107 protein-coding genes (1 of these 107 cut by a window edge) are annotated in these 114628 nt (G+C 68.9%); 54 read left to right on the top strand and 53 right to left on the bottom strand.

Features of this window, described 5'->3' with window-relative positions; genetic code table 11:
- Together A3CU_RS48695 and A3CU_RS50700 are read right to left on the bottom strand one after the other, a co-directional pair.
- Positions 1-263, bottom strand: the 5' portion of a protein-coding gene (locus tag A3CU_RS48695; RefSeq protein ID WP_052372867.1) for a serine/threonine-protein kinase. Its footprint begins 1561 nt before the window's first position; only the first 263 of its 1824 coding nucleotides appear in the window; it begins with the start codon at positions 261-263; the stop codon falls past the left edge of the window.
- 148 nt (positions 264-411) lie between these two features.
- The gene (locus tag A3CU_RS50700) at positions 412-1722 is read right to left on the bottom strand and encodes a serine/threonine protein kinase (protein WP_027946665.1); all 1311 of its coding nucleotides are present in this window, start codon (positions 1720-1722) and stop codon (positions 412-414) included.
- A 123-nt stretch (positions 1723-1845) separates the two neighbouring features.
- Between A3CU_RS50700 and eccD the strand changes: the two genes are divergently transcribed.
- Positions 1846-3165, top strand: a complete 1320-nt coding sequence (gene eccD, locus A3CU_RS0138095) for a type VII secretion integral membrane protein EccD (RefSeq protein WP_027946664.1) — start codon at positions 1846-1848, stop codon at positions 3163-3165.
- Positions 3166-3449: 284 nt separating this feature from the next.
- On the opposite strand, the gene A3CU_RS0138090 is transcribed toward eccD, so the two are convergent.
- From A3CU_RS0138090 to A3CU_RS55480, 9 genes are all read right to left on the bottom strand, one after another.
- A complete protein-coding gene (locus A3CU_RS0138090) occupies positions 3450-3644 on the bottom strand; it encodes a hypothetical protein (protein ID WP_027946663.1) in 195 nt (64 codons plus the stop codon).
- A gap of 76 nt (positions 3645-3720) precedes the next feature.
- Complete coding sequence (locus A3CU_RS0138085; RefSeq protein ID WP_027946662.1) at positions 3721-4131, bottom strand: hypothetical protein; 411 nt, start codon at positions 4129-4131, stop codon at positions 3721-3723.
- 17 nt (positions 4132-4148) lie between these two features.
- Positions 4149-6251 carry a transglutaminase TgpA family protein gene (locus A3CU_RS0138080; RefSeq protein WP_156960766.1) on the bottom strand — a complete coding sequence of 701 codons (2103 nt, stop codon included), beginning with the start codon at positions 6249-6251 and terminating at the stop codon, positions 4149-4151.
- Positions 6252-6313: 62 nt separating this feature from the next.
- On the bottom strand, positions 6314-7456 hold the full coding sequence (locus A3CU_RS0138075) for a DUF58 domain-containing protein (protein WP_027946660.1): 1143 nt from the start codon (positions 7454-7456) through the stop codon (positions 6314-6316).
- Positions 7457-7458: 2 nt separating this feature from the next.
- A complete protein-coding gene (locus A3CU_RS0138070) occupies positions 7459-8418 on the bottom strand; it encodes an AAA family ATPase (RefSeq protein ID WP_027946659.1) in 960 nt (319 codons plus the stop codon).
- 2 nt (positions 8419-8420) lie between these two features.
- The gene (locus A3CU_RS55305) at positions 8421-10319 is read right to left on the bottom strand and encodes a fibronectin type III domain-containing protein (protein WP_156960765.1); all 1899 of its coding nucleotides are present in this window, start codon (positions 10317-10319) and stop codon (positions 8421-8423) included.
- Between the two features lie 58 nt (positions 10320-10377).
- A complete protein-coding gene (locus A3CU_RS0138060) occupies positions 10378-11631 on the bottom strand; it encodes a sensor histidine kinase (protein WP_027946658.1) in 1254 nt (417 codons plus the stop codon).
- Entirely contained in the window at positions 11628-11822 is a 195-nt protein-coding gene (locus A3CU_RS55485; RefSeq protein ID WP_342668957.1) for a winged helix-turn-helix domain-containing protein, read from the bottom strand. The genes A3CU_RS0138060 and A3CU_RS55485 overlap by 4 nt, the downstream gene beginning before the upstream one ends.
- Positions 11823-11873: 51 nt before the next feature.
- Entirely contained in the window at positions 11874-12356 is a 483-nt protein-coding gene (locus A3CU_RS55480; RefSeq protein ID WP_342668956.1) for a response regulator transcription factor family protein, read from the bottom strand.
- A gap of 25 nt (positions 12357-12381) precedes the next feature.
- Between A3CU_RS55480 and A3CU_RS0138050 the strand changes: the two genes are divergently transcribed.
- Together A3CU_RS0138050 and A3CU_RS48680 are read left to right on the top strand one after the other, a co-directional pair.
- The gene (locus A3CU_RS0138050) at positions 12382-13527 is read left to right on the top strand and encodes a hypothetical protein (RefSeq protein WP_156960764.1); all 1146 of its coding nucleotides are present in this window, start codon (positions 12382-12384) and stop codon (positions 13525-13527) included.
- Entirely contained in the window at positions 13512-14198 is a 687-nt protein-coding gene (locus A3CU_RS48680; RefSeq protein ID WP_052372859.1) for a LuxR C-terminal-related transcriptional regulator, read from the top strand. The genes A3CU_RS0138050 and A3CU_RS48680 overlap by 16 nt, the downstream gene beginning before the upstream one ends.
- 50 nt (positions 14199-14248) lie before the next feature.
- Here A3CU_RS48680 and A3CU_RS0138040 read toward each other — a convergent pair whose 3' ends face one another.
- On the bottom strand, positions 14249-14794 hold the full coding sequence (locus tag A3CU_RS0138040; protein ID WP_156960763.1) for a hypothetical protein: 546 nt from the start codon (positions 14792-14794) through the stop codon (positions 14249-14251).
- Between the two features lie 483 nt (positions 14795-15277).
- Complete coding sequence (locus A3CU_RS0138035) at positions 15278-16297, bottom strand: glycoside hydrolase family 113 protein (RefSeq protein ID WP_027946655.1); 1020 nt, start codon at positions 16295-16297, stop codon at positions 15278-15280.
- Between the two features lie 137 nt (positions 16298-16434).
- On the opposite strand from A3CU_RS0138035, the gene A3CU_RS0138030 reads away from it, so the two are divergent.
- Entirely contained in the window at positions 16435-17040 is a 606-nt protein-coding gene (locus tag A3CU_RS0138030; protein ID WP_027946654.1) for a TetR/AcrR family transcriptional regulator, read from the top strand.
- A 61-nt stretch (positions 17041-17101) separates the two neighbouring features.
- Positions 17102-17761 carry a GntR family transcriptional regulator gene (locus tag A3CU_RS0138025; protein ID WP_211246617.1) on the top strand — a complete coding sequence of 220 codons (660 nt, stop codon included), beginning with the start codon at positions 17102-17104 and terminating at the stop codon, positions 17759-17761.
- A gap of 54 nt (positions 17762-17815) precedes the next feature.
- Here the strand turns inward: A3CU_RS0138025 and A3CU_RS0138020 are convergent, their stop codons facing one another.
- The 4 genes from A3CU_RS0138020 to A3CU_RS0138000 all read right to left on the bottom strand — a co-directional run bounded on the left by A3CU_RS0138020 (position 17816) and on the right by A3CU_RS0138000 (position 23229).
- Complete coding sequence (locus A3CU_RS0138020; RefSeq protein ID WP_027946652.1) at positions 17816-18652, bottom strand: HpcH/HpaI aldolase/citrate lyase family protein; 837 nt, start codon at positions 18650-18652, stop codon at positions 17816-17818.
- The gene (locus tag A3CU_RS0138015; RefSeq protein ID WP_027946651.1) at positions 18649-19836 is read right to left on the bottom strand and encodes a CaiB/BaiF CoA transferase family protein; all 1188 of its coding nucleotides are present in this window, start codon (positions 19834-19836) and stop codon (positions 18649-18651) included. The genes A3CU_RS0138020 and A3CU_RS0138015 overlap by 4 nt, the downstream gene beginning before the upstream one ends.
- A gap of 494 nt (positions 19837-20330) precedes the next feature.
- Positions 20331-22538, bottom strand: a complete 2208-nt coding sequence (gene hypF / locus A3CU_RS0138005) for a carbamoyltransferase HypF (RefSeq protein WP_245617512.1) — start codon at positions 22536-22538, stop codon at positions 20331-20333.
- A 58-nt stretch (positions 22539-22596) separates the two neighbouring features.
- A complete protein-coding gene (locus A3CU_RS0138000) occupies positions 22597-23229 on the bottom strand; it encodes a TetR/AcrR family transcriptional regulator (RefSeq protein WP_027946648.1) in 633 nt (210 codons plus the stop codon).
- A 97-nt stretch (positions 23230-23326) separates the two neighbouring features.
- Between A3CU_RS0138000 and A3CU_RS0137995 the strand changes: the two genes are divergently transcribed.
- The gene (locus A3CU_RS0137995) at positions 23327-24052 is read left to right on the top strand and encodes an SDR family NAD(P)-dependent oxidoreductase (protein ID WP_027946647.1); all 726 of its coding nucleotides are present in this window, start codon (positions 23327-23329) and stop codon (positions 24050-24052) included.
- A 12-nt stretch (positions 24053-24064) separates the two neighbouring features.
- Here the strand turns inward: A3CU_RS0137995 and A3CU_RS0137990 are convergent, their stop codons facing one another.
- Positions 24065-24736 (bottom strand): TetR/AcrR family transcriptional regulator, encoded by a 672-nt coding sequence (locus A3CU_RS0137990; RefSeq protein ID WP_027946646.1) that lies wholly within the window; start codon positions 24734-24736, stop codon positions 24065-24067.
- A gap of 85 nt (positions 24737-24821) precedes the next feature.
- Here A3CU_RS0137990 and A3CU_RS48675 point away from each other — a divergent pair, with 85 nt between their 5' ends.
- From A3CU_RS48675 to A3CU_RS0137950, 8 genes are all read left to right on the top strand, one after another.
- Positions 24822-25532 (top strand): DUF998 domain-containing protein, encoded by a 711-nt coding sequence (locus tag A3CU_RS48675; protein WP_245617511.1) that lies wholly within the window; start codon positions 24822-24824, stop codon positions 25530-25532.
- Positions 25532-25981: a YdeI/OmpD-associated family protein gene (locus A3CU_RS0137980; RefSeq protein WP_027946645.1), complete on the top strand. Its 450-nt coding sequence runs from the start codon at positions 25532-25534 to the stop codon at positions 25979-25981. Before A3CU_RS48675 ends, A3CU_RS0137980 begins: the two co-directional genes overlap by 1 nt.
- Positions 25982-25999: 18 nt before the next feature.
- Positions 26000-26722: a response regulator transcription factor gene (locus tag A3CU_RS0137975; RefSeq protein WP_027946644.1), complete on the top strand. Its 723-nt coding sequence runs from the start codon at positions 26000-26002 to the stop codon at positions 26720-26722.
- Positions 26698-27975: a HAMP domain-containing sensor histidine kinase gene (locus A3CU_RS0137970; RefSeq protein WP_027946643.1), complete on the top strand. Its 1278-nt coding sequence runs from the start codon at positions 26698-26700 to the stop codon at positions 27973-27975. The genes A3CU_RS0137975 and A3CU_RS0137970 overlap by 25 nt, the downstream gene beginning before the upstream one ends.
- 123 nt (positions 27976-28098) lie before the next feature.
- Entirely contained in the window at positions 28099-28728 is a 630-nt protein-coding gene (locus A3CU_RS0137965; RefSeq protein ID WP_169739740.1) for a DedA family protein, read from the top strand.
- A gap of 23 nt (positions 28729-28751) precedes the next feature.
- Positions 28752-29738, top strand: coding sequence for an undecaprenyl-diphosphate phosphatase (locus A3CU_RS0137960; protein WP_027946641.1), 987 nt, complete (start codon positions 28752-28754; stop codon positions 29736-29738).
- Positions 29739-29834: 96 nt separating this feature from the next.
- The gene (locus A3CU_RS0137955; protein ID WP_027946640.1) at positions 29835-30317 is read left to right on the top strand and encodes a cation:proton antiporter regulatory subunit; all 483 of its coding nucleotides are present in this window, start codon (positions 29835-29837) and stop codon (positions 30315-30317) included.
- Positions 30318-30324: 7 nt separating this feature from the next.
- The gene (locus A3CU_RS0137950; protein WP_027946639.1) at positions 30325-31554 is read left to right on the top strand and encodes a cation:proton antiporter; all 1230 of its coding nucleotides are present in this window, start codon (positions 30325-30327) and stop codon (positions 31552-31554) included.
- Between the two features lie 259 nt (positions 31555-31813).
- On the opposite strand, the gene nhaA is transcribed toward A3CU_RS0137950, so the two are convergent.
- Positions 31814-33028 carry a Na+/H+ antiporter NhaA gene (nhaA, locus tag A3CU_RS0137945; protein ID WP_027946638.1) on the bottom strand — a complete coding sequence of 405 codons (1215 nt, stop codon included), beginning with the start codon at positions 33026-33028 and terminating at the stop codon, positions 31814-31816.
- 311 nt (positions 33029-33339) lie between these two features.
- Between nhaA and A3CU_RS54180 the strand changes: the two genes are divergently transcribed.
- Positions 33340-34305 carry a proline-rich domain-containing protein gene (locus A3CU_RS54180; protein WP_211246616.1) on the top strand — a complete coding sequence of 322 codons (966 nt, stop codon included), beginning with the start codon at positions 33340-33342 and terminating at the stop codon, positions 34303-34305.
- Positions 34306-34310: 5 nt separating this feature from the next.
- On the opposite strand, the gene A3CU_RS0137935 is transcribed toward A3CU_RS54180, so the two are convergent.
- Positions 34311-35375, bottom strand: coding sequence for a glycosyltransferase (locus tag A3CU_RS0137935; protein ID WP_084144159.1), 1065 nt, complete (start codon positions 35373-35375; stop codon positions 34311-34313).
- A 47-nt stretch (positions 35376-35422) separates the two neighbouring features.
- Between A3CU_RS0137935 and A3CU_RS48660 the strand changes: the two genes are divergently transcribed.
- Positions 35423-35809 carry a MerR family transcriptional regulator gene (locus tag A3CU_RS48660; protein ID WP_043843935.1) on the top strand — a complete coding sequence of 129 codons (387 nt, stop codon included), beginning with the start codon at positions 35423-35425 and terminating at the stop codon, positions 35807-35809.
- 160 nt (positions 35810-35969) lie between these two features.
- On the opposite strand, the gene A3CU_RS48655 is transcribed toward A3CU_RS48660, so the two are convergent.
- Complete coding sequence (locus A3CU_RS48655) at positions 35970-37205, bottom strand: DUF418 domain-containing protein (RefSeq protein WP_084144158.1); 1236 nt, start codon at positions 37203-37205, stop codon at positions 35970-35972.
- Between the two features lie 441 nt (positions 37206-37646).
- Complete coding sequence (locus A3CU_RS0137920) at positions 37647-38273, bottom strand: TetR/AcrR family transcriptional regulator (RefSeq protein ID WP_043843932.1); 627 nt, start codon at positions 38271-38273, stop codon at positions 37647-37649.
- Between the two features lie 88 nt (positions 38274-38361).
- On the opposite strand from A3CU_RS0137920, the gene A3CU_RS48650 reads away from it, so the two are divergent.
- Positions 38362-39117: a class I SAM-dependent methyltransferase gene (locus tag A3CU_RS48650; RefSeq protein WP_043843929.1), complete on the top strand. Its 756-nt coding sequence runs from the start codon at positions 38362-38364 to the stop codon at positions 39115-39117.
- 309 nt (positions 39118-39426) lie between these two features.
- Positions 39427-40308 carry an SAM-dependent methyltransferase gene (locus tag A3CU_RS0137910; RefSeq protein ID WP_063628964.1) on the top strand — a complete coding sequence of 294 codons (882 nt, stop codon included), beginning with the start codon at positions 39427-39429 and terminating at the stop codon, positions 40306-40308.
- Between the two features lie 170 nt (positions 40309-40478).
- On the opposite strand, the gene A3CU_RS0137905 is transcribed toward A3CU_RS0137910, so the two are convergent.
- Positions 40479-42650 (bottom strand): TerD family protein, encoded by a 2172-nt coding sequence (locus A3CU_RS0137905; RefSeq protein WP_027946634.1) that lies wholly within the window; start codon positions 42648-42650, stop codon positions 40479-40481.
- A 312-nt stretch (positions 42651-42962) separates the two neighbouring features.
- Between A3CU_RS0137905 and A3CU_RS48645 the strand changes: the two genes are divergently transcribed.
- Entirely contained in the window at positions 42963-47456 is a 4494-nt protein-coding gene (locus A3CU_RS48645; RefSeq protein WP_052372856.1) for an RHS repeat-associated core domain-containing protein, read from the top strand.
- A 26-nt stretch (positions 47457-47482) separates the two neighbouring features.
- Complete coding sequence (locus A3CU_RS0137895) at positions 47483-48049, top strand: Imm15 family immunity protein (RefSeq protein WP_156960760.1); 567 nt, start codon at positions 47483-47485, stop codon at positions 48047-48049.
- Positions 48050-48179: 130 nt separating this feature from the next.
- Here A3CU_RS0137895 and A3CU_RS48640 read toward each other — a convergent pair whose 3' ends face one another.
- The gene (locus A3CU_RS48640; protein WP_084144157.1) at positions 48180-49631 is read right to left on the bottom strand and encodes an MFS transporter; all 1452 of its coding nucleotides are present in this window, start codon (positions 49629-49631) and stop codon (positions 48180-48182) included.
- A 1-nt stretch (position 49632) separates the two neighbouring features.
- Complete coding sequence (locus tag A3CU_RS48635; RefSeq protein ID WP_043843927.1) at positions 49633-50241, bottom strand: cysteine hydrolase family protein; 609 nt, start codon at positions 50239-50241, stop codon at positions 49633-49635.
- A 121-nt stretch (positions 50242-50362) separates the two neighbouring features.
- Here A3CU_RS48635 and A3CU_RS0137880 point away from each other — a divergent pair, with 121 nt between their 5' ends.
- On the top strand, positions 50363-50800 hold the full coding sequence (locus A3CU_RS0137880) for a MarR family winged helix-turn-helix transcriptional regulator (RefSeq protein WP_027946632.1): 438 nt from the start codon (positions 50363-50365) through the stop codon (positions 50798-50800).
- Positions 50801-50803: 3 nt separating this feature from the next.
- Here the strand turns inward: A3CU_RS0137880 and A3CU_RS0137875 are convergent, their stop codons facing one another.
- The gene (locus A3CU_RS0137875) at positions 50804-53362 is read right to left on the bottom strand and encodes a LuxR C-terminal-related transcriptional regulator (protein ID WP_043843925.1); all 2559 of its coding nucleotides are present in this window, start codon (positions 53360-53362) and stop codon (positions 50804-50806) included.
- A 347-nt stretch (positions 53363-53709) separates the two neighbouring features.
- Between A3CU_RS0137875 and A3CU_RS48630 the strand changes: the two genes are divergently transcribed.
- Entirely contained in the window at positions 53710-55074 is a 1365-nt protein-coding gene (locus A3CU_RS48630; RefSeq protein ID WP_052372855.1) for an IniB N-terminal domain-containing protein, read from the top strand.
- Between the two features lie 751 nt (positions 55075-55825).
- Here the strand turns inward: A3CU_RS48630 and A3CU_RS50335 are convergent.
- Both A3CU_RS50335 and A3CU_RS0137855 read right to left on the bottom strand, forming a co-directional pair.
- A complete protein-coding gene (locus tag A3CU_RS50335) occupies positions 55826-56425 on the bottom strand; it encodes a YbhB/YbcL family Raf kinase inhibitor-like protein (protein WP_169739739.1) in 600 nt (199 codons plus the stop codon).
- A 327-nt stretch (positions 56426-56752) separates the two neighbouring features.
- Positions 56753-57670 (bottom strand): GbsR/MarR family transcriptional regulator, encoded by a 918-nt coding sequence (locus tag A3CU_RS0137855; protein ID WP_027946630.1) that lies wholly within the window; start codon positions 57668-57670, stop codon positions 56753-56755.
- A 194-nt stretch (positions 57671-57864) separates the two neighbouring features.
- Between A3CU_RS0137855 and A3CU_RS0137850 the strand changes: the two genes are divergently transcribed.
- The 5 genes from A3CU_RS0137850 to A3CU_RS0137830 all read left to right on the top strand — a co-directional run bounded on the left by A3CU_RS0137850 (position 57865) and on the right by A3CU_RS0137830 (position 64390).
- The gene (locus A3CU_RS0137850; RefSeq protein ID WP_245617510.1) at positions 57865-58113 is read left to right on the top strand and encodes a hypothetical protein; all 249 of its coding nucleotides are present in this window, start codon (positions 57865-57867) and stop codon (positions 58111-58113) included.
- The gene (locus A3CU_RS0137845; RefSeq protein ID WP_043843923.1) at positions 58110-59483 is read left to right on the top strand and encodes a serine hydrolase domain-containing protein; all 1374 of its coding nucleotides are present in this window, start codon (positions 58110-58112) and stop codon (positions 59481-59483) included. The genes A3CU_RS0137850 and A3CU_RS0137845 overlap by 4 nt, the downstream gene beginning before the upstream one ends.
- Positions 59484-59738: 255 nt before the next feature.
- Positions 59739-62810 carry an ATP-binding protein gene (locus A3CU_RS0137840; protein WP_027946627.1) on the top strand — a complete coding sequence of 1024 codons (3072 nt, stop codon included), beginning with the start codon at positions 59739-59741 and terminating at the stop codon, positions 62808-62810.
- An 87-nt stretch (positions 62811-62897) separates the two neighbouring features.
- Positions 62898-63560: a YHS domain-containing protein gene (locus tag A3CU_RS54935; RefSeq protein ID WP_027946626.1), complete on the top strand. Its 663-nt coding sequence runs from the start codon at positions 62898-62900 to the stop codon at positions 63558-63560.
- Positions 63557-64390 carry a class I SAM-dependent methyltransferase gene (locus A3CU_RS0137830; protein ID WP_027946625.1) on the top strand — a complete coding sequence of 278 codons (834 nt, stop codon included), beginning with the start codon at positions 63557-63559 and terminating at the stop codon, positions 64388-64390. Before A3CU_RS54935 ends, A3CU_RS0137830 begins: the two co-directional genes overlap by 4 nt.
- Before the next feature lie 22 nt (positions 64391-64412).
- Here the strand turns inward: A3CU_RS0137830 and A3CU_RS0137825 are convergent, their stop codons facing one another.
- Positions 64413-65021 (bottom strand): TlpA family protein disulfide reductase, encoded by a 609-nt coding sequence (locus A3CU_RS0137825; protein ID WP_245617509.1) that lies wholly within the window; start codon positions 65019-65021, stop codon positions 64413-64415.
- 482 nt (positions 65022-65503) lie between these two features.
- Positions 65504-65836 (bottom strand): cytochrome P450, encoded by a 333-nt coding sequence (locus A3CU_RS0137815; protein ID WP_281174194.1) that lies wholly within the window; start codon positions 65834-65836, stop codon positions 65504-65506.
- A gap of 273 nt (positions 65837-66109) precedes the next feature.
- Between A3CU_RS0137815 and A3CU_RS0137810 the strand changes: the two genes are divergently transcribed.
- The 3 genes from A3CU_RS0137810 to A3CU_RS0137800 all read left to right on the top strand — a co-directional run bounded on the left by A3CU_RS0137810 (position 66110) and on the right by A3CU_RS0137800 (position 67813).
- Complete coding sequence (locus A3CU_RS0137810) at positions 66110-66889, top strand: arsenate reductase/protein-tyrosine-phosphatase family protein (RefSeq protein ID WP_027946621.1); 780 nt, start codon at positions 66110-66112, stop codon at positions 66887-66889.
- Entirely contained in the window at positions 66886-67314 is a 429-nt protein-coding gene (locus A3CU_RS0137805) for a VOC family protein (protein WP_027946620.1), read from the top strand. The genes A3CU_RS0137810 and A3CU_RS0137805 overlap by 4 nt, the downstream gene beginning before the upstream one ends.
- Positions 67315-67417: 103 nt before the next feature.
- Positions 67418-67813, top strand: a complete 396-nt coding sequence (locus A3CU_RS0137800; protein ID WP_027946619.1) for a VOC family protein — start codon at positions 67418-67420, stop codon at positions 67811-67813.
- A 114-nt stretch (positions 67814-67927) separates the two neighbouring features.
- On the opposite strand, the gene fahA is transcribed toward A3CU_RS0137800, so the two are convergent.
- From fahA to A3CU_RS53155, 9 genes are all read right to left on the bottom strand, one after another.
- Positions 67928-69109: a fumarylacetoacetase gene (gene fahA / locus A3CU_RS0137795; RefSeq protein ID WP_027946618.1), complete on the bottom strand. Its 1182-nt coding sequence runs from the start codon at positions 69107-69109 to the stop codon at positions 67928-67930.
- A gap of 91 nt (positions 69110-69200) precedes the next feature.
- Complete coding sequence (locus A3CU_RS0137790; protein ID WP_027946617.1) at positions 69201-70064, bottom strand: hypothetical protein; 864 nt, start codon at positions 70062-70064, stop codon at positions 69201-69203.
- Positions 70034-71224, bottom strand: coding sequence for a homogentisate 1,2-dioxygenase (locus A3CU_RS0137785; protein ID WP_027946616.1), 1191 nt, complete (start codon positions 71222-71224; stop codon positions 70034-70036). The genes A3CU_RS0137790 and A3CU_RS0137785 overlap by 31 nt, the downstream gene beginning before the upstream one ends.
- Positions 71225-71306: 82 nt before the next feature.
- Complete coding sequence (locus A3CU_RS0137780) at positions 71307-71825, bottom strand: MarR family winged helix-turn-helix transcriptional regulator (protein WP_027946615.1); 519 nt, start codon at positions 71823-71825, stop codon at positions 71307-71309.
- A gap of 229 nt (positions 71826-72054) precedes the next feature.
- Entirely contained in the window at positions 72055-73389 is a 1335-nt protein-coding gene (locus A3CU_RS0137775; protein ID WP_027946614.1) for an MFS transporter, read from the bottom strand.
- A 48-nt stretch (positions 73390-73437) separates the two neighbouring features.
- Complete coding sequence (locus A3CU_RS0137770) at positions 73438-74844, bottom strand: FAD-dependent oxidoreductase (protein WP_027946613.1); 1407 nt, start codon at positions 74842-74844, stop codon at positions 73438-73440.
- Positions 74841-75593 carry an SDR family NAD(P)-dependent oxidoreductase gene (locus A3CU_RS0137765; RefSeq protein ID WP_245617508.1) on the bottom strand — a complete coding sequence of 251 codons (753 nt, stop codon included), beginning with the start codon at positions 75591-75593 and terminating at the stop codon, positions 74841-74843. The genes A3CU_RS0137770 and A3CU_RS0137765 overlap by 4 nt, the downstream gene beginning before the upstream one ends.
- Positions 75594-75774: 181 nt before the next feature.
- Positions 75775-76590, bottom strand: coding sequence for an SDR family NAD(P)-dependent oxidoreductase (locus tag A3CU_RS0137760; RefSeq protein WP_027946611.1), 816 nt, complete (start codon positions 76588-76590; stop codon positions 75775-75777).
- Positions 76587-77033 (bottom strand): nuclear transport factor 2 family protein, encoded by a 447-nt coding sequence (locus A3CU_RS53155; RefSeq protein WP_245617507.1) that lies wholly within the window; start codon positions 77031-77033, stop codon positions 76587-76589. The genes A3CU_RS0137760 and A3CU_RS53155 overlap by 4 nt, the downstream gene beginning before the upstream one ends.
- A 127-nt stretch (positions 77034-77160) precedes the next feature.
- On the opposite strand from A3CU_RS53155, the gene A3CU_RS0137750 reads away from it, so the two are divergent.
- Positions 77161-77850, top strand: coding sequence for an IclR family transcriptional regulator (locus A3CU_RS0137750; protein ID WP_027946609.1), 690 nt, complete (start codon positions 77161-77163; stop codon positions 77848-77850).
- Positions 77851-77879: 29 nt separating this feature from the next.
- Here A3CU_RS0137750 and A3CU_RS0137745 read toward each other — a convergent pair whose 3' ends face one another.
- On the bottom strand, positions 77880-78791 hold the full coding sequence (locus tag A3CU_RS0137745; RefSeq protein WP_027946608.1) for a LysR family transcriptional regulator: 912 nt from the start codon (positions 78789-78791) through the stop codon (positions 77880-77882).
- Between the two features lie 91 nt (positions 78792-78882).
- Between A3CU_RS0137745 and A3CU_RS0137740 the strand changes: the two genes are divergently transcribed.
- Positions 78883-79653: an NAD(P)H-dependent oxidoreductase gene (locus tag A3CU_RS0137740; RefSeq protein WP_027946607.1), complete on the top strand. Its 771-nt coding sequence runs from the start codon at positions 78883-78885 to the stop codon at positions 79651-79653.
- Between the two features lie 45 nt (positions 79654-79698).
- Complete coding sequence (locus tag A3CU_RS48615; protein ID WP_052372848.1) at positions 79699-80193, top strand: HNH endonuclease signature motif containing protein; 495 nt, start codon at positions 79699-79701, stop codon at positions 80191-80193.
- A gap of 200 nt (positions 80194-80393) precedes the next feature.
- Here A3CU_RS48615 and A3CU_RS0137730 read toward each other — a convergent pair whose 3' ends face one another.
- From A3CU_RS0137730 to A3CU_RS48610, 4 genes are all read right to left on the bottom strand, one after another.
- Entirely contained in the window at positions 80394-81209 is an 816-nt protein-coding gene (locus A3CU_RS0137730) for an SDR family oxidoreductase (RefSeq protein WP_052372847.1), read from the bottom strand.
- A 347-nt stretch (positions 81210-81556) separates the two neighbouring features.
- Positions 81557-82585 (bottom strand): alcohol dehydrogenase catalytic domain-containing protein, encoded by a 1029-nt coding sequence (locus A3CU_RS0137725; RefSeq protein WP_052372845.1) that lies wholly within the window; start codon positions 82583-82585, stop codon positions 81557-81559.
- A 266-nt stretch (positions 82586-82851) separates the two neighbouring features.
- Entirely contained in the window at positions 82852-83145 is a 294-nt protein-coding gene (locus A3CU_RS0137715) for a DUF6204 family protein (RefSeq protein WP_027946603.1), read from the bottom strand.
- Between the two features lie 19 nt (positions 83146-83164).
- A complete protein-coding gene (locus A3CU_RS48610) occupies positions 83165-83725 on the bottom strand; it encodes a TetR/AcrR family transcriptional regulator (RefSeq protein WP_084144154.1) in 561 nt (186 codons plus the stop codon).
- A gap of 281 nt (positions 83726-84006) precedes the next feature.
- Between A3CU_RS48610 and A3CU_RS0137705 the strand changes: the two genes are divergently transcribed.
- From A3CU_RS0137705 to A3CU_RS0137690, 4 genes are read left to right on the top strand one after another with little or no spacing between them, the layout of a single operon-like run.
- Positions 84007-84285 (top strand): metal-sensitive transcriptional regulator, encoded by a 279-nt coding sequence (locus A3CU_RS0137705; RefSeq protein WP_027946602.1) that lies wholly within the window; start codon positions 84007-84009, stop codon positions 84283-84285.
- 31 nt (positions 84286-84316) lie between these two features.
- Entirely contained in the window at positions 84317-84523 is a 207-nt protein-coding gene (locus tag A3CU_RS0137700; protein ID WP_027946601.1) for a heavy-metal-associated domain-containing protein, read from the top strand.
- A gap of 26 nt (positions 84524-84549) precedes the next feature.
- A complete protein-coding gene (locus A3CU_RS0137695) occupies positions 84550-85449 on the top strand; it encodes a hypothetical protein (RefSeq protein WP_027946600.1) in 900 nt (299 codons plus the stop codon).
- On the top strand, positions 85446-87779 hold the full coding sequence (locus tag A3CU_RS0137690) for a heavy metal translocating P-type ATPase (protein WP_027946599.1): 2334 nt from the start codon (positions 85446-85448) through the stop codon (positions 87777-87779). The genes A3CU_RS0137695 and A3CU_RS0137690 overlap by 4 nt, the downstream gene beginning before the upstream one ends.
- Before the next feature lie 61 nt (positions 87780-87840).
- Here A3CU_RS0137690 and A3CU_RS0137685 read toward each other — a convergent pair whose 3' ends face one another.
- Positions 87841-88716: a LysR family transcriptional regulator gene (locus A3CU_RS0137685; RefSeq protein ID WP_027946598.1), complete on the bottom strand. Its 876-nt coding sequence runs from the start codon at positions 88714-88716 to the stop codon at positions 87841-87843.
- Positions 88717-88939: 223 nt separating this feature from the next.
- Between A3CU_RS0137685 and A3CU_RS0137675 the strand changes: the two genes are divergently transcribed.
- Complete coding sequence (locus tag A3CU_RS0137675; RefSeq protein ID WP_245617505.1) at positions 88940-90196, top strand: MFS transporter; 1257 nt, start codon at positions 88940-88942, stop codon at positions 90194-90196.
- 148 nt (positions 90197-90344) lie between these two features.
- Complete coding sequence (locus A3CU_RS0137670; RefSeq protein WP_027946596.1) at positions 90345-91586, top strand: FAD-dependent oxidoreductase; 1242 nt, start codon at positions 90345-90347, stop codon at positions 91584-91586.
- A 96-nt stretch (positions 91587-91682) separates the two neighbouring features.
- Here A3CU_RS0137670 and A3CU_RS0137665 read toward each other — a convergent pair whose 3' ends face one another.
- Positions 91683-93662, bottom strand: a complete 1980-nt coding sequence (locus tag A3CU_RS0137665; RefSeq protein ID WP_027946595.1) for a DUF6042 family protein — start codon at positions 93660-93662, stop codon at positions 91683-91685.
- Positions 93663-93708: 46 nt separating this feature from the next.
- Between A3CU_RS0137665 and A3CU_RS0137660 the strand changes: the two genes are divergently transcribed.
- On the top strand, positions 93709-93930 hold the full coding sequence (locus A3CU_RS0137660; RefSeq protein WP_027946594.1) for a hypothetical protein: 222 nt from the start codon (positions 93709-93711) through the stop codon (positions 93928-93930).
- 288 nt (positions 93931-94218) lie between these two features.
- Here A3CU_RS0137660 and A3CU_RS0137655 read toward each other — a convergent pair whose 3' ends face one another.
- Complete coding sequence (locus A3CU_RS0137655) at positions 94219-94806, bottom strand: TetR/AcrR family transcriptional regulator (RefSeq protein ID WP_027946593.1); 588 nt, start codon at positions 94804-94806, stop codon at positions 94219-94221.
- 64 nt (positions 94807-94870) lie between these two features.
- Here A3CU_RS0137655 and A3CU_RS48605 point away from each other — a divergent pair, with 64 nt between their 5' ends.
- Positions 94871-96274, top strand: coding sequence for a DHA2 family efflux MFS transporter permease subunit (locus A3CU_RS48605; RefSeq protein WP_043843920.1), 1404 nt, complete (start codon positions 94871-94873; stop codon positions 96272-96274).
- Positions 96275-96583: 309 nt separating this feature from the next.
- Here the strand turns inward: A3CU_RS48605 and A3CU_RS0137645 are convergent, their stop codons facing one another.
- The gene (locus A3CU_RS0137645) at positions 96584-97405 is read right to left on the bottom strand and encodes an alpha/beta fold hydrolase (RefSeq protein WP_027946592.1); all 822 of its coding nucleotides are present in this window, start codon (positions 97403-97405) and stop codon (positions 96584-96586) included.
- Positions 97406-97786: 381 nt separating this feature from the next.
- Between A3CU_RS0137645 and A3CU_RS0137640 the strand changes: the two genes are divergently transcribed.
- The 6 genes from A3CU_RS0137640 (at position 97787) to A3CU_RS53150 (ending at position 104042) form a co-directional block, all read left to right on the top strand.
- Positions 97787-98122, top strand: a complete 336-nt coding sequence (locus tag A3CU_RS0137640; RefSeq protein ID WP_027946591.1) for an ArsR/SmtB family transcription factor — start codon at positions 97787-97789, stop codon at positions 98120-98122.
- Positions 98119-98562, top strand: a complete 444-nt coding sequence (locus tag A3CU_RS0137635; RefSeq protein WP_027946590.1) for an SRPBCC family protein — start codon at positions 98119-98121, stop codon at positions 98560-98562. Before A3CU_RS0137640 ends, A3CU_RS0137635 begins: the two co-directional genes overlap by 4 nt.
- 1026 nt (positions 98563-99588) lie before the next feature.
- Positions 99589-102129 (top strand): ABC transporter permease, encoded by a 2541-nt coding sequence (locus tag A3CU_RS0137630; protein WP_245617504.1) that lies wholly within the window; start codon positions 99589-99591, stop codon positions 102127-102129.
- Positions 102122-102790: an ABC transporter ATP-binding protein gene (locus A3CU_RS0137625; protein ID WP_027946588.1), complete on the top strand. Its 669-nt coding sequence runs from the start codon at positions 102122-102124 to the stop codon at positions 102788-102790. The genes A3CU_RS0137630 and A3CU_RS0137625 overlap by 8 nt, the downstream gene beginning before the upstream one ends.
- The gene (locus tag A3CU_RS0137620) at positions 102787-103455 is read left to right on the top strand and encodes an ABC transporter ATP-binding protein (RefSeq protein WP_027946587.1); all 669 of its coding nucleotides are present in this window, start codon (positions 102787-102789) and stop codon (positions 103453-103455) included. The genes A3CU_RS0137625 and A3CU_RS0137620 overlap by 4 nt, the downstream gene beginning before the upstream one ends.
- 77 nt (positions 103456-103532) lie before the next feature.
- Entirely contained in the window at positions 103533-104042 is a 510-nt protein-coding gene (locus A3CU_RS53150; protein ID WP_156960757.1) for a hypothetical protein, read from the top strand.
- Here A3CU_RS53150 and A3CU_RS0137610 read toward each other — a convergent pair whose 3' ends face one another.
- Entirely contained in the window at positions 104043-105164 is a 1122-nt protein-coding gene (locus A3CU_RS0137610; RefSeq protein ID WP_027946586.1) for a CaiB/BaiF CoA transferase family protein, read from the bottom strand. It lies immediately after the preceding gene.
- Positions 105165-105247: 83 nt separating this feature from the next.
- Between A3CU_RS0137610 and A3CU_RS0137605 the strand changes: the two genes are divergently transcribed.
- Positions 105248-106417, top strand: coding sequence for an acyl-CoA dehydrogenase family protein (locus tag A3CU_RS0137605; RefSeq protein WP_027946585.1), 1170 nt, complete (start codon positions 105248-105250; stop codon positions 106415-106417).
- 203 nt (positions 106418-106620) lie between these two features.
- Positions 106621-107283, top strand: a complete 663-nt coding sequence (locus tag A3CU_RS0137600) for a GntR family transcriptional regulator (RefSeq protein ID WP_027946584.1) — start codon at positions 106621-106623, stop codon at positions 107281-107283.
- A 22-nt stretch (positions 107284-107305) separates the two neighbouring features.
- On the opposite strand, the gene A3CU_RS0137595 is transcribed toward A3CU_RS0137600, so the two are convergent.
- The 4 genes from A3CU_RS0137595 to A3CU_RS0137580 form a co-directional block, all read right to left on the bottom strand.
- Positions 107306-108121 (bottom strand): VOC family protein, encoded by an 816-nt coding sequence (locus A3CU_RS0137595; protein WP_043843916.1) that lies wholly within the window; start codon positions 108119-108121, stop codon positions 107306-107308.
- A 197-nt stretch (positions 108122-108318) separates the two neighbouring features.
- Positions 108319-108663: a hypothetical protein gene (locus A3CU_RS48595; protein ID WP_052372843.1), complete on the bottom strand. Its 345-nt coding sequence runs from the start codon at positions 108661-108663 to the stop codon at positions 108319-108321.
- Positions 108664-108778: 115 nt separating this feature from the next.
- Positions 108779-109432 carry a response regulator gene (locus tag A3CU_RS0137585; protein WP_027946582.1) on the bottom strand — a complete coding sequence of 218 codons (654 nt, stop codon included), beginning with the start codon at positions 109430-109432 and terminating at the stop codon, positions 108779-108781.
- On the bottom strand, positions 109429-110598 hold the full coding sequence (locus tag A3CU_RS0137580; protein ID WP_063628969.1) for a sensor histidine kinase: 1170 nt from the start codon (positions 110596-110598) through the stop codon (positions 109429-109431). Before A3CU_RS0137580 ends, A3CU_RS0137585 begins: the two co-directional genes overlap by 4 nt.
- A gap of 163 nt (positions 110599-110761) precedes the next feature.
- On the opposite strand from A3CU_RS0137580, the gene A3CU_RS0137570 reads away from it, so the two are divergent.
- The 5 genes from A3CU_RS0137570 to A3CU_RS48590 form a co-directional block, all read left to right on the top strand.
- Positions 110762-111244 (top strand): hypothetical protein, encoded by a 483-nt coding sequence (locus A3CU_RS0137570; RefSeq protein ID WP_027946580.1) that lies wholly within the window; start codon positions 110762-110764, stop codon positions 111242-111244.
- Positions 111237-112667: a phytoene desaturase family protein gene (locus tag A3CU_RS0137565; RefSeq protein WP_027946579.1), complete on the top strand. Its 1431-nt coding sequence runs from the start codon at positions 111237-111239 to the stop codon at positions 112665-112667. Before A3CU_RS0137570 ends, A3CU_RS0137565 begins: the two co-directional genes overlap by 8 nt.
- 54 nt (positions 112668-112721) lie before the next feature.
- A complete protein-coding gene (locus A3CU_RS0137560) occupies positions 112722-113279 on the top strand; it encodes an AAA family ATPase (RefSeq protein WP_027946578.1) in 558 nt (185 codons plus the stop codon).
- Positions 113280-113406: 127 nt separating this feature from the next.
- Positions 113407-113841 carry a VOC family protein gene (locus tag A3CU_RS0137555; RefSeq protein WP_027946577.1) on the top strand — a complete coding sequence of 145 codons (435 nt, stop codon included), beginning with the start codon at positions 113407-113409 and terminating at the stop codon, positions 113839-113841.
- 194 nt (positions 113842-114035) lie between these two features.
- The coding region (locus A3CU_RS48590; protein WP_156960756.1) for a DUF222 domain-containing protein at positions 114036-114628 on the top strand (593 nt) is incomplete at its 3' end.

The following is a 114628-nucleotide window of genomic DNA, read 5'->3' as shown; positions in this document are numbered from 1 at the left end:
TATTCCATCACCAGCCAGGTGACCTCGCCCTCGCTGAAGATGTCGTGCACCCCAACGATGTGCGGGTGGCGCAGCCGCGCGGCGTTGCGGGCCTCGGTTTGCAGTCGTTTGGCCCCGGCCTTGTCGCCCACCTGCGGACATTTGAGCGCGACGTCGCGTTCGAGTTCGGTGTCCGACGCGAGCCAGACGACACCCATCCCGCCCGAGCCGAGCCGTTTCCGCAGCAGGTACCGACCAGCGATCTTGTCGCCGACAGCCGCCATTTCTCGCGCCCCCGACACCACAGTGTTATGCCGTTATGCCGAACGTGTTCGGACAGCCAGGCTGAATGACCGTCGCACGTTCAACTATTTCTGTCGGGAGGGTACTCCCGACGCGCGCCGAAGGAGGACCGGTCCCGCGACAAACCTGCTACTGGCGGCAGACCGCGCCCCGGATCGCCTTCGGCCGGCTCTCGTACACCGGGCTGCCCTCGGCGCTGTCACTGGCTTGTACCAAAAAACAGTACTTCCGTACGGGATCCACCGGGACGGTCATGGTGTGGTTCCGCTGCGCCAGCAGGACGTGGTTAGCCTCGCCCTCACCCGCGACCACGACCGCGAAGTCCAGGGTCCGGTCGCTGGTCCAGGTCAGCACCACCTGGTCGCCGAGATCGACCGGGTCCGCCAGGTCCACCCGCGCCGGCGGGGCGAGCTCGGCAGGCGAGGCGGAGGCGGGCGGTGGTGGCAGGCGCGGCGTGCTCGACAGCTGATCGGAGGCACCGAGTGGCACCAGCAGGACCACGAGGGCGGCCAGGACGGCGGCGCCCGCGAGGGCGCTGACGACCACAATGGAGCGCCGTGCCGAGCGAACGGCGGGCTGACTGCCGCTCGGGCCGTCCTCGGCATTTCCGGCGTCCTCCGGCTCGAAGTCGTCGAAGGTACCCGTCGGGGACGGCTCGTCGGGGAGTATGGCGGCCAGCTGGTCCGCCACCCAGTCCGCGTCCGGCGGGCGGTTCGCGGCGTCCGGCGCGAGCAGCCGAGCGATCACTGTGGACAGTTCAACCGGGACACCCGGGCGGTTGATCGCCGGTACCGGGCTGCCGAGCACGCGCAGCACGCGGTCACTCGGTTGCTCGCCGAGCCGGCCCGGGTGCGGTGAGTTTCCGGACAGCGCGAAGTGCAGCACCGCGCCCAGGCCATAGAGGTCGGTGCCCTCGTCGACCTCGCCGGAGCGCAGGGTCTCCGGGGATACGAACTCGATGTTGTGCAAGGGATCGCGCGGGAAGGCCTCCCGGACGGGCACGCCGAAGTCCGCGAGAACCGGTTCCCCTGACTCGCCGAACAGGACGTTGTCCGGGCTTACTCCACCGTGCAGGATCCCGGCGCCGTGTGCAGCGGCCAGCGCGAGCGCGAGCGCGTAACCCAGCACCACAACGTCGTCCGGACCCAGCGCGCCGGATCGTCGGACCAGGGCCGCCAGCGACTGGGCGCACAACGGCATCCGCAGCGCTTGCCGGCCGTCGTCGAGCTGATCGACACTCTCCACCGGAAGGATCGGAGCCGAGACCGCCAGCTCAGCGAGCTTGCCCCGCTCGCGCTCGTAGACCCCGAGGGTCTGCCCGTCGAACTTCGCCGGGAAAACCTTCAACGCTTTTTTCTCTCCCGCGCACCATCCAGAGTAGACGGTGGCGACCGGGCCCTGACCGATCGGGAGAAGCTCGCTGCCGGAGATCGTCACCATCGCCCGATGTCCGCATGCTGTCGTTCCGGTTGGAGGATCTGAACCATGCTGCGATGGTAGAGCCGACCCGCCGGTCGCGGGGGTGGCTTCGGCACCTTGCTGCCGTATTCGGGAAGGAAGAACATGACACCTACCGGTCTGGTCCGGGTCACGGTCGCCACGCCGAGCCGGCGCATCGACCTGGAGCTACCCACCAATTCGCCGCTCGCCGAACTTCTGCCAAACCTTTTACAGGAAGGGGAACACGTCGCCGATCAAGGCGTGCTCACCGGCGGCTGGGAGGTGCGCCGCACCGACGGATCGGTGCTGCAGCCGGCCGACACGCTCGCGGCGCATCGGGTTGCCGAAGGGGAAATTCTGAGGCTGGCCCCGACCACCACCGGATTTCCCCGCCCGGTAAGGGAAAAATCGCCCAGCGGCTGGGGGCCCCGCCACACGCAGTGGGCCGGGCTCGCGGTGGGGACCGGGGCGATCCTGCTCTGCCTGCTCGCCGTCGTGTGGTCCGGACCGCCATGGCGAGGCCGGGCGTACTGGGCGCTCGGCCTGGCGGCGCTGGCCCTCGCGGTCGCCGTGGTGCTGACCCGCCGGCTCCGCGACACCGGGGCCGGCACCGGGTACGCCGCGGCCGCCCTGGCGTGCGCCTTCACCGGCGGTGGCCTGCTGTTCGCCGGTGACGGCCCGCTCTCCGCACTCGGCGCGCAACACCTGCTGTCCGCCGGGGCGGCAGTCGTACTTGTGGCCCTCACCGGCCTGGCCGCCTGGGCGGGGCGGATGGCGTTGCTCGTCGCGGCCACGGTCGGCGGCCTGCTCACCATGCTCGGGGCCGGACTGTGCGCCACCGGCGCGCTCTCCGCCCCCGGCGCCGCGGCGGTCGTCGCCGGGGCGGGGCTGGCGTTTTCTCCTTGGCTGGAACCGTGTTCGGACCGGCTGGCCAGGCTTGGCATCCCGGTGCCCCCGCCCGGTTTCCGGCGACCGCTCTCGGCCGGATACGCGACGGTGGTCCGCGCCGACGGCCTGCTCACCGGCATGACGGTCGCGATCGGCGTGGTCACGGTGCCCTGCCAGGTCGTACTTGCCCGCGGCGGCGACCTGGCCGGGCTGGTTCTGGCCGCCGTAGTGACCGCCGGGTTCGTCCTGCGGGCGCGGCGGCACCGCGGCGTCGCCCAGCGGGCCGCCCTGCTGATCGCCGCCGGGGCCGGCGCGGTCTGCCTGGTCGCGGACCCGGTGCTGGCACACCGGTCGGGCCCGCTCTTCGCCGCGGGCCCGGTCCTGGTGGCCCTCGCCGCGCTCGCCGCGCTGGCCGGCCAGTTGCTCAGCATGCGGCACCCGCGCCCCCGCCTTGGCGGCCGGGCCGATCTGCTCGACGTGATCGTCGTGGTCGCGGTCGTCCCGGCGGTGTGCGCGGCGATCGGGCTCTACGCCGCGAGTCCCACCTTCCCGTAGCGCGAGTCCCACACTCCCGGCGCGCGAGTCCCCCACTCCCGTAACGCGAGTCCCACCTTCCCGGCGCGCGAGTCCCACACTCCCGGCGTGCGAGTTCCTCATTCCCGTGGTGTCGGATCGGCCGCAGACCGTCCCGCAAGAAGGACGAGCCACGCGACGACACCGGGGGGAGCCGCCATTCTTAGCCCAAGACACCCGACGGACTCTGCCGCTCGCACTTGCCGACGCACCAGCAGCGACTATCCCCAGCAAACCGAAAAATGGTTGCACGGCGCGGAGAGGGATCAGATCCCTCCGAACAGCAGTCTTACCGCGCCGACCTCGCCGCTGCCCACAACCGCGCTTTCGGTTTCCACACCGACAATTGCGCACCGGACATCCTCGCCCTGAGCCAACCGAACCGTGCCCGCGACGGTCTGGTCCTGGAGATCGGTTGCGGCTCCGGCCTGCGCACCCGCCACCTGCTCGACGCCGACCACCGCGTGATCGCGTCGAGACCGCTGTTTCCATGCTGGACGTCGACCATCCCAAACTTCCGTTTGGCCACAGTCGTGGCTAGGTGTCGTGGCCGCGGGCGACGGTGACGAGGGGGAAGTATCGCTTGCTGCGTGGCCGGTAGATCAGCACGAGCGAAGTGGCGGAAAGCAGCACGGCGCAGATGTCCATGAGCGCGTAGATGGGCCCGTTCAGGTATGAGTCGCGGAAGCCGAGTACGCAATAGGGCAGGAGGAGAACGTAGGTCAACCCGAGCGTGACCACGACCAGGGTCCTCCCGGCCTTCCGGCCCTTGGCCACGCCGAAGGCGCCGAAGACGTAGAGGATCAGGGACAAGGCCACCAGGCCGGACTGCGGGTAGTAAAGATATCCGGCCAGCGGCGCCCACAGCACCGCGGCGGCGATCGACAGTAGGCGGGCCGTCAAGACTTCCCTGGGCCGCTGGGCTCGGATCTCCTCGACGCTGAGCATGAATGTCCTCCCCTGGCTTACCTGAAACGGATGAGGCTCCCTGGGTCGAACCACGCACGTAGGCGGGCACGGAGTCCTCGGCGCCCGAGTCCACGCCGGACGGTTCTCGTCGACGACCACGCCTGCGCGGCCATTCCGTCGGCGCCGCCGGTGCCGGACCAGAGTGCGACGTCGAGTTGGCGTGCCAGCGACATCAGTCCATCCACAACGGACCGATCCATAGTGGACTCGGTGACACGGGCGAGGTCGCGTGCGGTCGTACCCGGGGTGAACCGCACGCCGTGGGCCCGTAACAGGTCCCTGACCTCTTCCCAGGCCGCCACGACACCCCGCGTTCCCTTGCGGCGCTTGCGACGATGGGTCCGGATCGTTCTGGCCACCGGGATTCCCGCCACCGCCAGCACTGTGAGCGCGAGCAGGCCGGTCACGACCTGGCGTACCGGGAAGGTGATGCGGGGCGACCCGTTGTCAGGACCACCCGTCGGCAGCGGCGGATCCACGAGAGCCGGTGGGGGTGGCAGACCGACCCGTGCCTGCGCGGTGACCTCGGCCAGCCCCGGGGGTGCCTGGCCCGAGTCGCTCGCGGAGCCCGTCGGGTCCAACGGAACCCAGCCGACCCCGGCCACCGCGACCTCCGGCCATGCCAGGACATCACCGTTGCGCACCACGACGTGACCGTCGGCGGCCGGGGCGGGCGCGCGGAAGCCGACCGCGAGCCGGGCCGGGATGCCGACGATTCTCGCCAGGGCAACGTACGCCGCGGCGAACTGCTCACTGGTGCCCCGCTTGGTGGTGAGCAGGAAATCGCGCAACTGTGGCCAGCCGCTCCCGGTGGGTAGGTCGGCGCCGGTGGCCACCCGGTAGTTCTGGCTGAGGTAGCGCTCCAGCACCAGCGCGGCCTGGAACGACGGGCGCAGCCCGGCCGTGGCCGTGCGGGCCAGTTCGCTCACCCCGGGCGGGATCACGCCGAGGTCACCGGCGATGGCGGCGGACGGGTCGAGGGCGGCGCCCGCCAGCAGACCGGGATCCACGTCGGGCTCGTGCCAGGTCAGGTCGTAGGCCATCGGCCCGTCTCGGCCGGGTACGACCAGCATGCCGGACGCTGGGTCGACCAGCGGCTCAGCCCCGGTGACCGTGGCCGGCATGGCCTGGCTGGGCAGCCACGACTCGCCGGCACCAGCGGTGATCCGGGCGGAATGGACGGTGGTCGGCACGGTGACCGGGGCGGGGACGGCGAGCTCGGCGCCGAGCCGCTGGTAGCGGGCACCGGTCGACCAGCCGGCCCCGGTGAAGTCGTCGAGCACCACCAGCCGCCACCGGTCCACCCGATCCGGGGCGGTGTAGCTGAAGACGGGCACGTCCGGCCGCTCCAGGCGCGCGGCCACCTCGTCGAGCGGGTTGACCTCCGGTCCCGGCGGCACCGGCGCGAACTGGTTGTGGTGCAAGGAATACGCTGGTTGCCGCCCCTGGTCGACCGCGGTGACGGCGACCGCCGCGGCCACCCCGAGCACGACCGTCGGCGCGACCAGCAGCAGCGCTGTGCCGCTCCGGCGCGCGGTCCGCGTCGCGCGAGATGGAATGTCCGAAGTGGACGCCGACGACACGAGCACGCCCCCGGCTGCCGTCGCGTAGCCCAGTGCGACCGCGGTCGCCACCGGCCCCGTCAGGGCGGTGAACGCCTGGCTCAGGCCGAGTACCGCCAGGCTGGGCAACAGCGCCGTCCCCGGCCATCGCAGCAGCTCGATCCCCAGCACGGCCGCGAACAGCACCGCGAGCGGGACGAACAGCAGCAGTTGGGCGTCGGGTCGTACCGGCCAGGTCGACTGCAGGGTGAGCTGCCACGACTGGGTCACGCCGGACACGAGTGCCCGGATCGTCTGGCCGGTCGGCAGGCCGGACATCGTGGTGCCGCCCGCCTCGACCTCGGCCAGCGCGAGCAGGCCGGCCGCGAGTGCGAGCACCGGCCGCCACGGGCGGAGCCCGCGCAGCCGCGCGCACACCGCGGCCACGGCGAAGCAGACGACGAGCACGACCGCGATCGGCGGGACCAACGGCCACAGGCCGAACACCGGCGCGAACAGCAGGCCGGGCACGGCCGCGGCCAGCAGCACGCATCCCACGGCCAAACCGTGCTTCAGTTCCGGCCACCCGGTTTGTAAAGCGCTTACTGAACGAACCCCCTTCATCCGGCGATCACCGCATTCCACCGGTGAGCCGCGTCGGCGGCGTCCACTGCGGACAGCACCTTGGCGCCGGGCACCGCGAAGTTCCCCTTGGTCGTACCGAGAGCGAGCACGATCTGCTCCGGGTAGCGGGAGCGGACGGCCGCGAGCCCAGCATGGTCCACTTCGGACAGCCGGCCGCTGATCACCACCAGGGTGCCGCCTCCGCCCGTCAGCAGCGGCGCCGGTACCAGCGGCAGCCCGGGTCCGTCTGCCCGGTCGAGCAGGCACAGCTCGTCGAGCAGGCCGCGGACCACGGTCGTCCCGCCGCGCGTGGCGATGTCGGTGCCGCCGCAGGTGACCAACCGGCACCGGTGATCGGCCTTGGCCGCGGCGACGGCGAGCGAGGCGGCAAGGTCCACGGCCTCCTCGAAAGCAGGCGGGGCAAGGGATTCCGGCCGGTCGTCCAGCAACGCGGTGAATCGCGGCTGGTACGGGTCGGCGTAGTCACGGACCATGAGCCGGCCGGTCCTGGCCGTGGCCTTCCAGTGCAGGTGCCGGACCTCGTCGCCGACGACGTACTCCCGGACCTCACGCACGTCCAGCGAGCCCCGTGGTGACGCCTCGGTGGCCTGCCCCTCGTGGTGGTGCCGCGCATGGCCGCCGGCGATCGCGTTCACCGGGTAGATACGCGGGTGCACCCACAGCGTCGCGGTGTCCCCTGTGGACAGTCGGCGGCGCCCGAGCTTCAGCGCGTCCGCCCGGTCCAGGGTGAGCGGGCCGACCTGGTGCCGGCCGCGACCACCGGTCGGCAGCTCGTAGTGGTACACGGCTTCCGCGCCCGGCGCGAGCGGTCGCACCGCCACCGACTGAAAACCGGCACCCACCGCGTCACCGGCGGTGAAACCGGGTTGCCGCCGGGCGCCGGGATTCCGCACGCGCAGCCGGGCGACGGCGGGGCGGCCCCGCTCGACCCGGTCCGGGTACAGGTCCCGCACCACCGCGACCCGGGGACGCCGGGCCGTGACGGCCACCGCCGCGATCACCGCGCCCGCCGCCGCCCCGGCCGTGGCGAGAAAGAGCGGGTAACCGGCCCACTGGCCGATTCCGAAGAGGACGATCGCGGCCACCAGCACGGCGGCGCCGCGGCGGGTGAGGCGCATGCTCAGACTCCCGCCGAGTTCGTCGAGGGCACCGGGATTGCGGCGAGCACCTCGTCCACGATGTCGGCGGGACGGCGCTGGTTCAGCTCGGCGTCCGAGGTGAGGATCAGCCGGTGTTCGAGCACCGGGTGCGCCACCTCCTTGATGTCGTCGGGGGTGACGAAGCCGCGGCCATAGGTGGCGGCCACCGCCTGCGCCGCCCGCACCAGTGCGATGCTGCCGCGCGGGCTGGCGCCGTACCGCAACGCGGCGTGTTTTCGGGTGGCCGCGGCCAGGTTCGCGGCGTACTCACAGATGGCGCGGTCGATGTGGGCCGCGCGCACCTGCGCCACGGCGGCTTGCAGGGTCGGGATGTCGACCACCGGCGACAGCTCGTCCGGGTTGATCCCGGCGCAGTCGCTCATGATCACCATGACCTCCGACGCGAGATCCGGGTAACCGAAGCGCAGCCGCATCAGGAAGCGGTCGAGCTGGGCCTCGGGCAGCCGGTAGGTGCCCTCCATCTCGATCGGGTTCTGGGTGGCGATCACCAGGAACGGCCGGGGCACCTCGTGCCGCACCGAGTCCACGGTGACCGTCCGCTCGGCCATGACCTCCAGCAGCGCCGACTGGGTCTTGGGCGTGCCCCGGTTGATCTCGTCGGCAAGCACGATGTTGGCGAAGACCCCACCGGGGTGGAACGCGAACTTCTCGTCGCGCTGGTGGTAGACCTGCACGCCGGTGACGTCCCCGGGAAGCAGGTCCGGAGTGAACTGGATCCGGTGCCAGCTCCCGTCGATGCTGCGTGCGAGGCAGCGGGCGAGCGTGGTCTTGCCCAGCCCCGGCACGTCCTCGACCAGCAGGTGCCCCTCGGCGAGCAGCGCGGCGATCGCCAGCCGCACCACCTGGGACTTGCCGCGCACCACGGTCTGCACGTTCGCCGCGATCCGCTCGTAGACCTCGCCTGCCGAAATCTGGTTCACCCTCACTCCCAAGTAATCCGGTTGGAGCCGACCGTGCCGCTGGACGTGGTGACCGTGACCCACACGGTCTCGCCGGACACGTCGTAGTCGCCGTTGTTGTGCGTCGCGTTGCCGTTCGCGTCCGTGGTTTCCCGCTCCCGCCAGACGCTGTTGTTGCTGGAGGAATGCAGGACGATCGTGTACGTCGTGTTCGGCGCGAAGCCCTTCATCGTCACGTTGACCGCGTGACAGTCGGGGGCCTTGCAGTTGTCCGACGTCATTCGCCCCCCCTCGCTGATCGTGATGGTCGGCGTGCCCTTGGGGATGACCGCCGGCGAGGAGGCGCCCGGGCCGGTGCCCATCGCGTTGATCGCCGTGACCGTGAACACGTAGCGCGTGCCGTTGGTCAGGCCGGTGATCTTGGCACTGCGCGACCCGCCGCCGGCCGTCGTCGACCCGCCCGGCCACGACACCCGGTAGGACGTGATCGGTGACCGGTTGTCCGGCGCCGCGCCCCAGGTGACGGTCGCCGAGGAGTCCCCGGCGGTCGCCGAAACCGAGGACGGCGCGCCCGGCGGGCTCGCCGGCACCGGCGGAGGCTTCTGCACGGGGGGAGGCTTCTGTGCGGGCGGAGGATTCTGCGGGCCCGGAGTTCTCGTTGACGTGGGCGGCCGTTGGGTGGTGGGCCGGTTGCCCGGCCGCGGCCCGGCCGGCTGGTCGCTGCGCTGCTCGCCGGCCTGGGTGGCGCCGGGGTCGGGCACCTGGCCGGACGCGGTCGGGGCGGTCGCCGGTTTGCCCGCCACCGCCACATCGGAAACCGTGCCGTCCCGGTCCACGATGAGCACGTGCGTGCCGGCGGCATCCTCGACGTAGGCCCGGCCGTCCTCGCCGCGGCTGAGCCGGGGAGAACCGCTCTCGTGCGGAACCGGCTTGCTGTCCTTCTGCATGCCGTCGGCCCCGAAGGTCAGCAGCGTGCCGGTCTTCCGGTCCACGAGGGCCACCGCGGAACCGGTCGACACGGGACGGTCGTAGTCGCCGTCGGGCAGTGTCACGGTCACCGGCTTCGCGGTCGCGTCCTTCGCGTCGGCCAGGACCAGGCGCCGGGCCACCGGGTCGAGGATCGCCACCCGCCCGGCCACGTCGTTGGCCGCCGGGCGCGACGCGGGCGAAACGGAGACGCCGATCGGCACCGCGGCGCCGAGCCGGTCCCCGTCGATCGAGTTCACCGTGCTCGTGGTCAGGTCGAGCAGGGCGGGCCGGTCCCCGACCACGGTCAGCGCGCCGGTGTGGTCCTTCGGCGCGACCACCGGGCACGACGAGATACGGTCCGCGCCCGGGGAAAGCCGGCAGACCAGCCCGACCCCGACCCGGTAGAGCCACAACGTACCGTCCGAAGTAGACACCGGGTCGCCGACGGCGCCGCCCGTGGACAGCGTCGCCGGAGGTTCACCGAGCCGCACGACCTTGCCCGCGGCGCGGTACACCAGATACGGCCCACCGGGGACCTCGAGGCCGGCCGGTACCTCGTCCGCCGGGGGCGCGGTGGACTGCTCCACGGACAGCGTCGACTTGCCGAACTCGGTGATCCGGGAGCTGCCGACGACGAAGCCACTGGTTTCCCCCTGCACCACCTGGCTTCCGGGATCGCCGGGCACCGCGGCCTCGGCGTCGATGTTCGCGGTCGCGCCGTCGATGTGAAATGCCACCTGCAGCACCGAGTTGTAGACCCAGTGCCCGACCAGCGCGAACCGCGTGCCCACCACGGGTGAGGCGGCCCCGGTGATGGTGGCGACCAGCGCCGCCACACACACGAACACGAACAGCGCGAGCGGGCCTCGTCGGCGCCGGCGTCCGCGCTTCTCCACCTTGGCCGAGGTGGCGACGAGGCGCCGTCCCCCTACCCGCGCAGTTTCGTGATCCACGGCGGCGAAGCTAGCGCGCCCTTTGCGGGACCGGTCCCACTTTGACCACAAAAGGTCATCAGGAGGGAAAGACCAGCTCGAAAATCGCGCCGCCTTCGTCGGCGTTGTAGATGTCGAGCGTGCCGCCGTGCACCTGCGCCACCCAGCGCACAATGGACAATCCGAGCCCGGTCGAGCCGCTGCCGGTGCGGAACCGGTCCATCAGGCCCTCCGCGATCGCCGGGTCGACGCCGGGACCGTGGTCGGCCACGGTCACCCGGCCACCCGCGACCGTGATGTGCACGATGGCCTGCTGGCTGGGCTGCCGCCCGTGATGCAGCGCGTTGTCCAGCAGGTTCCCGACCGCTCGCTGGACCAGCGACGGGTCCACCCGCACCCGCGACGGGGCCGCTGTCACCGTGACGCTGGCGCCATCGGCCGGGGTGTCGGCGACCACCGCGGTAACGAGTTGGTCCAACCACACCGACTGGATCGCCAGGTCGTCCATGCCGGCGGCGAGGCGGGCCCGGACGAGCTGGCTCTCGATGATGGTGCCCATCCGGGCGGCCAGCCCGACCGTGCGGGGCAACAGTTCGGCCTGCTGATCGGGGTTGCCCAGCGCCGTCTCGGCCAGGGCACGCAGCGCCGCGACGGGGTTGCGCAGGTCGTGCGCGGTCTCGTCCAGGAGGTTCTGCTGCTGCTCCAGCGCGTCGGCCGCGGGCCTGATCGCGCGGGTGGACAGCCGGTGCCCCGCCAGCGCGACCGCGCCGACCAGCACCACGCAGCCGCCCATCACCAACAGCACGTAGCGTGCGTGCGCCACCTGCGCCGGCCCGGCGTCGCTCACCGCGACGATCGCGCCGATGTACTGGCCCGAGGGGTTTCGGAACGGCTCGGCCCGGACCCGGGCCACCACTCCCCCACCGACGTCGACGTCGCCGTACTGCACCCGGCCCTTCTGCGCCGCGTCATACGCGAGACCGCCCAGCACGGCCGGGTCGGCTCGCACGCAATCACGGGAACTGTAATAGCTGGGAAAGCTCCCGGAACCGCCTTGCAGGACCGCGAACTGCGGGCACTGGTCATTGATCTCGTCCCTCCCGACGAACGCGGTGACCAGGGCGCCGTTGGCCGGGTCGAACTCGATCAGCCGGACGACCGTCGAGGTCACCCTGCTGTTGTCGCCGTCCAGCTGCTGCTCCGTCTGTTTGCCGTCCGCCTGGATGGCCAGCCACGCGAAGAACACCAGCCCGGCTGCGTTCATCGCGGTGAACATCCCGGTGAGCACGAGCCGCAGGCGACGCAGCCGCTCCGCCGCAGGACGGGGCTTCACGCGACGCTCAGCCGGTACCCGGCGCCACGGACGCCGTGCAACAGGTTCGGCTCGCGCAGCTTGCGGCGCAGCCGTGTGACCACGGCATCGACCACATTGGACATCGGGTCGGCCTCCTCGTCCCAGCAGTGCTCGATCAGCTCCGTGCGCGACACCACCTGCTCCGGCCGGATCAGCAGGTACTCCCGCACCGCGAACTCCCTACCCGGCAAGGTGAGCAGGACACCGCCACGGCGGCCTCCTCACGCGCGCAACCCAGCACCATGTCCGCGTACCGCAGGAGCGACGGGCGGCGCGTCGCCCGCCGGCACAATACCCTTACCCGGGCCCGGCACCGCCATCGCGAAGGACTTGACCAAATAGTCGTCGCCACGGTGGGCGAAGCCGGTGACCCGGGCGGCCACGGTGTCGCGCGCGGTCAGGACCAGCACCGGTACGCCGTAGCCGGCGATTCTTCGTTTTTGCACGAACGTGATCGCGTGATCGTCCGAAAGCATGCGATCGACCACGAGATACGAGAATTCCGCGCGCGCGCTCGCCGCGGTCACCGCGATGTCCGCCGCCCCCAGCTCGGCGCACAGCGCGGTCCGCAGGTCCTCGTCGTATTCCACCATCAGCACTGACATTTCCGTGCCATCCGGATCTGTTGTCATCGCATCCTCATGTTCGGGGTGATCGTATGCGGTAAGCGGCGGCCATATGCCCGGTTGACCGGAACCGGCCACCGCACCAATTTGGCGGAGGTGAACTGTGGACACTCGTGAACGGCCCCGGCCCCGCAGGCTCGTGGTCGCCGCGGCCGTCCGGCCGGTCGCGGTGCCCGTACCGCCACCTGCCCCGGCCGCTCCCGGGCCGGCCGCTCCCGTGCCGGCGGCGGCCGGCCCGGGGCAGTCGGCCGGGCCGGGCCGGGTCCTGTGCTGGCAGGTCGCGACAGTGCTGGTCACGATCGCTTCACGCCAGCCGTTGCCAGTGTCCGCGGTTCTCGTGGCCGCGGCGGCGGCACTGGTGGTCTCGACCGTGGTCCGGCGCCGGGGCGTCAGGCTCTATCAGATCGCCGCGGGGCGATGCCGGTTCGCCGTCCGCAAACGGCGGCGCTGGCTGCCCGCACGCGGCGACAAGTCGCGCGTCCTGCTCGGCCTGCTGCTCCCCGGGTCGGCCGCCGGTGACACCGACACCGGCCAGGGTCCGGTCGCGACCATCAGCCATCCCGCCGGCCTGACCGCGATCATCCGGCCACGGGCCGTCGGTACCGCCCCGATCTCGTCGTTCCCCGCCCCGGTGGCGCTGCTGCGCGGCCTGCCGGCCGGCGTCGGCGTGCAGCTGGTGTTCCATTCCGGCGCCCGGTCGGAGGGAAGCGTGCGCATCTGGCTCGCGGTGCACGCCGGACGCAACCTCGAAACCCCGTCTGACGACGAGCTAATTCCGTTGCTGCACAACGGATTGCGCCGCGTCCGGCGCTCGCTGGACAAGGCCGGCGTGCCGACCGGACTCCTGCCCGTGGACACCGGGCTCGCGGCCGTCACCGCGCTCGCCCACGTCGGCCAGGGACGCGACGAGATCCGCGAAGCCTGGCGTTTCTGGCGGACGGGAACCGTTTCGCAGGCATGTTTCTCCCTGCGCGGAGGTGACGAATCGGATCTGCACCGCCTGGCCGATGGGCTGCTCAGCCACACCCCGGGCGTCGCGGTCACGGTGACGCTCTCCGCGCGGGGCGGTTCCACCGACGCGCTCCTGCGCTTCGCGGCCACCACCGAAGCGGCGGTCGACGCTGCCGCGGACCGTGCCGCGCGGCTGTTTTCCGCCACCGATATCCAGTTCAGGCGGTTGGACGGCATCCACCGTCGCGCTGTCGCCGCTTCCCTTCCCATCGGAGGTTTCCTGTGTCGACCAGCCTGATGACCCGGCCTCACCAATCCCTGCCCGCCGTGCCCGGTACCGCGGCCGACCCACTGCTGGCCACCGCGCGCTCCGAGGTCCTGGTGGCGACCACTCCGACGACGGCGTCCCCGAACCCGTTCGGCATCGCCCGGCCGGTGCACCACCAGAACCTGCGGCGCGGCGTGCGTTATCGCGTCCTCGTCCCGGAATCCGCGCGAATGGCACCTTCGCTCGGCTCCCGCCTGAGCAAGCTGGCGCTGGCCGGGGCGGCCGTGCGCACGCTGCCCGAGGTCCCGACCGACACCTTGGTCGTGGACCGGACCACGGCGGTGTACCGCGCCGACCGCCCGGGCGCCGGTATCGCACCCTTCCGGCATCCCGGGGTGGTGGCCGCCGCCGTCGAGATGTTCGAACGGCTGTGGTTCACCAGCGCTCCCCTGCTCCCGGACACCACGGAACTCGCTGCCAGGGAACGGGAACTGCTGTCCCTGCTGGCCGCGGGTCGTACCGACGCGGCCGCGGCCGAGGCGCTCGGGATCTCGGTCCGGACGGTCCGCCGCCTGGTCGCGGGCATAATGGATCGGCTCGGCGCGCGCAGCCGGTTCATGGCCGGCGTGAAGGCCGCGCACCACGGCTGGCTGGCTGCGGCGGGACCGGTCTTCAACACCGCACGAGAGCGAGTCAGCTAGGGAGTTGTTGCAAAGGGCGCGTGATCGGGTTTGGGTAGCCAGACCACGCTCTAGCCCGTAACGATGGCGATTATCACTGCCGTCACTCCGGCCAGACCGAATGCTGCCAGGCCGGCGGCCCAGATCAGGTAGGAGCGGAGATGGATGACCCGGCGCCGGGAATATCCGATTGAACGGGCTCGAGCGGCCCCCGAGGTGAACAGTTCGGTCCAACCGTGTTCACGCTCGATCCGCTGGAGCAGGATCGAGTCCAGCACCTCGTTCTTCCGAAGTCGCAGGAGGAGTTGGACGGACATCAGCGAGATCATGAACGATAGCAGGCCGCCCACGATCGAGGCCGGTTTCGAGGACTGCGCCCCGTAAGCCAGGGACAGCAGGAAGGACTGCGCGGTGAGAGACAGTGCCGGGACCTGCCACATTGTGGTGTCGAACGATTGCCGACGAGCCGCCAGGACCTGGTACTGAGTCAGCGTCGCCGGCGAGGCCGGTGCAAGCTCTTGCGCTTGGCTGTTCTCGTCGGGAGCGGCTTCCGAGTCGATGTTGCCCATCGGGGCAGCATCCCATGCGACACCGTGCCATGCGGGTTCGCGCTGCATGCAGGTGATGTTCCGACCGGATGCTGCCCTCCGGGGACGCCCTACGTCTGCGCCCGGCACGGGGACGGATCGACGGTGCCCGTGCTGTTCCTGACCGCCCGCAACACGGCTTCGGCTACGGCGTGTCCCCGACTCAGGCACCCGAGTTCCCGACTCAGGCACCCGAGTTCCCGACTCAGGCACCCGAGTTCTGGCTTGGGGAAGGTCCAACCGCCCGATCTTCGGCCTGCCGACGGTTAAAGGACTCCCGGCCTGCAGGTGAGCCAATGGCCGAGTTGATTGCCCATCTGGACAACCTCCGCTGTGGACAGACAGCTGCTGGCACTCTCCGCCCGAACCGGGAACTCAGACGCCCGAGCCGGGGACACAAGTGCCTGAACCGGGCACTCGGGTGCCTGGAGCCGGAACTCGGGTGCCCGGAGCCGGAACTCGGGTGACTGAACCGGGAACTCGGGTGACTGGACCGGGGACACGGGTTTATGGCTAGCGGTAGTAATCGGCGAGGGCGGTGAATGCGGCCTTGGGTTCCCAGGGCATGCCGGGGTAGGTGTCTCCGTGCCGGTCCTCGAGGACCTTGACGATGCCGTAGCTGGCGAGGTCCAGGTCTTCGCGCGGGTCGCCGCCGGGGCGATGCGGGTAGTCATACAACGCGAAGGTGAACACAAAGGCGCCGTCGATGCCTCCAGCCTCAAATGCCTCCAGCAGTTCGCGCAGATACGCGGCCTGGCCGGCTTCGTCGCGGGCATACTCACCGCCCAACCGAACGGGTGCACGAGTGTCCTTGTCGTACTCCACGATCTCCAGGCCGCGCGCGCCCTGCTCGCCCGCGCCGCGATAGGTGGCGGAACCGAACTCGGTGATCGCGACCGGCTTCCCCTGCGCGACGAGGGTATGAACACCGTCGGCGAATCGGTCGGCGATCTCGGCCGACCGGTAGAGATCCACGGACATGATGTCGAAGGGTGCCCAGTCGACGCGCTCAAGCGGTACGGAGGCGTAGGTCACCTTGCCGCCGAAGCGCTCGCGGACGAGCGCCACGGCCTTGCCGAGGAATTCGTTGACACGTGGGCCGACCTCACCGATGTGCTCGCGCACGCGGTGTGGCTGGCTCAGCAAGGCGACCCGGTCATCCGTGCTGTCGCCGGGCAGGAATCCCTTGTTCATCAGGCTCAACTCGGCGCCGGTGACGAAAACGACCTCGGCACCCCGCTGCCTGACCCGCTCCGCGCGTTCGGCGCAGTCGGCGAACAGCGACAGCATTTCATCGGTGGTCAACTCCAGCGGATAGGGCGAGAACCAGACCTCCAAGCCGAGATCGGCGGCGTGGGTCGCGGCGAGCTCCAGCCGTTCCGGATCACCACCCATGATGCGAACCGCGGTGCAGTGCAGATCATCCCGGATGATGCGCAGTTCGCGTTCGACGACCGCCGCGTCGAAGTGCTGGTGGCCGATCAATCCGTTGTAGACGAAGCCGGTGTCGTAGCTGATGCCTTTGGCCCGCATGTGTCGAGTCGCCTTTCCATCGAGACCCCAATTACGGTACCGACCGTACCCTAACGCGGACATAGCACTGAGCCATGCCCCTTCGATGAAGGTACGATGAGTGCCGGTTACGGAAAGACCTGGTGGCGGAGGGTCCAGTGAAACAGCCAGGCGCCGGGCAGACTCGGCGACGCGGCGCTGCCCTGGAGGAGGCGATCCTGCGCGCCACGGTGGACGAACTCACCGAGTCCGGGTACGCCGGGCTGACCATGGACAAGGTGGCCACCCGCGCAGGCACCAACAAGAACGCCATCTACCGCCGCTGGCCGAACCGCCTCGCACTCGGCATCGCCGCCTATCGGCAACTCGCCACGACGGTCGACCTCCCGGACACTGGCAGCCTGCGCGGTGACGCCCTCGAGTTGCTCCGCCGGGCGAACCGCCACTGGAGTTCCCCGCTCGGCACGATCCTGCGCGAGCTGATGGCAGCCGCCGGCGGTGCGACGGAATTCCTGGCGCAGTTGCCAGAACAGGCCGACGCCGCAGCCGCCCCCTGGCTGACGATCCTGGGACGCGCGGTCGCGCGCGGCGAAGCCTCTCCCGAAGCGCTCCATCCCCGGGTCGCCACCGTCGCCATTGTCTTGCTGCGCAACGAATTCGTCGTCCGCGGAGTCCCGACTGCACCTGACGACGTGCTCGTCGAGATCCTCGACGAGGTGTACCTGCCGCTGGTGAAGCTTCGGGCGCGCGGCCGCGGGGCGTAGCCGTATCTTATAACTTGAACTCGGCGGCGGGGTGGTCCGCCGGCGACGACAGGGAGGCCAGGTGAGTGACACCGAAGCGCCGATGAGCAAGGCGGACTACGTCTATCACCGGCTGTCCAGGGAGATCCGGAACGCGGAGATCCCCGGCGGCACGCCGCTGCGTGCGACGGCGGTGGCCGAGCGCCTCGGCGTGTCGATCACACCGGTGCGCGAGGCGTTCCGGCGGCTGGAGCGGGACCGGCTCATCAGCTACGAGCGGCATCACGGGGCCACCGTGATCGACCTCAGCGACGAGGCACTGCTCGAGTTCTACCAGGTCCGTGCGGCCGTGGAGGGTCTCGGCGCGCGGCTCGCGGCCGCGGTGATCACCCGTGCCGAGCTCGACCAGCTGTGGCGGCTGCACGAATCAATGGTCGACAACGAACGCAAAGGCCGGCACGAACTGCTGGGCGAGCAGAGCCGCCGACTGCATTTGACCATCACCGACATCGGCGGACCGGCGTTCCTCGGCGCGCATGTCCGCTCGCTGCACGACAGCTATCCGGTGCCGGAGGGGGCGTCCCTGTGGCTCGACCCGGACGCGGCGAAGAACCATCTCGCCGCACACGAACAGCTCTGCCGCGCGCTGCAAGTAGGCGACGGGCACACCGCGGAACGGATCATGGTCGAGCACATCGAGTTCAGCGGTGGCTACCGGCTGGGGCGGCGCGGGCCCGCGTGAGCCCGCGCCGCCTGTTCACGAACGCGCTCAGGGCGACGGCGCCGCCGGTACTTCTCAGGAAGGGTTCTGCCCGGCCAGTTCCAGGACCCGTTGTGCCTTGATCACGATCGGGGCGTCGACGAAACGACCGTCCGGCAGCAGGGCGGCGCCGTTGGCCCCGGCCTGCTCGGCGGCCAGCACGATCTCCCGCGCGCGGGCGACCTCTTCGTCGGTGGGCCGGAAAGCACGCCGGATGGCCGGGATCTGCCGGGGGTGGATCGCGGCCATGCCCCGCATGCCGAGCGTGCGCCCGTGCTCGCAGGCGCGCAGCAGGCCCGTTTCGTCGGCCACATTGGCGTACACCGACATCGCCACCGGCGGCAGGCCGGCCGACGCGGCCGCGATCACGGCCTGCATGCGCAGGTAGTCCAATGCGGACTCGCCGGTCACCGACAGTTCGGCCATCAGGTCCTGTTCACCGAGCGCGAGCCCGCTCGCCCGGGGGTGGCCCGCGATCGCACCGATGGCCGCGAGCCCGCGCGCCGATTCCACCAGCGCGTAAGCGCCGACCGCCGGGTCCGGCACGAGCCGCGCGAACACATCCAGTGTCTCCGGACTCTCCACTTTGGGCAGACGAACCGATCGCAGCCCCGGCAGGCCCGCGATCGCGGCCAGGTCGGCCTGCCCGCGCTCGGTGGCCAAATCGTTGATCCGCACCTGAATTTCGGGGCCGTCGCCCGGGGATGGCCGGCTGAGAAAATCGACCACGTTCGCGCGGGCTTCGTCCTTTTTGGCCGCGCTGACCGCGTCCTCGAGGTCGATGATCACCGCGTCGGCGCCGGCGGCCAGTGCCTTGGCGAACCGTTCGGGGCGGTCGCCGGGCACGTAGAGCCATACCAGGGGCGGGATCACGCGATCACCCCCGAGCGGCGCAGTTCGGCGAGTTCGTCCGTGCCATAGCCGAGTTCGGTGAGCACTTCGTCGGTGTGCCGGCCAAGAGGCGGGCCGCCCCAGCGCACCGCGCCGGGGGTCTCGGACATCCGGAAAAGCACGTTCTGCACGGTCACGCTGCCCAGTTCCTCGTCCGGCAGGTCCACAAAGGTCTGCAGCGCCTCGTACTGCGGGTCCTGCACGATATCGGACGCGTCGTAGATCGGGGCGATCGCCGCCTGCGCCTGCTCGAACGCGGCGATCACCTCGTCCGCGTCGCGTTCGGCGATCCACTTTGCCACCGCTTCGTCCAGCTCCTCGACGTGCGCAACGCGGCCCTGTCCGGTGGCGAACCACGGCTCGTCGATCACGTCCGGGCGGCCGACCAGGCGCATGACCCGCTCGGCGACGGCCTGCGCGCTCGTGGAGATCGCCAGCCAGCGGCCGTCCCGGCTGCGGTAGATGTTGCGGGGCGCGTTGCTGTTGGAGCGGTTTCCGGTGCGCGGCGGCAGCACACCCAGTGCGCGGTAGGCGGTGACCTGCGGGCCGAGCAGCCCCAGCAACGGCTCGATGATGGCCATGTCGATGACTTGGCCGCGGCCGGTCTGCTCACGCGCACGCAACGCGACCATGATCGCGTAGGCCATGGCCAGGCCGGCGACGCCGTCCGCGAGGGCGAGTGGAGGAAGGGTCGGCGGGCCGTCGGGCTCGCCGGTCACCGCGGCGAACCCGCTCATCGATTCGGCGAGAGTGCCGAAGCCGGGGCGCGCCGCCATCGGGCCGAACTGCCCGAATCCGGTCATCCTGGCGATGATCAGCCGTGGGTTGCGCTGGTGCAGCACCTCGGGTCCCAGGCCCCAGCGCTCGAGGGTGCCGGGCCGGAAGTTCTCGACCAGCACGTCCGAGGTGTCCAGCAGCCGGCGGATCACCTCCTGCCCCGCTGCGCTGGACAGATCGACGGCGGTCGTGCGTTTGTTGCGCGACAGGTATTTCCACCACAGCCCGACGCCGTCGGCCGCGGGGCCGTGCCCGCGCGAGGGATCGCCCCGCTTCGGGTGCTCGACCTTGATCACATCGGCCCCGAAATCCCCGAGCATCGACGCCGCCGATGGCCCGGCGAACAGGGTGGCCGTGTCGACGACCCGGATATCCGACAAGGATGACATGCGGTGAGTTCTATATAACTTATGAGCATCTCGTCAAGTGGCCGTGACCGCTCAAGCTGGTCACAAGGCGGCTTCGCGCCGAATTCATGTGGGGATACAGCAAGTTACTGTCCGCTCGGTCACACCTTCAGCGCTTCGACGGATCGCGTATCGAGACGAGAGGTTATAAGATTCAATCAGATCGGCAACACAGTGTCCCGAAGCAGCAACACACCGTCCTGAATCGGGCATTCACAGGCCTGAAACGGGAACTCAGCGGCCTGAAGCGGGGACACGGCGGCCTGCAACGGGAACTCAGCGGCCTGAAGCGGGGACACGGCGGCCTGCAACGGGAACTCAGTGACCTGGAGCAGGGACACGGCGGCCTGAAACGGGAACACGGCGCACTGGAGCGGGGACACGGCAGCCTGGAGCGGGGACACGGCGCACTGGAGCGGGGACACGGCAGCCTGGAGCGGGGACACGGCAGCCTGGAGCGGGGGCGGGGTGGAGGGTTACGGGAGGCGGCAGCGGCGGTTGGCGATCACGGCTTGGCCGAGGCTGACGCCGCCGTCGTTGGTGGGCACGCGAGAGTGCGTGAGCACCCGGAAACCCTTACCCTCCAACGCTTCCACGGCACGGTCCAGCAGCAGGACGTTCTGGAACACCCCGCCTGAGAGCGCGACGGTGCCGACGCCGGTCAGGTCGCGGAGGCGCACGCAAGTATGCCGGATCAGCTCGGCCATGCCGTTGTGGAACCGCGCGGCGATCACCGGCGCGGGCACGCCCGCACGCAGGTCCTCGACGACCTGGGCGACCAGATCGACCGACTCCTCCGCCCGGTAGGCGCCCGGCTCCACGGGATCGGCCAGTTGCTCCAGTTCGATCGCGGCCTGGCCCTCGTAGTTGACCACGTCCCGGACGCCCAGCAGCGCGGACACCGCGTCGAAGAGCCGGCCGGCGCTGGAGGTCAGCGGCGAGTTCACCCCACGGCGGGCCATCGCCACCACCGACGCCCAGTCCGGCTCGTGCCGCCGGAACACCGCCAGGCCATCAGCATCTTCCACATAGGCCGCCGCCATCCGCCACGGGTGCCTGATCGCCGCCGCACCACCGGGCATCGGCACCGGGGTCAGCTGCGCGAGCCGCTCGAACCCGGCGAAGTCGGCGAGCAGGAACTCGCCACCCCAGATCGTGCCGTCGGGGCCGTAGCCCGTGCCGTCGAAGGCCACGCCGAGCACCGGCCCGTCCTCGCCGTTGTCCGCCAGGCACGAGGCGATGTGGGCATGATGGTGCTGCACCCCGACAAGCTCCACTCCGGTCAGGTCGAGAGCGTACTTTGTGGACAGATACTCGGGATGCAGGTCGTGCGCGACCACATCGGGCTTGATGTCGAAGAGCCGGCTGAAGTGCTCGATCCCTTCGGTGAACGAGCGCAGCGTCTCGAAGTTCTCCAGGTCCCCGATGTGGTGCGAGAGAACCGCGTGGTCGTCCTTGACCAGGCAGAACGTGTTCTTCAACTCGGCCCCGCAGGCGAGCACGTGGCGGGCGAACTTTCCGCCGAGGGCGACCGGCTCCGGCACGTAGCCGCGTGACCGGCGCTGCAGTTGCGTCCGGCCGCGGAACGCCCGGACCACGGAGTCGTCGGTGCGGATATGGATTTCGCGGTCGTGCCACAGGAACGCGTCGGCGATGCCGGACAGCCGCCGCCGGGCATCGTCGTCACGATGGACGATGGGCTCGTCGGAAACGTTGGCGCTGGTGAGCACCACCGGCCCGCCGAACTCTTCGAGCAGCAGATGATGCAGCGGCGTATACGGCAGCATCACGCCGAGTCGTTTGTTGCCCGGCGCGACCGAGGGCGCGACGAGCCGTCGGCTCGGCAAGAGCACGATCGGCCGAGCGCGCTCGGTGAGCAACCGCTCCGCGGCATCGTCCACTTCGCACAGCTTTCGGGCCGTGGCGAGGCCGGGCACCATCACGGCGAACGGCTTGTCCTCGCGGTGTTTTCGGCTCCGCAGCTTGCCGGTGGCGGCCTCGTCGCTCGCATCGACGGCGAGGTGGTAGCCACCGAGCCCCTTGATCGCAACGACCGCACCCTGCCGCAAAAGCTCCACAGTGGACGAAATGGGGTCGCCGGGGTGCCCGTCGAGACGCAACCGCGGCCCGCAGGCGGGACAGCACACCGGCTGCGCGTGGAACCGGCGATCCGCCGGATCGTGGTACTCGCGCGCGCAGTCGGCACACATCGCGAAGGGCGCCATCGTGGTCATCGGACGGTCATAGGGCACGGATCGCACGATGGTGAACCGTGGGCCGCAGTTGGTGCAGTTCACGAACGGGTAGCGGTAGCGCCGGTCGGCCGGGTCGTGCAGCTCGCGCAGGCAGTCCGCGCAGGTCGCGCTGTCGGCCGCGACCAGTGTGTTGGCGCCGGCGCCGTCCGGGCTCGCCATGATCCGGAATCCCGTCGTGCCCTGGGTTTCGAGCTCACGACTGGACACCTGGCCGACCGTCGCGAGTGGAGGCGCCTGCTCCCGGACAGCGGCGAGGAACTCCGAGACCGCGGCCCGCTCGCCTTCGATCTCGGCGAACACCCCGGTGCTGTCGTTCCCCACGTGCCCGGACAGGTCCAGCCGCGCGGCGAGCGCGTGCACGAAAGGCCGGAACCCGACGCCCTGCACGACACCGGTGATCCGCACCGCCAGCCGAACTCGATCACTCACCCGGAAAGTCTGTGTCGCCGTACCGGCCGGCCGGAACATCACCAGCGGGTGAGAGCGATCAATGGCGCAGGGCGTCGATCAGGTTGTCCGAGGTCAGCGGTGGCACGGAGATGGGATGTGCGGCGCCGGCGCGCAGGCCGTCCAGGAAGAAGGCCAGGCACCGGCGCCACGCCTGTGGGGCGATGTCGATCGATTCCCGGATCACCTGGGACATCGCCCAGATCAGGGTGGCCAGGTCGGCCGACTGGAAGTCGGCGCGCAGCTGCCCGCTGCGCCTGGCCCGGTCGATGATCTGCTCGACGTGCTGCATGCCGCGGTGGCAGGCCACGGCAACCTCGGGGCTGAGCGGGAATCGTTGCGCGAGTGCGTCGTTGAGCCCACGATCCTTGGCCTGCAACGCGAACAGTCCCTCCAGGTAACCGGCGAACCCCTGCCAGGGGTCGGCGTCGGCCAGTGCCGCGGCGGCGATCCGGTCGAGCTCCGCCAGCCGCTCGGGAAAGATCGCGTCGAAGAACGCCTCCCGCGTCGGAAAGTGCGCGTAGAGCGTGCCGATGCTGACCCCGGCCCGGCGGGCGATGTGTTCCAACGGCGCGTCGAGACCGCGCTCGCCGAACACCTGGGTGGCGGCGACGAGCAGCTTGTCCCGGTTGCGGGCGGCATCCGCCCGCAACGACTTGGGTCTGGCGGCCATGTGGCCATCCTACAAGTCGAGGGCACCCTCGAGCTTGTGATATCTTTTGGTCATCAATTCGAGGCGACCCTCGACTTACTGCCCTGGAGGCGTCACGATGTCCGCACCAATGCGTCCCACCGCCGTCGTCCTCGGCGTCGGCCCCGGGCTCGGCATGTCCATCGCCCACCGCTTCGGCCGTGCGGGCCACGCCGTCGCGGTGATCTCACGGAGTGGCGCCCGGCACGCCGGGTACCTGGCCGAACTGGCCGAGGCCGGTGTCACCGCCGAGTCGTTCGTCGCCGACGTCTACGACAAGGACCAGGTCCTGGCCATCCTGGACAAGATCGAGGAACGGTTCGGGAGCATCGATCTGCTGTACTACGGACCGGCCGACCAGGGCTTGCTGCCGAAACCGATCACCGAGATCTCCTCCGCGGACGTCGCACAGGCCATGACCTGGGTCTACCCGGCGATCGACGTGGTGGGCCGGGTCCTGCCCGGCATGCTCGCCCGCGGAGCCGGCGGCCTGCTGTTCGCCGGCGGAGTCAGCGCCGTCCGGCCCATGCCGGCCCTGGGCTCCCTCGCCGTCGCGTCCGCGGCGCTGCGCAACTACGCCCTGACTCTCAACGCGGCACTGGCCGGCAAGGGCATCTACGCCGGCGCCCTGACCATCGGTGGGCTCATCGAACGCGGCGATATCCACCAAATGGTCACATCGCAACCCGCGCGGTTCGGCGATGTCGGAGCCAACTCGCTCAACCCCGACGACATCGCCGACACCGCATGGCAGATGTATTCAACCCGCGACCGCGCGGAAACGACCTTCAGCGCCTTCGAGTAATTTTTCGCCCGCTCAGCGGTGGGCCGCGAGGAAGACCCGGACGGCTTCCTTCGCGATCCGTTCGTATTCCTCCGCGCGGGGTTCCTCACCTGGATGGAACAGGGCCCTGTCCTGAGGGATCGCCAACACCAGGTAGGCGAACGTGTTGGCGGCCAGGGCCGGGTCCGCGACTTGCAACAGGCCACGTTCGGCGTAGGCCCGCAGCTCTGCGGCGAGAATTTGGACGGCCCGCACCGGGGCTTTTTCGTAGTAGTAACGCGCCAGCTCGGGGAACCGGTCGGCTTCGGCGATCACCAGCCTGCGCAGTCGCAGCACCTGCGGTTGCAGCACCGCGCTCAGGTAGCGCACGGCCAGTTCCGTGAGCACGCGCTCGAGGTCGTCGCCGGTTTTGGCGTCGGCGGCGCGAAGTACCACGCCCAACTCGTCGAGGACATCTTCGGATCTGTCGGCGACGCCCCGGATGATCTCGGTGAACAACTGTTCCTTGTCGGCGAAGTTCTTGTACACCGTCTGCTTCGACACCGCGGCCCGCGCCGCGACCTCGTCCATGCTGGTGCCCTGATAGCCGTTGCGCAGGAACAGCGCGGTCGCCTCTTCGATGATCGCCCGGCGCTTCCGGGCGGAGCGGCCGCCCTCCGACTGGACTTCGGTGACGCCCCGGACGGGCGTGCTCTTCTGTTCCATGAACCGGATAGTACTAGACGGATCAGTACTCGCGAGAGTACCGTACCGCCCAGTACTCGACCGCGGAACCGGAAAGGTGCGGATGATGAACGCGACAGTCATGGAAAAACCGGCGGCGATCTCCTGCGACCCGCGAACGCGGGTGACCAAGAGCCTGCTGGGGTACGGGGTGCTGGCCGGTGCGGTCTATGTCGTGACCGCCGCGGTGCAGGCGGCCACGAGATCCGGGTTCGACCCCACCCGCCACGACATCAGCTTGCTCGCCAACGGCGGCCTCGGCTGGATTCAGATCACGAACTTCGCCCTCAGCGGGCTGATGGTGCTCGCGGCGGCGATCGGCATGCGGCGCGCCCTCTCCGGCGAGCGCGGCGGCAAGTGGGGGCCGCTGCTGGTCGGCGGGTACGGGATCGGCCTGATCGCGGCCGGCGCGTTCACGGCCGACCCGGCGTTCGGCTTCCCGGCCGGCGCACCGGACCGGCCCACCACGATCAGCTGGCACGGAACGGCCCACATGTTCGCCGGGGCGATCGGGTTTCTCGCGTTGATCGCCGCGTGCGGCGTGTTCGCCCGCCGTTTCGCCAAGGAGGGCCGGCGCGGCTGGGCGGTGTACTCGGCGGTGACCGGGGTGCTGTTCCTGGCCGGATTCGCCGGCATCGCCTCCGGGTCCGGTGACGTTGCCACGACGCTGGCCTTCACCGCCGCCGTGCTCATCGCCTGGTCATGGCTCGCGGCGCTGTCCGTGCACCTGTACTCCTACGCCGGCGTCAAGGGCGCGACGGAAGCCGAGGCGAAGTGATGAGGTTCCACACGACCGTGCAGTTGAACGGCAAGTCGGCCACCGGCATCGAGGTTCCGCCCGAGATCGTGGCGGGACTCGGGTCGGGCAAGCGGCCGAAGGTGCGGGTGCGCCTCAACGACCACACCTACCGCAGCAGCATCGGGTCGATGGGCGGGAAGTCGATGATCCCGGTCAGCGCGGAGGTCCGAGCCGCCGCCGGTGTCGCCGCGGGCGACGAGGTGGACGTCGAACTCACGCTGGATACCGAGCCGCGGACCGTCACCGTGCCCGACGACCTGGCCGCCGCACTCGATCCCGCCGCCCGCCGCGCCTTCGACGCCTTGTCCTACAGCGAAAAACGCCGGTACGTGCTCGCGATCGACGGCGCGAAGACGGACCAGACCCGCCGGCGGCGAATCGCCAAGACCGTCGACGGACTGCGGAAGATCGCCGAAGACCAGGCGTGACGGGTTTAGTGTGCCGCTGTGGCACGACTGCTGATAATCGAGGACGACGAGACCATCGGGGGTGTGCTGGAGTCGAGCCTGCGCCGCCACGGCTTCACGGTGCGGTGGGAGCGCGGCGGGCGCGGGGGTCTGGCGGCCGCCGCGGCCGAGCACTTCGACCTGGTGCTGCTCGATCTCGGCCTGCCCGACCTCGACGGCGTCGACGTCTGCCGGCGGCTGCGCGCCGGGCAGCCCCTGGCCGTGCTGGTGATCCTCACCGCCCGCCACGAGGAGATGGACGTGATCGTCGGGCTGGAGGCCGGCGCCGACGACTATCTCACCAAGCCCGTCCGGCTGGCCGAGTTGCTCGCCCGCGTCCGGGCGCACCTACGCCGGGGCCCGGCCGGCCCGGCCGTCCTGGACGAGATCGCGGTGGGCGGCCTGCGCATCGACCTCCCCGCCCGGCGGGTCTTCCTCGACGATCGCGAGATCCCGTTACGGGCCAAGGAATTCGACCTGCTGGCCCGGCTCGCCCAGAACCCGGGGACGGCGGTGAGCCGGGACACGCTGATGACCGAGGTGTGGGACGCCCACTGGCACGGCTCGACGAAAACGCTCGACGTGCACATCGCCATGCTGCGGCGCAAGCTCGCCGAGGCCGCCCAACCCGGCCGGGCGCCCCGGATCTCCACGCTGCGCGGCCACGGCTACCGGTTGGACCGTTGGGGGGAGGACGAGTGCGCAAGCGGATCGTCGCGCTGACACTGGCCGCCGCGCTGCTCGCGATCAGCCTGTTCGGACTGCCGCTGGCGGTCGCGGTCACCAAGTACTACCGCGACGACGAGCGCACGGATCTGGAACGGGTCGCCACCTCAGCCGCGCTGAGCATCGCGGGTGAGCTCACCGCCCCAGCGCCGGCCATTCAGCTCCCCGACACCGAAAGCGATATCAGCCTCGCCGTCTACGCCCCGGACGGCCGGCGGCTGGCCGGTTCCGGCCCGGTCACCGCCGACGATGTCGTCATCCGCTCCCGCGGGAAAGGCCCGGCCCGTGGTGACGCCGACGGAAGCCTCATCTTCGCCATCCCGGTCTCCGACAATGGTGCCCTTGTCGGGGTCGTTCGCGCGGCGACCTCGCGCGGCGAGTTCTATCTCCGGACCGGCCTGACCTGGCTGGCGATGCTGGGGCTGGCCGTCGCGGCGCTGGCCCTGACCTGGCTGGTCGCCCGCCGGATGGCGGCCCGGCTGGCCCACCCGCTCGAGGAGCTGTCGCGGGCCGCCCGCCGGCTGGGCGAGGGCGACTTCACGGTCCGCACCCGGCCCGCGGGAGTGTCCGAAATAGACTCGGTGGGCTCGTCCCTGGACAGCACCGCACAGCGCATCGGCGAGATGATCGACCGGGAACGGGCATTTTCGGCGAACGCCTCCCACCAGTTGCGCACGCCGCTGTCCGGGCTCCGGCTCCAGCTCGAGGCCGCGCTCGACGCCCCGGACGCCGACGCGCGCGCCGCTCTACGTGACGGGATCGACACCGCGGACCGGCTCGAGCGCACCATCACCGACCTGCTCGCGCTCGCCCGCGGCACCGGCCGCTCCCCCGGCGAGACGGCCGACCTGACCGCCCTGCTCGCGGAGGTCGAGCAGGGCTGGCTCGGACTGCTCGCCGCGCAGGACCGTCACCTCCGCATAACCGCCGACAACGCACCGCCGCCCCGCGCCTCGGCCGCGGCGATCCGCCAGATCCTCGTGGTCCTGCTGGACAACGCGGTCGCCCACGGCCAGGGAACCGTCACCGTCACGGCACGCGACGCCGGCCACGCCTTGGCCGTGGACGTTTCCGACGAAGGCAGCGGCATCGACCCGGAATTCGACCCGTTCGCCCGGCGGCGGGAACCCGCGACCGGGCGCGGCATCGGGCTCGCACTGGCCCGCAGCCTTGCCGAAGCCGAAGGCGGACGCCTCTGGCTCTCCCGTCCCGTCCCGCCCACCTTCACCCTGCTACTGCCTGTCGACTAGAGACCGTTTGCCCCGGTGCCCCCTCGTTTTGGAGCAAGGGTGATTTGCTACCGATAGCATCCGTAGCAACGCTAGCGGCGCGGGTTAGCCATCCGTTAACCCTGGTCCCGGAACACTGCGGTCGTGCACCTTCTCGCCTTGAACCCGCTGGACCCGCACAGCCTGCTGGACACCTTCGGCCCGCTCGGCGTGGCCGTTGTCCTGTTCGCCGAAACCGGGCTGCTGATCGGGTTCTTCCTGCCCGGTGACTCGCTGTTGTTCACCGCCGGGTTGCTCTGCGCGACCAGCTCCTCGGCCGCGCTGCACCTGTCCCTGCCGTGGGTGCTCGTCGCCGCCGCGGCCGGTGCCCTGCTCGGCGCGCAGACCGGCTACCTGATCGGCCGCCGTGCCGGCCCCGCACTCCTCGACCGGCCGGACCGGCCACGCCTGCACGCCGCGGTCGTCCGGGCGCGTGAAGCCCTCGATCGTTACGGCGTCGGCAAGGCCGTGGTGCTCGCCCGCTTCATCCCGCTGGTACGCACCGTGCTCAACCCGCTCGCGGGCGCGCTGCGAGTGCCGGCGCGGACGTTCACGCTCTGGCAGGTCGCCGGCGGGCTGGTCTGGTCGCTCGGTGTCACGCTCGCCGGATACGGTCTTGGCAACCAGATTCCCGGCATCGACGCCTACCTGCTGCCGATCATCGCGATCATCGTGTTGCTGTCCCTTGTTCCCGTCGCACGCGAACTGCTGCGGGCCAGGAGAAAGTCCAGCTGAAGCCCCGTCGAAGGACGACTTCCATGAGCCTGACCTACCTCGAAGCGATCGTCGTCGGCGCCTTCCAGGGCGTCACCGAGCTGTTTCCCGTCTCCAGCCTGGGCCACAGCGTTCTGATCCCGGCGCTGATCGGCGGGCAGTGGGCGCATGACCTCGACGTTTCCGCCCCGGAATCGCCCTACCTGGCGTTCATCGTCGGCCTGCACGTCGCCACCGCCGCCGCGCTGCTGGTGTTCTTCTGGCGCGACTGGGTGCGCATCATCGGCGGGTTCGTCACCTCGATCCGTTACCGCCGCGTGAAAACCCCGGACGAGCGCCTGGCCTGGTTGATCATCCTGGCCACCATCCCCGTCGGCGTCTGCGGGCTGCTGCTCGAACACCTCTTCCGCACCACACTCGGCAGGCCGATACCCGCGGCGGCCTTCCTGACCGCCAACGGCCTCGTGCTCTTCGTCGGCGAGCGCCTACGCCGGCGTGCCGAGCCACAGCCCGCCACCGTGCCCGTCCCGGCCAAGGGTGCCCAGACCGCCGCCGACGCTCACCATGACACCGGCACCGACGCCGTGACGGAAGTCCTGCCGGCAGCCGGTGTGGTGGGCTCCACCGACACCTCGCCCGACGTGCGGCTGTCACGCCAACGGTTCGGACCAGGCATACTCATCGGATCCGCACAGATCCTCGCGCTGCTACCGGGAATCAGCCGCTCGGGCATCACCATGGTCGCCGGCCTGCTGCGCGGACTTTCCCACACCGACGCCGCTCGCTTCTCGTTCCTGCTGGCCACGCCGGTCATCCTCGCCGCCGGTGTGCTGAAGATCCCCGACCTGTTCGGTCCTCTCGGCGAAGGCATCCACGGCCCCATCCTCGCCGGCAGCATCGCCTCGTTCGTCAGCGCCTACCTCGCCGTCCGGTTCCTCGACCGGTACTTCCGCACCCGCACCCTCACCCCGTTCGCCGTGTACTGCGGCCTCGCCGGGGCCGCCAGCCTGCTGTGGCTGTCACTCTCGTGACACAACTGACTGCGCAACGTCGAATACTTAGCGGCGTTCCGTGAGATAGGTCCGGTATGTCGGTGTCGATCATCACCCATGCCATATGGTGGCTGGGTGAACGTGGACGTGACTCCCCTGCCGGGAATCGGCGTACGCAAGGAATTCGCCCTGGCCAACGGGCGCCGGATCGGCGTACTGACCTACCGTGACGGCCGCTTGGAACTGATCGTTTCCAAGACCGACGATCCGGACGCCTGCTTGGCGTCGGCGGTGCTGACCGCCGAAGAGGCCGGCGCGCTCGCCAACCTGCTGGGCGCGCCGCAACTGATCGCACAGCTGACCGACGAGCACCGGGATATGCCGGGCATCAACACCAGGCAGCTTCCGATCAAGACCAACGCCCCGTTCGATGGACGCACGCTCGGTGACACCGCGATGCGCTCACGGACGGGGGTATCCGTGGTCGCGGTGATGCGAGCCGGCCAGGTACAGGCTTCCCCGAGTCCGGACTTCACGCTCACCGCAGGCGATCTTCTGGTGGCAGTAGGAACATCAGAAGGTTTGGACCACGCACTGAGAATCCTGCAGAACGGCTGAGGGGCCCATGGAAAACACTGCGCTATCGTTGATCGAACTCGGCGCCGTGTTCTTCGCGTTGGGCGTGCTGGGCCGGCTGGCCGGCAGGATCGGTTTGTCGCCGATCCCGCTGTACCTGCTGGGCGGCGTCGCGTTTGGCGAGGGCGGCCTCCTCCCGTTGCACGACATTGGCGGCTTCACGCACCTGGCCGGCGAAATCGGCGTCGTGCTGTTGCTGCTGCTCCTTGGCTTGGAGTACTCGGCGGCGGAACTGTTCACCGGACTCCGGCGATCGAGACTGGCCGGGCTGCTGGACCTGGTGCTCAACGCCGCACCCGGCGCGGCCGTCGCGTTGTTCCTCGGCTGGGGGCCCATCGGGGCGATGGTCATGGCGGGCGTCACCTATATCTCGTCATCGGGAATCGTCGCGAAGGTCCTGGGTGATCTCGGCCGTCTCGGTAACCGGGAAACACCGGTCGTGCTGTCGATCCTGGTGTTCGAAGACCTGACGATGGCGCTCTACCTGCCGATTCTCACCGCCCTGCTCGGCGGCGTCAGCTTCCTCGGTGGGCTCGAGGCGGTCGGCATCTCGCTCGCCGCGGTGACCGTCGTGCTGGTGATCGCGCTGAAGTTCGGCCGCTACGTCTCGGCCGTGGTCGACTCGCCGGACCGCGAGGTGTTCCTGCTCAAGGTGCTCGGCGCGGCGCTGCTGATCGCCGGGCTGGCCTCGTCTTTGCAGGTGTCGGCGGCGGTGGGCGCGTTCCTGCTCGGCATCGCGATCTCCGGTTCGACCGCGGAGAACGCCACCCGGATGCTGGAGCCGCTGCGTGACCTCTTCGCCGCGGTGTTCTTCGTCGTGTTCGGGCTCAACACCGATCCCCGCGCCATCCCGCCCGTGCTGGGCTGGGCGTTCGCGCTGGCCGCGGTGACGACCCTGACCAAGATCGCCACCGGGTGGTTCGCCGCGAAGCGGCAGGGCGTCGGACGGCTCGGCCGTGCCCGGGCCGGGGCGGCGCTGGTGGCACGGGGTGAGTTCTCCATCGTCATCGCCGGGCTGGCGGTGACGGCGGGCGCGGTGACCGGCGAACTGGCCGCGCTGGCGACTGCCTACGTCCTGCTGATGGCGATCATCGGACCGGTCGCGGCGCGTTTTGTCGAACCGATCTTCCGCACGTTCCAGCGCAAGCCCAAGCAGCCCAAGCCCGTCCGCGAAGCGCAGTTGCCCGAATCGGCCCAGCCGAACGACCAGCGCATCTGACCTCGCCCGAACCCGGAACTCGCCTGCCCCAACCGAGAACACAGCATCCCGAACCCGGAACTCGCCCGTCCCAACCGGGAACACGCCGTCCCGAACCCGGAACTCGCCCGCCCCAACCGGGGACACGGCGTCCTGAACCGGGGACACGCACGCCCCAGCCGGGGACACGGCGTCCTGAACCCGGAACTCGCGTGCCTGGGCCGGGGACACGGCGTCCTGAACTGGGAACTCGCGTGCCTGGGCCGGGGACACGGCGTACTCAGTCGGCGGAAGACGAAGCGGTTTCGCCGTGTGCCCGGTTGCGCCACAGAAGCAGGACGGCGGCCGCGAGCGCGGCGACCACCGACGCCAGCAGGACGGCGGTCTTGGCCTCGTCGGCCGCGCCGCCGGTGAGCGCGAGCTCGGCCATGAGCAGGCTGACGGTGAACCCGACACCACCGAGCAGGGACAGCGCCCCGAGATCGCGCCAGCCCATGCCACGCGGCCGCTGCGCGATCCCGAACCGCACGGCGGCCGCCGAGACGCCAAGGATGCCGATCGCCTTCCCCACGACCAGCCCGGCGAGCACAGCGACCGGAAGCGCCGTGGTGACCACCCTGCCCAGCGCGTCCGCGTTGATCTCGATTCCGGCGGCGAACAGCGCGAACAGCGGCACCGCCAGCGCGGCGGAAAACGGCTGGTACCGGTGTTCCAGCCGGATCACCGGCGCTTCCTCCTCACCGGGGTCGGCCTTGGCCCTGGTCAGCAGGCCCAGGATCACCCCCGCGATCGTCGCGTGTACCCCGGCCTCGTGGACGGCGATCCAGGCGACTATCGCCAGCGGCAGGTAGAGCCACACCGTGCGGACCCGCCGATGTTGCAGCCACGCGTACAGCGCGAACGCCAGCACCGCGACTCCCGCGGCGAGCAGGTTGAATTTGGTGGTGAAGAGCACGGCGATCACGATCATGGCACCGAGGTCGTCGACCACGGCCAGCGACAGCAGGAACACCCGTGCGCTGCTCGGCAGGTTCGAGCCGGTCAGCGCGAGCACGCCGAGCGCGAAGGCGATGTCGGTGGCGACCGGGATGGCCCAGGCCCGTTCGATGCCCGGGGCACCCCAGCCGACGGTGAGCGCGACGAGCGCGGGCACGACCATGCCGCCGATCGCGGCCACCACCGGCAAGATCGCCTGCTTGCGCCGGGACAGCTCGCCGACCACGAGTTCCCGTTTCAGCTCCAAGCCCGCGACGAAGAAGAACAGCGCGAGCAGACCGTCCTTGGCCCAATCCCCAATGGAAAGGCGCAGGTGCAGCTGCTCTGGCCCGAACTGGAAGTCACGGACGGCGAAGTAGCTCTCACTCAGCGGTGAGTTCGCCCAGAGGAGGGCGATAGCGGTGGCGGCCAACAGGATTGTGCCGCCAGTGGTTTCGTTGCGCAGAAAACGGGTGAACTCGTCGACACGAACTCGTGCGGTACGTTCTGGTGCGGGCAAGGGTCTTCCTCAAACATCGATCCGGCCAAGTCCTGCCGACCAGACTTCCCGGCGCACCGCCTAACATCATACCATACGATCGCGTAGCGTCCACTGTAGACTATCCGCGGAGCGACTCGTTCGACGTTGAAAACAGTCGCTTGTGGACACCGGGTCGACACGGATGCGCTTACCAGGGAACGCTTGTCCGGCCATCGCCGGTACCGCGCAGCAATCCCAGACGCCCGCCCGCCGTGCCCCGGCCGGCTGCGTGACGCGACTCACTTGACTGCGCTATAGTCCGGTCTGCCAACGACTTGGGGGGTGTCGTGATGCATCAGCCAGGACCACAGCCCGCATGGCCGGCCCCGCCGTCCCGGCGATCGAACATCGCGGCAGTACTGGCCGGAGTGAGCCTGTGGCGCCTGCTGATCGTGGTCTTCGCGTTCGTCGGCTTCGGCGCCGCCGTTGCCGATGCCGGGGGCCTCGGCAACGCGATGCCGGGGTTGAGCCAGCAGGCCAGCCTGCTGACCGGGATCGCCTATCTCGGTCTGCTGGCCTACCCGCTGTTCACCGGTGGACGGCGGCACGAGCCGCGCTCGCCGTGGCTGCGGGGCGCGCTGACGGTGCTGCTGCTCTTGGTCGGCATTACGTTCCTGACCCTGATGGGCGGAGACCTCGACGAGGCATGGTCGTTGTTCGAGCATCTGCTCACGCCCTTGGCCGTCCTGGCCGACTGGATCTTCGTGGGGCGAAACCAGTCGGCGGTGCGCTGGTGGCATCCACTGACCTGGGTCGTCTTCCCGCTGGCCTACCTGCTGTACTTCCTTGCCGCCGATCTCAGGCTGTACGGCAGTTTCCTCAACCCGCACAAGAGTTCGTTCGCCGGGACAGTCATCGGGTTCCTCTGCGCCGTGGTGGCAGCGGGTTACCTGCTGTACGGCATCGCGAAGCTCAAGACCGTCGTGGCGGGCAACAACACACCCGGCACGCGGGTGCCGCAGGCGAATTACCCGCCGCGGCCCGGCTACCCCCAGCCAGGGAATTTTCCGTACCAGCCAGGATACCCACCGCAGACCGGGTACCCACCGGGATATCCACCGCAGACCGGGTATCCGCAGCCGCCGGGATATCCACCGCAGACCGGAAACATGCAGCAGCCCGGAAATCCACCGCAGACCGGAAACATGCAGCAGCCCGGAAATCCACCGCAGACCGGAAACATGCAGCAGCCCGGAAATCCACCGCAGCCGGGGCCGTACCAGCAGCCGCCCGGGGGTGGCTGGCAGCAGCGTTGACCGCGTTATCCGACCGCCGTGACGATCGCCTCGACGACGCGGTCAGGATCTTCCGCGGTGATCGCGGTGGCCATGTGTCGCGCGGCCTTGGTGTAGCCCGGCTCGGCAAGGACCCGTCGGATTGCGCCGGTCAGGGTGACAACGTCGGCGTCGGCGGGGACGCTGATACCCGCGCCATGGTGGCGAACCCGGGCGGCCACGTCGTACTGGTCTCGTCCCATCGGTATGCACACCAGCGGCACTCCGGCCCGCAGCGCCGACATGACCGTGCCGTGACCGGCGTGCGTGACCACCAGCGCGGCGTGCGGCAGGACCGCTGAGTGCGGCACGAAGCGTTCCAGAGAGGTGTTGTCCGGCGGGTCGAACTGGGCGGGATCGACCGCCGGCCCGAGGGTGACCAACGCGTGTACCGGCAGTTCGCCGACCGCGGCCAGCAGGCGGTGCAACAGGTCGGCCTGGTCCTGGTCACTGGTACTCAGGCTCACCACCACCAGCGGCCTGTCCGTCCACTTCGGACCCCACTGGCCGGGCGGTGAGTCGTCGAGTTGCGGACCGGCGTAGACGACGTTCGCCGGCGGGCAAACCTCCGGCAGTTCGAACGCGCGGCTGGTGAGCACGAGGACCCGGTCGGCGGCCAGGATCTGCTCGGTGACCGCCGCGACCTCGGGGAGCCCGAAACCGCGACGGGCGTCATTGATCGCGGTTCGGACCCGAACCCAATGCGGCTGGGCGGCCAGCGTCGAGCCGACCAGCCGGTCGGCCAGATAAACCGTCGGCATCAGCGCGGCGGAGGGCACGTCGCGCACGGTCGCGGCGATCAGCGCGCCGAACAGCATGCAGTCGGCCACCACGATGTCGACACCGTCAAGACGGCCGTCCAGGTGCTTCGCGAGCGGAGCCGGCTCGGTGTCGGCGACGACATGGAAATCCAGTCCGGCCGCCAGGTGAGCGACGGTCGGCGGTCCCACCACGCGCACACGGTGTCCGTGCGCGACCAGCCGCCGCGCCACGCGAATCTCAGCCGGTGCCGTGCCGCCGCCGTCGCGTACCACGAGTAGTACATCTTTCATGGCGGTAGGCTGGCACTTGAACCGCGGTTCAAGTCAACGGGAGCGACATGGCAGAGTTGCTCGACATCGCCGAGGTCGCCCGCCGCAGCGGGCTGGCTCCTTCGGCGCTGCGCTTCTACGAGCGCAAGGGACTGATCGAAGCCGATGCCCGCAACGGGCTGCGCCGGGCCTACCGGCCGGAGGTGTTGGGCCGGCTGGCCCGCATCCGCGCCGCCCGCACCGCCGGGTTCACGCTCGCCCGGATCCGCGAGATCCTGTCCGACCAGCCGGCCGACGCCGCACTACGCCGGCTACTGGCTGACCACGCTCGCGAGGTCGATGACCAGATCAAGCGCTTGATCGCCATTCGCGACGGCCTCCAGCACGCGGTGACCTGCCGGCACCAACCGCTCAGCGAATGCCCGTACTTCCTCGTCGAGTCGCCGTGTAGCTAAGCAGTGTTCAAAAGTGCGCGCGATCGGGTTTGGATAGCCAGACCGTGACTCCCGCGTGGCCCCTGCTTTCTTCAGGTTGGCGGCCTGCCTCCCCAAATCCGAGGCCTCCGGCGCGCGCCCCTGGTCACCTCGAGCGGAAAGACGGACTTTGAGACACGGTCTAGGCCGAAGGGCTGCCGACGCGCTGGCCGCGGCCGCGTGGTGTCAGCCATTGCCAGCTCATCGCCGCGCGACGTGCGCGGGCCGACACTGCCGAGACGATCCGCTCCAACGGCCCCTGGCCGAACAGGCGGCGCCAGACGACCGCGAAAATGAGCGCACCGGCCACCGTCACCGCGTACAGGGCGTTCGGCCTGTTGCCGAACAGGCCCGAACCCAGGACCAGCGCGTGGGCGGAGTAGATCGTCAGGGTCATCGCACCGGCCACGCCCACGGGCCACAGCAGGCGGCGGGCCGGGCGAAGCTTGGTGATGAGCAGTACGCCACCGAGGATGGCCATCGCAACGCCCAGGCTGTGCAGGGCGTCGAACGGCGTGCACGAGTGATGGCTGCGCACGGCCAGCCACCACCACGAGGGCACGCGGTCCGCGTTCCAGAGAATGTCGTTGCGGACCGCCGCCGGATCCGCACCCGGGCCCGCCAGCGCCATCAGATGCTGCAGGCCGCCGAGGTTGAACAGGAGAAGCGAAGAGGCGAACCAGGCGGCGACGGCCAGCGCCAGCCCGCCGCCGAACAGCCAGGTGGCCACCCTGGTCGAGGACAGGTCGAGCCGGCCGATGGCCAGGCCGGCAATGAGGTAGGCAAGGTAGACGACCGCCGGGAATCCGCCGGTGACCAAGAGCTGGAGGAGGAAGCCGAGCGGGTGGGTGACGAGGTCGGTGAACGTCGGGCCGTCCTCGTTCACCGGCTGCAGGCCGAGCGCGGTGGCGCCCAGAATGATGAGCGGACCCACCACGACCAGCCCGCCGGCGACCGCGGCCAGCGTGCGCGGCCGGAGGCCGATCAGTGGGATGGCGAGCAGGAAGTACAGCCCGTAATTGGGCAGGATCACCTCGAGGTCCGGCGACGCGTAGGCGATCGAGAGACCGATGACCGCGATCAACACGGCTCGCACCGCCACGCCCACCGACGTGGCGCGGCGAAGGTGTCCGCGCACCGGGTGCCGGCCCCCGGTGATGAACGCCAGGCTGATGCCCGCCACCATCACGAACATCGTCGCCGACCGGCCCGTCACCGTCATCCCGGCAAGCGTCGGGTTGCCGTTCTCGTCGACCACGTCGTAGATATTCGCCGCCAGCATCGCAAACAGCGCGACTCCTCGTGCTACGTCCACGCCCAGGAATCGCTTCTTCGCGGGCGCACTCGACTGAGGCGTCTTCGTCACCGCTTCACTCATAGCCCATCACCACGGATCTCGGTCTTCGCACCAGAAGGTTTCCGGCACACAAGCGGACACGGCGTGGTCCTGCGAAAACATTCAGCCTGCCACCAGATGGGTGGAAAATACAAGCATGGCCGGGATTACTCCGAAAACGCAAATCGAGATCGCGGAATCACCGGTTTATTATGCGGAAACCAAAACCGTGACGGAACTGGTCACGGGTGTTCGAGCCGCCGCGCTCGCCCGGCCGTCCGCACGATTCACGTCACCGGAGTGTCACAACGAATCGGTACGGCTACGGCAAAGTTGTTCGCGAGGAGCGGCTGCGATGTCCAATGGCGTCGGGGCCATTAGCGTCCGCCAACTGGATCTGGCTCTCCGCCAACTCGCTCGGCCGTTACCCGGCCAGGACACCGCCGCAGACCCTGATCACTCCACAGTGGACTTTCCGGCATCTCACTTCCCGTGGCTCTCCGTTGACAGCAGCTGGGAACGCAGCGTGTCGCAGGCCCACTGTTCCCATTGGTCTGGCGTCCAGCCTCGGTCACACACCAACAGCAGGTACATCTCGGGGCTGAGCATCGCGAACATGAGGTCGGCGGCACGCTCGGCGGAAATGCTTGCGCGAATGTCAGGCTTGTCGACGAGGGCCCGTGCGGCCGTGGCGTAGACGGTGAAACGCGGATCGGATTCCTTGCCCCAGAGTTCGCCAACCTCGGGTTCCATGATGGCCGCCGTGCGTAGCACCTTGGCAATCGGGGCGATACGGTCGAGAACCTCCCGGGCACCGTGAGCGAGCGCCCGCAGTTGCTCGTCGGCCGTGGCGGTGGCCAACGCAGCGTGGAACCACGGCCGTTGCATCGTCCCCACCGGCTCGTCGTCACCGGCGACGGTGATGTCGCCGAGTTCTTTGAGCACAGTGCGCTTGTTGCCGAACGTGAAGTAGATGGTCTGCACCGCGACGCCGGCCCGATCGGCGATGTCCTGCAACGCCGTTCCCGCATACCCGCGTTCGAGGAAGAGCTCTCGTGCCGCCTCCAGGATCCGTCGGCGCGTCTGCCGTGCCTTCTCGGCGCGCTTCATTCGCACCTTGCCCGCGTCATGGCCCGAGCATATGCTAGAGCCTTCACTAGAGTTAACTCTAGTGAATTTTTGGACGAGAGGGGCTCTCATGGATTCTCCAACCTTCGACCGAGTCGCGGACGCCGACCGCTATGAGGTCATCAGCGGTGGCTTCGACTCACACCTGTTCGCCCGCGCCGCGATCGGCTCCGAGGATCGGGTGCTGGACATCGGGTGCGGCTACGGCGCCACGACACGGCTTGCCGCTCGCCAAGCGAGCCAGGGGCACGCCGTCGGAATCGATATCGCGGAGCCACTGCTGGCGCAGGCTCGGGCGTTCGCCGCCGCCGAAGGCATCCGCAACGTCACCTACCAAACCGGCGACGCGCAAATCCACCCGTTCCCCGAAGCCGGCTTCGACGTGGCGATCAGCAGGTTCGGCGTGATGTTCTTCGCCGACCCCGTCGCCGCTTTCGCCAACGTCGCGGCGGCCCTGCAGCCGGGCGGGCGGCTGGTCTTCACCACGCTCGGGCCGCCGGAAGGCAATGACCTCCCGCGCATCATCGCGGCGGCGGTGACCGAGCAGCCGGTCGCCGTCCTGCAGTCGCTGGCCGACCCCGAACGCATCGACGAGGTGCTCACGAAGGCCGGTTTCCACGACGTGACGATCGATCCGGTGGAAACGTCGATCAACCTCGGTACCGATGCCGCCGCGGCGGCGGAGTTCATCGTCGGTTGGGGCGGCGCGGGCTGGCCGGACACCGCGCGGGACGCGCTCGTGGCCGCGGCGCGGCCATTCGAAACACCCGGCGGAGTCCTGCTCCGCAGCACCGCGTGGCTGGTGAGCGCCACCGTCCACCCCTGACGCGTTCCGCGCGAGTCCCACACTCACGTCGCGCGAGTCCCACACTCACGTCGCGCGAGTCCCACACTCACGTCGCGCATGTCCCGCCTTCCGGGAGACCGGAACCTGGGACACACAACGGGAACGTGGGACACACACGACAGGAACGTGGGACACACACGACAGGAACGTGGGACACGCACAACGGGAACGTGGGACACGCACGACGGGAACGCGGGACACGCGGCTCGAAAGCTCGCTCCTGGCGGCCCGGTCTTGTGACGCTAATATGAGGGAGCGCGATCGTTGTGAAGAGTTTGGAGGTCCACGATGCCCCCTCGCGGCGATGAGACCGGGTATGCCACGCCTACGTGGACGCCTCCGCAAGTGGATCTCGAGCGCCCCAACGTGTCCCGGGTCTACGACTGGTACCTGGGCGGCGACAACAACTACGCGATCGACCGGGAGTTCGGCAGAGAGGCGCTCAAGCTCCTGCCCCACGCCCGGGATGTTGCCCAGTACAACCGCGAGTTCATGGTCCGAGCGGTCCGGTACGCCCTGGACGAAGGCATCGACCAGTTCCTCGACATCGGCTCCGGGATCCCCACGGTGACCCCGGTGCACGAGCTCGCCCACGCGGCCAACCCCGAGGCCAAGGTCGTATACGTCGACAACGAGGCCGTCGCGATCGCGCACGGCACACACATGCTCACGAATGTCCCCAACGCCGCGATGGTCGGCGGTGACTTCTACCGGCCGGACACCATCCTCGACGCCGAGGCCACCGGGCAGCTGATCGATTTCGACCGCCCGGTATGCGTGCTGCTCGTCGCCCTACTGCATTTCGTGCCGCCGGAACGCGACCCGGAGCAAACCCTCCGACATTACCTCGACGTCCTCGCCCCAGGCAGCCTGGTCGCGATCTCCCACGCCACCGTGGACGGCCTGGACCCCGCCGTCCCGGCGGAAAACACCGTCCGGGAGTCCACGCTGGCCTTCTGCGCGCACTACAGCAAGACATCGACTCCGGACTTCCTCACCCGCACCAAGGACGAGTTCGCCACCTTCTTCACCGGTCTGGATCTCGTCGAACCCGGCATCGACTACACACAGTCCTGGCACAACCCCGACGTGCCTCACGGCGAGAACCCTGCATTGTCGGTCTGCCTCGCCGGCGTCGGCCGCTTGCCGCGCCCGGACCCACGCGCCTGAAAGTCGTCCACAGTGAGCTAGCCGGTCCCTGATGCTCGCGGCCCGCCAGGCAAAACGCCCGGCGGGCCGCTGCTCGTCGTCCGCGAGGAGAAGGCGGGTACTGGAGAGGGATTCGAACCCGGTTTCCATACCGTAGAAGGAAGTTCCCGCATAGCCTCACGGACGCCGTTTCATTCCGGGACCAGCTCGTTGAGCCGGTCCAGGGTGATGGCCTCGGAGCCGTCCGGCAGGCCGTCGGGTCGCTCGACACCGACGAACGTGACCGGCTGGTCCAGGCTCATCCCCGGCTGGTACGCGGTGTAGCTCCCGGCCTTGCGGCGCAGCAACTCCACCAGGTACCGCACGGTCAGGTACTCGCGCCGCATGACAGCTCGCACCAGCATCGCCGTGCTGACCTGGTTGACCTCCGTCCGGTTTCCCCACGACGCGCCCCGGACGTAGAGGTGCAACCACTTCGCCGACCACGACCCGTCCTCGCCGCGGGCGAACACCACCGGCAGCGCGACTCGGCCCGAGCCACGCATGTCCGATCGCATCCGTACCGTGCGCGGCTCGAACGGCCTGCCGCGCCGCACCCGGTCGCGGGTCATGAACCCGAACATTGACTCGGCGACCTCGTCGAAGCCCTCGCCCGAGTAGATGTTGACCTGCGGCACGACGTAACGGGCCCGCATGTCGGCGAGCGGAACATCGATGAACTCCGTCGCCCCGTTTGCGGCGTCGGTGATGTCACCCGAGTAATAAGCCCCGCCGTCGTGGTAGTTGGTCCACGAGACGTGGCCCTCGTACTCGAACTGATCGCCGAGCAGCAGCGCGGACAGGTCGTAGTCGGTGCGCCGCGTGGCCTGTCGCCAGTAGGTGAAGAACCGCAGCAGTTCGCCCCGTACCGGTGTGACCGACCCACGCGGCATGATCGCGAACCCGCCCTCGGACGCCTTGCCCGACAGCGGTAGTGCCAGCGCAAGCACCACTGGGTCGACCACCAGCCTCGCCGGCTCCGGCAGCCGCCGGGCCAGCTCGGCGTCGAGCACGCCGGCCGTCCTGGCCACCACCGCGCCATCGAGGGGCGGTCGCCGGTCATCGGTTGTCCACGCACGCCGGTTCCGGTTGACGAAAACCCGCACGGCGTCCGGCTCGGCCCGGTTGACCAGGTGCTCGCGCACCGAGCACAACACCCGTCCGGACACTCCGTCCAGTGCGCCGCTCAGGGCCGTCAATACCTCGCCGAAGTCGTCCGGGGACGCTTTACGCAGCACCCGGTCCAACTGCCGCAGCAGCAGGCCCGGCGCGGCCGACAGCAGCTTCACCGCCCGGCGTACATCGCCGGACGCGAAGGCCAACTCGACCCGTCCCGCGAGCGATCGTGCCTTCCGGTCGCCACGGGCCACAGCGAACACCTCCCGCGCATGCGGGAAGTAGCCGTGCTCATGCGGATGCAGGCGCTCTCCGAGGCGCTGCCACCGCCGCGCGTGCGGCGTCACGTCGGCCAGCTTGCCCCGGTTGTCCGCGACAACGCGGTCCAGCGCGGCCAGCAGCGCTCGCCGCTCCCGCCGCCGGAACGACCGAAACCGCGTCGGCGCCTGCAGGGAAACATCGCCCGCCGATGCCGCACAGGCGACTCGCAGCACGTCGGTGACGGTATCCAGGCCGGCCAGCGGACGCCCGGCAGCGAGCCGAGCGACGTTGACCACGGCGCGGTTCTCGCGCACCGGAACCGACTCGGGCTGCTCGCCGTCCAGGCACTCCACCGCCAGCTCGCCCAAAATCGCCAGATCGGCCTCGCCCAGCGGCGTGACACTTCCGGCCAGCCGCAGGTACAGCGAGGTGATCTCCTGTTCCAGCGCCCCGCCCAGGTGCAGCACCGTGATCCGGTCCTGGGCCGAGGCGATCAGCTCGTCGTGTGCCGCCAGCAGTTCGGCGTAGGTGTGCCGGTAGCGGCCGTACCACGGCAGCGCCAGCAGATTGACCGGGAGCGTCCGCAGCCGCGCGCGCAGTTCCCGCTTGGCGACCTTGACACCGTAGGCCCGGGCCAGCGCGTCACGCAGGCAGGACACCCAGAATTCCACCGTGTCCGGCACGTCGTCGGGGAAGCCGATGAAGTACGAGTTGTGCCGCACGTGGTCGCCGACCAATTCCCGCACCGCGGCGATCACCCGCACCGCGAGGTCCATGGCTACGCCCGGTTCGAGCCCCGACACGTGCTCCATCAGCTCGCGCGAAGCGGTGAACCCCACGCCGAGCAGCGTGGCGTCGAGCTGCCGTGCCACGGCGGCACCGTCACCCGGCGGCCCGTCGATCGCGGGCACCCGCAGTGTTCTGCGGATGATCAACGTTTCCCACATCGTCTTCCCTCCCTCCGCTATCCACAATGGACATAAGTCCGTCAGGCAACACAATTTCCCGAGCACACAAAACGAAACCGCCCGGATCGGTTCCCCGACGGGCGGCTCCTGGGGCCATTTCGGCGTACTACTTCATAGTCATCCAGGCCGAGCCGCAAGCGGGTGCACCATCATCATCCACCGCCACCCACACGGGCAACCAATTTTTCCACGATCCACCCCCTCGCGCCGAGGTCGTCTCCCATGCGGAACCGATGGTCGACCCGCTCCGTCTGATCATGCAGGACCCGAGCTCCCAAGTGAGGCGTTGTCATGAGCAATCCGCTGGTTGCGCAGAAGCAGGACTCGACCACCTGGCATTCCGGGATCAACATTCTCGACGACGCCGCCGGTGTCTACGACGGGGTCCAGTCCGGGTCCTGGATCGAGGGCGGGATCTCGGCCATCGGCGCCGGTATGGACCTGCTGACCATGGCGATGAACCCGGTCGGCACCCTGATCTCCTACGGCCTGAACTGGCTCATCGAACACGTCAAACCCTTGAAAGACGCCCTCGACCACCTCGCCGGCGACGCCGACCAGATCGCCGCCTACTCCCAAACCTGGAAGAACATCGCCCAAGCGGTCCAAAGCGCCGGCAAAGACCTCGCCGCCACCGTCGAGAAGGACACCGCCAACTGGACCGGTCCGGCCGCCGACACCTACCGCGCCAACCTCAAAAACAAGATCGACCACATCAACGCCGCCTCCACCTGCGCCGAAACCATCTCCACAGTCGTGGAGATCGTCGGCGTCATCACCGGCGCGGTCCGCGGGCTGGTCCGCGACATGGTCACCCAAGCTATCGGCGACTTCATCCAAGACGCCCTCGAAGAAGTCTTCTCCCTCGGCCTCGGCACCCCCGTCGTAGTCGCCCAAGTCGTCGAACAAGTCTCCGCCTGGATGGAGAAGATCGGCGCCACCATCAAGAAACTCATCAACTCGGTCGAAAAACTACGGCCGATGATGAGCAAACTCGAAGAAATCTTCGCCGCCATCAAAAAAGTCATGAACACCCTCCACGGCCACCCCGCCGAAGCAGAACCCCACCTCCCCGGCGAATCCACCCACGCCTCCTCCGCCCACGACACCCCCACCACCCACGCCGAGGACCCGACGACCCCGTCCAGAACCGACGGCACGCCCGGCGATACGACCACCGGCTCTTCGGCCGACGGACCGACCGGCAAGTCAGGGGACGGGGACGGTAGCAGCGGCGGCCGGAACCGGCCCGAGGATCCGTCGAAGACAGACAAGTCGTCGCAGGATCTCAATACCTGCAACGATCCGGTCGACGTCGCTTCCGGCCAGGTGGTGATGGCCCAGACCGACCTGGCGCTGGACGGGGTGCTACCGCTTGTGCTGCGGCGCGTGCACCTGTCGTCCTACCGGGCGGGCCGGTTGTTCGGCCCGTCCTGGGCTTCCAGCTTGGACCAGCGGCTCGAGTTCGACGAGCGGGGTGTGGTGTTCATCGGCGAGGACGGCATCCGTCTGGTCTACGCCAATCCGCCGGCCGCCGGCCACGTGCTGCCGGACTTCGGGCCGCGCTGGCCGCTGTCCCGCCTCGACGACGGCGGTTTCGCGGTGGCGCAACAGAAATCGGGTCTTACCTTGCGCTTCGCCGCGGCCAGTGCCGGCGTGGCGGAACTGGCCGCGGTGGTGGATCGCAACGGCAATCGGTACGACCTGGACCGAGACGACTCCGGCGTGGTGTCGGCCGTGCGGCACTCCGGCGGCCACACGGTGGCAGTGGACACCGAGGACGGCCTGATCACCGGCCTGCGGCTGGCCGACCCCAACGGTGCGGACATCCGGATCCTCCGGTTCGCCTACGACAGCGCCGGCCGGCTGGCGGAGATCGTCAACTCCTCGGGCCGGCCACTGAAGTTCGAATACGACCACGCGGGGCGGTTGACGCAGTGGACCGACCGCAACGGCATGTGGTACCGCTACCGCTACGACGGCCAGGGCCGGTGCGTGGCCAACCAGGGCGCAGGTGGGTATCTCAACGGCACGTTCACCTACGAGCACGCGCCGGACGGCAGTGGCACGACCCGCTTCACCGACGCGCTGGGCAACACGACCGTGTACCACCTCAACCACCTCGGCCACACCGTCGCCGAGACCGACCCGCTGGGTCACACCACAACCTTTGAGCGCGATGCCCGCGGCCGTGTGCTGACCCTCACCGACCCGCTGGGCAGGGTACGGCGCAACGAGTACGACGAAGACGGCAACCTCATCCGGGTCACCATGCCGGACGGTACGCAAGCCCTGGCCGAGTACAACGCGCTCGGGCTGCCGGTCACCCAGGTCGACCCCGACGGCGCCGTATGGCGCTTCGAGTACGACGAGCGAGGCAACACCGTCTCGGCCACCGACCCGGCCGGCAACGTCACGCGCTATGCGCATGACCGCACCGGCGCCGTGACGCGCCGGATCGACGCTCTCGGCGGCGAGACGGTGACGGTCAACGACGACGCCGGTCTGCCCGTGGCGGTCACCGACCCGGTGGGCGGCACCGTCCGCTACTCCCGCGACCAACTGGGACGGCTGGCGTCGGTGACCGATCCGCTCGGTAACACCACGATGTTGACCTGGTCGGTCGAGGGGCGGCTGCTCTCCCGCACGCGGACCGACGGCGGGACCGAGCGCTGGACCTACGACCCCGAGGGTTGCATGACGGCCTACGCCGACGCCGCCGGAAATGTCCTGCGGCGGGAGATCATCGGTTTCGACCTGGTGGCGGCGGACATTGACGCGACAGGCGCGAGGACCGAATACACCTACGACGCCATCCTGCGGCTGACCGCGGTCACCAACGCCGAGGGACAGGTATGGCGCTACGACTACGACCCGGCCGGGAACCTGGTGCGGGAGACCGACTACAACGGCCGCGTCGTGACCTACGAGCACGATGCCGCGGGCGCGGTGGCCCGGCGCATCAACGCGGAAGGCCAGAGCGTCTGGATGGCCCGCGACGCGATGGGCCGAGTTGTCGAGCGGCGCACGGACCAGGGGGTCACGACCTTCGAATTCGATCCGGTCGGGCGGCTGCGGCGCGCCGTCAATCCCGATGCCGAACTGATCGTCCAGCGCGACGCCCTCGGCCAAGTGGTGGCAGAAACCGTCAATGGCCGCACCGTGGCCTCCCGCTACGACGCGCTCGGCCGGCGCACCGAGCGGCTGACGCCGACCGGTGCTCGCTCGGCCTGGGATTACGACCCGGCCGGCCGCGCCGTCCGGCTGCACAGCGGCGGGCGCACGGTTTCCTTCGGCTACGACCCCGTCGGCCGGGAGACCGAGCGACTGCTCGACACCGGCGCGATGCTCGCCCAAACCTGGGACGGCAACGACCGTCTGGTCTCCCAGACCGTCAGCACCGTGGCCGGCCTCGGCTCGGCGGCGCGGGCGCGGCTGGTGCAGCAGCGCACCTACCACCATCGCCCCGGCGACCGGCTGGCCGCGGTGGAGGACCGGCTGAGCGGCACGCGGCGCTTCACCCTGGACCCCCACGGCCGGATCACCGGGGTGGAAGGCGCCGCCGGCGTCGAGCGCTACTCCTACGACCGCGCCGGCAACCTCACCGCCGCCTACTGGCCAGGCAATGCGGAACCACAGGCGCAGGGGCCCCGCCAGTATCAGGGCACGCTGGTGCGCGCCGCGGGCGACCGCGACTATCGCTACGACCGTCAGGGCCGGGTCGTGGCCCGGATCCGGAAGCGGCTCTCCCGCCGGCCCGACACCTGGCAGTTCACCTGGGACGCCGAAGATCGGCTCACCGCCGTCCGAACCCCCGACGGCAGCGTGTGGCGTTACCGCTACGACCCACTGGGCCGCCGCATCGCCAAGCAGCGCCTCGCGGCCGACGGATCCGTCGCCGAACAGACATTGTTCGCCTGGGACGGCGTGGAACTGGCCGAGCAACTCCACTCCGGCGGGCACGCCACGGCGTGGGACCTCGACCCGAAGGGCCTGCAGCCCCTCACCCAGGTCGAGCGCGTTCCGCTGAAGGACGCCCCGCAGGCATGGGTCGACGTGGCTTTCTACGCGATCGTCACCGACCTCGTCGGCGCCCCTGCGGAACTGGTGGACCCCTACGGCAATATCGCCTGGCATGCCCAGACCACGGTCTGGGGCCGGGCGCTCGGGCGGCTCGCACACCGGGCGGACACCCCACTGCGGTTCCCCGGCCAGTACCACGATCACGAAACCGGCCTGCACTACAACCACTACCGCTATTACGACCCGGAGAACGCCCGGTACCTCAGCAGCGACCCCCTCGGGCTCGGTGCCGGGCCGAACCCCCGCAGCTACGTCAGCAACCCCCATCGGCTCGCCGACCCGCTCGGCCTGGTCATGTGCGACGAGCAGGCCAAGCGGATCCTGCGCGAAACCGACCCCAACGATCCCGATCAGATAGCCCAGCGCAGAGAGGCGTGGCGGCAGCTGTACGGGCAGGACGAGCCCAGCGTCGACGACACCCGGCGGGCGCTGATCAACCAGGCCAAGAACTCGGTTCGGCGGGGTGCCGGGATACCCAACGAACTGGAGGGTGCCCGGGTCGACATCCCCCGCGACGGCGGAAGCCAGATCCACGTGCAGGGGCGCGGCAACGGCTCCGGAGGCCTCAACTACGACGGGTCGTTCCGGCACAGTGACCCGGGCTGGAACAGAAGAACCTATCAGTGGCTGTACGATCACGGGTTCGCCTGGCCGACGGGAGGCCGTTACGGCGGCCAGTCACCGGGCACCCACGAGTGGTAGCCCGACCACGTCAGCGAGGAGCGCGCATGCCAGAAATGGACCCCCGGTTCGGCCGGCAACTGCGGGAGGTCATGGAACTCAACGAGGTGTGGGATCCGCGCGGCCTGATGACGCTTCCCCCGGGCGGGGACACCTACGAGGAACTGCCCCTGTACGCGACGCTAGGCGAGGTCGAATTCCTCGATGGTCTCCCCGTTCCCGAACAGAACGCCGTCCTCATCCGGGCCGCCGCCGCGCACCTGGCGGTCATACTCGACTACGCCGCCGGGCGCGAGTCCGACTATTTCTGCGCGGTGACCATCGATTTCTGGGACGAGTACGACGACGGCGGGCTGATCACGCCGAGGTTCCTCTACGCGAACCCGGCGCGGGAATTCTTCCAGAACATGTCCCTGCTTCCCGCCAAGAGCGCCTACAGCGCCTTCACCGCGGAATGCCTCGACCACAGCGCGGAATACGTGCTGCACGAGCAATTGGACCCGTACGTCATGAAAAGCGAATCGTGGTCGAATGCCCGCGTCGAGTCGGTGTGGGTGGAGCACATCTCCTGTCAGGTACCCCCAGCAGTCGTGCTGGCCGATCCCCGTCCCTGAGCCCCGGACATACTGACGAGCATGATGGCGCAACCTTGACTTGAGACGATTCCGTCGTTGTCGGTATGAGGATCTTGTGGGCGTTCGGTTCGCTGCTCCTCCGTTCAAATAGTCCCCTTCCGACGCACCGTCAATCAATTTCGCTCGCGACGCGGCCGCGTGAGCGGAGCCGCCGGTCCAGGACGGTGACGACCACCGCCAGTGCGCTGACCGCGATCATGATGACGCCGACGATGTGCAGCCCGTGGTCGGTGACGTTCTCGTGGAACACGATCCCGATGATCGCGGAAGAGCCGATGGACCCGAGATAGGCCGCGGTACGGAGCAGGCCGGCGGCGGTACCCAGCTGAGCGGCGGTGACCTGGGTGTAGAGGGCAGTCTGGTTGCCGATCGAGGTCGTGCCGAGGGTGATGCCGAAGACCAGGGTGATCGCGATGACCGCGATGACCGGCGTGCCGCCGTTCAGCAGCAGGATTCCCGCCGAGCCGCCCAAACACGACACAGCGGCCACGATGAGGGGCCCACGAACCAGATTCCGTTGGGCGAGTGGGCGTACCACGATGGCGGACAGTCCGGTCATGGGGAGCAACAGCAGGCCGGAGGTCATCGAGCTGATGCCCCGCCCCGCTTCGAGCCACTGCGTAAGCCCGTACAGCACGGCATAGATGCACAGGGTCGTCAACGCGAGCCTCAGGTAGGTACGAGTCAGCGCCAGGTTCGTCGCGAGCAGGCGGAAATCGATGAACGGGTTGCCGGCGCGAAGTTCCCAGCCGACCAACGCGGAGCCGAGCACGATCGCGACGCCGAGAGCCCACCAATCGGTGTGCGGCAACGACATCAGGAACACGAGCAAGGCTGCCATCGCACCCGCGAAACCGGCGATGCCCAACGCGTCGACGCGGGCAGCGATGTCACGCGGTCTCTTCGGGACGTCGGCGCGGATGTCCCGGGGCAGCCAGCATGCGGCCATGGCGAAGGCGATCACCGTGGTGGGCAGGTTGATCAGGAAAGTGGTGCGCCAGCCCAACGCGTCGACCAGCACTCCGCCGATCGGCAGACCCACGACGGCGGTGACGGCGCCCGCGATCTGCAAACCCCCGAGCACTCCTCCCGGTGGTTCGGCCAGACCGGCCGCGTCGGCGCGACGGCGGATCATCAGCATCGCTGACGGATAGCCGGCGGAGGTGCCGATGCCGATGAGGATCCGGGCCACGACAAGGGTGGCGAGGTCCGATCCGACGCCGCCGAGGACACCGCCGGTGAGCACGAGCGCGATTCCGGCCAGGAACATGCGCCGGGGTCCGAATACCTCGGCGAGCTTTCCACTGGTCGGTTGCGCGATCGCGCTGGCGAGGTACAGGGCGGAAACCAGGACGGCCGTCTGTCCAACCGGGACGTTTATCGCATGTGCGATCGGGACCAGGGCGGTCGCGATCAGAGAACTGTTGACGGGATTGAGCGCCGAACCGAGGTACAACGGCGTGACGAACCGCCACGGAAATGCGTTGTGCCCCCGCCCCAAGTCGCTCGGCGCCGGCGTGCCGGAAGGTTGCGCCGGGATTGGCGCTTCCGGGTCCGCCATGTCAAGACTCCTTTGCCGGAGCCGGGAACAGGCCGTCGAGGTCGGCGAGCGTGATCACGGACGCCTGTCTGGGAAAGATGCGTCCGGTGAGGAATTCGTGGATTCCGGGGTCGGGATCGGCGGTCGCGTCGGCGAGCACGAAGAGCCGATAGTCACGGTCGGCGGCGTCGCGGACCGTGGACAACACCACTCCGCTGGTGCTGATGCCGGCCAGGATGATGGTCGTGACGCCGCGGGCGCGCAGCCGCTCGTCGAGATCGGTCGTGGAAAAGGCGCTGACGCGTGTCTTGCGGACGACGATGTCGCCCGGCTCAGGTGCTACACGGTCGTGGACCGCGGTCGCCGGCGAGTCGCTGTGCAGTGCCTTCCCGGCCGAGGCCAGCACCGGCGCCAGTGGACTGTGCGGCGGGACGCGTTCGTAGTCCTCGTCATCGAAGGCGACGCGGACATAGGCGACGTGTGCCCCGTGACACCGTACCGTCTCGATCGCGGACGCGGCCCGTGACAGCAAGGCGTCCGCGTCGGGGAGAGAGCGCAGGATGCCGTGCTGATAATCCATGACCAGCAGCACGGTGCGTCGCGGATCGATGGTGCGCGAAACCTGAGTCATGTCTTCTCCTCCTGTCGTGACACGGCGGCTATCTGATCAGGCTAACTTATCAGCTAGCCTTATCAAATAGCCGCGCGGTGACATGAGACGGAACGGCGTCTGATCAGTTAGGCTCATAAGCATGGCTGAGGACCCGGACGTCGACGAACTGTCCGCAATGCTGTACACCGGCATCAGCCTGCTCGTGCGGCGCCTCCGTCAGGTCGCCGAACAGGGTGAGCCGTCCCTGCCCGAGCGCGCCGCACTGTCCAGACTTGACCGGCACGGCCCCGCCACCGCGGCGGAGCTGGCCAGGGCCGAGCAGATCACGCCCCAGTCCATGGGCACCACCCTGGCCGGCCTCCAGGCGCGCGGCCTCGTGGAGCGCCGCGCTGATCCCGCCGACGGCCGCCGGATCATCATGTCGCTGACCAAGGCCGGCCAGCGAGTCCTCCGGCAGAAACGCGACGCCCGCGCCCAGCGGATCTCCAACGCCCTGACCGAGCGGTTCTCCCCCGCCGAGATCAAGAAGCTCCGCGCGGCGGCACCCCTGATCGAGCGCCTTGGTGAGGTCGTCTGAGGGTCAGGAGGCCGGCCTGGGGCCTACCAGCAGTCGCAAGTGCGCCAACAGGTCGCTTCGGGAGGAACAGCCGAACCGCTGCCGCATCCGGGCCACGTGGTACTCCACGGTCTTCGCCGAAATGAACAGGCGCTGGCCGATTTCCTTGTAGGTGAAGCCATCCACCACGAGTTCGGCGACCTCGCGTTCCCGTTCGCTGAGCGTGTGCACGGACCCGCGGGGCGGCTCGGTGTGCAGCGTGTCGCGCTGGTCACCACGGCTGGGCCCCTCGCCGCTCGGCCGTGCGGTCTTGCCGCCCAGCGTGCGAGCGCAGTCCAGCAGGCGCAGCATCCCCTTGCGGTCCGCGGTGCGGATCGCGGCCTGTCCGGCGAGCCGGGGTCCGTCCCACGACAGCCCGGCACCGTGCAGGCCACGCGCGGCCGCCTCGACCTCCCCGGGATCGATGTTGCCGGTCAGCACGTTCAGCCAGCCACGCGCGGCCGCGGCCAGCACCGCGAAGTACGGGTGCCCGTCCGCCACCGCGGTGAGCGCGGCGGCGTGGGGTTCAGCCTCGTCCAGTTGTTCGCTGACGATCGCGGCGTGCATGCGGTTCCACCGCAGGCTCGCCTCCCACAGCGGCGGATTGCCGAGCTGATCGAGCAGTGCCTCCGCTTCGGCCAGGTGCGGGGCCAACCGGTCCTGCCCGCCGAGCCGGGCCGCGGCCACCGCCAGCTCTCCCAGCGGCAGCAGGGAAAACAGGTCGGCGGGATGCCGCACGGCCGCTTCCCTGGCCTGCTCCCAGGCGTCCCGCAGCGCGCCGAGATCGCTTTCCCGGCGGGCGATCCCGACCCGCAAGGCCGCGGCAACCAGGGCGTCGCGCGGCTCCAGCGCCCCCGGCGTCCCACTCGCCTCGGCCAGTTTCTCCCGGGCGGCAACGGTTTCGCCGCGCAGCATCGCACCCCAGGCTTGCAGCAGGCGGTGGCGGCGGACGGCGAGCGTGCCGCCCATCTTCGCGCTGATCGCGCGCGCCAGCACCGAGTCGGCGACCACGAACTCGCCGCAGTGCAGCGCGACCAGCGCAGCCAGCGCGGCCGGAGTGTCGGGCAGCAGTTCCGCTTGCCCCACCGGTTCCAGCATCGACGATGCGCGAGTCAGGGTGGCCAACGCGGTAGCGGCCCCGTCAGTGACCGATTGGTAGACACCTCGCGCCATCTGGGCGGCGGCACTGGTCGCCAGCACCGGTGGACCGCTGTGCCGGCCCTCGGCGAGCATCCGTTCGGCCTCGGCCAGCTGACCGGTCCCGAGCAGGCCGATCACCGCGAACGCCGCTGCCGAGGCCGACCCGGACCACCGGTAGAGCTCCGCGCTCGGCCCGAGCAGGCCACGGTGTGCCAGCACCATGCCGGCGACCTTGGCGGCCTGTGCCCGGTCCGCCTCGTCGGCGCCGGCCACCACGCCGTCGGCCAAGCGCAGCGCGGTGTCGAAGTCGCCGGAGAGGCCGGCCGCCTGCGCCCGGCGACCGGCCAGCACGGCCGCGGGTGCCCCGGCGGCGATCGCGGCGGCATACAGTTCGGCGGCCAGGTGCGGCGACTCGGCGAGCGCCTCGTCCCCGGCCTGCTCGAACGCCGCCGCGATGCTCCGGCCACCCGCTCCGGTGCCCAGCAGCGGCCGCACCAGGGCGAGCACCGGGCCGCCCCGCGCGCGTTGCGCCTCGATGAGCTGCCGCTGCACGGAGAGTCTGCGCTCAGCCGGGCTGAGCGCGGTGATCGCCCGCTGGGCGATGGGCAGCAGCGCACCACCTCGGTCCAGCATCCCGGTCGCGCGGGCACCGTCCATCAACTCCCACGCGGTGTCCACGTCGAGGCCGAGCAGCGCGGTGAGCAGTTCGGTGTCCAGACCGGGCGCGACCGCCTTGCCGAGCAGCAATCGATACACCTCCGGGTCGAGCCGGTCCAGCTCGGGCTGGAACTGCGTGACGGCCGCCTGCGGCACCTGGAACGGAGCCTTCAGCCGGGTTCCGAGCTGCGCCTGGCGCACCGCGCGCAGGACCCGGTCGACGTATCGCTGAACGCCGCCGGTCTGCTCGTCGAGCAGTTCGACCAGCCCGGCCGGCGGCTCCCCCTCGGGCAGGACGTCACCGAGCAGCGCGGCGGCCCGGCCGACGATGCCCGCGCGATCCAGCGGCCGGAGCAGCACGGCCGGGTGGGTGCGCTCCAGGATCCCGGCCAGTTCGGTCAGCGCGGGTGAGGCCGGCCAGGGCCGGTAAGCGACGATCAGCCGCGCCTGCTCGTCCACCGCCAGGTCCACCAGCCGTTCCAGATGACCACCGGGCAGTCGATGGGCGTCGTCGACCAGGATCACGGCCTCACGAGAGCGGGGCGCGTCGGCCAACGCCTCCTCGACGTTCAGCACCGGCACGCCCGCGTGCCGGAAACAGCTGCGCAACTCCGCCAACAGTGTGCTCTTGCCGTATCCGCCGGGGGCGCGGATCGCGGCGCGCACCGGCGCGAGCGGATCGGCCGCGACGCTTGCGGCGAGCTCGCCGGCTTCATCACCGGTGACGAGCTGGTTCGTCTGGCTCAAGGGCGATCCTCCCTGCCTTGGGTCGTCCGCGACGAGCTGGGCGATCGGGATCCCAACAGCCCCGCCGCCGAGAACAACGCGTAGCCGGCCCCGATGTCGATACGCAGCACGGATGGCACCCGGGGTACCCGGTGCTCCGGCTCCTGCCTCGCGCTCGTAACAACCCCCGTATCCCTAGTACCCCTAGCCGGCGGAGCACCCGAATCCCTAGTGGCATCACTCGACGACTGGGAGTGATCCCCGATGGCACGAGCACCCTACCGGCCTACGGTGGAAAGGAAACCAAGAAGGCCTCGTGCCTTCGGGGAAAATGACCAACTACCGGCCACTTCAGGAGAAGAACGACTATGGGCCCGGTGCAGACGCTGCACGATTTCGCATTGAACCTTCTCAGCGACCCGCAAGCTCTCGCGGACTTCAACGCCGACCCGCAGGCGGTGCTGAGCGCCGCCGGCCTGGACGACGTAAGTGCAGCCGACGTGCACGAGATCATGCCGCTTGTCATGGACCTCGCCCCGGCTTCCGTGACCGACTCGCTGTCCTCGTTCGACGCCGCCGGTGACGTCACCGGCACGCTGGACACCGCCCGCGCCGCCCTCGCCAATGCGACCGCCCCGCTGGGTGGCATCCTGGGCGACCTGCCCAACCTGAGCGGCGTGTTCGGCGCCGTCAGCGACGTGGCCGAGCAGACCGGCCTGAACACCGTCACGCACGAGGCGCTCGGCGCGGTCTCCGACGTCGTGGACGGCGTCGCCGACGCCGTTTCCGGCGTGCCGATCGCCGGCCCGGTGCTGGAAGCGGGCGCCATCGACCTCGAAAACACGGTCAGCGCCGTGGGCGACCACCTGTTCGACGGCAAGCTCGTCGGCGCCTCGGTCGATGCCCTCACCAACCACCTCGGTGACGCCCTCATGCCGGGCGCACTGGTCGACACCGTGAGCCAGTTGCCGGCGGTCGGCGCGCCCCTCGGCGGTCTGCTCGAGGACGTCCGGACCGAGGGCAGCGCCCTGCTCGGCACGGTGAACGCGGCCATCGGCTCCACCCCGGTGGGCATGCAGGGCGGCGACCTCGTGTCCGACCTGTCCGTCAGCGATCTGTCCAGTGTGAACACCACGCTGAACACCGTGACCGACTCGGTGAGCGAAAACCTCGGCAACCTGCCGCTGGTCGGCGGCGCCGTGTCCGGCGCGATCGACGCCGCCTCCGGCGTGGTCGACACCGCGACCACCACGGTCGGGGACTTCGCCGCGACCGGTGACCTGTCCGGCACGCTGGACCAGGTCACGTCCGCCCTTCCGGCCGCTCCGGCCCTCCCGGCCGTCGGCGATGTCGTCGACTCGGTCAACTCGACCGTCGGTGGCCTCGCCGCGAACGCGCCGGCCGTCGGCGACGTTGTCGGCTCGGTCGGCTCGACCGTCGGTGGCCTCGCGGCGAACGCGCCGGTTGTGGGCGACGTGGTCAACTCGGTCGGCTCGACCGTCGGTGACGTCACCGCGCACGTTCCGGCCGTGGGCAACGTGATGAACACCGCGATGGGCACGGTCGGCAACACCAGCGTCGCGGACATCCACCAGGACGTGACCAGCCACGTCGCGAACCTCCACAGCACCGTGAGCGGTCTGGCCAGCGACCTCAACGTCGGGCACGTCGCCGACGTTCCGGACCTGCACGCCGCTGACGGCCTGCTGGGCGACCTCCACCTCGGTCAGTGAGGTAAGCACTCGCTCACGCGCAAAACCGCAGGTCCGGACCTTTCGGCGGGGAAGGTCCGGACCTGCTTCCGTATGTCCTGCCGGGCGGGCCACGAGCCTGGAGGTACCCACGTGACTCGGCATGATCAACGACACGCTCCCCACCCCAGCCGTCCCAATCCGGCGACCCCCGCCAACCCAGAACCCCACCCCACTCCCCAACCCAGAACTCACCCTCCCCAACCCAGAACTCACCTTCCCCAACCCAGAACTCGCCGTCCCCAACCCAGAACTCGCCGTCCTGAGCCGGGGACACGCCCGGCTGAACCAGGAACACACGCGCCTGAACCAGGAACATGGATGCCTGGAGCGGGGACACGCCAGGCCCCGGCGTGTCCCCGGTTCAGGTAGCCGAGTTCCCGGTTCAGCACGGCGAGTCCCCGGTTCGGGACGGCGTGTTCCCGGTTCAGCACGGCGAGTCCCCGGTTCGGGGAGGCGGGGTCCCGGTTCGGGACGGTGAGTTCCCGGTACAGGACGGCGTGTTCCTGGTTCGGGACGGTGAGTTCCCGGTTCGGGACGGTGAGTTCCCGGTTCGGGACGGTGAGTTCCCGGTTCGGGACGGTGAGTTCCCGGTTCGGGACGNCCGGTTCGGGACGGTGAGTTCCCGGTTCGGGACGGTGAGTTCCCGGTTCGGGACGGTGAGTTCCCGGTTCGGGACGGTGAGTTCCCGGTTCGGGAGGGTGAGTTCCCGGTTGGGGAGGGTGGGTTCGGGTCAGCGCTGGTAGATCGCCGTGGTCCGGCCGATGGCCAGGGCGGCGCCGGGCAGGTCGGCGACTCCGTTGACCGGGCCGCGCAGCGCCCACACGGTGAGCACGTAGTGGTGCAGGACGCCAGGCGGTGGACAGGGCAGCCGGTAACCGTTGCCGAGTTCCCGGGCCGGAGCCGGCAGCGAGCCGCTGGCCCCTTCGGGCAGTTCCGTTATGGTCGCCGGTAGGTCGAATACCGCCCAGTGCACGAGGTTGTACTGGTCGACGTCGATCACGGTGATCGCGTAGTTCCGGACTTCCGCTCCCGCGCCCTGCCAGGACAGCGGTGGCGACACACTGGGGTCGCCCAGCCGGTCGCAGGCGTACGGGGGTCGCAGCGCACCGCCGTCCGGCCAGGCAGCCGAGGTGATGGTGAGGGTGCTCGGCACCGGCGCACTGCTGCCCGATGTCGCGGACGCGCTCCCGCCGGGTGTTACTGGCGTGCTGCCGCCCGACGTCGCTGACGCACTGGCGCCCTGTGTTTCGCCGGGTGGGACGGGGTTACCGCCGCAGCCGGCCAGAATGCCCGACATCAGCAGCAGGGCCAGCGCCGCACGTCCACACATCCGCATACCGGCTACCAGTACGCGCCCGGGCCGAGGTCGGCAACTACGCCAGTCTCGCTGGGCAACGAATTTCTACAATCGTGACGATCACGGTCTCGGTTGGCTACCGTCGTGATCACGATGATCACTGTCTGCGGCGGACAGCCCGGTGTATGTGAGTGGACCCTGTCGCCGTTGAGTTAATCGTTAGCCGGCGTACGCGGTTCATGCGAGAAGAACCGCGTCCGCTCTTTGGCCGAACTGGGCCATGTGGACAAGCGGCTCGCGGAGAAGACATCGCCTTGTCTGATCCAATGTGCCGCGTCGCCGATATCGAGCACGCGTGACTCACTTCCTGAGTGCTCGGCGTTGTGCCGGGCTGAGGCGGTCCGGCCTGGTGGCGAGGGTGTAGGTCTCCGGCCCGATTGCCTGCAGGGCAAGGGGATCGGCGACGGCCGGTTGATGCCGGATCGCGTCCACGGCGGCGGTGGTGCGATCCCGGGACCAGCCGAGCGCGGTGGCCAGCGTGTTCAGGGTGAGTGGTCGACTGGCGTGCACGAGGGCGGCAAGCACGGTCAGCGCGTCGTACACCACGGTCTCAGCGAGGGTGCTGCCACTCATCTGTTCGCTGAGCCGCGCGAAGAACTGGCCCATCTTGCCGAGCCGGGCACCGGCGGTCGTGTCGGCGCCGAAGATCGCGATGCCCCGCCGCGCGGCGGTCGCGATCTCGCCGTGCGCGCCGGTGTCGGCCTGCCACGCCCGGAGCCACACATCGTCGTCGATGAGGTATCGCTCGCGGCGGCCACCGGAATCCGGTTGGCGCACCACCAGTTCCATGGCTTCGAGGTAGCCGATGGACTTGGATACCGACGCCGGACTGACCTGCAGCCGGCGCACCAGGTCGGCTGCCGTCAGGCCGCTCGCGTCGGCGGTGAGCAGGCAGACGAACACCCGGGCGGTCATCCGGGGCAGGCCGGTCGCGGCCAGCAGCGTTGCGAACTGGTCCACGAAGCCGCGCACCACCTCGGCCGGCTCGGCCACCGGCTCGGCCGGCCGGGCCGGCTTGCGCCGGCGAGCACGGTGGCCGGCGGCCTGCTGCGCGTGGTTGGCCAGGTAGTCGCCGGACGCGGCGTTGCGTGCGACCTCGCGGCTGATCGTGGACGTCGGCCGGCCGAGTCGCCGGCCGATCTCGGCGTAGCCGAGCCCGTCGGCAAGCCATTCCTCGATCCGCCGACGGTCCTCGTGGGTCAGCCTGCCTCCCGGCACCGGCGCACCTCCCTCTGCTTTGCGTTCATCGACGATACATTGCAACGACCCGATCGGAACAGTTGCATTTATTCACAATCCTGTTGCAACAATTGGCGTTCAACTCCAGTTTTATTCCATCATCTTGTTGACGCGATCTGAAACGCAACGTAGCTTTTGCTCATCTTGAAAGGGAGGACACCACAATGCACGTGATGGCCGTATCGACCGTCTCGGACGAAGGCAAGTTCTGGAGCGGCGTGAAGAAGGCACACGCCAAGCTCCCCAAGGGCGCCAGGTGGAAGGTGGCGGTCGCGAGCAAGGACGGAGCCAAGGCGGTGAACATCATCACCCACGACTCCATCGAGGGTGTTCGGGATTTCTTCGAGACGCACGCCGGCGCCTACGCCACAACGGAGTACTTCGAAGCGGACGCCGCGAACGCCGTGGGTCTCCCACGATGATCGACGTACCGCGAATCCAGGCCCGGGTCACCGAACTCCTGGCGGAGTACGGAATCCCGAGCGCCGCGATCGGCGTGCTCCACAACGGAGAGTTCACCGAATTCGCGGTCGGTGTCATGAACGTGGAAACGCAGGAACCCGCGACAACGGACACCGTTTACCAGTGCGGTTCCATGACCAAGACCTGGACCGCGCTGGCTTTCATGCAACTCGTCGACGAGGGAAAAGTGGATCTGGACGAGCCGGTACGGACGTACCTGCCCGGTTTCACTGTGGCCGATCCCGAGGCAAGCGCCAAGGTCACCCCTCGCCACCTGCTGTACCACACCAACGGTATCGAAGAGGCCTACGGCAATCCTGGTGAAGACGACGACGTCTACGAGCGCATGATCGAGAACATCGCCGACGCGCCCCAGGTCTTCCCGCTGGGCCATACCCACGGTTACAGCGCGGCGCTCGGTTACGCGATCCTCGCGCGGATCCTGGAGGTGCACGATGGCGCACGCTGGGACGACGTCATGCGAGATCGTCTCTTCGATCCCATGGGCCTGACCAGCACGAACAGTTGGCGCGAGCAGGTGGACGAAACCCGGGCCGCGACCGGGCACCTGATCAGGTCCCTGGACGAGGGCCCCATCATCACACCGGTGGACTACCTGCCGCGCGCCTTCGGCCCCGGCGGGGGCATCACCTCGACGACCCGCGAAGTGCTCGGAATGGCGCACGTTTTCCTCACCGGCGGCACAGCGCCGAACGGAAAGCGGGTCGTCTCGGCCGAAAGCATTCGAGAAATGATGCGTTCGCGAGTACCCGTACCGGATCCGTATATGTTCGGCCCGGAATGGGCGCTCGGTCTCATCGTGTGTGACTGGCCCGGCGAAACCGTCTACGCGAGTGATGGCAGCACGATCGGCCAGAACGCCCGGCTCCGGATCCTGCCGGACTCGAACACCGCCATCGCCATGCTGACGAACGGCGGTCCGAGGGAAAGCTTCTACCACAAGGTGTTCAACGAGATCCTGGCCGGCCTCGGCATGGTCACCATCCCGGACCTGCCCACACCCGATACGACCCTGAATCTCGACCTGTCCAGATATGAAGGCGTCTACGAGCGCCCCGGCGCACGCCACGAAGTGTCGGCCGAAGGCCGAAAGCTGTACCTGACCCTGGTACTCGACCCAATGCAGGCGGAATTCCTCCAGAAACCGGACCGCATCAGCTACGAGTTGCTCCCGGTGAGCGAGACGCATTTCCTGATGCCGCCGACGGATTCGTTGGAAGACACCCAGACGGTCGCGATCTACGACTTCGCGGACGGCGCCGCGCGATATCTCCACACCAACTGCCGAGTACACCCACGGCTGAAATGACCCGTGCAGCGATGGAATGTGTCCCCGGCTCAGGCGGGTGAGTTCCGGGTTCAGGCACCCGTGTCCCCGGCCCAGGCACCCGAGTTCCCGGCCCAGGCACCCGAGTTCCCGGTTCAGGCACCCGAGTTCCCGGTTCAGGCAAGCGAATTCCGGGTTCGGGAAGCCACATTTGCCAGGCCGCCAGCAGGATGTGGCAGAACCGGGACAACGCCCTCCTGCCTCGGTTCTGACTCCTGCTCGTGGCAGGGTGTTGGCATGCGGGTGTCAGTGCTCGGGCCGTTGGAGGTGGCCGCCGACCACAAGGTGGTGGAGATCGGCGGAACGAAGCTACGGGCGCTGCTTATCCGGCTCGCGGTGGACGTCGGGCATCCGGTCTCCGCGGACTCGTTGGTGGACGCTGTCTGGCCGGAAGCCGCTCCCGCCCATCCGGCGGCCGCGTTGCAGTCATTGGTGTGGCGCCTGCGGCAGGCCCTCCCGGACGAGCGGATCGTGCGATCCGGAAGTGGTTGGTACCAGCTCGATCTGCCGCTGGACGCGGTGGACAGCCACCGGTTCGAGCGGCTGGCCGGTGCGGGGCAGCGAGCGCTGCGGGCGGGCGATGTCGACCTGGCGCGCCAGCGGTTGCGGGAAGCGCTGGCGCTCTGGCGGGGTGATCCGCTGATCGAGGTGGCGGACGCGCCGTACGCGGTCGCGACCGGCGTCCGGTTACGGGAACTGTGGCTCACCGCCGTCGAAGATCGGGTGGAGGCCGATCTCGCGGTCGAACCGGCCTGGTCCTTGGGGGCCGAGTTGGCGGAGTTGACCGCGGCGTACCCGCTGCGGGAACGGCTGTGCGTGCTGCTGATGCGGGCGCTGGACGCCGACGGCCGGCGTGCGGAGGCGCTCGCGGTGTACGAGCGTATGCGGCGCCGACTGGCCGACGAGCTCGGCTCCGATCCCGGTGCCGAGTTGCAGCGGACGCATTTGGCGCTGTTGCGGGGTAACCGGCCGGAAAGGGATCGGCCGCGGGGAAACCTGCGGGCGCCGATGACGAGTTTCGTCGGGCGCGCCGGAGAATTGGCGCGGATTCGCGAACGGCTGCGGGAAGGCCGGCTGGTGACGCTGGTCGGACCGGGAGGTGTGGGCAAGACGCGGCTGGCCACCGCGTTCGCGGCCGGGGTCACCGATCGCATCGAGGGTGGGACGTGGTTGGTGGAGCTGGCGCCGGTGGCCGCCGCCGGCGACGTCGCACGGGCAGTGCTTGCCGCAGTGGGCCCGCGCGAAGTCGGTCCCCCGGCCTCTTCGGGCGATCCGCTGCGGCGCCTGACCGAGGTTCTTGCGCCCAGTGCGGCACTGCTCGTGCTGGACAACTGCGAGCATGTGGTCGGGGCCGCCGCGCGCCTGGTCGACGAACTCCTGGCCCGCTGCCCGCGCCTGCTGGTCGTGGCCACCAGTCGCGAACCCCTCGGTGTCGCCGGCGAGCGGCTGTGCCCGGTGGAACCGCTGCCGCTGCCGGAGCCGGGTGAACCGGCCGAGAAGAGCCCGGCGGTAAGGCTGTTCGCCGACCGCGCGGCCGCGGTACGCCCCGATTTCGTGCTCTCCGACGATGCGGCGATCGAAGTGGCCGACGTGTGCCGGCGGCTGGACGGGCTGCCGCTGGCGATCGAGCTGGCCGCCGTCCGGTTGCGGACGATGGCTCTCGGGCAGCTCGCCACCCGCCTCGACGACCCCTTACGGGTCCTGGCCGGCGGGGCGCGTTCGGCGCCGGAACGACACCGGACCCTCCGTGCGGTGGTGGCGTGGAGCTGGGATCTGCTGACCGGCGCCGAGCGCGCGCAGGCGGCTCGGCTGGCGGTGTTCCCGTCCTCGTTCACGGCCGAGGCCGCCGACCGCGTGGGCGTCGCGTGGGAAACGCTGGACACGCTGGTGGACAAGTCCTTGCTGCACCTGGTGGGCGAGCGGTACCGGATGCTGGCGACCATTCGCGAGTACGGCCTCGAACGACTCGCCGCCAGCGGTCTGGCCGACTCGGTACGCGCGGCGCACGCGGCGTGGTTTCTCGACCTCGCCGAGCGCGCGGCGCGACACCTGCGCGGCGCCGGGCAACTGCGCTGGCTCGGGGTGTTGACCGTGGAGCGGGACAACCTGCTTGCCGCTCTCCGCTTCGCCGCCGACGCCGGAGATGCCGCAACGGCAAGGAGATTGGCTGCCGCGCTCGGTCTGTTCTGGGCGATCCTGGGCGGTCACGCGGAAGCCGCAGACCGGTTGCACACCGCGCTAACGGTCCCGGGCCCGGCCTCCGCGACGCACACGGCCGTGGCAGCGCAGTACCTGTTCCACACGGTGCTCGCCGGGCGGGCACCGGACACCGCTGCGGTCGCTTGCGTTGCCGAGCCGGACGATGTCGAGCAACCGGACACGACGCTGGTGACGGCGTTGCTGGCGCTGATCGGCAACGACATCCGCGCCGGGCTCACCGCGATCGACCGGCATGGACCACCGCCGGATCCCTGGCAACGCGGGATCTCGGCACTGGTGCGCGCGATGTTGACCGGCGCTGCCAGTGATATATCGACAATGCGACGGGACCTGGCGGCCGCGGCGGCGGCCTTCCGCGAGTCCGGGGAACGCTGGGGGCTCGCCACTTCACTGACGTACCTCGGGCTGGCCGAGGGCGTAGCCGACGACGTCGACACGGCGGAATCGGCGCTGGGCGAGTCGATCCGGCTGATTCGCCAGCTGGGCGGCACCGATCACGTTCAGCGCGCCTGGCTGGCCATGATGCACGCCCAGCAGGGCCGTCTGGAAGAGGCCCGTGCCGACCTGCTGGCGATCCTCGACGAAGGCGTGCCGAGCACGGCCGAGGCGCTGACCCGGCTGTTCCTCGCCGATCTGGCTCGGCACCGGGGCGAGCTGACGCAGGCAGCGGCCGAGCTCGACCTGGCTGCCGGTTGGCTGGGCGATGGCGGGTTCAACGACGCGTTGCTGCGGTTGGGCCAGGGCCACCTTGCCCTGGCAAGCAACGATCTCGACGCGGCCGGCCCGCGGCTGCGGGAAGCGTTCGGGTTGGCCTCGTCGCTGCCGGACATGCCGATGGTCGCGCAGGTCGCGGTGGGCGTCGCGGAACTCACGCTGCGACGCGGAGCCGCCGGGGATGCCGCCACCGTCCTCGGTGCCGCCCATGCGTTGCGCAATGCCGCCGCCACCGGCCAACTCGACGTTCGCCGGCTAAGCCAGGAGCTGCGCACCACGCTCGGCCCAACGGCCTACCGGGACGCCTACGACCAGGGCCGGCACCTCGACCGCGACGCCGCGCTCGCCGCCGTCGCCGGCCAGCTGGGCTGCTGACCGCCGCGTGAGAGCGGGACGAAAGTCGTCTGACAGACCACCGGGCCACGGTGAGGCATCGACCACCGAACACCGGAGGAGCAGACAATGATGTTTCTCGAACTCTTCGTCCCACGCGGCAGGTTCGGCGCCGAGGAGCTGCGCCGACTCGCCGAACGCCTGACGATGAAACAACTGCTGACTCACATCGAGGCCATCCGTGATGTCGTAGGTGGCGCCGAGGATTCGAGCGCCAACCCGGGAGTGATGGACTTCCTGGGCTCGATCAACCACGTGATCGTGCACGAGATCGGGACCTGGATCGTCGACGACCGTGCGCTGGGCTCGGCCGAACCACCGCGTTACGTGGCGCGCGCGTACGTGCCGGGCCCCTGGCGCAAAGCGATGAGTGCGTTCCTCGTGGCCAGCATCACCCGGGCACTCTCCCTGGCCGACTCCCTGGCCGACGCGGAACCCGAGCGCTGCTACCGGGAGCCGTGTGTGGAGGTGCAGGTCATCGGCGTCCCGGAGGGCGGATACGGCGTCTTCGGCCGGGTCGTCGGCGAATCGGCCATGCTGGACATGATTGCCGACGCCAAAACCGACACCCCGGCCCCCGATGATCCCGGCGTGCTCATCGATCCGGTGTGCGGCATGGTCGCCAGCGAGATGGTGTCCACTTTGGAACACGATGGCACGACCTACGGCTTCTGCTGCGCGGGCTGCCGCAAGTACTTTGTGGACAAGCTGGCGGCGGAGGCGTCCCAATGACATCGACCACCGCGAACGACGGCCAGGCCGCGCGCTGGAACGGCGAGGACGGGGCGCACTGGATTCGCAACGCCGACCGGTACGACACGATGTCCGCCGAATTCACCGATCGCTTGTTCAACACGGCAGCCGTCAGGACGGACGACCGGGTACTCGACATCGGCTGCGGCACCGGCCAGACCACCCGCATCGCCGGCCGCCACGCCACCCAAGGCCACGCAACCGGCATCGACCTCTCCGAACCGATGCTCGACATGGCACGGCTCCGCGCGGCCAAAGAGAACCTGCCCAACGTGACCTTCATGCCCGGCGACGCCCAGACACACCACTTCCCAGCGGCGGCCTTCACCGTTGCCATCAGCCGGGCCGGCGTGATGTTCTTCGCCGATCCTGTCGCCGCGTTCGCCAACATCGGCCGAGCACTCGAACCGGGCGGCCGCCTGGCCTTCGTCTGTCACGGCAATACGACGGCCAATCCCGTCTTCGAAGCCCTGCGGGACGCCGGAGTCACTCTGGACCTGGCCGCAGATACGCCCGGCGTGCCGGGCTTCACCGATCCCGGCCACGTGCGGAGGATCCTGACCGAGGCCGGGTTTCGCAGCACCGCCGCGATCGCGTTCGAGGTTCACAGCACGATCACCGCCACCGCAGCCGACGCCGCGAAGTTCCTGCTCGACGGTAACCTGCGCGCCCTGGTTCAAAAGGCCGACGACGACACGCTGAACCGGACACGAGCCGCCCTCGAGACCGCGCTTCGCCCCTTCGCCGCGACCGGAGCCGTGACGCTACCCGCCGCCGGATGGCTACATACCGCGACCTGGATCGGCTGAGTCCACGTCGAAGGTTTTCTCCTCAATTCTCCGCCAGCACCTTGTGCACAGTGGGGAGAACGTCCGACTCCAGGATTCCCCCCATGAACACGGCTGCCACTCGTTGCTGCTTGTCAATGATCAGCGTAGTCGGAACAGCGGGTAAAGGAATACCCGAAATGGCCAGGCCGACCCTCTTTTCCGGATCGTGTATCGATGGGTAGTTCACTTGAAAGTTGTTCATGAAGTCAGCGGCAGCCGTGCGATCGTCGTTGACATCGACTCCTACCACCTGGACCGCTTCGCCCTTCGTTGCGTCAGCTATTTTCTTCAGCTCGTAAGTCTCCGTACGACAAGGCGGACACCACGACGCCCACAGGTTCAACACAATGACCTCACCCGAATATTCGCGGAGCGAGATCCCCACGTTCGGATCCGTTACGCTTTCACCAGAAATCTCCTTGATCGCCCTTCGCTGGGCCGGCTCGTAAAGCATACGTGTCCGCCCACCCGGTGAAACAAATTCAGAGCCACCGCCCTGAAGGACGGCATCTTTACCGGTGGAGCATGCCGTCGCGAACACGACGAGAAAACCTGCGACACACGCAATCCCTACCGACGCGCGCGACAACCGACTCCGCTTGATGATCACCGAGAAATGATATTGCTGCGACACGGAGCAGCGCGGCCAGGCACCCCCGCCGCAGGGGGCGCGTCGACTTCGCCGGGCAATCCGGCCCACGGTTCACGGCGAAGTGTCCACCCCAACCCGGAACTCACCTCCCCGAACCGGGAACATGGACGCCCGAACCGGGAACACACGCGCCTGAACCCGGAACATGGACGCCTGAACCGGGGACACGCCGGGTCCTGGCGTGTCCCCGGTTCAGGACAGCCAGTTCCCGGTTCAGGACAGCCAGTTCCCGGTTCAGGACAGCCAGTTCCNCCCGGTTCAGGACAGCCAGTTCCCGGTTCAGGACAGCCAGTTCCCGGTTCAGGACAGCCAGTTCCGGGTTCAAGACCGCAAGTTCCCGGTTCAGGAAGGCGAGTGTCCGGTTGGGGTGGGCGAGTTCCGGGTTCAGGAAAGGCAAGTGTCCGGGTGGGACCGAGGGGTTCCCCGGAGGGCGGGCCGGCTTACCAGCTCACGGGCAGCTCGGTCAGTCCGCCGGTCAACGCGTTGTGACGTAGACGCAGCGTCTCGACGGGTACGGCGAGGCGCATGGCCGGAAAGCGCGTCACGAGTTGGGCGAGCACGGCCTGCAGTTCGATGCGAGCGAGCGGGGCACCCAGGCAGTACCGCGCCCCGTGCCCGAAGGTGAGTTGCGCTCGGTGCCCGAACGTGAGAGGCGCCGCGCCCGAGCGTGCGACGTCGACCCGATCCGGATCGGGAAAGACCGCCGGGTCGTGGTTGGCCGCCCGGTTGTCCAACACGACCAGGTCGCCGGTCCGGACCATGACCCCGTCGATCTCCAGATCGGTCCGGGAACGTGGTGTCGTTCAGGCTGCCCAACCTGACCTGCCTCCGGAGCGCCGGCCTCTTCTCGACTGAGCCTTCGAAGCACCACAGCCGAAAGGCTGCTTCTCGAATCTTCCGCCGGGTCGGGACCGCCCAATGCGGCGTATTCGGCCATGGTCAGCGGCCGATCGGACAACTCGGCCAGAGCGGTCACTTCGACCTCCAACCTTCGAGTGCATCAAATGGGCTTGATGCATCAAACTAGTTTGATGTATGGTCCAGCCATGTCGTCGTTGGGCCAGGGAGCCGCGCCACCGGTGTTCCTCCGGTTGGCCGCCCACCCGCTGCGCTGGCAGTTGCTCAGCGAACTCGCCAACAGCGACTACCGGGTCCGCGAGTTGGTCGCGCTGGTCGACCAGCCGCAGAACGTCGTCTCCTACCACCTGCGGCTGCTGCGCGACGGTGGCCTGGTCACCGCGCGGCGCAGCAGTTTCGACGGCCGTGACAGCTACTACCACCTGGATCTGGACCGCTGCGCGGACGCGCTGGCGGACAGTGGTGCCGCGCTGCATCCCGCGCTCCGCAACGGCATCGAACCGTCGACGCAGCGGCCACGACGAGTCAGTGTGCTGTTCGTGTGCACGGGAAACAGCGCCCGCTCGCCGATCGCAGAAGCGTTGCTGCGCCAGCACACCGACGGCCGCGTGGTCGCGACGAGCGCCGGCAGCCGGCCCAAGCGCAGCCTGTATCCCAACACGATTCGGGTGCTGCACAAGGAATTCGGCATCGACCTGTCCGGCCGGCGTCCCCAGCACCTGGACTCTCTCGCGGGCCGCTCATTCGATTACGTGATCACCTTGTGCGACAAGGCTCGCGAGGTCTGCCCGGAGTTCGGCCGCCATCCACACCGGGTCCATTGGAGCATCGCCGATCCGGCCACGGCCGGAGAAACCGACCGAGACAACTACCCCGCTTTTCAGCAGACCGCAGCAGAAATCGATACCCGCATCCGGCACCTGCTGCCCGTATTCGTCTCCACCAACCGCCAGGAGGTCCAGCCGTGATCAAACCCGACGATTACGCCAGTGTCCGTTACGTCGTCGACGATGTGCAGGCCGCCGTCGACTTCTACACCACCCATCTCGGTTTCACGGTCAACATGGCCGCACCAGCCTTCGCCGACGTGACTCGCGGCCCGTTGCGACTGCTGCTGTCGGGGCCCGCCAGTTCCGGCGCCCGCGCCACCCCCGATGACGCGGCCACCGCGGGCCGCAACCGCATCCACCTCATCGTCGACGACCTGGACGCCGAAATCGCCCGGCTACGCGGCGCGGGGCTGACCTTCCGGACGGATGTGGTCGGCGGCCCGGGCGGGCGCCAGATCCTGCTCGCCGACCCCGCCGGCAACCTGGTCGAACTGTTCCAATCCGCCGGGAACATGGCCGAGCTGTACCAAAAAGCCGGGCGGTCGCACCCGTCCACACCCTGACCGGATCGATCTGAACGTCGGCCACCCTGAGACGGTTGCGGCTTCCAATGATGTGCGCTAAGCAGGAAAAGACAGCGCGCTGTCAAACGGGAAGTTGATGACCATGACCATCACGCTCAACCACACCATCGTCCCGGCGCGAGACAAGCAAGCCTCTGCCACCTTCCTGGCCAAGCTCCTCGGCCTGCACGTCGGCGAACCGTTCGGCCCCTTCGTGCCGGTACGCGTTGGCGAAACGCTGACGCTGGACTTCGCCGACGCGGACTTCGCCGATCGTGGTGTCACCACCATCGCGCCGCACCACTACGCCTTCCAGGTCGACGACGCCGAGTTCGACGAAATCTTCGAGCGCATCGTGGCCGCCGGGCTCAACTATTACGCCGAGCCCCATGAGCCGCACCGCTATGGGGAGATCAATACCTGGCGCGGCGGCCGGGCGGTGTATTTCGACGATCCGAACGGTCACATCATGGAAGTGCTGACGCCGTCGAATCCTTGAGGCCGCCCGGCCGATCCCGTTCGCTCAGTGCTTGTTTGAGAACCCGCCGTACCTTCGGACGGCGGGTCGAGGGCTCACCTTGACCAGGGATCTGACGGTTCCCGAACAGGCTGCTCAGCGATTCGCCTCGGTGGCCGGCAGGATGCGGCCGCGCACCTCCCCGAAGCCGATGCGGCCGTCGCGGCCCGGAGCGGTCGCCGAGATGACCACTTCGTCGCCGTCGAGCAGGAATGCACGCTCTTCACCGTCCACCTGGACCGGTTCCTTGCCGCCCCAGGTCAGTTCGATGAACGCGCCGCGCTGTTCCTTCTCGGGACCGGAGATCGTGCCGGACGCGTAGAGGTCGCCGGTGCGTGAGGAAGCCCCGTTGATCGTCATGTGCGCCAGCATCTGCGCGGGCGACCAGTACATCTCGCGGTACGGCGGACGGCTGACCTCCTGCCCGTTCCAGGTCACCGACAGGTCGATGTCCAAGCCCCACGGCTCGCTCTCCCGCAGGTACGGCAGCGGCTGCGGGTCCTGCCCCGGCGTCGGCACGCGTGCGGCCTCGAGCGCGAGCAGCGGTACCACCCACGGCGAGATCGACGTGGCGAAGCTCTTGCCCAGGAACGGGCCGAGCGGGACGTACTCCCACGCTTGGATGTCACGCGCGGACCAGTCGTTCACCAGCGTCACGCCGAAAACGTGCCGCGCGAAGTCCGATGTGGACACCGGCGAGCCCAGCGGCGACGGGGTGCCGACGATGAAACCGAGCTCGGCTTCGATGTCGAGTCGACGGCACTCGCCGTAGGTCGGGGCGTCCTCGTCCGGTGCCTTGCGCTGCCCGCACGGCCGCACGATGTCCGTGCCCGACACGATCACCGTCCCGGCGCGCCCGTGGTAGCCGACCGGCAGGTGCTTCCAGTTCGGCATCAGCGGTTCGGCATTCGGGCGGAACAGCCGGCCCAGGTTGGACGCGTGGTGTTCCGAGGCGTAGAAGTCGACGTAATCGGCGACCTCGACCGGCAGGTGCAGCTGGACGTCGGCGAGGCGGTGCACCGCCGCGTCCGGCACGTCACCGGCGACCAGCTCGGTGATCCGCTCCCGGACCTCGACCCAGCGCTGGAATCCCTGTGCCATGAACGCGTTCAGGCTCGGCTGCGCGAACACCTCGTCGTTCAGCGCGATGGCGAGGTCCACCACCGAGTCGCCCACCCGCACGCCGACGCGCGGCTGCGTGCCTGCCGTGGAGAACACGCCGTAGGGCAGGTTCCCCAGCCCGTACAACGACCCCTCGGGAATGTCGATCCTGCTCACTGTTCCTCCGCGAGTTTGCGCGCGACCGCGATCGTGTCGACGCGGCGCGCGCGCTGTTTACTCTTATTGCCGCGAGTTGACACAGGAGGTGTCACGTCGTCACGCTCCCTTTCAGTGCCGAGGCCGGGACCAGTCCGAGGTCCACCAGCTCGGTCACCGGCTCGATGATGCTGCAGGTACCGAACGAGCGGAACATCGCACGCGCCGCAGCGCCATTATCGGAGTCCATTTCGGACACTTGCGACGCGATCCGGGCGCCGTCCCGCTCCGCCAGCGCCGCAACGAGTTCCGCCTCGGGCGCGCCCGCCAGTGCCGCCCCGGTGGCCAGCAGCAGGTTGAGGAACCCGTGCTGCTCGAACCCGGTGGCCGGGTCGGTGTTGCGCAGCGCGTGGTGCAGCCCGGCGGTCGCCTTGAATCCGACCCCGGCCGCCACGACGGCCTGGATCGCCGCGGCGAGCTCGGCCTCGTCCGGGTACAGCTCGGCCTTGACGCCGCCGGTACGGAACTTGGCCTGGTGCCCGGTCTTCGCGCAGGTCGCGATGACTTCGGCGCGGCGCTCGTCGCGCGGAACCTCGACGAACACCGGCACGTCGCCGGCCGTCTCCAGTGCGGTGAAGAACTCCACCACACCGAGATCGGCGGGGATCGCGACCTCGAAGCCGACCAGCCGCACCGGCAGGTCAGCGGCCCGGCCCAGCGCATCCGGCAGTTGTGCCGGGCCGCCGGGCGCGGTGACCGCCAGATCGAACGGCGCCGACGCGATCGCGCCCACCTCGGCGAGCGCGGGGGCCGCGAGGACCAGCGGCCCCACCAGCTCGCCGTACGCCGACGCGTGGTGCTTCGCGTGGTCCGGCACGGCCTCCGGCAACGGTTTCAGCCCCGGTGGGAAGACCGCGGCGTCGTCGAGGAAGGCGTCGAACAGGCTCACTTGGGCCCCCGGCCGGACCAGGTCCACGCGTAGCCCGCGTCCTCGGCGGCGGTGCCGCCTTCGCCGACTTCGAGCGGCCGGAACGTGTCGACCATGACCGCCAGTTCGTCGAAGAACTCCACGCCGATGCTGCGCTCGTAGGCACCCGGCTGCGGCCCGTGGGCGTGCCCGCCCGGGTGCAGCGAGATCGACCCCTGACCGATGCCAGAGCCCTTACGCGCCTCGTAGTCCCCGCCGCAGTAGAACATCACCTCGTCGGAGTCCACATTGGAATGGTAGTAGGGCACCGGGATCGACAACGGGTGGTAATCCACCTTACGCGGCACGAAGTTGCACACCACGAAACCGGCACCCTCGAACACCTGGTGCGCGGGCGGCGGCTGGTGCACCCGCCCGGTGATCGGCTCGAAATCCTCGATGTTGAACGTGTACGGGTACAGGCAGCCATCCCAGCCGACGACATCGAAGGGGTGGTACGGGTACACGTAGCGGGTCCCCACGATCCCCGTGCTCCCCCGGTGCTTGACCAGCACCTCCACGTCCTCACCGTCGACCAGCAGCGCCTCGGTCGGCCCGTGCAGATCCCGCTCACAGTACGGGGAATGCTCCAGCAGCTGACCGTACTTGGACAGGTAACGGCGGGGCGGAGTGATGTGCGAGTTCGCTTCGATCGCGTACGCCCGCACCATGCCATTGGGCACCCACCGATGCGTGGTCGCCCGCGGGAGGATCACGTAGTCGCCCTGACGGAACGGCAGAGCCCCGAAAACGGTCTCCACCACGCCTTCGCCGGACTCGATATACACGCACTCATCGCCGATCCCGTTGCGATACAACGGAGAAGCCTCGCCCGCCACGACATACGAGAGGCGCACGTCACCGTTTCCCAGCACCAGGCGCCGCCCCGTCACGACATCGTGACGCTTCCACTCCTCGCCCGGGAACAACTCGTGCAGCTTCAGGTGCCGCGGCTTGAGCGGATAATTCGGCTCCGTACGCAGATCCGGCAGCTGCCAGGGGGTCGCGTCCACGAGGGCGGACGGGATATGGCGGTGGTAGAGCAGCGACGAGTCGCTGGAAAAGCCTTCCTCTCCCATCAACTCTTCGAAGTACAGACCGCCTTCGGGCGTGCGGTGCTGGGTGTGCCGCTTCGGCGGCACGCTGCCGATCTGCCGGTAGTACGCCACGACTCTCGCCTCCTCGCCGGGACAATGTAGTTAATGTATGTACTATCTCCCCGATGTGCAAGGGTCCGGGAAAAACCGACCCTCAGGTGCGGCCACGGAACCGGTCGCGGTTGCTGATGAGCTTGTCCAGCAACATGACCAGGATGCGCTGCTCCGTCTCGGTGAGCACGCTCGCCCACTCGTTTTCGCGCTCGTTCTGCTCGCGGAAGACCTCTACCATCTCGGCCTGCCCGCGCTCGGTGAGCGAGAGCAGGACCGAGCGGCCGTCGTGCGTGCCGGGCGTGCGCTCCAGCAGCCCGTCCGCGACCAGCGTCTTCGCCAGGTTGGACACCGCGGCGCGGCTCATGCCGGTCAGTTCCGCGGCCTTGCTCGCCTCCAGCGGACCGGCCAGCCAGGTGACGAACAGCAGCCGGAAGCCGGACCACGAACGACCCCGAGGCCGGTGGATCGTGGCTTCGAGGTCGTAAGTGACGAGGTTGGAGGCCCGGTTGAGGGTCAGCAGGACCTCGGTGGCGAGCTGGTGGGAGAACCCGAACTCGCCGGCGAGACGGGTGTTGGCGAGCTCGACGAAGGACCAGAAGTCAAGTTCACCCGCAGCCATGGCTCCACCCTAAAGACTTTTTGAAGTGGTTTGCGTGGCGGTGCGGGTAGCGGAACCTCCAGGCGGTCCCTGGCTGTGGGATCTCCTCCTCATGAACGCCCATTCATGAGGAGGAGCTGTCCTCGCCAGGAACCACCTCAGAACCCGCAGCGGTGCAAGTGGACGGCCCACCGCAAGCGGCTCCGCCGCTTTGAAACACCACCCAACGCTGGGGTCAGTTAGTTAACACCTAAACTACCTGGCTGGGTTCCGGAGCGCCACGCACCTCGGCGCGACTCTCCTTGGTCACCTTCAGGAACGCGAGCATCACGGCGCAGATCACCAGGCAGGCGATCGGGAAGTACAGGCCCACGGACACGTCGTCGGCCGTGGCGTTCTTGCCGATCACGTACGGCCCGAAGAAGCCGCCCAGCGCGGCGATCGAGTTGATCGCGGCCAGACCGACCGCGGTGTGCTCCTTGGACAGCACCCGCGCGGCGAGCGCCCAGTACGGTCCGAGGTAGCCCACGACGCCGACCGCCACCAGCGACAGGCAGATCAGCGCGGCCACCGGGGTGTGCCGGAACTGGATGGTGCCGAACAGGCCCACCGCGGCCAGCAGCATCATCGCGATGACGTGCCCGCGCCGCTCACCGGTACGGTCGGAGTTGCGGGCCACCAGCAGCATGCCGATCACGGCCACGATCCACGGGATCACGCCGAGGAAGCCGATGTTGGTCGCCGAGTACGACGGGTCCATCTGCTTGATGATCTGCGGCAGGAAGAACGTGAACCCGTAGAGCCCGCAGGCCGCGAACAGGTTCGCGAACGCCATGTAGAGCACCTTGCCGTTCTTCATGACCCGCAGCTGCCCGAGGAACGTCTCCTTCTGCTCGGGCTGGTAGTCCTTGTTGATCTCGGTCTCCAGCCAGTCGCACTCCTCGCGGGTGAGGAACTTCGCCTGGCTGGGCTTGTTGGGCAGGTAGATGAGCACGATGATGCCGATCAGCACGGCGGGCAGCCCCTGCAGAATGAACACCCAGCGCCAGCCGGACAGCCCGAACCAGTGGACGTGGTCGAGAATCAGGCCGCCGGTGAGGCTGCCGAGGATCATCGCGATCGGTTGCGCGAGCGCGAGCGTGGCGACGGCGCGGCCACGTTCGGCGGGCCGGAACCACAGCGTCAGGTACAGCAGCAGGCCCGGGTAGAGGCCGGCTTCGGCGATACCGAGCACGATTCGCGCGATGTAGAGCGCCGGGATGTTCTGCACGAACGCGGTGACCGCGGTGACGATGCCCCAGCTGATCGCGATGCGGGCGAGCCAGATCCGCGCGCCGATCCGCTTCAGGATCATGTTGCTGGGCACCTCGAACAGAACGTAGGCGAGGAAGAAGATCGCCGACGCGGTACCGAACACGGCCGTGGTGATCGACAGCTCTTTCTGCATCCCGAGCTGGGCGTAGCTGATGTTCGACCGGTCCATGTAGTTGAAGATGTAGAGCAGCGCTACGAACGGCAGGACTCTCTTGCTGACCTTGCGGATCGTGCGGCTGCCGAGATCCCCGGCAGCGGTGGTTTCGGTCATCTCTCTCCTCGTCATTGAGTCATACGATAAGTGCGGGAGGAATCCGCTTCACCTGGCGGCGTTCTGGCCGGCGGTGCGGCCCATGGTCAGTGCGTTGGCGACGGCATTTCCGCCGCCTACGTAGCGCTGGCCGAGCACACCGGCTCCGGCCTCACCGGCGGCGAACAGGCCAGGAATGACCTCTCCGCGTCCGTCGCGGACGGCCGCGCTACCGTCGATCTCCAGGCCGGCGTGCGTGCACACCAGTTCGGCGGGCAGCAGGCGCGCCGCGTAGAACGGGGCTTCACCGATCGGGTCCGGGTTGTCCGCCGATCCCTTGTTGGCGAGCGTGCGGTGACGCAGGAAGTCGGCGTCGTGCCCGTGCGGAAGCTGCTCGTTCCACCGGCGGATCGTCGCGACGAGCGCGTCGGCGGGGACTCCGGCCTTCCCGGCCAGTTCCTCGATGCTGTTCGCGCGCAGCGTGCGCCCGGCCTGCGCCTCGGCCGACACCACGTCGGCGTTCCAGTGCGCGTAGCCCGGCGGCAAGGTGCGGCGGGCCCGCTCGTCGAAGACGGCCCACACGGTGCCGCCTTGCGCGTCGATGATCCCGCTGGAGACCGCGTAGGAGGCGTCCTCGTCCATGAACCGGCGGCCCTGGCCGTTGACGTAGACCCGCGACTTGGGCGGGAAGCCGGACTGCCAGTGGTGCAGGCGCTGGAAGTAGGCGGTGGGCAGCAGCAGGCCCCACCCCTGCCCGGCGACCCCGGCGCCGACCTGTTCACCGAACCGGATGTGGTCACCGCGGCTGCCGTCGGCGGCGACGACGAACAGGTCCGCCCCCGCTCGCAGCGCGGCCGGGTAGTAGCGGGCCAGCAGGTCCTCGTCCCGCGCGAACCCACCACTGGCGACGACGACCGCTCCGGCGGGCACCTCGATGCCGTCGGCGACGACCCCGGCCACGCGGCCGTCCTTGGCGATGAGCCGCTCGACGCGCGTGTTGAGCACGACCTCGACGCCCCGGGACCGCGCGGCCTTCGCCAGCACCTGCACGACGCCGTAGCCCTGGTCCTTCGGCACGTGCCCGCGCCAGACGTCCTCCACCCCGGCCTGACACAGGCCGGGCATGTGCGCGTTGCCCGACACCCGCGCCGGCACCTCCACACCGAGGCCGATCAGCCACTCCAGCGTGGGGCCCGCGTTCGCGCAGAACGCGCCGATCAGGCCCGGGTTGAGCTGCCACTGGTTGAGGTCCATGTAGTGCTGGAAGAACTTCTCCGCGGAGTCGGAGATGCCCAGCTCGGCCTGCACGCTCGTCCCGGCGGCGGTGAACATGCCCGCGGACAGCTGAGTCGAGCCGCCGAGTTCGGTTTCCGACTCGAACAGCAGCACCGACGCGCCCCGTTCGGCGGCGGACACGGCCGCGGCGAGCCCGGCACCGCCACCGCCGATGACCACGACGTCCCAGTCGTCACTCACTGAAGATCCCCTCCCTCGGCGATGATGCGGTGGTACAGGCCGTTGGACACCAGACCACCGTCCACAGTGACCTCACTGCCGGTCATGTAGCTGGACTTCTCCGACAGCAGGAAAAGCACGGCTTCGGTGATCTCCGCGGGCCGCGCCATGCGCCCGGCCGGGATGCTCGCGACCGCGGAGGTGACGAACGAGTCGGCACCCGCGAGCAGCGCGGTGTCCACGAGACCGGGATGCACGGAGTTGACCCTGATCCCCCACTTCGCGAAGTTGCCCGCGGCCGATTTGGACAGTCCGGTCAGGCCCCACTTGCTCGACGAGTACGCCGGCGAGAAGTAGCCGATCTGACCGGAGATCGACGAGATGTTGACGATCGAGCCGCCGCCCGAATCCCGCATCAGCTCCGCGACGGCCTTCATGCCGTAGAACGGGCCGAACAGGTTGATCCGCAGCACGCGTTCCCAGGTTTCGTCGTCGGTGTCGAGGAATTCCAGCCGCCGCGAGATACCGGCGTTGTTGACCAGCCCGGTGAGACGTCCGCGGGTTTGCCGGATCTCACCGACGACCCGGGCCCACCCGGCTGGATCGGTGACGTCCAACTCGTGCGCGGACGCCGAGCCGCCCGCGTCTTCGATTTCCTTCACCACCGGCGAGGCGTCGGCGATGTCGGCGAGGCAGACGTGCGATCCGTGCCTGGCCAGTGCTCGGGCGTGGCTCGCGCCCATTCCCGCGGCGGCGCCGGTGATCAGCACCGTGTCCGGGTAGTCAGTGTTCGTCCGCAGACGCGCCCAGCCGATCTCGTCGACAGGGCTCGCCTGAGTGCCTACCTCTCGTTTTCCTTGCTCGGAGCCCTGCCCCCGAGATCGACTACCTTCGGACGGCGCGTGCGAAGACTCACCTTGACCAGGAATCTCACGGTTCGCGGTCGGTCCATTAGACATGCCGTGACCCGCCATCAACCGCGATGCTGTGCCCGGTCACGTACCGTGCGCTGTCGGAGAGCAGGAACAGCAGCGGGCCGACGACCTCCTCGGGCGAGCCGAGCCGGTGCAGCGGCACGACGTCGAGCGCATGCTGCAGCGCGGCCGGGTCCTCCTTGACCCAGCGGGTCATCTCGGTGTCGATGTAGCCGGGCGCGATCGAGTTGACGCGGATGCCCTGGTCGCCGAACTCCACGGCGAGCGACTCGGTGAGGTGCGCGACGGCGGCCTTAGACGTGCAGTAGGCGCCGCGACCGCGGCGGACGCGGATTGCCGAAACCGACGACATGTTCACGATCGCGCCGCCCGGTTCCAGGTGCCGCGCGGCGGCCTGCGCGCCGTAGAGCACCCCCTCCACGTTGACCGACAGGGTCGCGCCGATCTGTTCGGGAGTGATCTCGCCGGCGAGCGCGAACGGGAAGATCCCGGCGTTGTTGATCCAGAAGTCGAGGCGGCCGAAGCGTTCCAGCGCCAGCCGCGCCACGGTTTCGTGGTCTTCCGGCTTGGTCACGTCGATGCGGGCGCCGACGATGAGGCCGGGCTTCTCGTGGATCGAGTCCGTGGCCAGGCCGGTGTTGAGTTCATCGGCGGTGGACAGCATCTGCTCTTCGTTGATGTCTGCGCCGACGACGTGCACGCCGCGGGTGGCCAGCGCGGCGGTGAAGCGCGCGCCCATCCCGCGGGCCGCGCCGGTGACGACCGCGACCTTGCCCGGGAACTCCGGGTAGACGGCCGTCATCGGCTCGTGCTGCACGCGTGTGTCGCTCATGAACTCTCCGTTCCGTGGTGGTTTTCGTCATCCCGGCGCACCGTGCGGCGCCGGATGCGCCAGGTGCCCGAATCGCGGACCAGCTCGTCGGTGATCGTGGTCTGCCGGGCCAGCCGCGAAGGGCCGCCGGCGGGGGTGTGCACGATTTGCAGGTAGGCGTGCACGGTGAGGGCGTCCGGGCCTACCGGCACGACGAAGACGTTGGTGATCACGTGGCGTGTGATGCCGTCCTGCCGCGCGAAGTCCTCGGCGAAGCGGGTGAGAGCGTCGATGCCGACGACCGGCTCCGGGTAGGTCGGCGAGTGGAACTCGCCGTCCGCGGTGAAGGTCCGTGCCCAGGCCCGCGCGTGGCCGTTGTCGATCAAATGGCTCTGTGCGCCGTAGAGCTGGTGGACGCGGACGAGCGTCTCGGCACTGACGTCCGCAATGGTCTCTTCGACCACGACTACCTCCCGGATTCGCCCCACCCGCAGGGCTGGCGCCTGCCTGCTGAACGTGCTATTATCGCACGCAGCGTGCGAACTACGGAAACAGTAGGTGGCGTCACACCGGTCGTCAAGGGGGTTCGTCTTGTCCGAGGAGTTCGTGTTGCCCGAAGTCGACTCTGGAATGTCGAAGACGTTGCACAACGGGTTGCAGATCCTCGAACTCCTCGTGGCGCACCCGCAGGGCATGACGCTGACGGAGATCGCCGAGGGGGTCGGGATACACCGGACGGTGGCGCACCGGCTGGTGCGGACGCTGGAGGCACACCGGCTGTGCCGGCGAGACCGGTTCAAGCGGATCTCGCTGGGGACCGGGCTGGTGCGCCTGGCCGAGCCGGTGGAGCAGGACCTGCGGACGCTCGCGCGGCCGGTACTGGAGGAACTGACGGACCTCACGCAGGCGACCGCGCACCTGGTCGTGCGGGAGAACGAGCGCGAGGTGCGCATGCTGATGATCGTCGAGCCGCGGCAGGCGCGGATGCACGTGAGCTTCCGGCCCGGCCAGGTGGACCCGATCGACCGCGGCTCCGCCGGCCTGGCGATGCTCGCGGCCAACCCCTCGTCCGAGGGCGAGCGCGAGGAGGTCGCGCTGGCCCGCAAGCGCGGGTTCGCGGTGTCCTACGGCGAGATCGCGCCGTCGGTGATCGGGATTTCAGCGATGATTCCCGGGCGAGAGGTCAGCATCGGCCTGTCGCTGTTCCAGGCGCCGGACGAGGAGGCGCTGGGCCTGAAGGTGGTCGAAGCGGCCCAGCGGCTGGGATCGCTGTTGCAGTAAGGCTCCAGCTAAGCACCTCGGCGGAGTTGTTAGGCGAGAGCGGCCGGGACGATGAGCTTCAGCTCACCGAGAGCGGCCTCGACCGCGGGATGTGTTCTCCCACCGCGCCGGGTACAGGTGAGCAGCTTTCGAACGGGGCGTGGGTTCCCGGTGATCGGAATGCGCACAACCGGCGGATCGACGGCGATGTGCGCCAGGCGGGGAACAAGAGCGACACCGAGCCCGTGGGCGACGAGGTGGGCCATGGCGTTCCATTCCGCCGCCCGGTGCGCGACGGCCGGCGTGAACCCGGCGGCGGTGCAGGCCGAGAAGGTGTGGGTGTGACAAGTACTGCCGGACAACGGAGCGATCCAGTCTTCGGTCGCCGCCTCGGCCAAAGCGACCTCGGTCCGCCGTGCGAGCGGGTGCGTGGCGGCCACGACGAGGTCGAAGGGGTCGTCCAGTAACTCCTGCTGGTCGAACCTCGGATCGTTGAGCGGCGGATTTTCCGGGGTCGCTTCGATGATCGCGAGATCCACGCCCGCCTCGAACAGCAGGTCGAGACTGTCCCGCAGCTCGGCTTCCTGAATTTGGACGGTGAGATCGTCGTGACTTGCCTTCAGCGCCGCCGCCATCGGGGCGAGCAGCGTGGAGATCGCCACCGGGAACCCGCTGACGCGAAGCAGCCCGGCGGGCTTGTCCGAGGTGGCGTAGAGATCGACCTGGGCTTGTTCCCAGCGGGCTTGGATCGCGTCGGCGTGCGCGAGGAGAGTGCGCGCGGCGGGGGTCAACCGCACTCCGCGGCCCTGTTGTTCGAGCAGGACGAGATCCAGCTCCCGGCCGAGCTGACGGATCTGTTGCGACGCGGCCGAGGTGGTGAAATGCAGGGCACGCGCGGCGGCGGTGACCGTCCCGTAGTGGTCCACCGCGCGCAGAACCCGCAGGCGACGCCAATCAATCATTTAGGCCACGCTACACAGTCCAGTCCGGAAAGTGAACCTGGACGTGTAAGGGCAGAGGGCCGACCCTGGAGTCGACGAAAGGAAGGTCGACATGCGCCTGCTGTGGGTCTACGCCCATCCGGAACAACGATCCTTGAACGGCTCATTGCGCGACGAAGGACTTCGTGCGCTGCGTGAACACGGTCACGAGTACCAGGAGTCCGATTTGTACGGCATGGCGTGGAACCCGGTGGTCACCGGCGACGACTTCTGCCACAACCCGCGAACGCGCCTGAGCATCCTGGACGAATCCGAACGCGCCTACCGCGCCGGCCGCCTTTCCGACGACATCCGTGTCGAACAGCGAAAGATCGAGTGGGCGGACACGCTGGTGTTCCAGTTCCCCCTGTGGTGGTTCGGCCCACCCGCCATCCTCAAGGGGTGGTTCGACCGCATTTTCGTGCAGGGTTTCGCCCAAGGTGTGACCGACCCGGACACCGGTCGGACGCTGCGCTACGGAAACGGCGGATTGGCCGGGAAGCGCGCCATGGTCATCGTGACGGTGGGCGCGAACTCGGCGACCACTGGCCCACGGGGAATCCACGGCGATGTCGACGAGATCCTTTTTCCGTTGCAGCATGGCACCCTGTGGTACAGCGGGATGGAAGTACTCGATCCGTTCGTCGTGACCGGCGTCAATCGCCTTTGCAGCGCCGGTTTTCCCGCGCTTGCCCAGGAACTGCGGCGCCGCGTGTTGTCCTTGCCGACCAGCACGCCGATACCATTCCGGGCACAGGACTCCGGTGATTACGACGAACACCTGGTCCTGCGCGAGGAGCACGCCCCCGGTCAGACCGGCCTGAAAGTACACAAGCGGATCTGAAGCAGGGTTGGGGCATACGCCAAAGTGGACGGTATTGCCCATAAGTTGAAGCCCAAGGACGAGGATCGCACCCTCGACCAAATCCGCGCGGATGTACTGGCGGATCTGGCGTTGGGTCTGCCTGGCGTGCTGGCGCAGGTGTATGTGCACGTCCCGATCGACGCGGCCCTGGGTATCACCAACACTGGTCGTGAGTTGGCCGGACACGGGCCGATCCCTGGTGAGATCGCCCGCGAGATCATGGCGGACAAGAACAGTGTGTGGCGGAAGATCACCTGCGACCCGGTCTCCGGCGCAGTCCTCGACGTCGGCCGCACCCGCTACCGGCCACCCGCCGCCCTCGACGAACTCGTCCGCGTGCGGGACCGCGAATGCCTGGCCCCTGACTGCCGCCGACCCGCACAAGGGTCCGATGTAGACCATCACCGCGACTTCCGGCGCGGCAAGAACGGCCACACCTCCAAAGCCAATCTCACCTGCCTTTGCCGGAGGCATCATCGCTTGAAGGACGTCGCCGGATGGAACTTCGACCTGGCGTGACGACCCCGACCGGACGATCCCGCACCACCCCAACGGGAAACCATCTGGACCCGGATGTCCAGAATTCCGACGGGTCCACAAAGGACAACCGACGAAACGACGACACCCCGGAACCGCCGTTCTGACCCCACTACACCGGAATGGTGGCGCCGCCGTACTTCTCGGTGAGCTGCCCGAAACCCCTGTCTTGGCGGGATCGGTTACATGACCCAGCGGCGGAACCCGCCTTCGGCGTTGATGATCTGCCCGGTGATCCACTGGCTGTCCTCGGATACCAGCCATCGGACCAGGCGGGCGACCTCTTCCGGGCGGCCCCACCGTCCGGCGGGCAGGGCACGCCCGACCCGCTCGGCGAGGTCCGGGTCTGCCCATCCGGTGTCGACCGGCCCGGGGTTGACCGTGTTGACCGTGATCCCACGGTCGGCCAGCGCGTCGGACAGGGTGAGCGTCATCTGATGGATGGCGCCCTTGCTGACCGCATACGGCACCTCCTGGCTCATCGGCGCCAGATGCTGCCCCGACGTGAACAAGATGATCCGCCCACCAGCACGCTCGTCGTCATGAGCCGTCGCGAACGCTTGAGCCAGCAACACACTCGCGCGGGCATTCACCGCCCAGGTCAGGTCCAACTCGGCCGCGGTGACCTCGGCGAGGGTCTGGTTCGAACTGCGGGCATGGTTGGCGACCACCACATCCACCGCGCCGAACGCCGCCACGGCGGCGGCCACCACCCGTCCGGGCGCGCTCGGGTCGGCGAAATCGGCCGCCATCTGTCGTAGGCGAGGGCCTTCACCGCCGAGCGCCTCCACGATCCCGGCGTCACCTCCGGGATCAGCGCCCCACGGCTGTTCCGCGTCATGGGGCGACCACGAGTGCACCAGGACCGAAGCACCGGCCGCCAACAGGTCCGCAGCCACGGCGAACCCGATCCCCGCACGGCGGCTCACACCGGTGACCACGGCCACGCGGCCCTCGAGCGATCCATGAGATTCAACCCTGTTCTCACCACGTTCCACGCTCGGCACGTTAGCTCAGGTCAGCGCTGATCGAAGATCAGTTTTCACGACGATGGAACAGGCCGGGACCGGCGAGAGGACACGGCGCCGTGAACCGGGAACACAACGGCCTGAAGCCGGAACTCAACGCCCTGGAGCGGGGACTCAACGCCCTGGAGCGAGCGGGGACACAACGCCCTGAAGCGGGGACACAACGCCCTGAAGCGGGGACACAACGCCCTGAAGCCGGAACTCAACGGCCTGAAGCGGGGACACAACAGCCTGAAGCCGGAACTCAACGGCCTGAAGCGGGGACACAGCGGTCTGGAGCGGGGACACGGCGCTCGGAACCGGGGACACCGGGGCGTTCAGTTGCCGGTTGTCAGGACCATGCGGAAGCGGGCCTGTCCGGACAGCATCCGGGCCATCGCGGTCTGCGCCTGTTCGAGGGGAACCTGCTCGATCCACGGCCGCACGCCCGTCTGCGCGGCAAACCGCATGGTGCGCTGGATGTCGACCGCGATCCCGGCAGCGTGGCCGTAGATCTTCTTGCCACCGCCGATGAGCTGCACCGGCGTGACGTCGAGTGGCTCCATAGTGGCGCCCGCGACGACGAGTTCCCCGCGCCGCCCAAGGCCGTCGAGCGTCGCCGACATCGCGGCGGAACTGGTGACGGTGGCCAGCACGACCTTGGCACCGCCCAGGCGCTGCAACGTCTCGGGCACGTTTTCGCTGGTGCTGTCGATGTAATGCGCGGCGCCGAGTTCACGCGCCAGCTTCGCCTTCTCCTGGCCCCGCGCGATCGCGACGGTGTCGAAGCCCATCTCCCTGGCAAACTGCACGCCGAGGTGACCGAGCCCACCGACACCCAGGATGGCCACGGTGTCACCCGAGCGGGCCGCGCTGCGCCGCAGCGCGTTGTACACGGTCACACCGGCGCAGGCCAACGGAGCGGCCTCGGCCGCAGTCAGCTCGTCCGGGATGGCGGCGAGGGCGACGGCCGGAACGGCCACGGAGTCGGCGAAGCCCCCGGGATAGGCAACACCGGGGATCTTCAGCCGCGGGCAGTGGATGCCGTCACCCTCACGACACGCGTCGCAGTACCCACAGCTGCCGCCGTACCAGCCGACGGCGACCCGGTCGCCGACCGACCAGCCCGCGACCCCGTCGCCGATCGCGTCGATGCGCCCCGCGATCTCGTGACCCGGCGTGATCGGAAAGGTGCTCCCGGGCAGGTCCCCGCTGCTGATCATGACGTCGGAGTGGCAGACGCCGCACGCTTCCACGGTGACCCGGACCTCGCCGAGGCCCGGATCCCTCGTTTCGACCTGGGCAAGCGACAAGTCCGCCCCACGGTCCGGAACCCGCATGGCGCGGTGAGAGGTCGAGGTGGCCATTTCGGTCTCCGTTCGCCGGCTATGGCACATCGTCACCCGTTCCCGGCTCCCCGCCACCCTCCCCGCCGGACGAATTCCGCGGGCAAAGGCGTCTTCGACGGCACCTCCCTGGCCTTCACACCTTCCTGAACCGGGAACTCGACGCACTGAACCGGGAACTCGGCGACCTGAACCGGGAACTCGGCGTACTGAACCGGGGACACAGCGGTGCCGCCCCGCACCCGTGACGCCTCTCCCCGTGCTCGGGCGATCTCTCTCCCCCGTGCTCAGCGGTTCTTCCGGCGGATCTTGATCTGGCGCATGTCCATCACCGCCACACGCAGGACCTGGTACGGGTGGCCGTGGGCGTCCAACGCCGCCAGCGCCCGCCTGGCGGCTTCCTGCTCGCCTTCATCGTCGCGGACGGCCGGCACCTGGCAGCGGAAGGTGAACGCCGAAACACTCGCGTCATGGGTGAAGGTGCCCGTCTCGGTGAAGGCGGTGTCGGTGGCCGCGAGAACGGCGGCGCGGCCGTCCTCGCTCAGGCCGTCGAACTTGCCCCTGATCGTCACGCGGAACATCGTTGGTCCTTCTCTTGCCTCACCTGCCGGCGGGCAGTACCTCTCCTGCCGCGACACGCTTGCCGATCTCGGCGTACACCAACGAGTGCATGCAACCGAGCTGGTAGGCGATCACTCGCGGCAACAGGTCGTCCGGCGCCGCCCCGGTCTCCTCGGCGAGCACGGCGGCAAGTGCACCGGTCATCTCCTGGCCGAGCGCCTCCAGCCGGGCCGTGAGCGTGGGAGAGCCTCGCATCATGTCGAAGACACGACCGAACCCCCTGGTCAGCCCCAGCTTGCGGTCGCGGCGGCGCGCTTCGTCGCGCAGGCAACGCACGATCGCGTGCGCGGCCGACTCACCGGGACGGCGCTGCCGCACCATATCGGCGAGCCGTTGCGGCGAGGCCTCCTCCGGCGGGAGGACGAGATCCTCCTTGGCCTGGAAGTAGTTGTAGACGGTGTTGACCGACACCTCCGCGGCCGCGGCGACCTCGGCGATCGTGACCTGCTCGAAACCCCGCTCCACGAACAGCCCGGTGGCCACCTCGGTGATCCGCTGCCGGGTCTGGCGCTTCTTGCGCTCGCGCAGCCCCTCGCTCATACCCAAAAATTAACTCGACTCCAAGATTGCAGTCGACTGCAATATTTCGCCCGCCGTCGGCCGCCCCTGACGTCCCTCCCCGTACCGGAGTCCCATACAGGGCTGGGGTATCGATGCCTTCGGCCGTTCCATTTCGGCCAACGTCGCGTCTGCCCTCTCCACGCTTGACTCCAGTTACCCGAGGGGGGTATATATAGATCTTGCCGACGGCGACCGGAACTCGGCTCCAACATAGGGGTACGGGGTATGCTGGCCACCTGGGCAGAAGTAAGGAGGCGACCATGCGGGGATACACCACCGACAAGGGTGGCTACCTCACACGACTGCGCCGCATCGAAGGGCAGATCCGCGGACTGCAGCGGATGGTCGAGGGCGACGAGTACTGCATCGACATCCTGACGCAGATCTCGGCCGCGACCAAGGCGCTACAGGCGGTGTCCCTCGGCCTGATGGACGAGCACCTCAAGCACTGCGTGACCGAGGCCATCGCCACGGGTGGCGACGCGGACGCGAAGGTGCGCGAGGCCAGCGAGGCGATCGCCCGGCTCGTCCGGTCCTGACGACCACCGAAAACCGAAAGGGAAGACAGACATGGCTCAGCAGACCTACACCGTGACCGGCATGACGTGCGAGCACTGCGTCCGCTCGGTGACCGAGGAAATCAGCGAGATCGGCGGCGTGACCAAGGTCGCGGTGGACCTGCCTACCGGCGCGGTCACCGTCACCAGCGACAAGGAGCTCACCGACGACGCCGTGCGCTCGGCCGTCGAGGAAGCCGGATACCAGCTCTCCGCCTGAGGCGGAAACCCGACGACAGGATTGTCATGAAAACTGCAGGGAACCTCTCCGCCTACGGTGTGGCGCTGGCCCTGGTCGCCGGTGGCGCCTGGGCCATCGGCAACGCTGTCGGTCCCCTCACCAGCGAAGCTGGCACGCACGGCGCTGAGGGCGCCGGGCATGGGGACGCTCACAGCGGCACCGTCGCGGAGACCGCGGCACCCGACCTGCCCGCGGGGCTGGCGTCGTCCAGGGGCGGTTACACCCTCACGCCCACCAGCACGACGCTCGCTCCAGGGACCACGAACGAGTTCTCCTTCCGGATCACCGGACCCGACGGCGCACCGGTCACCGGCTTCGATGTCGAGCACGAGAAGCAGATGCATCTCATCGTCGTACGCCGCGACACCGCCGGCTTCGAGCATGTTCACCCGACGATGGCCGCGGACGGCACCTGGACCGTGCCGTTGCCGGTCCCGCAGGCGGGCAGCTACCGCGCGTTCGCCGACTTCGTCCCGGCCGGGGGCGAGTCGACCACGCTCGGCGTCGATCTGGCCGCGCCGGGCGACTTCCAGCCCGCCGCCTACCCGCCGTCCCGGATCGCGGACGTCGACGGATACCGGGTCGTCCTCGACGGCGACCTGACGCCGGGGCAGACCGCCAAGGCGACGCTGACCGTGACGAAGGACGGGCAGGCGGTCACCGACCTGCAGCCCTACCTCGGCGCCTACGGGCACCTGGTCGCGTTGCGCGAAGGTGACCTCGCCTACCTGCACGTCCACCCCGACGGCGAACCCGGCGACGGCACCACGAAGCCCGGGCCGGGCATCACGTTCTACGCCGAGGTCCCCTCCGCCGGCACCTACCGCCTGTTCCTGGACTTCCAGCACGACGGCCAGGTCCGCACCGCCGAGTTCACCGTTCCCAGTGAGGGAGGACAACGATGACTGCCGATACGCAGGACGCCCCGCAGGGGGCCGAGCGCGACATCGAGCTGGCGATCGGCGGCATGACCTGCGCGTCCTGCGCCAATCGCATCGAACGCAAGCTCAACAAGCTCGACGGTGTCACCGCGACCGTCAACTACGCCACCGAGAAGGCGAAGGTGCACTTCCCGGCCGACGTGGACCCGGCCACGCTGGTCGAACAGGTCGAGGCCGCCGGCTACTCGGCGACCTTGCCGCGGCCACCGGCGGCGGAACCGGCAGGCAACGACGCCGCACCGTCCGAAGAGGACAGTCATCTCCAGTCCCTGCGGCAGCGGCTGATCGGTTCGCTGGTGCTGGCGGTGCCGGTGATCGCGCTGGCGATGGTCCCGGCGCTGCAGTTCACGTACTGGCAGTGGATCTCGCTCACCCTCGCGGCCCCGGTGATCGTGTGGGCCGCGTGGCCGTTCCACAAGGCCGCATGGGCGAACCTCCGGCACGGAGCGGCCACAATGGACACGCTCATCTCGATGGGCACGCTGGCCGCGTTCCTCTGGTCGCTGTACGCGTTGCTGTTCGGCACTGCCGGCGAGCCGGGCATGACGCACCCGTTCGAGCTCACCGTGCAGCGCATCAGCGGTGACGGCAACATCTACCTCGAGGTCGCGGCGGGCGTGACCACGTTCATCCTCGCCGGCCGGTACTTCGAGGCCCGTTCCAAGCGGCGGGCGGGCGCGGCGCTGCGGGCGTTGCTCGAACTCGGCGCGAAGGAGGTCGCGGTCCTGCGCGGCGGCCGGGAGGAGCGCATCCCGATCGACCAGCTGGCCGTGGGCGACAAGTTCGTCGTGCGGCCCGGCGAGAAGATCGCCACCGACGGGGTCATCGAGGAGGGCAACTCGGCCGTCGACGCCAGCATGCTCACCGGTGAGTCCGTGCCGGTGGAGGTCGTGCCGGGCGACGCAGTGGTCGGCGCCACGGTCAACGCGGGCGGGCGGCTCATCGTGCGGGCGACGCGCGTCGGGTCGGACACGCAGCTCGCGCAGATGGCGAAGCTCGTCGAGGAGGCGCAGACCGGCAAGGCGGCCGTGCAGCGGCTGGCCGATCGGGTCTCGGGTGTGTTCGTGCCGATCGTCATCGCCCTCGCCGTGGGGACCCTGGCCTTCTGGCTCGGCGCCGGCGGCACGGTGTCGGCGGCGTTCACCGCCGCGGTCGCGGTGCTGATCATCGCCTGCCCGTGCGCCCTCGGGCTGGCCACGCCGACCGCGCTGCTGGTCGGCACCGGCCGCGGTGCCCAGCTCGGCATCCTGATCAAGGGGCCCGAGGTGCTGGAGTCCACCCGGCGCGTCGACACCATCGTGCTCGACAAGACCGGCACGGTCACCACCGGCAAGATGTCCCTGGTCGAGGTGCACGCCGCCACCGGCACCGACGCCGACGAGGTCCTCCGGGTGGCGGGTGCCCTGGAGAACGCCTCCGAGCACCCGATCGCGCAGGCCATCGCCGGCGCGGCGCGCGGGAAGTTCGGTGACCCGCTTGCCGTCGAGGGCTTCACCAACATCGAGGGTTTGGGCGTGCAGGGCGTCGTCGATGGGCGTGCCGCGCTCGTCGGCCGCACCGCGCTGCTGGAGGACTGGAGCCAGCACCTCTCGCCCGAGCTCGCCGAGGCGAAGGCCGCGGCGGAGCGGAAGGGCCGGACGGCGGTGGCCGTGGGCTGGGACGGCCAGGCTCGCGGCGTCCTGGTGGTCGCCGACACCGTCAAGCCCACCTCGGCCGAAGCCATCGCACAGCTGCGCGGGCTGGGGCTCACTCCGGTGCTGCTCACCGGCGACAACGAGGCCGTGGCCAAGGCGGTCGCCGCCGAGGTCGGCATCGAGCAGGTGATCGCCGAGGTCCTGCCCACGGACAAGGTCGACGTGGTCAAGCGCCTGCAGGGTGAGGGCAAGGTCGTGGCCATGGCCGGCGACGGCGTCAACGACGCCGCCGCACTCGCCCAGGCCGACCTCGGCCTGGCGATGGGCACCGGCACCGATGTCGCCATCGAGGCCAGCGACCTGACCCTGGTGCGCGGTGATCTCCGCGTCGCCGCGGACGCGATCCGGCTCTCCCGCCGGACCCTGGGCACGATCAGGGGCAACCTGTTCTGGGCCTTCGCCTACAACGTGGCCGCGCTCCCGCTCGCCGCGGCGGGCCTGCTCAACCCGATGATCGCCGGCGCGGCGATGGCGTTCAGCTCGGTGTTCGTGGTGAGCAACAGCCTGCGCCTGAAGGGTTTCCGCAGCACGGTCACGGACACCCCGCCGGCGCCCACCACCCGCGCCGCGGCCAAGGAACCGGTGACCGCCGCCAGGTGATCCGTCCACAGTGGCCGGCGCCCCCGTCGTGGGGTGCCGGCCACTGTCCTGTCTGACCGGATCACTCACCCTGCCCACGGATGGCCCGGGCGACGTCGCCGACGACCGCCCGCGTCTCCGACGGCCACACGAGCCAGGTGGCCAGGGACAGCCGCGGCTCGATCAACGGCCGCCACGGCCAGTCGGGCAGCAACCGGCGCGCGGAGTACTCGACCAGCAGCACCGCATCTGCCTTCACGGCCTCCGCGCAAGCGCGTGCGTGCTGGGAGAACTGCGCGAACTGCCACAGCGGCACGGCGCCGGCGTCGTGCGCGGCGACGACCAGCCGGTCGTCGACGACGGGGACCTGCTGGCGGCCGTGGGTGAGAACCCGCAGTTCGTCAAGGTCCTTGAGCCGGCACGTCGTGCCTTCTGCGAGGGGATGCCCGGGACGCACCGCAACCCCGAAGGGCACTTCGTACAGCCGTTCCGCGTGCAACCTGCCTTCCGGCCGTTCGCGCACCATCCCGAGGTCGAGATGGCCTTCGCGGATCATCCGCAGTTGCTCGGTGCTGCTGGCTTCGCTGAGCGTGACCGCGGCGTGCGGAACCTCGGCCTCCAACGCCGCGAGGACGGTCAGCAGCCACTCCTCCGGTATGCCCGGCGGGATGCCGATCTGCACGACCTCGCGCGTCTGCCCGATCGCGGAGCGCGCCATGTCCGGTGCCGCGTCGGCGAGACGGAGTACCAACAGCGCTTGGCGGTGTAGCGCGGCACCCGCCGGTGTCAGCGACGTACCACCGGCATGACGTTCCAAAAGGGACGCACCGATTTCGCGTTCCAACTGGCGGATCTGCCGGCTCAGCGACGGCTGCGTCAGGTGCAGCCGCTCCGCCGCACGGGACACCGACCCCTCCGCCGCCACCGCGGCGAAGTACCGGAGATGACGCAGCTCCATCGCGCTCCTCACACTTCGGCCATGCTCGCCAGGCATGGCTATCCTGATTAACCGGCATTGGACGCATCGATGTCAATCGGGGTGTACTCACTCCAAGTTGGACTGACGCCGATCTTCTCCACGATCTGGAGCGCGGCGGGCTGCATCATTCACCACATGCACTCTCTCCAGCCCTGTCCAGCGGGCAGCGCGCCGGGGAACCTTAGAAAGGGACCGCTCAACGATGAGTTTCACCTCGGAGTCGGCAGTCGTCCGGCACCCCTACCGCTGGGTGGTACTGATACTGTCCTGGGCGGCGTTCACCATGACCGCCGTCGACCGGTCGACCTGGGGTCCCGCCTCGGTGGCGGTCGGTGAGCACCTCGGCGTGTCGCTGGCCGGGCTGGGTGTGTTCGCCACCGGGTACTACATCGGCTACGTCATCTCCAACGCCGCGGGCGGGGTGCTGACCGACTGGCTCGGCGCCCGCAATGTGATCGCCTGCTCCCTCTTCTTCGCCGGCGGGTTCATGATCCTGTTCGGCCAGGCGAACTCGATGGCCGTCGGCATCGCGTTCCAGGCGGCGGTCGGCGTGTTCGCCGGGTGCGACTACTCCGCCGGTGTCAAGCTGATCTCCCAGTGGTTCCCGGCCAAGGACCGCGGGCTCGCGATGGGCATCTTCATGACGGCGACCTCGCTGGGCACCGTCATCGCGAACTCGGTGGTGCCGAGGCTCATCGTCGCATCCGGCTGGCAAACCTCCTACCACGTCTTCGGCGCGGCTTCGATGGTTGTCGCGGTGCTGTGTTTCTTCCTGCTGCGCAACACCAATCCCGCCGGCGCGACGACGCCCACCAGCGAGACGAAGTCCCGGGCCGTCCCCAACCTGCGCCCGCTGGCCGGCAATCGTGACCTGTGGCTGCTCGGTCTCGCCGGCTTCGGTGGTCTGTGGGGCACCTACGGCTTCATCACCTGGTCGAACGCACTGATGACCAAGGGTGTTCACATCTCCCCGATCCAGGCCGGCACGGTCGTCTCGATCTTCGGCATCGCGGCCATCGCGGCAAAGCCGGCCATCGGCCTGCTGTCCGACCTGATGGGCGGGCGGCGAAAGATGCTGACCGTCATCGTGCTCGCCTGCTTCGTGGTGGCCCTGCTGGTGTTCGGCACCCGGGACAGCCTGACCGGATTCCTTTGGGTGGCACCGTTCCTCGGCGTCACGGCGTATATCTACAGCCCCCTGATGGTCGCGCTGGTCCCCCGGCTCTCCGGGCTCGGCCTCGCCGGGTCCGCGGCCGGCGTGACGAACGCGTTCTGGCAGCTGGGCAGCACCATCGTGCCCGTGGTGCTGGGCGCGGTGTTCCAGGCGACCCATTCGTTCTTCTGGGCCTTCGCCACGCTCGCCGCGGGTCCGCTGCTGGGCGCGCTGCTCATGCTCGGGGTCCGGGAAGGCGCACCCGCCAAGGTTCCCACCGCGTCCGCGGAAACCGTTGCCCGGTAAGGGAACACGCGACTCCCAAACAACCTGCAAGCCGCCGGCGGGCGAGGCAAAGGACACGCGCCACCGGCACCGCGCCTCTAGCGATCAGAGGCACCGAGCGCGGCTCAAGCCCGCCGACGTGTGAGGCAAAAAGAAAGGAACCGCAACCGTGACCGAACACTACGACGTCATCGTGGCCGGCGGGGGGTCCGCGGGCATCGGCGCCGCCCTCGGAGCGCGCCGGGCGGGAGCGCGCACGCTGCTGATCGAGCGCGCATCGTGCCTCGGCGGAGCGGCGACCCTGCGCAACGTCGTGACCTACTGCGGCCTGCACACCCAGGATCTGCGCCAGGTGGTGTTCGGGGTAGCCGAGGAGATGCTGGCCGGGCTCCGGAAGCTGGGCGCGGTGACCGAACCGCGGCGGTTCACGGCCGTGACGGTCGTCTTCGACCCCGAATCGGTCAAACGCGTGGCCGACGAACTCTGCGACAGCGCGGGTGTCGAGATGCTGCTGCATTCCCATCTGCTCTCGGCAACGCGACAGGACGAGCGGGTCACCGCCGTGCGGGTGGCCGACCACTCCGGTGTGCACGAGTACACGGCCGCGGCGTTCGTGGACGCGACCGGGGAGGGGGATCTCGCTCGTCACGCCGGCGCGGAGGTGCGCTACGGCAACGAGGGCCGGGTCCTCAACGGCACGCTAGGCGTCCGGTTCGGCGGCATCCCGGTGGACGTCCCGGTCACCCGGGAGGCCATCGGCGCCGCGGTTCGCGCGGCCAAGGAGGCCGGCGTCACGGACCTCAGCGGTGAGAGCGGCCTGATCGCACGGATGCCGGTCTCCGGGGACGTGATCAGCTACCTGGCGGACGAGGGCTACGACGCCCGCGACGCCGCGGACACCAGCCGCGCCGAGCGCAGCGCCCGTCGCCAGGCCCAGGAATACCTGAAGGTCATCCGGACTCTCCCGGGCTGCGCCGACGCCTACATCGTCAACACCGGGCCCGAACTCGGCACGCGCGAGTCCCGCCACCTCGTCGGCCGCGCCCAGTTGAGCGAGGAGGAAGTGCTGCGGCCCGGGCCGGTGTCCGACGCGGTGGCGATCGGCGCCTGGCCGGTGGAGGACCACCCGGGGCCGGGCCTGCCCGCGGAGTGGAAGTTCATCGGCGACCCCGGCTACTACGGCATCCCGCTCGACGTCCTGCGCAGCCGCAACACGCCGAACCTGTTCGCCGGCGGCCGTACCGTCGACGGCGATCGCCGGGCCGGTGCCTCTGTCCGGGTGATGGGGACCGCGTTCGCCACCGGTCAGGCCGCCGGTGCCGCCGCCGCCCTGACCGCACGCGACGGCGACACCGACACCACCACCGTCCGCGCCGAACTCGACCGCCAAGGCGCCCGCCTCCCGGACTGACCCGGTCCAGTCCCCTGTCCCCACCCCAGACACGCGTGTCCCCGCCCCAAGCAAGAGCTAACTTGTGACCTTTTTATATCGAGGGGCTGCCGAGCTCTACACCGACCTGCTGAGCAATGGCCGGATCGGGATCGGCCGGTAGCCGATGCTTTCGGGTACGGGAGCCGTTTCCGCTGCCCCGGTGCGGATGTTCACGCGCGCGAACGGCCCGGACAGGCCATAGCGCAGCGATACGAGTAGATGGTCTGCGTCCTCCCAGACCGGGCCGTTCGGCATGATCGTGCTCGTTTCCGCAGCATCGGGTAGCGAGAGGACGCGGGGCGAGTCGCCGCCGAGGTGCGGGTCGAACAGGTTGATCCTGGGCGGTCCGGCCAGGAACTCACACACCTGGGTGCCGTGCGGGACGAGTTCGAAGGTTCGCCCGGCGGGGAGTCGGTTACGAGTGCCGTCGGGACGCAGTAGCAGTGTGCCGGGTTCGTCGTCGAAGGCGAGAATGGTGCCGGACAACGGGTCGAGCCGCGATATCGTGAACGACATGGGCTCGGGTTCCTGCCCCGGCCGCCACCGGATGGTTTTCGGGCGTGGACGGTTGACGTCGAAGCCGGCGTTGAAATAGACAGCGCCTTCGTGCACGGCCGTTGCCTGGCCCCACTGTTCGCTGGCGGGAAGGCTCTCTCGGCTGCCATCCGCGAGGTCGATCAGATGCGGCCGTTCCCAGCTCCGCCGTCCGATATGCGATTCGACGGTGGCCAGGTACCGGCCGTCCGGGCTGAGCGCGCCCCGAAACCACAGTTCGCCGTCGAAATGCTCGACGGTGCCGTCGTGACGTACCAGGGACAGTTTTCCCCCGGAGCTGAACACGACGATTCCGTAGGCGGTTTCGAATGCCGAATCCGGCTGCCCGCCGAGGCTGGTGAGCACCCGTGGCTCGCCACCGGACCACACGGTGACCGCGCCGTCGCCACTCACGAATCCCGCCCGGGGCGGGGCACCGACCGGAAGTTCCACCGGCGCCGCCTGCCAGGCGCGCCGGAGCATCTGCCGGGTAGCGGGCCGCGGAGGTTTCCGGGGCCGGGCGGTGATTTCGCCGTCGGAAATCGTGATCAAGTTCATCGCTTCGGCTGCTCGCACCGCCGCGTCCGTATCGGCTTGGCTGAGCAGCAGCCGATCAGCCAGTCCGGGCAGCACCGGGGTTTCCGACCACAGCACGACCGACACGATGTCCGCGGTCACGTAGGCGAAGCGGTGACGGAGGTCCTGTTTGTCGAGCGATTCGACCTGAGCGGCGGGAAGGTTCAGGACGTCCTTGGCCAGCGGCGGGTCGGGTGTCAGGCGGTAGCCATGCGGCTTCGCCGTAGCGTCCTCGATGATGAGGCCTGCCGCGAGCAGAAGTGGAATCGCGTCCCGGCGGGTCACCGGCCTTGGCACCTTCAATTGGTCGGCGACGTCACCGGCCTGGGCGCTGTCACGGTCGAGTGGCGCGTCCAGCCAAGCGGCGGAGGAGTCCGAGCCGAACCCGGTGAGGGCCCAGGACACCTCGATGACTCCGTAACCGAGCACCGCCCGCCAGCCGGGTTCGGGTTTACCGACCGCGGGCCCGCTGCGGGCGAGCCAGCGCGGCGGTTCCACCGGCCCGCGGACCGGCCAGAACTGCGCCCGCCACACGTCCCCTTCATCGGCCGGCCTGCGGCACAACCGAACCCGGTAGTCCCCGACTGTCGGAAGGGCGAGCTGGCACTTTCGCCGTGCCCCGGTGAGCGAGTCGAGCGACAGTGCGCTGGTGCGACTGCGGTACGGCGTTTCCACGGCGTCGGTCCAGTCGCCGAGGTCGTCGGGCGGTGGGCCGTCATGGGCTTCCAGGCGCACCACGTGGTACTCGTCGGATGCCCTGGCATGTAGCCAACCATCACCCGCGGACCCGATGGTGCCGCTCAGCGCGTACGTTCCGTTCTCGCGGAGAAGCGGGTTATCGTGCGGTGGCAACAAATCCACCGGGGCGCCGTGGACGTCGCGGACCACGAGGGTGCCGTATTCGGGCCGGTACTCGTCATCTTCAAAGCTCCCCAGAAGCGCCACGACGGCAACGCTAGCAGCGCCCTCCGCCAAAACGGGGGAGATCGGGGTGGTGGACAACGGGTCGGCGATCACCCTCGTTGGCGACCCGGTTGACGGCACCGCCAACGCCGTGGCCGAAGTGCCGTTGGCCGCCTTCGCCGAGGTCGTCGCCATCGACTGCAAAGCGGTCGAGTCGTTGACCACCTGGCTCGACACCCGCACGCGAAGACCGGCGAGCCAGGCCCGTGGCAGACGAGCGGGCGGCGTGACCTCCTCGGCGCCGCGGTGAGCCTGCTACGGCCACACCCGGCGAACGTCACAGTAGCCGCGGCGGTCGGGTGCGCTTGAGCGTGACGGCAACGTTCACAACGGCGATGGGTCAATCCCGAAGCCTGCTGTAGAGCAGGCCGTCGCGCCAGCGGCCATCGCGGAACTCGGCGGCGCGGACGACACCTTCGAGCTCGGCTCAGAACCTGTTGCGGCGCAAGAAAAAAGCAATCTGGCGCGGATTGTCGGGCTTCAGTTCAACTGGGACGCGCACTCCAGTGGCGGGGGTCGTGGTTGGGAGGTCCCGCCGTCAGAGCGAGGCGTGGTACCGCACGAGGGGCAAGAAGAGCTGGTGGGCGATCTGTTCGAGCGCCTGCTCGGATGGAGCGGCACGCTCCGCGATCACGTTGTATCGGATGAGCGCACCAGGCATCGAGAGCACCGCGTCAGGGATTGGCGCGTTGCCGAGTTCGCCGCGGGTGCGCCCTCGGTCGATCACCTGTTGGAAGACGCTGGGGACGACTGCTTTGACGTCGTCGGGGATCTCTTCGAGTTCGCTGAGCAGTCCAGTGGCGACGTCGATGCCGATCTGCTCGATGCGCCCTGCGAGCTCGTGCACGACGGCCAGCACGTCGCCAGCAAGGCTCCCCGTGTCGGGTACGTGCTCGATGACCGAACCGGTATGGGCGCGCACGGTGGCGTGTACGAGAGCGGCACGGCTAGGCCAGCGGCGGTAGATCACGGCGCGGCTCGTGTTCACAGCTCGGGCCACGGCGTCGATGGTGAACGCGGCGTAGCCCGCGCGCTGTAGCTGCTCCCATGCGGCCTCGAGCAGGGCGTCCTCCAGTGCGCGTCCGCGACGACGCCGAGCCGGGTGAGCATCGGTCTTCGTTTCCACACCCAGAGGATACACGTGTATCTTACTGCAATAAGATACACGTGTATCTTTGAGAGGGATAGCGATGGCGAACGAAGAGAAGCCGGAGCCGTTGGGGCGGCCGCTGATCCGGTTGGCTCTGGTGGTGGTCGTCGGCGGCGTCGCTCCGTTGGTGGACACCACGGTGGTCAATGTCGCGCTGCCTGCGATGAGCGACGAGGTTCATGTCGGCGCGCAGGCGACCCAGTGGGTGACAACCGCCTACCTGCTCGCCCTTGCCGTGACAGTCCCGGTCACGGCCTGGGCCTCGGATCGCTTCGGCTCGAAGCGTCTGTGGATCGCTGGTCTCGCGCTGTTCTTCATCGGCTCGGGCTTGTGTGCCCTGGCGTGGGACTTCAGGGCACTCGTCGCCTTCCGTGCCCTGCAGGGCATCGGGGCCGGCATCATGCTGCCGGTCCTACAGACGATCTTGGTCCGGGCGGCGGGGCCGAGCAAGACCGGCCGCGTGCTTACAGTTGTGATGCTCGTCAGCACTATTGCGCCGATCGCCGGTCCTCTCGTCGGGGGAGCCATCGTGGAGGCAGGCAGCTGGCGGTGGGTGTTCGTGATCAACCTCCCCATCTGCGCAACCGCAATCGGGCTGGCCCTGCGCTTCGTCCCCGGCGCACCGGCCCAGGCCGAGAAGCGACTCGATCTCACCGGCGTGCTGCTTCTGGGGATCGGAACCGTGGCCTTGCTCTACGCGCTCAGCAACGCTGCTAACCAGGGCGGCAACGCCACCGTGCGCGTCTGGACGCCTCTGATCGCCGGCGTGGCCCTGACGGCCGGGTTCGTCGCGTTGAGCCTCATACGCGGGACGCGTTCGGCGATCCCGGTCCGTCTGCTGGCACACAAGGCCTTCGGCTCCGCCACCGCCAGCCTGCTTCTCACCGGAGTCGCCCTCTATGGTGCCCTGTTCCTGATACCGCTGTACTTCCAGCAGCAGCGCGGCCTCACGGCCTTAACCGCCGGAGCAGTCCTCGCCCTGCAAGGCGTCGGCTCACTACTGACCCGGTGGGTCGGCGGCGTCGTCGACCGTATCGGAGCCCGGCCCATCGCCGTCGTCAGTGTCCTCCTGTGCGCTGCGGCGACCGTCCCGTTCGCGATCGCCACCCCGCACACCAGCTGGGTGCTCCTGGGGGCTGCACTAACCGTCCGTGGTGGCGCGCTCAGTGCCGTCAACATCGCCATCACCGCGGGAGCCTTCTCAGACCTCTCCCACGAGGAAGTCCCGGCCGGCTCGGCCATCGTCCGCCTCGTCCAGCAACTCGGCGGCGCGGCGGGCACCGCACTGCTTGCCACCATCGCGGCCGCAGTAGGCGCTGCCGCCGGATTCCACGCTGCATTCTTCTGCAGCATCGGTCTGACTCTGGTCGCTCTCATCACGTGCATTGGAATCCCCGCGCGGCGCCGTACACAACCGGCGGCCGCGCTAGGGGCTGACTCGTGATGACCCACCGCAACGCGCCTCTAACGCCGGAGGGGCGCAAGCCGCGCCATCAGCCCACAGCTACTGCCCCTGCCGTCGCGGCCCGGATCGAAGACATGCGCCGCACCCACAAGTGGTCGACATCGCGCATCGCCTTCGAACTCGAATCAGACGGCATCGCGATCAGCCGCCACGGTGACACGGCACCTGTCGGCCCGCGCCTGAACCATCGGCGGTTCATCGACCCCCAACGGCGAGAACAACCGGGACAACCACCCGCCTCACGTCTCCGCAGGAATGTCTGTCGGGGTCTGCTGTTTCGACGGCCGGTTACCTCGCCAGGAATTCCAGCAGGTCGGCGTTGACCTGATCCTGGTGCGTGGCGGTGAGGCCGTGCGGTGCGCCCGGGTAGTAGATTTCCTGCGCGCCCTTGACGAGCTTCGCCGATTTCTTTCCTGAATCCTTGACCGGAACGATCTGATCGTCCTCGCCGTGCAAGACCAGGGTTGGCACGTCGATCTTACGGAGGTCGTCGGTGAAATCGGTCTCGGAGAAGGCCTTGATGCTTTCGTAGGCGTTTTTCAGGCCGGCCTGCATACTCCAGAGCCAGAACTGATCCAGTATGCCCTGTGAGACCTTGACGCCAGGCCGGTTCGCGCCGTAGAACTGGACCGCCAGATCCTTGTAGAACTGCGATCGATCCTTGACGATGCCGCTGCGAAGGTCATCGAACACCTCTATCGGCAGGCCCTCTGGATTCGACGCCGACTTCAGCATGATTGGCGGCACCGCAGCGAGGAGGACCGCTTTGGCGACCCGGCTCGTCCCGTGGCGTCCGATGTAACGGGCGACCTCGCCACCACCGGTGGAATGCCCGACCAGCGCGACTTCCCGAAGATCGAGCGCATCGATCACCGCGGCAAGATCGTCGGCGTAGCCGTCCATATCGTTATGGTCAGACGCCTGGCTCGACCTGCCATGACCGCGACGGTCGTGCGCGACCACACGGAAGCCGTTTTGCGCCAGGAACAGCATCTGACCGTCCCACGCGTCGGCATTCAACGGCCAGCCGTGCGAGAACACCACGACTGGACCCTTTCCCCAGTCCTTGTAGTAGATCTCGGTACCGTCCTTGCTCCTGATCATACTCATGGCACGGGTTCCTCTCCTGACTCGCTTTTTGGGGACAGTTCCCGATACGAATTGCCGACTAAGGGCAGAAAATCTCCCCGAGCGTTCCGGCGGACCAGGCTCGCGACATACCAGGCGATCTCGGAGTTCTCCCTCAACGATACCGCCGGCAAACTGGCCGTGGAAGACGGAAGCTCACCATGCTCGGCACCGTCGGCCCAAGGCGTCTTCGTGGCGTTTCTCGCGATGAAGCCGTGATGGCTCGACTATGTGACCTGCACAACAGCCCCGTTGATAGGTAGGAAAAATCCTACCTATAGTGGGCCGCGTGTTCGCCGCACAACGCGGCGGAGACGCCGCGCAGACGGGCACGGACGTCTCGTTCGGATCGAGGAGCAAAGGATGAAACGCACACAAACCGGCGTGGACCGCGTGTTCGCGGCGCTGTCCAGCCCTATCCGCCGGGAAGTGCTACGCATTCTGCGCGACGAGGGGCCGCAGGCCGTGGCGACCATGGCCGCGCGGTTCGACATGACCCGGCCGAGCTTCTCCGAACAACTTCGGGTGCTCCGGGACGCCGGCCTGCTCAGCGAGAGCAAGCGCGGCAGACAACGGATCTACCAACTCGAACCCGAACCACTGCTCGAACTGACCGACTGGCTCGGCCCCTATGAACGCTTCTGGCGGCAGCGCCTGGCACAACTGGGCTCGGTTCTCGACGACCTGGAGGAAAAATGAGCGAAGACCTGACCGTGATCCACATCGACCAGTTCTATGCGCACCGGCCCGCCACGGTGTGGCGGGCCCTGACCGAGCCGGAGCTGATTTCCCGCTGGCTGATGCCGGTGGAGAACTTCCGGCTCGAGGTCGGGCACAAGTACACGATGCGGGGCACCCCGATGCCGGCGGCGGAATTCTCCGGAACCGTGGCCGCCGAAATACTCGCGATCGACCCGGAGAGGTTGCTGCGGATCTCCTGGCAGGACGCCGCCCACCAGGCGCCCGGACGCTTCACCATCACCTGGCGGCTCGAGCCCGAGGGAACCGGCACCCGGATGTTTCTCGAACACGACGGCTTCGACCCCGACCTACCGCAGCACCTGCGCTCCCGCGAAATCATGAGCGGCGGCTGGCAGCGTATCCAGCGACAGCTGGGTGAAGCCCTCGCCACGATCTGAGCCGGTCCGAACTCGGCGAGCCTTACGGGGTAACGACTGGCTGCTGTGCGATCACGTGGTACGGCCTAGTCGCTCTGCCGCGACGCGGTGATGTCGTGTTCGCGGCCGGGCGGCCCCGGAAGTCCACAGTAGCCAGTCAACGGAACGTGGAACTCGCGCTACCGGAACGTGGGACACGCGCAACGGGAACCTGGAACTCGCACTACGGGAACGTGGGACACGCACTACCGGAACGTGGGACACGCACTACCGGAACGTGGAGCTCGCACTACGGGAGTGTGGGACACGCGCAACGGGGACGGGGGACACGCGCTACCGGAACGTGGGACACGCGCTACGGGAACGGGGGACTCGCGCTATCGGAGCGAGCGATAGTGGATCGATTGGCAATCCATAGTGGATTCGTATGGTGTGGACTGTTCATCTGATTTGGATGGTCGACGAGATGTGAAGGCGCAACGAGCGCAGGCCGAACTCACCGAAATGTCACCGACCCATGCGCAGTGGCTGGACCAGGTCCCCACTGGACGAACGCCGTGATCGTCGCGGAAGCGGTCCCGCTCTTGCTGTCCCAGGAAGGAATCGAGCACTCCCCAGCCTTCACCGGTCCGCACATAATCGAGCGCTCCCTGCCTTCACCGGTCCGCACATAATCGAGCGTTCCTGTGCCTCCACTGACTCGCACAGAATCGAGCGCTCCCCTGCCTTCACCGGTCCGCACATAATCGAGCACTCCCGTGCCTCACCGGTCCACACATGCCCGAAAGCCGGAAAGCCCGGTCGAAGCGGGCCAAGAACGGGCCCTTCACTATCGGTCCCGAGTCGGATACCCACTGTGCCACAAGCACATTGGGGCCAGGCTTGCGGAAGCCGCGTTCGGCGACGGAGCAAATGTTGGCGCTCTGCAACAATTCGGCTCCCGGCTATAGTGTCGCGCCCCGCAGGCGACATACTCGGGTAGGGTTCTGCGGCGTGCGACCCCCCAGAAGGCTCCCGTTGCCGTGGGCCAGAGCGCCGAGAGCAGCCTTGTCCAGCCCACTCACGCTGGCCGTTGCCGCGGCGACCGCGCTGCTGTCCTGCTTCCTGGCCAGCGCGGCGGTGCTGATCGGTTTCGCCGCCGGCGGCGCGGCGACGGACTACCAGGCCGGCCAGGCGTGCCCCGACACCTACGGTCCGGTGCTGAGCCGGGAGAACATGCCCCCTGACCAGGCCGCCAAGGTGGTCGAGACCGCGCGGCGGCAGGCGACGGCACACGGGTTCGTGCAGCCGACCTCGGCCATGTACACCGGGACACTGATCGCGGACTTCGGCGCCACGAGCAGGCAAACGGTCAGGTTCGGCTACCGCGACGACGGCATCGGCCACCTGCAACAGTTGAGCCCGGCCGGCGGGCCCGGGTTCTGGGTCGGCGACGACCTCACCAAGTTCTTCCCGGTCGGACCCGGGACCACCACCGCGCTCTACAGCAAGGCCGCCCGCGTCGAAACGCCCGCGGTGGGCGGCGTGTACCACGCCCTAGGCACGCCGCCGGCGCGCTGGTGGTGCTCGCAACAGAACAAGGCCACCATCTACAAACTGGCCAACGACCCGCTGCACACCGTCGTGTTCGCCAGTGACCCGCAGCTGTTCACCGACACGGTCCAGAAGCTGGGGTTGCGGGAGAGCCTGCACATTTCGTTCTACCTCGACCCGCCACGCACCCCGGCGGAAGCGCAGGCGAACCTCGACCGGTCGCGGGCGCTCGTCGCCGACATCCAGGCCGACCTCGCGAATCAGGGCCTGGGAAACGTGATCGCGGCGGCCTTCCCGTTCGAGCGCTCCACCGAACTCGCCGCGCAGGCGCAGTCCAACGTGCTGGTGTCCATTACGCCGCTCGCCGCGATCAGCGTGCTGGTCGGCTTGGGCGGCATCGCGACCGTGTCGCTGCAGTGGTACCAGCGCCGCTACGCACTGGTGCGGCTGCTCGCCGCACGGGGCGCGAGCCCATGGGCGCTGGCTGGGCTACCAGTCGCCGAGCTGGGCCTTCCGATTGTCGGCGGCGGGGCGATCGGGATCGTCCTCTCGCGGCTTCTGGTGCCGTTCTATGCGCCGCCAGGCACTATCGCCGCTGGGGCGCAGGCCGCGGCGGCCGGAATCACGGTCGGCGTACTGGCGTTGTCACTGATCCTGCTCGCGGCGGTGGTCGGCATGCGGGCGCACCGTGACTTCCAGGTCGGCCGTTTGCCGCGCGGGGCAAGGAAATCCCGGCTGCTCCGACTGGTGCCGTGGGAACTCGCGACCGCCGGGGCCGCCTTCTACGGCTGGTCACGGCTGTCCAACTATGGCGCGTCGTCGCAGCAGGGCATCCCACTGCCGCAGGTCGACCCGGCCGCGCTGACCTACCCGGTGTTCGTCGTGCTGACGGCCGGACTGCTGGCCGGCCGGATCGTCTGGCTGCTGCTGCGCGCGTCCCATCGCGTGCGGATTTGGTCGAGGCCACCGCTGCAGCTGGCCATCCGGCGACTCGCGAGCGCGCGTGCGCCGGTCACCGGGGTGCTGGTCGTCGGGGTGCTCGCGATCGGCACGCTGGCCGCCGGCACCGGGATCACCGCGGGGCAACGGGCCGCATTGGACACCAAGAGCGGCGCCGTCGTGGGCTCGACGACCAGAGTGGACGTGGAAACCACGGTCGGCATGGGCACCGCCGCGCTACCCGATTCCCTGCGTGGCAACAGCACGGTCGTCGGCCAACTGACCGGCACCGGACCCGTGGTGCTCGTGGTCGATCCGGCGACCCTGGCCCGGGGCGCCTACCTCACCGGACTTCGAGACCAGGTCGATGCCCTGATACCGCAGCTACGGGCGCCCGTGCCTGGTGGTCTCCCAGCGCTGCGCGTGGGCAAGAACGCGGTCCACACGGCGAGCATGCCCGGCGGGCTGCCGAACGCGGTCCCGATCGCCGACCTGCCGTGGTTCCCGGTACTGGCCGGAAACCCCGGGTACGTCATCTCGCGCGACGCGCTCACCCCGGCTCAGCTGGCGAGCGTGCCGCGGTGGAGCCTGTTGTCCACCGCTTCCCCCGAGCAGGTCGGCCAGGCCATGAACGATGCGGGCCTGACCCAGATCAACGGGGCGAGCCAGGCCCAGGCGCTCGACGCACTGCCGTTCTACGTGGTCGAGTGGACCTTCTCGTTCGTCACGGTCCTGGGCGCGGCGCTGGCGGTGGTCGCGGTGCTGGCGCTGCTGGTGGCGATCGAGGTCCGGAGGCGGCAGAACGCGCTGTCCGGGGCGCTGGTGCTGCGAATGGGCATGGGCATGCGAAATCTGTTCGGCAGTCACCTCATCGAACTGGGTGCCCTTGCCGGACTCGCGACGCTCGCCGGCGTCACTTGTGGCGTGACCGTCGCCGCCCTCGCGGTGCCCGGGTTCGATCCGGTGCGCTGGCTGCAGCCCGGTTCGGCGCTGCCCAACCAGACGACGTTCATCCTCACCTCGGTCGCCGCCGCGGTGCTCGTGGTACTGCTGGCGGGGTGGGTCGCGATGCGCTCGATCCGCACGACCCGGACGGTGGAGGTGCTCCGTGGCTGAGCTCTTCGAACTTGCCGCGATCGGCGTGGACTACCACACCCCTGCCGACACCGTGACCGCGATCAACGACGTGACCATGACCGTGCCGGAAACCGGGATCACCGTGTTCGCCGGCCCGTCCGGCTCGGGCAAGTCGACGTTGCTGCGCGTGCTGGGGCTGCTGGAGCCGCCCACGCGCGGGACCCTGCGTTTCGACGGGGTGGACACCGGTGCGCTGCCACATTCCGGGCGCCGCGCGCTACGTCGAGAACGTCTCGGGCTGGTCTTCCAGACCCCGACCGAGAACCTGTTGGAATACCTGACGGTGGCGGAGAACCTGGTCGCCGCCGCGCAGTTGGCCCGGCGCACCTGCCGGCCCGACGAGATTCTCGACCGGCTCGGCCTCGGCGGCACCGGCGGCTGGCGCATCTCGGCGCTGTCCGGCGGGCAGCAGCAGCGCCTGGCGTTCGGGTGCGCACTGGCGCGCGGGTGCTCGGTCCTCCTCGCCGACGAACCGACCTCACAGCTGGACGAAGCGTCGGCGGACCTCGTCCTGGACACCATGCGTTACCTGGCGGACGAGGGCTTCACCGTGATCGCCGTGTCGCACGACGACCGGCTGATCGACATTGGCACGCGGGTCGCGAGGATGCACGACGGACGGTTGGACGGGATCACATGAACGAGCCAGTGTTGCGCACGCAGGACCTGCGGCACGGGTTTCCCCACCCCGGCGGCGACGTGGATGTGCTGCGGGGCGTGGACTTTTCGGTCGATGCCGGTGAGCTGGTCACGGTGTCGGGCCGCTCCGGCTCGGGCAAGAGCGCGCTGCTGGCGCTCCTCGGCGGTTTCGACAAACCGAATTCGGGGCGGATATTCCTGGCCGGGCAACCGCTCGGTGACACACCGCCCTGGCACATGTGTGCGGTTCTGCCCCAGACGCTCGGACTCGCGACCGAGTTGGCCGCCGCCGAGAACGTGGCGCTTCCGCTGCGGCTGCATCGGAACGGCAACGCGGTGGACATCGATGCGCGGGTCACCGAACTGCTGGAGGCCCTCGGCGTCGGCGTTCTTTCGGACCGCTACCCGTCCGAGATGTCCTACGGGCAGCAGCAACGCGTCGCCCTGGCACGGGCGGTGAGTGCCCGCCCGAAGGTGCTGATCGTCGACGAACCGACCGCGCACCTGGATGCGGGCAGCAAGCCGGCCGTGTTGCGCCTGCTGCGGACTTGCGCGGACGAAGGCTCAGCCGTGATCGTCGCGACGCACGACGACGAAATGCATTCGGTCGCCGATCGGCAATTGCGGCTCGCCGACGGCGTACTCGTGCCCGTGAATCGGGGCTGAGCAAGAAAATTCCGGTGACGTGGCGGTGCGGATAGCGCTGTAAACCGTTTGTAAACCGAGCCGGACACGATCGGACCATGACCGAGACATCAGGGACCGACGAACCGGCGTGGGGCCCGCCCACCGCACAGCCACCGACCACGCAGGGGCAGCCCGGCCCATCGGCCTGGCCGCCCCCACCGACGCCTCCGGTAGCGCCTCAAGGTCGCCGTCGCCGGCTGTCAATTGGTGTAGTCGTCGCGCTCGTCGCCGGTCTCGTGATCGGTGGTGGCGGTGTGGGGCTCGGCTGGCTGCTCAGTGGCGACAAGACCAACACCGCGCAAAACGACGCACACAACGCGTGCGACATCTTCAACGGTCTTCAGCTGAGCGCGGACAGCGACCTCGCCACGCACTACCGGACCTCGGCCGCGGTGGTCCTGGCCGAGGCCGCGAACGCGGCCGACCCGCGGTACCAGCAACTGCGCGATGCACTGCAGGGACTGGATCAGCAGTTCAACTACATCGGCGTCGGTAATGAGCCCGCCGCGGTCAACCAACTGAACAAGGTGGTGAACTCCGTCAAGACGGCGTGCGCGGGGGCCTGATCACCGTTCCCGCTCGGGAAGGTCGGGCGGAGCGGAGTAGTAGGCCGGCGGCGTCTCCGAGTAGTTGACGGGATTGCGGGGCACGGCGACCGTGGTGCCGTCCGGGCGGGGCACCTCGACGATGGGGTCGAGGCCGAGGTCCTGGGCAAGTGCGAACGCGCCCGCGATGTCGTTGACCACGCCGGCGGGAACGCGTGCCTCGGTGAGTTCCTTCGTCCATTCCGCGGCGGGCCGCGCGGCGAGCAGGCGCACGAGTTCGGCGTGCAGGGCCTGCCGGTTGGCCACCCGGTCCGGGTTGGTGCCGAACCGATCGTCCGCGGCCAACTCCGGTGCGCCGAGCACCTTGCACAGTGCGGTGAACTGGCGGTCGTTGCCCACCGCGAGCACCAGGTTCCCGTCGGCGCAGGGCAGCAACTCGTAGGGCGCGATGCTGGGGTGCCTGTTGCCCATCCTCTTGGCGACGACGCCGGCCGAGGTGAAAGCGCTTGCCTGGTTGACCAGACCGGCGAGCAGGCAGGAGAACAGGTCGACATCGATCCGCTGTCCCCGACCGGTGGCGCGCCGGTGGTACAGCGCCCCGAGAATGCCGGTGGTGGCGAACAGCCCGGTCAGCACGTCGACCACGGCCACGCCCACCTTCTGCGGCTCGCCGCCGGGGTCTCCGGTGATGCTCATCAGCCCGCCGAGCGCCTGGATCAGCAGGTCGTAGCCGGGCATCGCGGCTCCGGCGCCACGGCCGAACCCGGTGATGGAGCAGTAGACCAGGCCCGGGTTCCCCGGCCGGAGCTGGTCGTAGTCGAGCCCGAACTCGGCCATCAGGCCCGGCCGGAAGTTCTCCACGACGACGTCGGCCTCCGTGGCCAGTTGCCGGGCCCGCGCGCGATCATGCTCGTCGGTCAGGTCGAGGACGAGGCTGTTCTTGTTGCGGTTGACCGACTGGAAGTAGGTGGCCTGCCCTCGCTCGTCGTGCGGTGGCCCCCAGCTACGGGTGTCGTCGCCGCGGCCCGGCCGTTCGATCTTGGTGACCGTGGCGCCGAGATCGGCCAGCTGCATCGTGGCGAACGGCCCGGCGAGGATCCGGGAGAAGTCCAGGACGCGGAGGTTGTCAAGGGGAGGCGCCATATGCGAGCATCCAATCACCGATTTTCGAAAATCGAAGATTAGAGTCCCGCACCGCTCAGGTCAACTCAGGTCAAGGAGACCGTATGCCCGCTGCAGTAGTCCCCGGCGACTTCCTGTCCATCGACTCCATGCTCTCCGACGAGGAGCGCGACATCCGCGACACGGTCCGGGCGTTCGTCCAGGACCGGATCGTGCCCGAGGTCGGGGAATGGTTCGAAGCGGGACGCCTGCCCCGGGAGCTGGTCGGAGAACTGGGCAAGCTCGGTGTGTTGGGGATGCACCTCGAGGGCTACGGCTGCGCGGGCACGAGCGCGACCGCCTACGGGCTGGCCTGCCTGGAACTGGAGGCCGGGGACAGCGGCATCCGGAGCCTGGTGTCGGTGCAGGGCTCGCTGGCGATGTTCGCGATCCACCGATGGGGTTCGGAGGAGCAGAAGCAGGAGTGGCTGCCGCGCATGGCGGCCGGTGAGGCGGTCGGGTGCTTCGGGCTGACCGAGCCGGATTCCGGTTCCGACCCGTCCTCGATGCGCACCTACGCGACGCGCGACGGGGACGACTGGATCCTGCGCGGCCAGAAGATGTGGATCACCAACGGGTCGCTGGCGGACGTGGCGGTGGTGTGGGCGCGCACCGAGGAGGGCATCCGCGGGTTCCTGGTTCCCAAGGGCACAAAGGGTTTCACCACCAAGGACATCCACAAGAAGCTTTCGCTGCGCGCGTCGATCACCTCCGAGCTGATTCTCGACGAGGTCCGGCTGCCCGGCTCGGCCATGTTGCCCGGCGCGACCTCGCTGCGCGGTCCGCTGTCCTGCCTGAACGAGGCTCGCTACGGAATCCTGTGGGGCGCCGCCGGCGCCGCGCGGGCGTGCTTGGAGGCGGCGGTGGACTACAGCACCACCCGGATCCAGTTCGGCAAGCCGATCGGGTCGTTCCAGATCCAGCAGCAGAAGCTCGCCGGGATGGCGCTGGAAGTCAACCGGGCGACGGTGCTGGCGCTGCACCTCGGCCGGCTCAAAGACGCCGGACGCCTGCGGCCCGAGCAGGTGAGCATGGGCAAGCTCGGCAACGTCAACTCCGCGCTCGAGGTGGCTCGCACGGCGCGGCAGGTGCTCGGCGCCAACGGCATCACCCTGGAGTATCCGGTCATCCGGCACATGAACAACCTCGAGTCCGTCGTCACCTACGAGGGGACGGCCGATGTGCACGCCCTGGTCATCGGTGGCGCACTGACCGGCATCGATGCCTTCCGTTAAGAAGACCCGCACGTTTGGTGACACAGCACCGTGCCTTGTGGGGGCTGCGCCCCCACACCCCCGACTGGGGGCAAGCCCCCAGACCCCCCGTGCACGTGGGCGGGAAGGCAGGCCGCCATTCTGGTCAACCGGCAGCCGACGCGGAGAAGTCACGGCCTGGCTACCCGAACACGTTCTGAATCAACACGGATAGAGTCGCGGCGATGACCACGAACCAACGACCCGGAACGACCACGCAGCACGCACTGGACGAGCTGCGGCGGGCCATCGTCGCGGGTCGCTACCGGCCGGGGCAGCGCGTCGGGCAGGAGGAGATCGCCGAAGGGCTCGGGGTCAGCCTGGCTCCGGTGCGCGAGGCGCTGTGCGCACTGGAGCAGGAGGGCCAGGTCGTCTACCGGCCCCGGCGCGGGTATTTCATCACCGAACTGCGCGTCGAAGACCTCCAGGAGATCTACGCCCTGCGCGGGCTCCTCGAAGAGCGCGCCGTGCGGCGGGCTCTGCCCGCACTCGACGGCGACGCGATCGAGCGCATCGCGCTCGCCGCCCGCGACTGTGCCGCGGCGGCCGAGCGTGGTGATGTCGCCACCGAACTGGAGGCGAACCGCCGGTTTCACTTCGGCATGCTGGACTCCCCCGACCAGACGCACACGATGCGCTTGATCCGGCTCCTCTGGGATTCCACCGAGGCGTACCGGGCGATGTACTACAACTCGCCCGAAGAGCGCTCGAAGACCGTCGACGAGCACGACGAAATCCTCGACGCGGTGCGCAGGCGAGCCGCCGACGAGGTCGTCGCCCGGCTCGACGAGCATCGCAACCGTGCCCTGCGCGTCCTCACCGGCATCCTGTCGGCGCAGGGCGGCTGACTGTTCACTGTGGACTTTTCGCTCAGTCGTCGTAGGGATCGTCGGCGGCTGAGCCGTACTCCCATTCGGCCGCGAGACTGGGATCGATGAGCGCGAACCGGGTGCCCAGCGGGTCGGAGAGCACGGCGACCTTGCCCAAGCTGGAGGTGTAAGGCGGGAACCGCAACCGCGCACCCGCACTGTGCGCGCGACGCAGGGACTCGTTGAAACCGACGTCGGGATGCACGGCGAAATGCGCGATCCAGCGGGGCGGGGTGTCCGCAGGCGTGTCCAGCGCCATCCGCACCCGGCCGAGCGCCGAGTCGTCGCCGATCGAGTAGACCACGTAATCGACCTGGTGGCCATCGCCGAACTGACGCTGGGTGTAGCCGAACAGGCGGCCGAAGAACCGGTCGGCGAGCGCCGCGTGGCGGGTGACGAACTCGACCCAGACCAGCGAGCCCGGTACCCCGGCGGTGAACGCCTGGCCACCCGCGAGTTCCAGCAGCCCCACTCCTGCCCCGCTGGGGTCGTCGATGAGCACCGGAGCACCCACCCCGGGCAACGCGTGTGGGCGTGGCTCCAGCACGACCCCACCCAGGCGGCGCGCCCGCTCGGTGGTGGCGGCGAGATCCCACGCGGACAGGTACAGCGTCCAATCCCGGACGCTGTGGTTGTGTGGCCGCAACCCGGCCACCGGTTCGTCACTCACCAGGGCCTGAACGTAGTCGTGACCGCCGGCGTCTCGCAGGCGTTGGAAGGTCCAGCCGAGCACTTCGTGGTAGAAGCGCATCGTCAGGTCCAGATCCGGTGTCGCCAGCTCGACCCAGCACGGACTGCCCGGGGCTACTTCAGTCATGATTCCGCACTGTAGCCGTTGTTGATCGCCAGCAGTACCGCCCGACGGAGCTGAGGGCGAAAAACTCTTACCGGCAAGGGAATCCCAAGTACGGGACGCTCCCCACACTTCACCGCCGCACGGGAAACAGTCCAGTGAGGACGATCACGTCGCTGGATCCCTTCCTTGGTACGTATCGCACGTCTCCGCTGTTGGCGTCAGCGCCGTGGTCGGTGCCAATCAATGGACTTTGCTGCGCCGCCAAGCCCGCCATCGCACCCGCAGGATCCGTGCTGTGCCACCGCCTTTGCGTAGTCGTCGTTCCCGAGCATCGGTGCCCTTTCCAGTCGCCAGAGCTGCCCCGCGATGTCGTTTAGCCGGTCTTGCATCTGCGTGAAGGCGCGTTTCAGGTGAGTGCCGGTCTCTTCATCGACGGCCCATTTGCCTGCCTTCGCGTTCGCGAGCAATTTCTTGGCGTCCTCGGCCATCTGGTTGACCTGCTGCCCGACACCGAAAATGCCCGCAACGGCCGATCCGCGTACTCCGCCTGTGTCGTCGGCCATGATGCCCGTCGTCCCCGCACGTCGCTGTCGGTGATTGCGCTATACCGCTGCGTGCCACAGTACGGCGATGTGCCGTACGTCACAAGATGGGCGGAGGTGAGACCGGGGCCGATAGTCAGGTCCCGGCGGCGCGGACACCGAACCGGCCCGCGGCCACCGCGAGCTGCACCCGGTTCCGGCTGCCGGTCTTGGTCATCAGGTTCGTCACGTGGGTCTTCACCGTGGTGACACCGATGTAGAGCGACGTCGCGATCTCCGCGTTCGACCAGCCGGCCGCGACCAGGCTCAACACCTCGCGTTCGCGCTCGGTGAGCGTGCCGTCCGCGCCCGGTTCGACCTTGTCCTGCTCGGCGGCTACCGCGCGGCGCACGATCCGCCGCAACACGTGCGGGCTGAACGGGTTGTCCCCGGCCGCCGCCCGGCGCACCCAGGCGAGCAGATCGGCGGGCGCGGTGTCCTTGGCGAGGAACCCGCACGCGCCCGCCTCCAGTGCCGGATAGACGTGCTCGTCGTCGTCGAACGTGGTGAGCACGAGGATCCGGGTATCCGGGCGGGCGGCGAGAATCCGGCGGGTTGCGGCGATCCCGTCCACCCCGGGCATGCGCAGGTCCATCAGTACCACGTCCGGTCGCAGCCGTTCGGCGAGCTGGATCGCCTGCTGCCCGTTCTCCGCCTCGCCCGCCACCTCGAGGTCGTCGGTCGCCTCGCACAACATCCGCAGGCCGGCGCGGACCAACTGCTGATCGTCGACGACGAGAACCCGGATCACGAGCAGACCTCCGTGACCGGCCGGGGTTCGGGCAGGATCGCGTCCAGCGCCCAGCCGCCACCCGAGGGGCCGGCCCGCAGCGAACCGTGCAGCAGTTCGATCCGTTCCCGCATCACGGCCAGCCCGTGCCCGGGACCGAGCGGATGGGCGTCCGATGTGCCCCCGCCGTCGTCGCGTACGGCGACCCGCACCCGTTGCCCGGCCTCGTCCCAGCTCACCTCCACCCACGCGCACGTGCCGCGCCCGGCATGTTTGAGCACGTTCGTCAGTCCTTCTTGGACCAACCGCAGCACGGCGTGCCGGTGGGTCACGTCGAGCCGTTCGACGGCCTGCCGGGCGATTTCGGCCCGCACCGCGACTCCCGCTCGCCGGGTCCGGGCCAGCACGTCGTCCAGTGCGGTGACGAGATCCTCGGGGGCGAGCAGCCCGGGATCGTCGACCGAGTCCGGGTCGCGCAGCACGGACACCAGGCGGCGCAGGTCGGTCAGGGCCTGCCCGGCGATGCCGTGCACGTCGTCGAGTGCCGCATCGACCCGGGGGTCGGCGCTGGGCACCACGTGTCGCACGACACCGATCCGCAGCACGATCGCGGCGACGTGGTGGGCCACCACGTCGTGCAGTTCGCGCGCCACCGCCGCCCGCTCGGCGGCGCGTGCCGCGTTCTCGGCGTCCGCGGCGCGTTGCTCCGCCTGCCAGGCCAATTTGCGCTGAGACCGCAGAAACGACCCGAGCAGCAGCGGAAGCCCGACGTCCAGCACGACCTTCAACACGTTGGCGACAAACGCGTAGCCCGGGTAGTAGTTGACACCGCTGGCCACGGTGAGGGCGGCGGCGCCGCACCAGACCCGCCAGCCGCTGCGCCGGAAGGCGAGTTCGCCGAGTGCCACCGAGGCCAGGATCTGCACCGCCGCCGCGCCGCCTGCCGTGGCCAGCGCCGCGGCGGCGACCACGAGACCGCACTGGGCGAGGGTGACGGCCAGCGGGGCGACCCCGCCGGCGAGGATCAACGTGGCCGAAGCCAGCCCGAGCGTCCAGTCCCACCCGGACGGTTCGAGCTGTGGGAGGTGCTGCAGGGCGAGCGTGGCGACGACACCCACGAGCGGAAGCAACCGGACCCAACCGTAGCCGACGACCGGTGCCCGCAAGGACTCCTTCCTGATCCGCACGAGCAGAACGTAGCCCACCCCTTAGGGACCGCGCATCCTGCCGAAGGAGGAGGCGGTGTCCTGCTACCGGCCGGGCACCCCGGCCGCGCGGATGATCAAGAAGGGCCGTTTTCGCTCCACACTGTCCGGGGACATCTGATCATCCACGGAGGGCAAGAGAACCATGACCACCAAGAAGTTGTTGTCCCGCGTCACCGTCGCGGTGCGATTCCTGCTGGCCGCCATCTTCCTCGGCTACGGCAGCATCAAACTGCTGGGCGGGCAGTACGACTACAGTGACTGGACGCTGATCAACAAGGACACTGTGGACGGTACGAGCTTCGTATGGGCGTTCTACGGATACTCGCCGTTCTACGGCCGGATGACGGGGCTGTTCGAGTTCCTGCCCGCGCTGCTGTTGTTGTCGAAGCGGACGGCGACGCTCGGGGCGCTCGGGCTCTTCGCTGTCTCGCTGAACATCACGCTGATGGACTTCGCGTTCCACTACCCGAGCGTGAAGTACTTCGTGCTCGGATACACCTTGCTTCTCGTTTTCTTGCTGTACCAAGACCGGGAGACCTTGCTGGACGCGTTCTGGCGGCGGCACGCGCAGAAGAACCGGCTCGATCCGGAAGTCCCGGCACGGACGGAAATGTCGCATGGCTGAGGCAATCGTCGTCGGCAGCGGGCCCAACGGGCTCGCTGCCGCGGTCGTGCTCGCCAGGGCCGGGCTGAAGGTGACCGTGCTGGAGGCGGCGGGCGAGATCGGCGGCGGTGCGCGCAGCGGCGAGGCCACCCTGCCTGGCCTGCTGTACGACCACTGCGCCGCGGTACACCCGATCGCAGCTGGATCGCCGTTCCTCGGCACGCTCGACCTCGAACGGTACGGGCTTCGCTGGCGACACGCGCCGCTCCCGTGTGCGCATCCGTTGCCATCGGGGGACGCGGCGGTGCTGCACCGGTCGGTCGAGGCGACCGCCGCCGCGCTCGGCGTGGACGGCCCGCGCTGGCGCGCATTGTTCGGTCCGAGTGCCGACCACTATCCGGCGCTCGCCGGCGACCTCCTGCGGCCCGTGCCACACCTGCCCCGTCGTCCACTGCGGCTCGCCCAGTTCGGCGCGCTCGCCGCGCTACCGGCGTCCACTGTGGCCGGTTTGTTCCGCACCGGCCGGGCGCGTGCGCTGTTCGGCGGAGTCGCGGCCCATGCGATCCGGCCGTTGGACCACGTGTTCACGTCCGCCATCGCGCTCGGCCTGCTCTCCCCCGTTCAGCACGACGGCTGGCCGGTCGCCGAGGGTGGGTCCGGGCGCATCGCCGCCGCGCTGGCCGCGGCGCTGACCGACTTCGGCGGTGCTGTCGAGACCGGAGTGCACATCCGCGACGCCGCCGAGCTGCCGCCCTCAGCGATCACGATGTACGACCTGGCTCCGGCCGGCGTCGCGGCCGTGCTCGGCGACCGGCTTCCATCCCCGGTCGCCCGCGCCTACCAAAGGTTTCGCAACGGCCCAGCGGTGTACAAAGTGGACCTTGCGGTCGCGGAGGGAATCCCGTGGCGAAACCCGGAGGTGGCCGAGGCCGGAACCGTCCACGTCGGAGGTTCCTTCGCACAAACGGCGGCGAGCTTGCGCACCGTCCACAACGGACGAATGCCGGCGAAACCGTTCGTCCTCGTTGGCCAGCAGTACCTGGCGGATCCGACCCGTTCACACGGAAACATACATCCGGTGAGCGCATACGCTCACGTGCCGCACGCCTACCCGGGCGACGCGACCGACGCGATCATCGCCCGGATCGAGGAGTTCGCACCGGGTTTCCGGCACCGGATCCTGGCCATCAGCGCGGACTCCCCCGCCGATCTCGCCAACGACAATCCGAACTTCATCGGCGGCGACATTCTCACCGGAGCGAAGACTTCTTCGCAACTTCTGCTCGGCCCGCGTCTGGTCGGAAACCCTTACCGCACCGGAATTCCCGGCAGCTACCTGTGCTCGGCGGCCACCCCACCGGGGCCCGGCGCTCACGGCATGTGTGGCGCGAACGCGGCCGCACTCGCACTGCGCGACCTACGACGGAGACGCCGTAGTCCGTAACCGCCGTGCTGCGGCGTTCACCTGACGTGATCGTGAGCGGCTAGGGTGTCTGTCGTGCTGCGCTTCATCCACCTCAACGGACCGCCGGGCATCGGCAAGTCGACACTCGCGCGGCGGTATGCCGAGGATCATCCCGGTATGCTCAATCTCGACATCGACCAGTTGCGGTCCCTCATCGGTGGCTGGCAGCAACGGTTCACCGAGACAGGTGGAATCGTGCGACCGCTTGCGTTGAGCATGGCCGCGGCCCACCTGGGCGGTGGCCGCGACGTCGTCATGCCGCAGTACCTGGGCCGGGTGGGCGAAATCGAGCGCTTCGAGGCGGTCGCCCGCGACCATGGCGCGGTGTTCCGCGAGGTCGTCCTGATGGATTCCAAGCAGGGGTCGTTGGAGCGCTTCGCCCGCCGTGGCGAGGACGACGAGCTTCCCTGGCACCGGCAGGTGCAGGAGGTCGTGGCGCGCAAAGGCGGGCCAACGCTACTGGCCGGCATGCACGATCGTCTCACCGACGTCATCCGGGCCAGGCCGGCCGCGGTGGTCCTGCCCAGTGTGGCCGGCGCTATTCAGCAGACGTATGAGGCGCTGAGCGCAATTCTCGACCCGGGTCGGTAGGCGTGTCTCTCATGTCGGTAAGCCACCCGGGGTCCTGTCTCGTCAAAGGCGGCACAGTCGCACTGACTCTGGCGACAGACCGGATACGGTCTGGCCACTCATGTCCATGAGCCACTATGGTGGGCCGATGGGGTTGGTCAAGAAGTTCCAGGTCACCTTCGACTGCGCAGAACCAGAGCGTGTCGCTCGTTTCTGGTGCGATGTATTGGGGTACGTCGTACCGCCGCCACCGGAGGGGTTTGCCACTTGGGACGATTACGATCGCTCGCTGCCGCCTGAGCGTCAGGGTTCGGCGTTCGCCTGCATTGATCCCACAGGAGTGGGCCCGCGACTGTTCTTCCAGCGCGTTCCCGAAGGGAAGGTCGTCAAGAACCGGGTGCATCTTTGCGTGCGGGTGGGCACCGGGCTCGTGGGTGAAGAGCGCCTCGCCACACTCGAGGCCGAGTGCACACGACTGGTCGCGCTCGGCGCGGTACGCGTGCGACTACTGCCTGCCGATGGCGACGAAGAGTCGCTCATCGTGATGCAGGACATCGAGGGCAACGAGTTCTGTCTCGACTGACAAGCTTGTCGTAGAGGTTGTCAGTCTTCACCGCTGAGCGGACTGTGAACGCAGTCGTCCGGGGTCGGCATGGTCACGGAGAATTTTCTTACCCAATCCGGTGAAGGCTTTCGTGTTGCGTTCGATAGAACTTCGCTCACGCGAGCGATAAAATCGGGGATATTCCGTTCGCAAGCACTGAGGGGTCCCCCGTGATGTACGACCTTTTTTCGTTGTGCAACGACGACATTGCTCGCATGTCCGACCACGCCGCGGTCGAGACCATGACCGTGGCGCGGGAAGCGATATGCCGGGCTCAGGCCATTCAGGTACGCGCCATCGCACGGCTCGGTCGGATTCGGGGTCATACGAGGTGGGTGGCTGACGAAGTCGCACTCGAACTATCTGTCAGCAGACAGGCCGCTACCAGTCTGGTCGATGTGGCGGAGACGTTGACCACCCGACTACCAAGATTGCTGGCCGCCATGGAGAACGGCGAGATCGANCTNNGCACCGCNNGNAANGTCTGCGACGTGACGGCGACCCTGTCAGACGAACAAGCCCGTGAAGTGGACGAGAAAATCTCCGGACGCTTGACAGGTAAGGACTCCGAGAAAGTTCGACGTATCGCCCGCGACGCGGTGTGCGCCATCGACCCCGACGGATANGCCCAACGGGCACGTCGGCGCCGCAAGGACCGNCGAGTCGAACTAGTGCACGCCGACGAAGGAATGGCCTCCCTCTGGGCCTACCTCCCCGCCGAAATCGCCAGCGCCATCTACGCCAAAGTCGACGGCATCGCCCACAA

It is taken from the genome of Amycolatopsis taiwanensis DSM 45107 (assembly GCF_000519205.1).
Classification (GTDB): Bacteria; Actinomycetota; Actinomycetes; order Mycobacteriales; family Pseudonocardiaceae; genus Amycolatopsis_E; species Amycolatopsis_E taiwanensis.
The sequence above is the reverse complement of the archived record's forward strand: the minus strand, read 5'-3'. Positions and strand labels throughout refer to the sequence as shown.

Excerpts from the sequence above, each read along its gene's own strand:
- A3CU_RS50700 (WP_027946665.1), bottom strand. The coding sequence starts at position 1,722 with ATGGTGACGATCTCCGGCAGCGAGCTTCTCCCGATCGGTCAGGGCCCG.
- eccD (WP_027946664.1), top strand. The coding sequence starts at position 1,846 with ATGACACCTACCGGTCTGGTCCGGGTCACGGTCGCCACGCCGAGCCGG.
- A3CU_RS0138085 (WP_027946662.1), bottom strand. The coding sequence starts at position 4,131 with ATGCTCAGCGTCGAGGAGATCCGAGCCCAGCGGCCCAGGGAAGTCTTG.
- A3CU_RS0138075 (WP_027946660.1), bottom strand. The coding sequence starts at position 7,456 with ATGCGCCTCACCCGCCGCGGCGCCGCCGTGCTGGTGGCCGCGATCGTC.
- A3CU_RS0138040 (WP_156960763.1), bottom strand. The coding sequence starts at position 14,794 with ATGCAGCGCGAACCCGCATGGCACGGTGTCGCATGGGATGCTGCCCCG.
- A3CU_RS0138035 (WP_027946655.1), bottom strand. The coding sequence starts at position 16,297 with ATGCGGGCCAAAGGCATCAGCTACGACACCGGCTTCGTCTACAACGGA.
- A3CU_RS0138015 (WP_027946651.1), bottom strand. The coding sequence starts at position 19,836 with ATGTCATCCTTGTCGGATATCCGGGTCGTCGACACGGCCACCCTGTTC.
- A3CU_RS0138000 (WP_027946648.1), bottom strand. The coding sequence starts at position 23,229 with ATGGCCGCCAGACCCAAGTCGTTGCGGGCGGATGCCGCCCGCAACCGG.
- A3CU_RS0137995 (WP_027946647.1), top strand. The coding sequence starts at position 23,327 with ATGTCCGCACCAATGCGTCCCACCGCCGTCGTCCTCGGCGTCGGCCCC.
- A3CU_RS0137990 (WP_027946646.1), bottom strand. The coding sequence starts at position 24,736 with ATGGAACAGAAGAGCACGCCCGTCCGGGGCGTCACCGAAGTCCAGTCG.
- A3CU_RS48675 (WP_245617511.1), top strand. The coding sequence starts at position 24,822 with ATGAACGCGACAGTCATGGAAAAACCGGCGGCGATCTCCTGCGACCCG.
- A3CU_RS0137980 (WP_027946645.1), top strand. The coding sequence starts at position 25,532 with ATGAGGTTCCACACGACCGTGCAGTTGAACGGCAAGTCGGCCACCGGC.
- A3CU_RS0137960 (WP_027946641.1), top strand. The coding sequence starts at position 28,752 with ATGAGCCTGACCTACCTCGAAGCGATCGTCGTCGGCGCCTTCCAGGGC.
- A3CU_RS0137950 (WP_027946639.1), top strand. The coding sequence starts at position 30,325 with ATGGAAAACACTGCGCTATCGTTGATCGAACTCGGCGCCGTGTTCTTC.
- A3CU_RS54180 (WP_211246616.1), top strand. The coding sequence starts at position 33,340 with ATGCATCAGCCAGGACCACAGCCCGCATGGCCGGCCCCGCCGTCCCGG.
- A3CU_RS0137935 (WP_084144159.1), bottom strand. The coding sequence starts at position 35,375 with ATGAAAGATGTACTACTCGTGGTACGCGACGGCGGCGGCACGGCACCG.
- A3CU_RS48660 (WP_043843935.1), top strand. The coding sequence starts at position 35,423 with ATGGCAGAGTTGCTCGACATCGCCGAGGTCGCCCGCCGCAGCGGGCTG.
- A3CU_RS48655 (WP_084144158.1), bottom strand. The coding sequence starts at position 37,205 with ATGAGTGAAGCGGTGACGAAGACGCCTCAGTCGAGTGCGCCCGCGAAG.
- A3CU_RS0137920 (WP_043843932.1), bottom strand. The coding sequence starts at position 38,273 with ATGAAGCGCGCCGAGAAGGCACGGCAGACGCGCCGACGGATCCTGGAG.
- A3CU_RS48650 (WP_043843929.1), top strand. The coding sequence starts at position 38,362 with ATGGATTCTCCAACCTTCGACCGAGTCGCGGACGCCGACCGCTATGAG.
- A3CU_RS0137910 (WP_063628964.1), top strand. The coding sequence starts at position 39,427 with ATGCCCCCTCGCGGCGATGAGACCGGGTATGCCACGCCTACGTGGACG.
- A3CU_RS0137905 (WP_027946634.1), bottom strand. The coding sequence starts at position 42,650 with ATGTGGGAAACGTTGATCATCCGCAGAACACTGCGGGTGCCCGCGATC.
- A3CU_RS48645 (WP_052372856.1), top strand. The coding sequence starts at position 42,963 with ATGAGCAATCCGCTGGTTGCGCAGAAGCAGGACTCGACCACCTGGCAT.
- A3CU_RS0137895 (WP_156960760.1), top strand. The coding sequence starts at position 47,483 with ATGCCAGAAATGGACCCCCGGTTCGGCCGGCAACTGCGGGAGGTCATG.
- A3CU_RS48640 (WP_084144157.1), bottom strand. The coding sequence starts at position 49,631 with ATGGCGGACCCGGAAGCGCCAATCCCGGCGCAACCTTCCGGCACGCCG.
- A3CU_RS48635 (WP_043843927.1), bottom strand. The coding sequence starts at position 50,241 with ATGACTCAGGTTTCGCGCACCATCGATCCGCGACGCACCGTGCTGCTG.
- A3CU_RS0137880 (WP_027946632.1), top strand. The coding sequence starts at position 50,363 with ATGGCTGAGGACCCGGACGTCGACGAACTGTCCGCAATGCTGTACACC.
- A3CU_RS48630 (WP_052372855.1), top strand. The coding sequence starts at position 53,710 with ATGGGCCCGGTGCAGACGCTGCACGATTTCGCATTGAACCTTCTCAGC.
- A3CU_RS50335 (WP_169739739.1), bottom strand. The coding sequence starts at position 56,425 with ATGTGTGGACGTGCGGCGCTGGCCCTGCTGCTGATGTCGGGCATTCTG.
- A3CU_RS0137850 (WP_245617510.1), top strand. The coding sequence starts at position 57,865 with ATGGCCGTATCGACCGTCTCGGACGAAGGCAAGTTCTGGAGCGGCGTG.
- A3CU_RS0137845 (WP_043843923.1), top strand. The coding sequence starts at position 58,110 with ATGATCGACGTACCGCGAATCCAGGCCCGGGTCACCGAACTCCTGGCG.
- A3CU_RS0137840 (WP_027946627.1), top strand. The coding sequence starts at position 59,739 with ATGCGGGTGTCAGTGCTCGGGCCGTTGGAGGTGGCCGCCGACCACAAG.
- A3CU_RS54935 (WP_027946626.1), top strand. The coding sequence starts at position 62,898 with ATGATGTTTCTCGAACTCTTCGTCCCACGCGGCAGGTTCGGCGCCGAG.
- A3CU_RS0137830 (WP_027946625.1), top strand. The coding sequence starts at position 63,557 with ATGACATCGACCACCGCGAACGACGGCCAGGCCGCGCGCTGGAACGGC.
- A3CU_RS0137810 (WP_027946621.1), top strand. The coding sequence starts at position 66,110 with ATGTCGTCGTTGGGCCAGGGAGCCGCGCCACCGGTGTTCCTCCGGTTG.
- A3CU_RS0137800 (WP_027946619.1), top strand. The coding sequence starts at position 67,418 with ATGACCATCACGCTCAACCACACCATCGTCCCGGCGCGAGACAAGCAA.
- A3CU_RS0137780 (WP_027946615.1), bottom strand. The coding sequence starts at position 71,825 with ATGGCTGCGGGTGAACTTGACTTCTGGTCCTTCGTCGAGCTCGCCAAC.
- A3CU_RS0137775 (WP_027946614.1), bottom strand. The coding sequence starts at position 73,389 with ATGACCGAAACCACCGCTGCCGGGGATCTCGGCAGCCGCACGATCCGC.
- A3CU_RS0137760 (WP_027946611.1), bottom strand. The coding sequence starts at position 76,590 with ATGAGCGACACACGCGTGCAGCACGAGCCGATGACGGCCGTCTACCCG.
- A3CU_RS0137745 (WP_027946608.1), bottom strand. The coding sequence starts at position 78,791 with ATGATTGATTGGCGTCGCCTGCGGGTTCTGCGCGCGGTGGACCACTAC.
- A3CU_RS0137740 (WP_027946607.1), top strand. The coding sequence starts at position 78,883 with ATGCGCCTGCTGTGGGTCTACGCCCATCCGGAACAACGATCCTTGAAC.
- A3CU_RS0137725 (WP_052372845.1), bottom strand. The coding sequence starts at position 82,585 with ATGGCCACCTCGACCTCTCACCGCGCCATGCGGGTTCCGGACCGTGGG.
- A3CU_RS0137715 (WP_027946603.1), bottom strand. The coding sequence starts at position 83,145 with ATGTTCCGCGTGACGATCAGGGGCAAGTTCGACGGCCTGAGCGAGGAC.
- A3CU_RS48610 (WP_084144154.1), bottom strand. The coding sequence starts at position 83,725 with ATGAGCGAGGGGCTGCGCGAGCGCAAGAAGCGCCAGACCCGGCAGCGG.
- A3CU_RS0137705 (WP_027946602.1), top strand. The coding sequence starts at position 84,007 with ATGCGGGGATACACCACCGACAAGGGTGGCTACCTCACACGACTGCGC.
- A3CU_RS0137700 (WP_027946601.1), top strand. The coding sequence starts at position 84,317 with ATGGCTCAGCAGACCTACACCGTGACCGGCATGACGTGCGAGCACTGC.
- A3CU_RS0137695 (WP_027946600.1), top strand. The coding sequence starts at position 84,550 with ATGAAAACTGCAGGGAACCTCTCCGCCTACGGTGTGGCGCTGGCCCTG.
- A3CU_RS0137690 (WP_027946599.1), top strand. The coding sequence starts at position 85,446 with ATGACTGCCGATACGCAGGACGCCCCGCAGGGGGCCGAGCGCGACATC.
- A3CU_RS0137685 (WP_027946598.1), bottom strand. The coding sequence starts at position 88,716 with ATGGAGCTGCGTCATCTCCGGTACTTCGCCGCGGTGGCGGCGGAGGGG.
- A3CU_RS0137675 (WP_245617505.1), top strand. The coding sequence starts at position 88,940 with ATGAGTTTCACCTCGGAGTCGGCAGTCGTCCGGCACCCCTACCGCTGG.
- A3CU_RS48605 (WP_043843920.1), top strand. The coding sequence starts at position 94,871 with ATGGCGAACGAAGAGAAGCCGGAGCCGTTGGGGCGGCCGCTGATCCGG.
- A3CU_RS0137645 (WP_027946592.1), bottom strand. The coding sequence starts at position 97,405 with ATGAGTATGATCAGGAGCAAGGACGGTACCGAGATCTACTACAAGGAC.
- A3CU_RS0137640 (WP_027946591.1), top strand. The coding sequence starts at position 97,787 with ATGAAACGCACACAAACCGGCGTGGACCGCGTGTTCGCGGCGCTGTCC.
- A3CU_RS0137635 (WP_027946590.1), top strand. The coding sequence starts at position 98,119 with ATGAGCGAAGACCTGACCGTGATCCACATCGACCAGTTCTATGCGCAC.
- A3CU_RS0137620 (WP_027946587.1), top strand. The coding sequence starts at position 102,787 with ATGAACGAGCCAGTGTTGCGCACGCAGGACCTGCGGCACGGGTTTCCC.
- A3CU_RS53150 (WP_156960757.1), top strand. The coding sequence starts at position 103,533 with ATGACCGAGACATCAGGGACCGACGAACCGGCGTGGGGCCCGCCCACC.
- A3CU_RS0137610 (WP_027946586.1), bottom strand. The coding sequence starts at position 105,164 with ATGGCGCCTCCCCTTGACAACCTCCGCGTCCTGGACTTCTCCCGGATC.
- A3CU_RS0137605 (WP_027946585.1), top strand. The coding sequence starts at position 105,248 with ATGCCCGCTGCAGTAGTCCCCGGCGACTTCCTGTCCATCGACTCCATG.
- A3CU_RS0137600 (WP_027946584.1), top strand. The coding sequence starts at position 106,621 with ATGACCACGAACCAACGACCCGGAACGACCACGCAGCACGCACTGGAC.
- A3CU_RS0137595 (WP_043843916.1), bottom strand. The coding sequence starts at position 108,121 with ATGACTGAAGTAGCCCCGGGCAGTCCGTGCTGGGTCGAGCTGGCGACA.
- A3CU_RS48595 (WP_052372843.1), bottom strand. The coding sequence starts at position 108,663 with ATGGCCGACGACACAGGCGGAGTACGCGGATCGGCCGTTGCGGGCATT.
- A3CU_RS0137570 (WP_027946580.1), top strand. The coding sequence starts at position 110,762 with ATGACCACCAAGAAGTTGTTGTCCCGCGTCACCGTCGCGGTGCGATTC.
- A3CU_RS0137565 (WP_027946579.1), top strand. The coding sequence starts at position 111,237 with ATGGCTGAGGCAATCGTCGTCGGCAGCGGGCCCAACGGGCTCGCTGCC.
- A3CU_RS0137555 (WP_027946577.1), top strand. The coding sequence starts at position 113,407 with ATGGGGTTGGTCAAGAAGTTCCAGGTCACCTTCGACTGCGCAGAACCA.